83 protein-coding genes, 2 tRNA genes, 3 rRNA genes, 1 other RNA gene and 2 pseudogenes (1 of these 91 running past the window's edge) are annotated in these 115,343 nt (G+C 66.1%); 47 read left to right on the top strand and 44 right to left on the bottom strand.

Annotation, left to right across the window (positions count from 1 at the left end):
* Positions 1-147 precede the first annotated feature (147 nt).
* The 7 genes from AC1PLA_RS20980 to AC1PLA_RS20950 all read right to left on the bottom strand — a co-directional run bounded on the left by AC1PLA_RS20980 (position 148) and on the right by AC1PLA_RS20950 (position 4,655).
* Entirely contained in the window at positions 148-372 is a 225-nt protein-coding gene (locus tag AC1PLA_RS20980; protein ID WP_481105290.1) for a hypothetical protein, read from the bottom strand.
* Between the two features lie 174 nt (positions 373-546).
* Positions 547-1,596, bottom strand: a complete 1,050-nt coding sequence (locus AC1PLA_RS20975) for an MlaA family lipoprotein (protein ID WP_228600256.1) — start codon at positions 1,594-1,596, stop codon at positions 547-549.
* Between the two features lie 10 nt (positions 1,597-1,606).
* Entirely contained in the window at positions 1,607-1,906 is a 300-nt protein-coding gene (locus AC1PLA_RS20970) for an STAS domain-containing protein (protein ID WP_228600255.1), read from the bottom strand.
* Positions 1,896-2,558, bottom strand: coding sequence for an MlaC/ttg2D family ABC transporter substrate-binding protein (locus AC1PLA_RS20965; RefSeq protein ID WP_016902124.1), 663 nt, complete (start codon positions 2,556-2,558; stop codon positions 1,896-1,898). Before AC1PLA_RS20965 ends, AC1PLA_RS20970 begins: the two co-directional genes overlap by 11 nt.
* A complete protein-coding gene (gene mlaD / locus AC1PLA_RS20960) occupies positions 2,555-3,100 on the bottom strand; it encodes an outer membrane lipid asymmetry maintenance protein MlaD (RefSeq protein ID WP_016902127.1) in 546 nt (181 codons plus the stop codon). Before mlaD ends, AC1PLA_RS20965 begins: the two co-directional genes overlap by 4 nt.
* A gap of 11 nt (positions 3,101-3,111) precedes the next feature.
* On the bottom strand, positions 3,112-3,861 hold the full coding sequence (locus tag AC1PLA_RS20955; RefSeq protein WP_016902129.1) for an MlaE family lipid ABC transporter permease subunit: 750 nt from the start codon (positions 3,859-3,861) through the stop codon (positions 3,112-3,114).
* Positions 3,861-4,655, bottom strand: coding sequence for an ABC transporter ATP-binding protein (locus AC1PLA_RS20950; protein WP_481105289.1), 795 nt, complete (start codon positions 4,653-4,655; stop codon positions 3,861-3,863). Before AC1PLA_RS20950 ends, AC1PLA_RS20955 begins: the two co-directional genes overlap by 1 nt.
* A 235-nt stretch (positions 4,656-4,890) precedes the next feature.
* On the opposite strand from AC1PLA_RS20950, the gene AC1PLA_RS20945 reads away from it, so the two are divergent.
* The gene (locus AC1PLA_RS20945; RefSeq protein WP_024940543.1) at positions 4,891-5,178 is read left to right on the top strand and encodes a DUF6916 family protein; all 288 of its coding nucleotides are present in this window, start codon (positions 4,891-4,893) and stop codon (positions 5,176-5,178) included.
* Here the strand turns inward: AC1PLA_RS20945 and AC1PLA_RS20940 are convergent.
* The 4 genes from AC1PLA_RS20940 to AC1PLA_RS20925 form a co-directional block, all read right to left on the bottom strand.
* Entirely contained in the window at positions 5,171-5,740 is a 570-nt protein-coding gene (locus AC1PLA_RS20940) for a GNAT family N-acetyltransferase (protein WP_481105288.1), read from the bottom strand. The genes AC1PLA_RS20945 and AC1PLA_RS20940 overlap by 8 nt on opposite strands.
* 4 nt (positions 5,741-5,744) lie before the next feature.
* Entirely contained in the window at positions 5,745-6,284 is a 540-nt protein-coding gene (locus AC1PLA_RS20935; RefSeq protein WP_024940541.1) for a phage tail protein, read from the bottom strand.
* 59 nt (positions 6,285-6,343) lie between these two features.
* Positions 6,344-6,871, bottom strand: a complete 528-nt coding sequence (locus tag AC1PLA_RS20930; RefSeq protein ID WP_104595935.1) for a phage tail protein — start codon at positions 6,869-6,871, stop codon at positions 6,344-6,346.
* Positions 6,872-6,936: 65 nt separating this feature from the next.
* Positions 6,937-7,482 (bottom strand): phage tail protein, encoded by a 546-nt coding sequence (locus AC1PLA_RS20925; protein WP_102585303.1) that lies wholly within the window; start codon positions 7,480-7,482, stop codon positions 6,937-6,939.
* 600 nt (positions 7,483-8,082) lie between these two features.
* Between AC1PLA_RS20925 and AC1PLA_RS20920 the strand changes: the two genes are divergently transcribed.
* From AC1PLA_RS20920 to AC1PLA_RS20895, 6 genes are all read left to right on the top strand, one after another.
* On the top strand, positions 8,083-12,963 hold the full coding sequence (locus tag AC1PLA_RS20920) for a putative Ig domain-containing protein (protein WP_481106244.1): 4,881 nt from the start codon (positions 8,083-8,085) through the stop codon (positions 12,961-12,963).
* Positions 12,964-13,331: 368 nt separating this feature from the next.
* A complete protein-coding gene (gene recC / locus AC1PLA_RS20915) occupies positions 13,332-16,736 on the top strand; it encodes an exodeoxyribonuclease V subunit gamma (RefSeq protein ID WP_481105287.1) in 3,405 nt (1,134 codons plus the stop codon).
* Positions 16,733-20,668, top strand: a complete 3,936-nt coding sequence (recB, locus tag AC1PLA_RS20910) for an exodeoxyribonuclease V subunit beta (protein WP_481105286.1) — start codon at positions 16,733-16,735, stop codon at positions 20,666-20,668. The genes recC and recB overlap by 4 nt, the downstream gene beginning before the upstream one ends.
* Positions 20,669-21,015: 347 nt before the next feature.
* Positions 21,016-23,154, top strand: a complete 2,139-nt coding sequence (gene recD, locus AC1PLA_RS20905) for an exodeoxyribonuclease V subunit alpha (protein WP_481105285.1) — start codon at positions 21,016-21,018, stop codon at positions 23,152-23,154.
* Between the two features lie 138 nt (positions 23,155-23,292).
* Positions 23,293-24,348 carry a virulence RhuM family protein gene (locus AC1PLA_RS20900; protein WP_047126549.1) on the top strand — a complete coding sequence of 352 codons (1,056 nt, stop codon included), beginning with the start codon at positions 23,293-23,295 and terminating at the stop codon, positions 24,346-24,348.
* Between the two features lie 351 nt (positions 24,349-24,699).
* Positions 24,700-25,074, top strand: a complete 375-nt coding sequence (locus tag AC1PLA_RS20895) for a hypothetical protein (RefSeq protein ID WP_225874229.1) — start codon at positions 24,700-24,702, stop codon at positions 25,072-25,074.
* A 113-nt stretch (positions 25,075-25,187) separates the two neighbouring features.
* On the opposite strand, the gene AC1PLA_RS20890 is transcribed toward AC1PLA_RS20895, so the two are convergent.
* Both AC1PLA_RS20890 and AC1PLA_RS20885 read right to left on the bottom strand, forming a co-directional pair.
* Positions 25,188-25,442, bottom strand: a complete 255-nt coding sequence (locus tag AC1PLA_RS20890) for an antitoxin (protein ID WP_047126749.1) — start codon at positions 25,440-25,442, stop codon at positions 25,188-25,190.
* 575 nt (positions 25,443-26,017) lie between these two features.
* On the bottom strand, positions 26,018-26,350 hold the full coding sequence (locus AC1PLA_RS20885) for a lipoprotein (RefSeq protein ID WP_039513672.1): 333 nt from the start codon (positions 26,348-26,350) through the stop codon (positions 26,018-26,020).
* Positions 26,351-26,520: 170 nt separating this feature from the next.
* On the opposite strand from AC1PLA_RS20885, the gene AC1PLA_RS20880 reads away from it, so the two are divergent.
* Positions 26,521-27,045: a hypothetical protein gene (locus AC1PLA_RS20880; protein WP_065046719.1), complete on the top strand. Its 525-nt coding sequence runs from the start codon at positions 26,521-26,523 to the stop codon at positions 27,043-27,045.
* 789 nt (positions 27,046-27,834) lie between these two features.
* Here AC1PLA_RS20880 and AC1PLA_RS20875 read toward each other — a convergent pair.
* Positions 27,835-28,434, bottom strand: a complete 600-nt coding sequence (locus tag AC1PLA_RS20875) for a hypothetical protein (RefSeq protein WP_481105284.1) — start codon at positions 28,432-28,434, stop codon at positions 27,835-27,837.
* Positions 28,435-29,021: 587 nt separating this feature from the next.
* A complete protein-coding gene (locus AC1PLA_RS20870; protein ID WP_065046721.1) occupies positions 29,022-29,858 on the bottom strand; it encodes a restriction endonuclease in 837 nt (278 codons plus the stop codon).
* 362 nt (positions 29,859-30,220) lie between these two features.
* Here AC1PLA_RS20870 and AC1PLA_RS20865 point away from each other — a divergent pair, with 362 nt between their 5' ends.
* A complete protein-coding gene (locus AC1PLA_RS20865) occupies positions 30,221-31,111 on the top strand; it encodes an RluA family pseudouridine synthase (protein WP_481105283.1) in 891 nt (296 codons plus the stop codon).
* 30 nt (positions 31,112-31,141) lie between these two features.
* On the opposite strand, the gene AC1PLA_RS20860 is transcribed toward AC1PLA_RS20865, so the two are convergent.
* A complete protein-coding gene (locus tag AC1PLA_RS20860) occupies positions 31,142-31,387 on the bottom strand; it encodes a helix-turn-helix domain-containing protein (RefSeq protein WP_039513682.1) in 246 nt (81 codons plus the stop codon).
* Between the two features lie 111 nt (positions 31,388-31,498).
* Here AC1PLA_RS20860 and AC1PLA_RS20855 point away from each other — a divergent pair, with 111 nt between their 5' ends.
* Positions 31,499-31,810, top strand: a complete 312-nt coding sequence (locus tag AC1PLA_RS20855; protein WP_181105539.1) for a hypothetical protein — start codon at positions 31,499-31,501, stop codon at positions 31,808-31,810.
* A 28-nt stretch (positions 31,811-31,838) separates the two neighbouring features.
* On the opposite strand, the gene AC1PLA_RS20850 is transcribed toward AC1PLA_RS20855, so the two are convergent.
* Positions 31,839-32,294, bottom strand: a complete 456-nt coding sequence (locus tag AC1PLA_RS20850; protein WP_024939627.1) for a hypothetical protein — start codon at positions 32,292-32,294, stop codon at positions 31,839-31,841.
* Between the two features lie 304 nt (positions 32,295-32,598).
* Between AC1PLA_RS20850 and AC1PLA_RS20845 the strand changes: the two genes are divergently transcribed.
* Positions 32,599-33,000, top strand: a complete 402-nt coding sequence (locus AC1PLA_RS20845) for an antitoxin Xre/MbcA/ParS toxin-binding domain-containing protein (RefSeq protein WP_024939628.1) — start codon at positions 32,599-32,601, stop codon at positions 32,998-33,000.
* Between the two features lie 69 nt (positions 33,001-33,069).
* On the opposite strand, the gene AC1PLA_RS20840 is transcribed toward AC1PLA_RS20845, so the two are convergent.
* Positions 33,070-34,695: an alpha/beta hydrolase gene (locus AC1PLA_RS20840; RefSeq protein WP_481105282.1), complete on the bottom strand. Its 1,626-nt coding sequence runs from the start codon at positions 34,693-34,695 to the stop codon at positions 33,070-33,072.
* A gap of 666 nt (positions 34,696-35,361) precedes the next feature.
* On the opposite strand from AC1PLA_RS20840, the gene AC1PLA_RS20835 reads away from it, so the two are divergent.
* The gene (locus AC1PLA_RS20835; protein ID WP_481105281.1) at positions 35,362-35,922 is read left to right on the top strand and encodes a hypothetical protein; all 561 of its coding nucleotides are present in this window, start codon (positions 35,362-35,364) and stop codon (positions 35,920-35,922) included.
* 93 nt (positions 35,923-36,015) lie between these two features.
* On the opposite strand, the pseudogene AC1PLA_RS20830 reads toward AC1PLA_RS20835, so the two are convergent.
* The 3 genes and pseudogenes from AC1PLA_RS20830 to AC1PLA_RS20820 all read right to left on the bottom strand — a co-directional run.
* Positions 36,016-36,063 (bottom strand): annotated as a pseudogene (locus AC1PLA_RS20830) (hypothetical protein); the annotation flags it as partial.
* Between the two features lie 133 nt (positions 36,064-36,196).
* Complete coding sequence (locus tag AC1PLA_RS20825) at positions 36,197-37,309, bottom strand: type II toxin-antitoxin system RelE/ParE family toxin (RefSeq protein ID WP_481105280.1); 1,113 nt, start codon at positions 37,307-37,309, stop codon at positions 36,197-36,199.
* On the bottom strand, positions 37,296-37,502 hold the full coding sequence (locus AC1PLA_RS20820) for a hypothetical protein (RefSeq protein ID WP_053054105.1): 207 nt from the start codon (positions 37,500-37,502) through the stop codon (positions 37,296-37,298). Before AC1PLA_RS20820 ends, AC1PLA_RS20825 begins: the two co-directional genes overlap by 14 nt.
* Before the next feature lie 266 nt (positions 37,503-37,768).
* Here AC1PLA_RS20820 and AC1PLA_RS20815 point away from each other — a divergent pair, with 266 nt between their 5' ends.
* On the top strand, positions 37,769-38,275 hold the full coding sequence (locus tag AC1PLA_RS20815; protein WP_481105279.1) for a CcdC protein domain-containing protein: 507 nt from the start codon (positions 37,769-37,771) through the stop codon (positions 38,273-38,275).
* 66 nt (positions 38,276-38,341) lie between these two features.
* On the opposite strand, the gene AC1PLA_RS20810 is transcribed toward AC1PLA_RS20815, so the two are convergent.
* Positions 38,342-39,607: a phospholipase D-like domain-containing protein gene (locus AC1PLA_RS20810; RefSeq protein ID WP_481105278.1), complete on the bottom strand. Its 1,266-nt coding sequence runs from the start codon at positions 39,605-39,607 to the stop codon at positions 38,342-38,344.
* 178 nt (positions 39,608-39,785) lie between these two features.
* Positions 39,786-40,334, bottom strand: a complete 549-nt coding sequence (locus AC1PLA_RS20805; protein ID WP_481105277.1) for an RNA 2'-phosphotransferase — start codon at positions 40,332-40,334, stop codon at positions 39,786-39,788.
* 393 nt (positions 40,335-40,727) lie between these two features.
* On the opposite strand from AC1PLA_RS20805, the gene AC1PLA_RS20800 reads away from it, so the two are divergent.
* Complete coding sequence (locus AC1PLA_RS20800) at positions 40,728-42,089, top strand: MFS transporter (RefSeq protein ID WP_039513708.1); 1,362 nt, start codon at positions 40,728-40,730, stop codon at positions 42,087-42,089.
* Between the two features lie 228 nt (positions 42,090-42,317).
* Here the strand turns inward: AC1PLA_RS20800 and AC1PLA_RS20795 are convergent, their stop codons facing one another.
* The 5 genes from AC1PLA_RS20795 to AC1PLA_RS20775 form a co-directional block, all read right to left on the bottom strand.
* Positions 42,318-44,519: an FUSC family protein gene (locus AC1PLA_RS20795; protein WP_481105276.1), complete on the bottom strand. Its 2,202-nt coding sequence runs from the start codon at positions 44,517-44,519 to the stop codon at positions 42,318-42,320.
* Positions 44,516-45,976, bottom strand: a complete 1,461-nt coding sequence (locus AC1PLA_RS20790) for an efflux transporter outer membrane subunit (protein ID WP_481105275.1) — start codon at positions 45,974-45,976, stop codon at positions 44,516-44,518. The genes AC1PLA_RS20795 and AC1PLA_RS20790 overlap by 4 nt, the downstream gene beginning before the upstream one ends.
* On the bottom strand, positions 45,973-46,893 hold the full coding sequence (locus AC1PLA_RS20785; protein WP_179464168.1) for an efflux RND transporter periplasmic adaptor subunit: 921 nt from the start codon (positions 46,891-46,893) through the stop codon (positions 45,973-45,975). The genes AC1PLA_RS20790 and AC1PLA_RS20785 overlap by 4 nt, the downstream gene beginning before the upstream one ends.
* Complete coding sequence (locus AC1PLA_RS20780) at positions 46,890-47,108, bottom strand: DUF1656 domain-containing protein (protein WP_024939640.1); 219 nt, start codon at positions 47,106-47,108, stop codon at positions 46,890-46,892. The genes AC1PLA_RS20785 and AC1PLA_RS20780 overlap by 4 nt, the downstream gene beginning before the upstream one ends.
* A gap of 102 nt (positions 47,109-47,210) precedes the next feature.
* Positions 47,211-47,666: a MarR family winged helix-turn-helix transcriptional regulator gene (locus tag AC1PLA_RS20775; protein WP_039518264.1), complete on the bottom strand. Its 456-nt coding sequence runs from the start codon at positions 47,664-47,666 to the stop codon at positions 47,211-47,213.
* Positions 47,667-47,797: 131 nt separating this feature from the next.
* On the opposite strand from AC1PLA_RS20775, the gene folE reads away from it, so the two are divergent.
* The 5 genes and pseudogenes from folE (at position 47,798) to AC1PLA_RS20750 (ending at position 57,228) form a co-directional block, all read left to right on the top strand.
* Complete coding sequence (gene folE / locus AC1PLA_RS20770) at positions 47,798-48,400, top strand: GTP cyclohydrolase I FolE (RefSeq protein ID WP_481105274.1); 603 nt, start codon at positions 47,798-47,800, stop codon at positions 48,398-48,400.
* Positions 48,401-48,419: 19 nt separating this feature from the next.
* Positions 48,420-49,889 carry a DUF3375 domain-containing protein gene (locus AC1PLA_RS20765; protein WP_016902174.1) on the top strand — a complete coding sequence of 490 codons (1,470 nt, stop codon included), beginning with the start codon at positions 48,420-48,422 and terminating at the stop codon, positions 49,887-49,889.
* Positions 49,876-50,577 carry a DUF4194 domain-containing protein gene (locus AC1PLA_RS20760; protein ID WP_211921344.1) on the top strand — a complete coding sequence of 234 codons (702 nt, stop codon included), beginning with the start codon at positions 49,876-49,878 and terminating at the stop codon, positions 50,575-50,577. The genes AC1PLA_RS20765 and AC1PLA_RS20760 overlap by 14 nt, the downstream gene beginning before the upstream one ends.
* 388 nt (positions 50,578-50,965) lie before the next feature.
* A pseudogene (locus AC1PLA_RS20755) lies at positions 50,966-54,358 on the top strand (ATP-binding protein); the annotation flags it as partial.
* A gap of 809 nt (positions 54,359-55,167) precedes the next feature.
* A complete protein-coding gene (locus AC1PLA_RS20750; RefSeq protein WP_481105273.1) occupies positions 55,168-57,228 on the top strand; it encodes a TonB-dependent siderophore receptor in 2,061 nt (686 codons plus the stop codon).
* Here the strand turns inward: AC1PLA_RS20750 and AC1PLA_RS20745 are convergent.
* Entirely contained in the window at positions 57,225-58,004 is a 780-nt protein-coding gene (locus tag AC1PLA_RS20745) for a sulfite exporter TauE/SafE family protein (RefSeq protein ID WP_181098469.1), read from the bottom strand. The genes AC1PLA_RS20750 and AC1PLA_RS20745 overlap by 4 nt on opposite strands.
* 90 nt (positions 58,005-58,094) lie before the next feature.
* Between AC1PLA_RS20745 and AC1PLA_RS20740 the strand changes: the two genes are divergently transcribed.
* Positions 58,095-58,484 (top strand): YchJ family protein, encoded by a 390-nt coding sequence (locus tag AC1PLA_RS20740; RefSeq protein ID WP_154832952.1) that lies wholly within the window; start codon positions 58,095-58,097, stop codon positions 58,482-58,484.
* A gap of 172 nt (positions 58,485-58,656) precedes the next feature.
* On the opposite strand, the gene AC1PLA_RS20735 is transcribed toward AC1PLA_RS20740, so the two are convergent.
* On the bottom strand, positions 58,657-59,322 hold the full coding sequence (locus tag AC1PLA_RS20735; protein ID WP_481105272.1) for an SDR family NAD(P)-dependent oxidoreductase: 666 nt from the start codon (positions 59,320-59,322) through the stop codon (positions 58,657-58,659).
* Between AC1PLA_RS20735 and AC1PLA_RS20730 the strand changes: the two genes are divergently transcribed.
* From AC1PLA_RS20730 to bphP, 6 genes are all read left to right on the top strand, one after another.
* On the top strand, positions 59,317-60,099 hold the full coding sequence (locus AC1PLA_RS20730) for a LysR substrate-binding domain-containing protein (protein WP_481105271.1): 783 nt from the start codon (positions 59,317-59,319) through the stop codon (positions 60,097-60,099). The genes AC1PLA_RS20735 and AC1PLA_RS20730 overlap by 6 nt on opposite strands.
* A 264-nt stretch (positions 60,100-60,363) precedes the next feature.
* Complete coding sequence (locus AC1PLA_RS20725) at positions 60,364-60,570, top strand: hypothetical protein (RefSeq protein ID WP_039518438.1); 207 nt, start codon at positions 60,364-60,366, stop codon at positions 60,568-60,570.
* Positions 60,571-60,885: 315 nt separating this feature from the next.
* A complete protein-coding gene (locus AC1PLA_RS20720) occupies positions 60,886-63,045 on the top strand; it encodes a lytic murein transglycosylase (RefSeq protein ID WP_481105270.1) in 2,160 nt (719 codons plus the stop codon).
* Positions 63,046-63,425: 380 nt separating this feature from the next.
* Positions 63,426-64,691 (top strand): TCR/Tet family MFS transporter, encoded by a 1,266-nt coding sequence (locus tag AC1PLA_RS20715; RefSeq protein ID WP_481105269.1) that lies wholly within the window; start codon positions 63,426-63,428, stop codon positions 64,689-64,691.
* A 99-nt stretch (positions 64,692-64,790) separates the two neighbouring features.
* Positions 64,791-65,384, top strand: coding sequence for a biliverdin-producing heme oxygenase (locus tag AC1PLA_RS20710; protein ID WP_047126570.1), 594 nt, complete (start codon positions 64,791-64,793; stop codon positions 65,382-65,384).
* Complete coding sequence (gene bphP / locus AC1PLA_RS20705) at positions 65,381-67,282, top strand: bacteriophytochrome BphP (RefSeq protein ID WP_481105268.1); 1,902 nt, start codon at positions 65,381-65,383, stop codon at positions 67,280-67,282. Before AC1PLA_RS20710 ends, bphP begins: the two co-directional genes overlap by 4 nt.
* A gap of 39 nt (positions 67,283-67,321) precedes the next feature.
* On the opposite strand, the gene AC1PLA_RS20700 is transcribed toward bphP, so the two are convergent.
* Together AC1PLA_RS20700 and AC1PLA_RS20695 are read right to left on the bottom strand one after the other, a co-directional pair.
* A non-coding RNA gene (locus AC1PLA_RS20700) (sX9 sRNA) lies at positions 67,322-67,392 on the bottom strand.
* A gap of 54 nt (positions 67,393-67,446) precedes the next feature.
* A complete protein-coding gene (locus AC1PLA_RS20695; RefSeq protein WP_102596608.1) occupies positions 67,447-68,622 on the bottom strand; it encodes a benzoate/H(+) symporter BenE family transporter in 1,176 nt (391 codons plus the stop codon).
* Positions 68,623-69,436: 814 nt separating this feature from the next.
* Between AC1PLA_RS20695 and AC1PLA_RS20690 the strand changes: the two genes are divergently transcribed.
* The 8 genes from AC1PLA_RS20690 to AC1PLA_RS20655 all read left to right on the top strand — a co-directional run bounded on the left by AC1PLA_RS20690 (position 69,437) and on the right by AC1PLA_RS20655 (position 78,643).
* A 16S ribosomal RNA gene (locus AC1PLA_RS20690) occupies positions 69,437-70,983 on the top strand.
* Between the two features lie 92 nt (positions 70,984-71,075).
* Positions 71,076-71,151: transfer RNA gene (locus AC1PLA_RS20685), tRNA-Ala, on the top strand.
* A 19-nt stretch (positions 71,152-71,170) separates the two neighbouring features.
* A tRNA-Ile gene (locus AC1PLA_RS20680) sits at positions 71,171-71,247 on the top strand.
* Positions 71,248-71,474: 227 nt separating this feature from the next.
* Positions 71,475-74,355, top strand: a 23S ribosomal RNA gene (locus AC1PLA_RS20675).
* Between the two features lie 112 nt (positions 74,356-74,467).
* Positions 74,468-74,582, top strand: a 5S ribosomal RNA gene (gene rrf, locus AC1PLA_RS20670).
* The 16S, 23S and 5S rRNA genes sit together here with 2 tRNA genes alongside, the layout of an rRNA operon.
* A gap of 287 nt (positions 74,583-74,869) precedes the next feature.
* Positions 74,870-75,685, top strand: a complete 816-nt coding sequence (gene mutM / locus AC1PLA_RS20665) for a bifunctional DNA-formamidopyrimidine glycosylase/DNA-(apurinic or apyrimidinic site) lyase (protein WP_481106243.1) — start codon at positions 74,870-74,872, stop codon at positions 75,683-75,685.
* Positions 75,686-75,869: 184 nt separating this feature from the next.
* Positions 75,870-76,973 carry a DUF4380 domain-containing protein gene (locus AC1PLA_RS20660; RefSeq protein ID WP_481105267.1) on the top strand — a complete coding sequence of 368 codons (1,104 nt, stop codon included), beginning with the start codon at positions 75,870-75,872 and terminating at the stop codon, positions 76,971-76,973.
* 68 nt (positions 76,974-77,041) lie between these two features.
* Positions 77,042-78,643 (top strand): OpgD/OpgG family glucan biosynthesis protein, encoded by a 1,602-nt coding sequence (locus AC1PLA_RS20655; RefSeq protein WP_104569608.1) that lies wholly within the window; start codon positions 77,042-77,044, stop codon positions 78,641-78,643.
* 147 nt (positions 78,644-78,790) lie between these two features.
* On the opposite strand, the gene AC1PLA_RS20650 is transcribed toward AC1PLA_RS20655, so the two are convergent.
* On the bottom strand, positions 78,791-80,035 hold the full coding sequence (locus tag AC1PLA_RS20650; protein ID WP_024937659.1) for a GAF domain-containing sensor histidine kinase: 1,245 nt from the start codon (positions 80,033-80,035) through the stop codon (positions 78,791-78,793).
* 522 nt (positions 80,036-80,557) lie between these two features.
* Entirely contained in the window at positions 80,558-81,193 is a 636-nt protein-coding gene (locus AC1PLA_RS20645; RefSeq protein ID WP_349780237.1) for a thymidine kinase, read from the bottom strand.
* Positions 81,194-81,306: 113 nt separating this feature from the next.
* Between AC1PLA_RS20645 and rep the strand changes: the two genes are divergently transcribed.
* From rep to AC1PLA_RS20630, 3 genes are all read left to right on the top strand, one after another.
* Positions 81,307-83,283 (top strand): DNA helicase Rep, encoded by a 1,977-nt coding sequence (rep, locus tag AC1PLA_RS20640; protein WP_024937657.1) that lies wholly within the window; start codon positions 81,307-81,309, stop codon positions 83,281-83,283.
* A 63-nt stretch (positions 83,284-83,346) separates the two neighbouring features.
* Entirely contained in the window at positions 83,347-83,937 is a 591-nt protein-coding gene (locus tag AC1PLA_RS20635) for a GNAT family N-acetyltransferase (protein WP_349780238.1), read from the top strand.
* 150 nt (positions 83,938-84,087) lie between these two features.
* The gene (locus tag AC1PLA_RS20630) at positions 84,088-85,122 is read left to right on the top strand and encodes a DUF4272 domain-containing protein (RefSeq protein WP_104544535.1); all 1,035 of its coding nucleotides are present in this window, start codon (positions 84,088-84,090) and stop codon (positions 85,120-85,122) included.
* A 132-nt stretch (positions 85,123-85,254) separates the two neighbouring features.
* Here the strand turns inward: AC1PLA_RS20630 and AC1PLA_RS20625 are convergent, their stop codons facing one another.
* Positions 85,255-85,923 (bottom strand): YceH family protein, encoded by a 669-nt coding sequence (locus tag AC1PLA_RS20625; protein WP_047127679.1) that lies wholly within the window; start codon positions 85,921-85,923, stop codon positions 85,255-85,257.
* A gap of 306 nt (positions 85,924-86,229) precedes the next feature.
* Here AC1PLA_RS20625 and AC1PLA_RS20620 point away from each other — a divergent pair, with 306 nt between their 5' ends.
* The gene (locus AC1PLA_RS20620; RefSeq protein WP_104623959.1) at positions 86,230-87,186 is read left to right on the top strand and encodes a 5'-nucleotidase, lipoprotein e(P4) family; all 957 of its coding nucleotides are present in this window, start codon (positions 86,230-86,232) and stop codon (positions 87,184-87,186) included.
* On the top strand, positions 87,183-87,914 hold the full coding sequence (pyrF, locus tag AC1PLA_RS20615; protein WP_349780239.1) for an orotidine-5'-phosphate decarboxylase: 732 nt from the start codon (positions 87,183-87,185) through the stop codon (positions 87,912-87,914). Before AC1PLA_RS20620 ends, pyrF begins: the two co-directional genes overlap by 4 nt.
* A gap of 243 nt (positions 87,915-88,157) precedes the next feature.
* Here the strand turns inward: pyrF and AC1PLA_RS20610 are convergent, their stop codons facing one another.
* From AC1PLA_RS20610 to AC1PLA_RS20595, 4 genes are all read right to left on the bottom strand, one after another.
* Positions 88,158-89,678, bottom strand: a complete 1,521-nt coding sequence (locus AC1PLA_RS20610; protein WP_349780240.1) for a tryptophan halogenase family protein — start codon at positions 89,676-89,678, stop codon at positions 88,158-88,160.
* Positions 89,679-89,925: 247 nt separating this feature from the next.
* A complete protein-coding gene (locus AC1PLA_RS20605) occupies positions 89,926-92,958 on the bottom strand; it encodes a TonB-dependent receptor domain-containing protein (protein ID WP_481105266.1) in 3,033 nt (1,010 codons plus the stop codon).
* A 317-nt stretch (positions 92,959-93,275) separates the two neighbouring features.
* Positions 93,276-96,305: a TonB-dependent receptor gene (locus tag AC1PLA_RS20600; protein ID WP_039520886.1), complete on the bottom strand. Its 3,030-nt coding sequence runs from the start codon at positions 96,303-96,305 to the stop codon at positions 93,276-93,278.
* 134 nt (positions 96,306-96,439) lie between these two features.
* Positions 96,440-97,492: a LacI family DNA-binding transcriptional regulator gene (locus tag AC1PLA_RS20595; protein WP_166769503.1), complete on the bottom strand. Its 1,053-nt coding sequence runs from the start codon at positions 97,490-97,492 to the stop codon at positions 96,440-96,442.
* A gap of 406 nt (positions 97,493-97,898) precedes the next feature.
* Here AC1PLA_RS20595 and AC1PLA_RS20590 point away from each other — a divergent pair, with 406 nt between their 5' ends.
* The 3 genes from AC1PLA_RS20590 to AC1PLA_RS20580 all read left to right on the top strand — a co-directional run bounded on the left by AC1PLA_RS20590 (position 97,899) and on the right by AC1PLA_RS20580 (position 102,845).
* The gene (locus AC1PLA_RS20590; protein ID WP_481105265.1) at positions 97,899-98,873 is read left to right on the top strand and encodes a hypothetical protein; all 975 of its coding nucleotides are present in this window, start codon (positions 97,899-97,901) and stop codon (positions 98,871-98,873) included.
* Complete coding sequence (plsB, locus tag AC1PLA_RS20585; protein ID WP_481105264.1) at positions 98,873-101,539, top strand: glycerol-3-phosphate 1-O-acyltransferase PlsB; 2,667 nt, start codon at positions 98,873-98,875, stop codon at positions 101,537-101,539. Before AC1PLA_RS20590 ends, plsB begins: the two co-directional genes overlap by 1 nt.
* 325 nt (positions 101,540-101,864) lie before the next feature.
* Positions 101,865-102,845 (top strand): zinc-binding dehydrogenase, encoded by a 981-nt coding sequence (locus AC1PLA_RS20580; RefSeq protein WP_053054180.1) that lies wholly within the window; start codon positions 101,865-101,867, stop codon positions 102,843-102,845.
* Between the two features lie 416 nt (positions 102,846-103,261).
* Here the strand turns inward: AC1PLA_RS20580 and AC1PLA_RS20575 are convergent, their stop codons facing one another.
* On the bottom strand, positions 103,262-103,465 hold the full coding sequence (locus AC1PLA_RS20575; protein WP_023905744.1) for a YdcH family protein: 204 nt from the start codon (positions 103,463-103,465) through the stop codon (positions 103,262-103,264).
* A 156-nt stretch (positions 103,466-103,621) separates the two neighbouring features.
* Here AC1PLA_RS20575 and AC1PLA_RS20570 point away from each other — a divergent pair, with 156 nt between their 5' ends.
* Both AC1PLA_RS20570 and AC1PLA_RS20565 read left to right on the top strand, forming a co-directional pair.
* Positions 103,622-104,194 carry a hypothetical protein gene (locus AC1PLA_RS20570; RefSeq protein WP_065033359.1) on the top strand — a complete coding sequence of 191 codons (573 nt, stop codon included), beginning with the start codon at positions 103,622-103,624 and terminating at the stop codon, positions 104,192-104,194.
* 189 nt (positions 104,195-104,383) lie between these two features.
* Positions 104,384-104,737, top strand: a complete 354-nt coding sequence (locus AC1PLA_RS20565; protein ID WP_024937634.1) for a ribonuclease E inhibitor RraB — start codon at positions 104,384-104,386, stop codon at positions 104,735-104,737.
* 75 nt (positions 104,738-104,812) lie between these two features.
* Here the strand turns inward: AC1PLA_RS20565 and AC1PLA_RS20560 are convergent, their stop codons facing one another.
* From AC1PLA_RS20560 to AC1PLA_RS20545, 4 genes are all read right to left on the bottom strand, one after another.
* Entirely contained in the window at positions 104,813-105,346 is a 534-nt protein-coding gene (locus AC1PLA_RS20560; protein WP_024937633.1) for a lipocalin family protein, read from the bottom strand.
* Between the two features lie 343 nt (positions 105,347-105,689).
* Positions 105,690-106,724, bottom strand: a complete 1,035-nt coding sequence (locus tag AC1PLA_RS20555; RefSeq protein WP_481105263.1) for a glycoside hydrolase family 43 protein — start codon at positions 106,722-106,724, stop codon at positions 105,690-105,692.
* Between the two features lie 36 nt (positions 106,725-106,760).
* Positions 106,761-108,248 (bottom strand): MFS transporter, encoded by a 1,488-nt coding sequence (locus AC1PLA_RS20550; protein ID WP_481105262.1) that lies wholly within the window; start codon positions 108,246-108,248, stop codon positions 106,761-106,763.
* A gap of 99 nt (positions 108,249-108,347) precedes the next feature.
* Positions 108,348-111,287: a TonB-dependent receptor gene (locus AC1PLA_RS20545; RefSeq protein WP_481105261.1), complete on the bottom strand. Its 2,940-nt coding sequence runs from the start codon at positions 111,285-111,287 to the stop codon at positions 108,348-108,350.
* A 466-nt stretch (positions 111,288-111,753) separates the two neighbouring features.
* On the opposite strand from AC1PLA_RS20545, the gene AC1PLA_RS20540 reads away from it, so the two are divergent.
* The 3 genes in view from AC1PLA_RS20540 to uxaC are tightly spaced (at most 43 nt apart) and all read left to right on the top strand, a layout consistent with a single transcriptional unit that may run on beyond the window.
* Positions 111,754-113,079, top strand: coding sequence for an MFS transporter (locus AC1PLA_RS20540; protein WP_481105260.1), 1,326 nt, complete (start codon positions 111,754-111,756; stop codon positions 113,077-113,079).
* Between the two features lie 10 nt (positions 113,080-113,089).
* Complete coding sequence (locus AC1PLA_RS20535) at positions 113,090-114,076, top strand: endo-1,4-beta-xylanase (protein WP_481105259.1); 987 nt, start codon at positions 113,090-113,092, stop codon at positions 114,074-114,076.
* Positions 114,077-114,119: 43 nt separating this feature from the next.
* Positions 114,120-115,343, top strand: partial view of a glucuronate isomerase gene (uxaC, locus tag AC1PLA_RS20530; RefSeq protein WP_481105258.1) — the 5' portion only. The gene runs 198 nt beyond the window's last position; the window shows 1,224 of its 1,422 coding nt (coding positions 1-1,224); it begins with the start codon at positions 114,120-114,122; its stop codon lies beyond the right edge, outside the window.

Below are 115,343 nucleotides of genomic sequence, written 5' to 3'. Positions count from 1 at the left end.
CAGTTCGCCGACGTTTGGGCAATCTCTGGCCGACGCCATCAGTGTCTTCATCTTTCGATTGGACCAAGCGCAGTACAGGCGCCAAGACTTTGGGCTCGTTGCCCACACGGACTGGGTTGAGGGCAAGATCGCGCTTGTACAAAGCCTTTATGGCGATCCGAGATGGCTCGTCAACATCCAATTTTCAGGCGCATGGTGCGGTGCGGTCAGGTTGGTCGTCGGTGTCACTACCTGATCGCAACCCGTGCGACGGGTGACATCATCGAGCTGGTGGCTGAAGACGCCTCGCCTTTCGAGATCGAGGACTTCTATAACCCGGAAAAAAACCGCGTCGCTGCGATCGCTGTTTATATTGCCGGTGATCCGCGCCATCTACGGGGTGGAGGCCTTGCCAGCGGAGTTCCCTCCGCGCGAGATTGCGGCCCGGACGGTGCTCCAGCTACCCCTGCCGCCACCGTCAGCCAGAAGGCCGTAAAAGACCAGCGCACAAAAAAGCCCGGGATCACTCCCGGGCTTTTTATTCATCCAAACCGCAAGCTCAACCAATCAACGGATCCACTGCGGGATCGGCATCGCATCCACCGGCACGGTGCTGTCCTTGTCTTCGCGCAGGTAGTCGGGCAGCTCGTTGTCCTTCTCGCGATGGCTGCGCAGATCGCGCACGATCTGGTAGTTGCGGCGCTGCATCCACGCATCGCGGGTCAGCGCGTATTCGTCCGGTGCCTGGTCGCGCAGTGAATCCAGCGACATCAGCTGCGAGCGCGTATCCACCAGCTGCAGACCCTGCAGGGCGAAGCGTGCACCGCTGTCGTCGACCTGGCGCAACGGCGACAGCGGAATGTCGCCGCCCAGGCCGAAGGTATCGCGCACGGTGCGCGGGCCAAACAACGGCAGCTCGAAGTAGCGCGAATTGCGCCAGCCCCATACACCCAGGGTCTGACCGAAGTCTTCGCTGCGGCGCGGGATGCCGGCCGCGGAGGCCGGGTCGAACAGACCGGCCACGCCCAGCGTGGAATTCATCACGAAGCGGCCCAGCGACTGCACCGCATACACCGGGTGGCCCTGCAGCAGCTGATTGACCATGGTCAGCGGCGTGCCGAGATTGTCGAAGAAGTTGGTCACGCCCAGGCGGGCCGGACGCGGCACCACCTTGGTATAGCCCGTGGCCAGCGGACGCGCCACGCCGCGGTCCACCGCCAGGTTGAAGCGGTGCATGCCGCGGTTGTAGCGCTCCCACGGATCGTAGGACGGCGCGTCACCGGGCTGTGCCGGTGCACCGTTGGCGCCGGCCTGCGGAGTGGTGGGGCCGTAGAGCGCCGCGAAGTCGTCCTCGGCCGAGGTAGGGGCACCGGCCGTGCCGGCATCGGCGCTGGTCTGGTCGGCAGGCGCCGCCGCGGTGGCCGGCAGGGCGTCAGGGGCGGCAAAGCCGGCGGCGGCCGGCTGCGCGGTCACACCGGCATCGTCGCGTGCCGGCGCGGGCGTCGCATCCGGGGCGCGCGCGGCAGCGGCCGCAGGCGGTGCGGGCTTCGGAGCATGGCTGGCACAGGCGCCAAGCAGCAGGCAGGCCAACAGGGAAAGGGGGCGAAGCTGGGTCATGGGGTGGCGCTCAGGCCTGGAAATCGAAAGTAGGGGACAAACGGTAGGCGGCACGCAATTCGTCCAGACCGGACGCTTCACCCACCACCGTGACAGGACCGGCACCGCTGCTGCGCACACGCGCAGCCAGTTCGGCCAGCATCGCCACGCCGGCACTGTCCAGGCGTTGTACACCCGACAGGTCCAGCGTGCGAATGCCGTCCAGCTGCGCGATCGCCTGCGGCCAGGCCGCAGTGACCGCGTCGCGGTCGAGCACGCCGGTGAGTATCAGCGTGTCGCCATTGCGTTGCACGGAGCTGTTACTTGCCATTGGCCGGTGCCGGACCGACCTGCAGATTGCCGCTACGCAGCTCTGCGGCCACCTTGGCAATACCCTTCTCGCGCAGCGGGCCGTCGAACTGGGTCTTGAAGGTCTGCACGTAGGAGATGCCTTCGATCATCACGTCGAAGATCTTCCACTGGCCACCGACGTTACGCATCATGTAATCGACCGGGGTCGGGTCGTTGCCGGCGCGCATCAGGTCGGTGGAGACCTTGACGCCGCGGTTGCCCGGCAGCGCGCTTTCGGACTTGGCACGGAAGGTCGGCTTGCCTTCGAAGTTCAGCAACGCGGTGCCGTAACGCTGCATCAGGTTGTCGGCCAGTGCATCGGCGAACAGCTTGACGTCCGCATCGGAGGCGCCACGGCCGTTGACGCCCAATACCAGACGGGCCGAGTAGTCGCGGTCGAAGGCCTTGTTCAATTCGCCATTGATGTACTGGCGCAGCGCGGCCGGGTTGCTGCGGAACTCGGCGCGGCGCTGATCCAGCGTGCTCAGGATGCGGGTGCTGCTGTCGATGACGGTCTTGGTCGCCGCGCCCTGCGCAGGCGCGCTGGCGGCAGCCGGCTGCGCCAGCACGGTGGCCGGTGCGCACACCAGCAGGGTCGAGGCCAGGATGGCGGAAAGCAGGGTGGTCTTCATTGATGTGGTTCCGTAGAGGGAGAAGCGGTCTGGGCAGGCGCCGGGGCCTGGCCATCGGTGGCGGCCGGGGCATTGCTGCCACCACCACCACCACTGAACATGTACTTGCCGACCAGCTGCAGCAGATCCACCGCCGGCTGGGTGAAGCCGATTTCTTCGCCCGGCTTGAGCGTCTCCGGGTCGCCGCCCGGCTGCAGCCCGATATAGCTCTCTCCCAGCAAACCGCTGGTGAAGATGCCGGCCGAGGTGTCGGCGGGCAGATCCTTGTATTTGTTGTCCAGCGACAGGGTGACCACCGAGTCGAACTTGGTCGGGTCCAGGCTGATGTCGGATACCTTGCCGATGGTCACGCCGCCGATCTTCACCGGCGCCTGCGCGCGCAGCTGGCCGATCTGGCTGAAGCGCGCGGTCAGCGTGTACTGGCTGGAGCCGAAGCCCCAGCGCTGGTTGGTCGAGGCCACCGCCAGCACCAGCAGCGAGGCCAGGGTCAGCAGCAGAAAGGCGCCGACGGCGAATTCGAGTCGTGGTCCACGCATGGCCATAGTTATTCCACTCACCTAAACAACATTGCAGAAAGGACGAAGTTGAACATCAGCACCAGCAGCGAGGCGTTCACCACCGCACGGGTGGTGGCGATCGAGGTGCCTTCGATGGTCGGCTCGGCGTGGAAGCCCACATAGGCGGCGACCAATGCGGCCGTGCCGCCGAAGATCGCCGACTTGAGCATCGCCACGCCGAAGTCGTCCCAGAAGTCCACGCTGTTGCTCAACCCCGACCAGAATGTGCCGTTGTCGATGCCCAACACGTGTACGGCCTCGAAGTAGCCGCCGGTGATGGCCAGCGAGCAGAACACGCCGGTGAGCAACGGCACCGTCAGCACCGCCGCCCAGAAGCGCGGTGCCACCGCCTTGGCGACCGGATCGATGGCCATCAGCTCCAGCGCCTTGATCTGGTCGGTGGCGCGCATCAGGCCAAGTTCGGCCGCGATCGAACTGCCGGCCCGGCCAATGAACAACAGCGCAGTCAGCACCGGTGCCAGCTCGCGGTACAGCGACAGCCCCAGCAAGGTGGACAGCGCATCCGACGCACCATAGGTGGTCAGCGTGCGGTAGCCCTGCAGGGTCAGCACCAGGCCGACGAAGGCGCCGCCGACGGCGATGATCGGCAGCGAGCGCGCGCCGACCTTGTAGATCTCGCGCACCAGTTCGGCGATGAAGTCGCGCGTGGGCACCGAGCCGCGCAGCACGGTCAGCGAGAACAGCCCGGCACGGCCGAAGGCGCGGATCGAGTCGACCATGGCCATCAGGCAGCACTCCGGTCGCGCCGCGGCGCCGCATCGAAGGCGATCGGGCCATCCGGCTGGCCATGCAGGAACTGCTGCACCAGCGGGTCGGTGCTGTCCTGCAATTGCTCGGGCGTGCCGGCGAACACGATGCCGCCATTGGCGATGACCACCGCCTGGTCGCTGATCGGCAGCGTTTCGTGCACGTGGTGACTGACGATGATGCTGGTCAGGCCAAGGCTGTCGTTGAGGCGCTGGATCAGGCTCATGATCACGCCCGAGGCGATCGGGTCCAGCCCGGTCAGCGGTTCGTCGTAGATCATCAGCGGCGGGTCCAGTGCCAGCGCCCGCGCCAGCGCCACACGCCGCGCCATGCCGCCGGACAACTCGCGCGGCCAGGCATCGGCGGCGGCCAGCAGGCCCACCGCATGCAGCTTCATCTGCACCAGGCGCTGCAGCACCGGCGCCGGCAGGCGGGTATGCGTGCGCAGCGGCAGCGCGACGTTGTCGGCCACGCTCAGGTCGGTCAGCAGGCCATTGCCCTGCAGCAGCACGCCGACATTGCGACGCATCTCCAGCAGTGCACGGTTGCCATGCGGGATCGCGTTGCCGAACAGGGTGACCGTGCCGGCGACCGGACGCAGTTCGCCGGTCAGCGCGGCCAGCAAGGTGGACTTGCCGCTACCGGAAGGACCGAGCACGGCCGTGATGCTGCCGCGCGGCACATCGAGCGAGACGTCGCGCAGGATCGTGCGACCGCCGCGATCGATGCGGACACCGGACAACTGCACGACAGGGGATGCGGACACCGTCATCGAAGCCTTTAACAGAATTCCAACGCGATAGAGTAGCCGTCATCCGGCTGAACATAACCGAACCGGCGCGTGCAGTATTGTCGCATGACGCCTGTACCGCAGCAGACGCGTTACGGCTGACGCGTGTGCAACAAGCCGTCTCATGCATGACGCAATGCAATCTTCGAACGCGCAGGTGTTGTGGCAGGTATGCCCTACGTGGATGATCGGATTCCCAGCCGACCATGAGCACAAAATGGACTTACTGACCCTGGAGCACTTTGCAGGCAGCGTCAACGACACGTTCTCTGCCGCATTGAACGAAGGCGAGGTTCCATTCGTGCTGGTCGAGGCGCGCGCGCTGCCCACCACGCACGCAGTCCATCGCGCGCCATTCTCGCTGCTGTTCCGCAACAGCTCGGCATTCCTGTTTCCGCAGCAGACCTATCGGTTACGTCACACGCGGCTGGGCGAGATCGGCATCTTCCTGGTGCCGGTGGCACGCGAGCGCGACGGGTTTCTGTATCAGGCGATCTTTAACTGAGCTGCGTGACCGCGTCTGCTTCGGCGCCGCGCCAATGCATTGCCAGATGCGTATCGCCGGAATCGCCGGCGACAAACCCCAGACGCGCATAGAGACGTTGGGCGGCTGGATTGGCATGCAGAACGTGCAGCGATACCTCGCATCCCGCTGCACATGCGCCTGTTTGCGCCTGCACAATCAACGCAGTGCCGATGCCTTTACCGCGCCATGCCGGCATCAGGCTGATATCGATCACTGCGTGTTGCGACGGTGCGCGCTGCAGATACAGCCGGCCGATGCGTTTGTGCTGCCACTGCACGACCATGAAGTCCGCATCGGGAAAATGGCGCAGATAATGCGCGCGCTGCAGGGCGAACTGCTGATCCAGAAACGCGCGCTTGGTTGCGTCCGGCCACGGCACCTGCGCCAGCTCTTCGCTGCGCGTGCTCGCGTAGAGATCCTGCAGCCAGGGTAGATCGGCATCCTGCTCGGCCCGCAATGCGATGGCATGCGCATCCGGTACAGCGGCCTGGCCTGCGCCCAATGATGCTGTCATCACCTTGCTGGAAAGCAGGCGTGCCATGACGTCAACCGAAGTCTGGGTAGTCGCCGTACAACGCAATGCAGAAGTTCACTGCCAGATAGGGCTGCTGGTTCTCGTGCGCTACGCCATTGCCGGTGGGCAGCAGCGCGGTCGGCGAGAACTGCGTATCAGGCTGCGTCACCGTCACGAATGGACGTGCGGTGCTGCTGCTCATCGTCGACAGTGCCGCACCATTGGCGGGTGTGCCGGTCTTTTTGGTCGAGTCCGCTTGTGAAAATGCGTTGATGCCGTGTTGGTGCGGCGGAATCTGATTGCTCAGCAGGCTCACCCCGGCAGTGCCGAACGTGTCACCACGCTGCCGGTTGCTCAGTCCGCCGCCCTGGCCTTGCTGGCAGCCGGCGCGCGCGCAGAAGTTGGGCAACTGGAACGTACTGGAGCCGTTGCCGCCGTAGGCGACACCCAGCAGCGAGTACAGCGCAGTGTTCTGAACGATCGGCAATGTGGCGCCATTGCACAGCGCCCAGCCGACGGGATTGAAATCGAAGCCAAACAGCTGGATTTCGCCGGTATAAGGTTCGGTCATGAACGCATTCCTCCGATGGAACGGGTGGGCGTCGCGATGAGTGCGGTGCGCCGAATCGATCAGCTCTGCTGTGGAAAAATGCCGGCGGTGGAGATGCAGTACTGCACCGTCAAGGTCGGCATAGTGTTGTCGTGCGCCTGGCCGCCGCCGGTGATCGTCGTCGATTGCGTCGCCATCGGCGCTGCCGTGGCACCGGTCGTATCGGTCGCGTAGAACACGTCGCCGGTCACTGTGCCGGGCAGCAATCCCGCAGGCGCGGTCGCGGTGGCGGCAGTGGGTGTGGCGACCAGCGTGTGCGTGTGCGCCGGCATCTGCAGGCTGTTGAGCGTCACCGTTTCGGTGCCAGAGGTCTGGGCAATGACGTAGTTGCTCAGACCAGGGCCCTGGCCCTGGTGCAGCGGTACGCGCCCGCGCAGGTCCGGTACCGCAAAGGTGTTCTGCCCGTCGCCGCCATAGAGCGTGCCTATCAGCACGAACAGGGTCTCGTACTCGGAGATCGACAGCAGGCTGCCGTCGCAGGCCTGCCAGCCCTGCGGGGTGCGGCCGAAGCCGAACATGCGGATCTCGCCGATGAATGGAGTGGCCATGGTGTCCTTCCTGGTCTGTGATGCCGCGCCGTCATCGGCACGCAGCGTGTAGAAGTGCCGGCGAACTAGCTACGCGAGGGAAAGATGCCGGACAGTGCAATGCAGAAATTGATCGTGGTGTAAGGCTGCATGTTTGGATGCGGTTGGCTGCCGCCGGCAGGGCCTACCGACTTCGGGTCCAAGGACACCAGCGTCCCCGGTGCCGCATAGAGCGCAGTGGCCGGACCCGTGGTGCTGGCATTGTTGCCGAAGTTGCGGCCAGAAGGACTGCGGTTATTGCCCGTAGTGCTGGTGGATTCCAGCAGGTGGGTATGTGCGGGCAAATTGCTTGGCAGCAGCGTCACGTTCTCGCTGCCAGCCATCTGGCCCAGTGGCGGCACCGGCGGTTGCCAGCTCGGATCCGTTGACGGTGCGAAGCCGATGGGCGTGCGCCCGCGCATGTCCGGCAAGCCAAAGGTAGTGCGGCCGTCGCCACCGAAACGCGTACCAAGCAAGCTGAAGAGTGCCTGGTTTTGATTGACTGGCAGCAGTTGGCCATTGCACTGCGCAAAATACTTGGGCGCAAACACAAAGCCGGTCATCATGATCTGACCCAAGAAGAACTCACTCATGCGGACTTCCTTCCCGTAAGTGCAACGCCGACTGCGTGTCGGAATAATTTGCACAGATACATGTCATGTTTGAATAGAGCAAGTCTCAACTATTCAGAATTGGAATGAAGTATTAAGTTTTTGTTCTTTATTCGTTAGTCAGTTCCTGTTCAAATACCCTCGCAATGTCGAAGGGAGCAATCCCACTAGGGCGACGTTGTCTTCAGGCACGAGGATCGTTGCCGGCGCCGGGGATGGCGCGCTCCAGGGGTGTGGACAGTGAATAAGCAACGTAGGTTTCCAGCGGACGCCACCGGCGGCCGCGCACGTTTGGCCGTGATGTTTGTCCTGTTCGCGATGATGCTCTTGGCACCAGGCTGGGCGATGGCGCAAGCCTCGACCTACTGCCCGACGCTGAACGCCACCGTGGTGCAGGGCGGTTCGGTACAGATCGACGTGACGACCTGCGATGGCACGGGAGCAGACGATATCGGCATCGGCTGGAACGGCGTGCAACCCCCGCACGGCACGCTCGTGGTGCCCAATCCGAGTGGTGCGCAGGGCACGCAGATCGTCACCTACACACACAACGGTGACAGCGCCACCAGCGATACGTTCCCGCTGGAAGATGGCCGGGGCGACACCATCACCGTCAACATCACCATCACTCCTAACCAGCCGACGCTGTCGATCAACAACGTGTCGGTGAACGAGGGCAATGCCGGCACCACAAATGCCACCTTCACCGTCTCGCTCAGCCAGCCGGCGGGCACCGGCGGCGTCAGCTTCGATATCGCCACCGCCGACGGCACCGCCACTGCCGGCGTGGACTACGTTGCCTCCAGCCTGACCGGGCAGACCATCCCCGCCGGCAGCAGCAGCGCCACCTTCACCGTGCTGGTCAACGGCGACACGCTCAGCGAGCCGAACGAGACCTTCTTCGTCAACGTCAGCAACGTCACCGGGGCGAGCGTGGGCGATGGCCAGGGCCAGGGCACCATCGTCAACGACGATGCGCTGCCCGCACTGTCGATTGACGACGTCAGCGTCAATGAAGGCAACAGCGGCACCACCACGGCCACCTTCACGGTGAGCCTGAGTGCGGCCAGCGGCCAGACCGTGTCGGTCAATTACATCACCGCCGATGGCACCGCCACCGCCGGCAGCGACTACGCCGCCCGCTCCGGCACGCTGACCTTCGCGCCGGGCGTTACCGCGCAGGGCGTGGCGATCACCGTCAATGGCGACACCGCGGTCGAACCCAACGAGACCTTCAGCGTCGGCCTGTCCGGCGCCAGTAACGCGAGCATCGCCCGCGCCACCGGTACCGGCACCATCGTCAACGACGATGTGGTGGTGGTGGTCGGGCCGGCATCGCTGCCGGCGGCGACCGCGGGCAGCGCCTATAGCCAGACCCTGAGCGCCAGCGGCGGCACCGCGCCGTACACCTTCGCCATCACGGCCGGTGCGTTGCCGGCCGGGTTGAGCCTGAGCGCTGGCGGCGTGCTGTCCGGCACGCCCACCGCCAGCGGCGGCTTCAACTTCACCGCGACCGCCACCGACAGCGGCGGCAGCCCCACCAGCGGCGCCCGTGCTTACACGCTGACCGTGGCCGTGGCCACGACCACCTTCCCGGCGACCAGCCTGCCGGCCGGCACCGCAGGCCAGGCCTATTCGAGTGCGCTCAATCCGGCGACCGGTGGCGTTGCGCCGTACACCTACGCCGTCACCGCCGGTGCCTTGCCGGCGGGCATCACGCTCAACGGCAGCAGCGGCGCCCTGACCGGCACCCCCGGCAGCGTGGGCACCTTCAGCTTCAGCGTGACCGCCACCGACAGCACCACAGGCACGCCGTCGCAGGCCACACGTGGCTACAATTTGACCATCGCCGCGCCGCCGATCGTGGTCGCGCCGTCCACGCTGCCGGCTGCCACCCGCGGCACCGCCTACAGCCAGACCCTGAGCGCCAGCGGCGGTACCGCGCCGTATACCTACGCGCTCGCCAGCGGCACGTTGCCGGCAGGTATCACGCTGGCCAGCAACGGCACGCTGTCGGGTACCGCCACGGTGGAAGGCAGCTTCAACTTCACCGTGACCGCGACCGATGCGGGCAGCTTCACCGGCAACCAGGCCTACACCCTGACCGTGGCTGGCCCGAATCTGGTCTTGCCGGCGAGCACCCTGCCGGCAGGCACGGCCGGGCAGGCGTACTCCGCGGCGATCACGCCGGCCACCGGCGGCACTGCGCCTTACACCTATGCATTGACCGGCGGTGTTCTGCCGGCGGGTGTGGTGGTGGACGCGGCCACCGGTGCGCTCAGCGGCACGCCGACCGTGGCAGGCACGTTCAACTTCACCCTGACCGTATCCGACAGCACGCCCAGCCCGGCGGCGCAGGCCAGCCGCAGCTATACGCTGACCATCGCGGCACCTGTGGTCGTGATCGCGCCCACCACGCTGCCGGCTGCCACCCGCGGCACCGCCTACAGCCAGACCCTGAGCGCCAGCGGCGGTACTGCGCCGTATACCTACGCGCTCGCCAGCGGCACGTTGCCGGCAGGTATCACGCTGGCCAGCAACGGCACGCTGTCGGGTACCGCCACGGTGGAAGGCAGCTTCAACTTCACCGTGACCGCGACCGATGCGGGCAGCTTCACCGGCAACCAGGCCTACACCCTGACCGTGGCTGGCCCGAATCTGGTCTTGCCGGCCAGCACCTTGCCGGCAGGTACGGCCGGGCAGGCGTACTCCGCGGCGATCACGCCGGCCACCGGCGGCACGGCGCCTTACACCTATGCATTGACCGGCGGTGTCCTACCGGCGGGTGTGGTGGTGGACGCGGCCACCGGCGCGCTCAGCGGCACGCCGACCGTGGCGGGCACGTTCAACTTCACCCTGACCGCGTCCGACAGCACGCCCAGCCCGGCGGCGCAGGCCAGCCGCAACTACGCGCTGACCATCGCGGCACCCGTGGTCGTGATCGCGCCCACCACGCTGCCGGCCGCCACCCGCGGTACCGCCTACAGCCAGACGTTGAGCGCCAGCGGCGGCACCGCGCCGTATACCTACGCGCTCGCCAGTGGCACGTTGCCGGCAGGTATCACGCTGGCCAGCAACGGCACGTTGTCGGGCACCGCCACGGTGGAAGGCAGCTTCAACGTCACCGTGACCGCGACCGATGCGAACACCTTCACCGCCACGCAGACCTATGCACTGACCGTGGCCGGCCCGAACCTGGCGTTGCCGGCCAGCACTTTGCCGGCAGGCACGGCCGGGCAGGCGTACTCTGCGGCGATCACGCCGGCCACCGGCGGCACTGCGCCTTACCGCTATGCACTGACTGCGGGCGCATTGCCCAATGGCGTGGTTGTCGATGCAGCGACCGGCGCGCTCAGTGGCACGCCGACCTTGTCCGGCACCTTCAACTTCACCCTGACCGCGACCGACAGCACGCCCAGCCCGGCGGCGCAGGCCAGCCAGAACTACTCGGTCACCATCGCGGCGGCAACGCTGGTGCTGGCGCAACCGACCCTGCCACCGGCGGTGCGCGGCAGCGCGTATAACCAGGTGCTCACGGCCAGCGGCGGCGTTGCGCCCTATCGCTACAGCATTGCCAGCGGCACGTTGCCGGCCGGCCTGACGCTGGCCAGCGACGGCACGCTGTCGGGCACGCCGACGACGCAGGGCACCTCGTCCTTCACCATCGCGGTGGCCGATGCCGGCAATGCCAGCGCCACCCAGGCCTACAGCTTCACGGTGAGCGATGCGGCGCCGGTGGCGGTGGCGGATGTGGCGGCCACCATGTCCGATGCTGCGGTGACGGTGGCGGTGACCGCCAACGACACCGGCAACATCACCGCGATCGCCATTGCCGCTGCGCCGACCAACGGCACCGCCGTGGTCAACGGGCTGGAGCTGGTCTACACGCCGGCCGCCGGTTTCGTCGGCACCGATGTGGTGAGCTACACGGTCACCGGTAGCGGCGGCACCTCGGCGGCGGCCACCGTGACCATTGCGGTCAATGCGCGCCCGGTTGCGGTGTCGGTGACTGCGGCGGCAGTGCCGGGCGAGGCGCAGCAGGTCGACCTGACCCGCAATGCCACCGGCGGGCCGTTCGTGGCGGCGGCCGTGGTCGCGGTGCTGCCGGCCTCGGCCGGTACCGCCACCATCACCCAGGTTGGTGGTCTCGCCACCGCGGCGGCGGCACGTGCTTCGGGCCCGTCGCCGGCGGCGGCTGCAATGGCCGAGACGCCGACCTTCATGCTGACCTTCACCCCGAACCCGGCCTTCGTCGGCCAGGCCACGGTGCAGTTCACCTTGTCCAACGCGTTCGCCACCTCGGTGCCGGCCAACGTGGTGTTTACCATCGCGCCGCGCCGCGACCCCAGCGTGGATGCGGAAGTGCGTGGCCTGATCGATGCGCAGTCCGAGTCCACGCGGCGTTTTGCGCGGGCGCAGATCGACAACTTCCAGCGCCGTCTGGAAGCCACCCATCGCGGCGGCAGCACCTTCAGCAACGCGGTGAGCTTCCAGCCGACCTCGCATTGCCGCCAGGCCGACCGCGGCATCAGTGCGCAGCCGTGCAGCCCGGACACGCAGGAGGCCGACAACGACTTCCGCGATGCGCCGGCAGTGGCCAGCAGCGGCACCAGCACCGCGCAGGGGCAGGGCGATCTGGGGCTGTGGGTGGGCGGTGCGATCCGCTCGGGCAGCCTGGACAAGCAGTCCAACAGCAACGGCGTGGACTTCCAGACCGACGGCCTGAGCGTGGGCGCCGATTACCGGGTGGCGCAGTCGCTGGCGATCGGTGCGGGCCTGGGTTGGGGCCGCGACGACAGCGATGTGGGCAGGAACGGCAGCCACTCCAAGGCCACCGCCTACACCATGGCGTTGTATGCCAGCTTCCATCCGGGCAAGGCGTTCTTCTTCGACACCCTGGTCGGCTACCAGCTGCTGTCCTACGACCTGCGCCGCTATGTCACCGACGACGCCTCGATGGCCGAAGGCAACCGCGACGGCAAGCAGTGGATCGCCTCGCTGTCCACCGGTGCGGACCTGCAACGCGGCGAGCTGCAGATCACCCCGTATGCGCGTGTGGATGTGGCACGCGCCACGCTGGATGGCTATGTCGAAGATGGCGTGGCGCCGTTCGCGCTGCGCTATGAAGACATGGACGTGGCCACCACCACCGGCAACCTGGGCCTGCGCCTGGAATGGCGCCGCGAAGTGGCCTGGGGCCGGCTGACCCCGCAGTTGCGCGTGGAATATCAGCGCGACTTCCAGGGCCGCGGCGATGCCACGCTGAGCTATGCCGATCTGAACGGTGGGCCGTTCTACCGCGCGGGCCAGAGCGCGTTCGATCGCAACCGCCTGATGGTGGGCATCGGCGCGGCGTTGCTGACCGAGCAGGGCCTGTCGACGCGGCTGGAATACCGCGGCATCACCGATGGCGACAGCAACAACGATCAGACCTGGATGATCAACCTGGAAAAGAAATACTGATCGTCTCCAGCGTCATGCTCCAAGCCAACGCGATGGGCCGGGCGAAGACCCCGGCCCATCGCTTTTTGTGATGCCGCCGCAGGGGTATTGCATGGCGGCGCCGGCGCTTGGGGGCGCGTTGGTCGACGGTGGCTTGCGGGGGATACCGCCAAGCGCTGCGGCCGCACGGCATGCATCAAAGGCGATCCGCAATCCGCTCGCGCCTGCTGCGTTCGGGTGCACTAGCTCCGCAGCGTGTCGGCGGTCGATCGCCAAGATCGGCCCCACGTCTGCTCATTCCAGTACGGCCCGAACAGCGGCGCCACTCGCTGCGCGCCGCCCTGGGCCAACAGCGCAGCACGGCCGCATCCGGCACAATGCGCGTACGCATGCACGCCACTTCCGCGCCCGATTTCCGCCTCTATCCCTCAAATGCGCTGGATACGCTGGCTGCCTTGCTCGCACAGGAGCTGCGCCGGCCGGTGCCGGAGCAGCCGTTGCTGCAGCCGGAGGTGGTGCTGATCCCGCAGGTGGCGATGCGGCGCTGGTTGCAGTCCACGCTGGCGGCCGAGCACGGCGTGGCGGCCAATCTCGAATTCCTCACCCCCGGCGAATTCGTCGCGCGCGCGCTGGAATGCAATCTCGGCCCGGCCGACGACGACCTGGACATGGCCACCACGCAGTGGCGTCTCTATGCCGCCTTGCAGGTCGACCTGGGCAGCGACGCGGCGTTGGCGCCCCTGGCCGGTTATCTGTCCGATGGCGATGCGCTCAAGCCCTGGGCGCTGGCCGGCGAGCTGGGCAATGTATTCGAGAAGTACCAGGCCTGGCGACGCGACTGGTTGCTGCGCTGGGAAGGCGGCGCCGACCCCGATGATCCGCAGGCGCGGCTGTGGCGCAGCATCGCCGCCGGCCGGCAATACCGCGCGCGCCGCATCGGCCAGTATCTGGATCGCTACACACGCCCGGATGGCCCGCTGCCGCAGGGCTTGCCCAGGCGCCTGTTCGCCTTCGCCATCTTGAACATCTCGCCCGACGTGCTGCGCGTGCTGGCCACGCAGGCGCGCGTGGGCACGCTGCATTTCTATCTGCCCACGCCCACGCAAGGTTACTGGGGCGATCTGCAGACCCTGTGGCAGCGCCGTCGCGAAGACGGTGCGGTGCAGCTGTTTGCCGAGCAGGTGCAGGAAAACCCGCTGCTGCAGGCCTGGGGCGCGGCCGGGCGCGACTTCATGGCATTGGTCGGCGACTACGAGGTGGTGCACCCGCTGGCCGAGATCGCCGCCTATGCCGACCCGCTGGAGTCTGGCCGCCGCGCACTGGCCGACGGCGGCCTGGGCGACAGCCTGCTGCGGCGCATGCAGAGCGACCTGTTCCATCGCCGCGCGCCCAGCGTGCCTGCGGTGTTGCCGGCGGTGAATCTGCACGACCCCAGCCTGCAGGTGCACGCCTGCCACACACGGCTGCGCGAGCTGCAGGTGCTGCACGACCAGCTGCGCGCCTTGCTCGACGATGCGCGCTTCGACCCGCCGCTGCAGCCGCGCGAGATCGCGGTGCTGTCGCCGGACATCGACCCGTACGTGCCGTATCTGGACGCGGTGTTCGGCAGCCACGGCAACGACGACGCGCTGCCGTATGCACTGGCCGACGCCAGCCCGTTGGCCAGCGAGCCGCTGGCCGAAGTGTTCCTGAGCTTGCTCGGCCTGCCGATCGCACGCTTCGGCCTGCACGAGATCCTCGACCTGCTCGCCAGCGCGCCGATTGCCGAGGCCGCCGGCCTGGACGAAGCCGGGCTGGAACGTCTGCGCGGTTGGCTGCATGCGGCCGGCGCGCGCTGGGGGCTGGATGCGGCGCATCGGCGCCAGCATCAGGCACCGAGCGACGACGCCTACACCTGGCGCTTCGCGCTGGATCGGCTGCTGCTCGGCCATGCCAGCGGCGCCGACGACGATATTGAGGGCGTGGCGCCATGGCCGCAGCTGGAAGGCAGCGCGCTGGCCGCACTGGATATCTTGTTGAAGCTGCTGCGTGTGCTCGAACGCTACCAGTCCGTGTTGGCCGAGGCGATGACGCCGGTCGAGTGGCGCGAGCGGCTGCTCGGCCTGCTGGAGGCGCTGATGCCAAAAGCGCCTTCGGCACCGCGTGCGCAGCGCGCGCTGGACCGCTTGCGTAGCTTGATCGACCAGTTCGCCCGCGACGCAGTGCGCGCCGAGTACGCAGGCAGCGTGCCGGCCGAAGTGGTGCGCGCGCATTTTGCTGCGGTGCTGGGCGAGTCGGACACGCGTGCGCCGCTGCTCACCGGCGGCATCAGTTTCGGCCGCATGGTGCCGATGCGCTTGCTGCCGTTTCGCGCCATCTGCCTGCTCGGCATGAACGATGGCGACTTCCCCCGCCGCGACCCGGCCGCCGGGCTCAATCGCCTCACCGCGGAATTGGGCACCGAGCGTCGCCGGCACGGCGACCGTTCGACCCGCGAGGACGACAGGTTCCTGTTCCTGCAGTTGTTCGCTTCCGCGCAGGAAGTGTTCTACCTGAGCTATCTCGGCGCCGATGCGCGCGACGGCAGCGCGCGCGAACCGTCGGTGCTGGTCAGCGAGCTGCTGGGCAGCGCCGCGCAGTACCACGCCGACCCGGCGGCAATCGACACGCTGGTGGTGCACCACCCGTTGCAGCCGTTTGCCGCCGCCGCCTTCGGTGCGCCGGGCGATCACGGCGCCGACCCGCGCCGTTTCAGCTATCGCCGGCAGTGGCGCCCCGCGGTGGACAGCCTTACCGGCCAGCGCCAGCCGCTGGCGCCGTGGGTGGCCGGTGCGTTGCCGGCCGATGACATCGCAGTGCCGACGAATGTGTCGATCGACGAACTGCGCCGCCTGTTCGCCGACCCGGCCGGGCAGTTCCTGCGCCACCGCCTGGGGATGCGCCTGCCGGATCCGGCCGGCGAAGACAGCGATCTGGAGCCGCTGCTCGCGCCCACGCGCGGGCTGGAGCAATACGGCCTGCAGCAGCACGTGTTCGACGCCGCGCTGGCCGGCGACACCGAGCGGCTCTACGAGCGTCTGCGCGCGCGCGCGCTGCTGCCGTCCGGGCCGCTGGGGCGACGCCAGCTCGATGAGCGGGTGGCGCAACTGCGCCCGTATGCCGAGGCATTCCGGCACTGGCGCGGCGAAGCGCCGGCGCAGTCGCGCCGGCTGCAGGTGCAGATCGGCCAGACCGAGGTGCACGGCCGTGTGCCCGGCTGGTATGCGAGCGGGGTGGGGCGGGTGCAGGTCGGCGCGCTCAGCGGCCGCAGCGCGATCCGCCACGGCCTGGAATGGCTGCTGCTGCGCGCCGCCGGCGAGCACGCGCCGTATGTGCGCTTCTTCGAAGACGAAGACGGTTTGGGCCCGCATCCCATCGATGCCGAACCGCTGTCGCAGACCCAGGCGCAGGGCGCGTTGGCTGCGCTGCTGCAGGTATACCGGCAGGGCTTGCAGACACCGCTGGCGTTCGCGCCCTACAGCAGCTGGAAATACCACCAGGCCGCGCGTAGCGACGACCTGGACAAGGCCATCAAGGACGCCGCCGGGCAGTGGCAGTCCAGCTTCGGCTGGAGCGAATCGCACAGCCCGGAACTGCGCCTGGTCAACCGCGGCCGCGACCCGTTCGCCGACGCGCAGCGCTTTGCCGATTTCGCCATCACCAGCCATCGCGTGTACGACCTGCTCGAGCGCGGCAACGCCGATGCCACGCTGGATCCGGAGCGTCTGATCGAGAGCTGGCGCCACTGGCATGGCGCGCAGGAAGAGGCCGAATGAGCGCCAGCCCGGTCACCGACCCGTATCTGCACCTGCCGCTGCATGGCGTACGCCTGATCGAGGCCAGCGCCGGCACCGGCAAGACCTTCACCCTGGCCACGCTGTTCACCCGGCTGGTGGTCGAGCGTGGGCTGCGTATCGGCCAGATCCTCGCCGTCACCTTCACCGAGGCCGCCACCCAGGAACTGCGCCGCCGCATCCGCGAGCGCCTGGTGCTGGCCGCAACCCTGGTCCCCGACGCCCCCGTAGGAGCGGCCCAGGCCGCGACCGACCTCGCTGACGACCCGTCGCGGCCAGGGCCGCTCCTACAGGACGCGCCCGATGTGCTGCTTACGCGCGCCGTCCTCGCCACGCACCTGGCCACCGGCACCGAAACACCCGCGGCCCTGCGCCGCCGCCTGCAACAGGCGGTGGAAGAAATCGACCTGGCCGCCGTGTTCACCATCCACGGCTTCTGCGCGCGTGTGCTGCGCGAGCATGCGCTGGAAAGCGGCCAGGCCTTCGCCGCACCGGAACTGCTCGCCAACGACCGCGAACTGCTCGGCGAAGTCGCCGCCGATCTATGGCGCCAGCGCGCCGCCGATGCGGCAATGGCCGAAGACCTGATCGCGCTGTGGTCGGGCGGCCCGGAGGCATTGGCCAGCGATCTGCGCGCGCTGGTGCGCCATCCAACGCTGCTGCCGGCGGCGGCCACGACAAACGACGATTCGGCTGCGCTGCTGCAAGCGGTGCAGGACGCCAGTACTGCACTGGCCGCGGCATTCCAGGCGCACGGCACCACGTTTTTCGACACCATCATGGCCGCCATCGATGGCGGCATCCTGAGCAAGGTCAGCTACAAGCCCGAGTGGCTAACAGCGCTGTGGCATTGGTTCGACAGCTTCGCCGCCGCGCCCTCGGTCAACGCCGCCCCGCACTCCAAGCTGATCAAGTTGACCGCTGCGGAACTGGCCGCCGGCACCAACAAGAAGTTCGTCGATCGCACCCCGGCCTCGCCGCTGAGCCACGAGATCGATGGTTATCTCACCGCGCTGGCCGGTGTCGAAGCATGGCGCAGCCGTCGCCGCATCCGCCTGCTGCACGCCCTGCGCGAGGACGCCATCGCACGGCTGGCATTGCTCAAGCGCCAGCGCCGCGTGCAGACCTACGATGACCTGGTCGATGGCGTCGCGCACGCGCTGGAAGGCGCGCAGGCCCAGGCGCTGGTCGCGCGGCTGCGCGCGCAGTACGCCATCGCGCTGGTGGACGAATTCCAGGACACCGACGACCGCCAGTGGGCGATCTTCTCCAACGTGTTCGGCGAAGGCCCGCTCGCACGCGCCGTCGGCCTGGAGCCGGCGCTGTTTCTGATCGGCGACCCCAAGCAGGCCATCTACGGCTTCCGTGGCGGCGACGTGCGCACCTATCTGGCCGCCGCCGTCACTGCTGAACTCGCCCCGCCGCTGAGCCACAACTTCCGCTCGCGCCCCGGCGTGCTGGCGGCCATCGACGCGTTGTACGCGCAGGCCGGCTACACCGACGCCTTCCTCACCGATGGCATCGCCTTCCACCCGGTGCGGGCCGGCACCAAGCGGGTGGATGCCGACCTGCAACGCGATGGCGCCGCCGCCCCGGCGCTGACGCTGTGGCGCGCCCCGGAACCGCCGCCGCCACCTGCCGCGGCAGCGGCAAAAACCAAGCAAGCAGGAAAGCCCAAACCCTGGAGCGCCAACCGCGCCCGCGAGCTGGCCACCGCCGCCTGCGTGGCGGCGATCCGCGGCTGGCTGGCCGGCGGCCGCGACGGCACCGCCACCGTCAATGGCCGCCTGGTGCAGGCCGGCGATATCGCCGTGCTGGTGCGCAGCCACGGCGAGGCCACGCGCATGCAACAGGCGCTGGGCGCGGTGGGCATCCCCGCCGTGGCGGCCGGCAAGCAGAGCCTGTTCGCCACCGACGAGGCGCTGGAGCTGCTGGCCCTGCTGCAGGCCTTGCTCGACCCAGGCGACGACAGCCGCCTGCGCGCCGCGCTGGCCACCGTGCTGATCGGAGCGGACGCCGCCGCCATCGCCGCACTCGCACACGACGGCGAGCGTCACCGCCGCTGGCAGCAGCAGGCGCTGGACTGGCGCGAGCGTTGGCAGCGCGGCGGCCCGCTCGCCCTGATCGGCGATCTGGGCGCCGCGCACGGGCAACGCCTGCTCGCCCTGGTCGATGGCGAGCGCCGCCTCACCAACTACCTGCAGCTGGCCGAACTGCTGCAGGAAGCCGACGCCCGCGCACTCGGCCCGCATGGCCTGGTCGACTGGCTGTCGCGCCGCATCGCCAATGCCGACGACAACGACGAAGCCCAGCAGCTGCGGCTGGAGTCGGACGCGCGCCGCGTGCAGATCGTCACCCTGCACAAGAGCAAGGGCCTGGAATATCCGCTGGTGTTCCTGCCGTACATCGGCATCGGCCGCAGCGACAAGGGCGCCGGCCGCCATTGCGTGGTGCATGCGCCGGAGCTCGGCCGCCAGCTGCACTGGAAGACTGACAAGGACGACCCAACCTGGAGCGCCGCCGAAGCGGCCTGGAAGCAGGAACAACGCGCCGAAGACGCACGCCTGCTCTACGTCGGCCTGACCCGTGCCGAGCACGCGCTGTGGATCGCCAGCGGCCCGTTCCACCAGCACGAGCGCACCGCACTGTCCGGCATGCTGCGCGCGCTGGACGCACTGCAGGGCGCGGCCGGCGAGGGTGCAGTGGTGGTGGACACGTCCACGCCGCCTACCAACCTGCCGCGCCTGCCGCCGCCGGTCGAGGCACAGGTGCCGCCCGCGCGCGCGCCGCAGCGGCATATCGCCCCGGACTGGTGGGTCTACAGCTTCACCCAGCTGGCCAATGCCGATGCCGGCGCCGCCACCGACCCGATGGCCAGCGCCACGGTGGTCGGCAGTGGCGGCAGCGACGAGCCGTCCGGCAGCGAGGCCGTTGCGGTGGCCGCCGAGGTCGACGCCTTCGACCCGCGCTTTGCCGGCAACCGCTTCGGCGTGGTGATGCACGACGTGTTCGAGCGCTGCGACTTCGCCGCCTGGCAGGCCTGGCGCCCCGGCCTGCCCGCACCCGAGGGCCAGGCCGCCGCCATCCTCGAGGCGCTGCAACGCGGCGGCTATGTCGAGAAGGAATGGGACGACGGCCTGGCCATGCTCACCGCGCTGATCGGCCACACCCTCACCGTTGCCCTGCCCGAAGGCACCACCCTGGCCGCCGTGCCCGCGCCGCAGCGCCGTAACGAGATGGAATTCCACTTCGCCATGCGGCCCACCCGCGTCGATGCGCTGCTCGCGTTGCTGCACCGGTTTGGCGTGGTCGGCGACCGCCAGGCCTTCGGCGCGCGCCAGCGGCTGGAAGGCCTGATGACCGGCCTGATCGACCTCACCTACACCGTGGACGGGCGCTGGTACGTGCTCGACTACAAGTCCAACCGCCTGCCCAGCTACGACGCCGACGCCCTGGCCCGCGCCATGGCGCACAGCGAGTACGAATTGCAGGCGCTGATCTACACCGTCGCCTTGCACCGCTGGCTGCGTTTCCGCCTGGGCGATGGCTACGACTACGCCCGCGACTTCGGCGGCGTGCGCTACCTGTTCTGCCGCGGCCTGGACGCCACCCGCAACCCCGCAGCCGACTCCAGTTCCATCCTCGGTTCCGGTTCTGGTTACGACTCCGGCTCCGGCTCCGTCAATGGCGCCAGCGCCGCCTCCGATTCCGACCCCGTCAATGGCGCCAGCTCCATCTCCGATTCGGGTTTCGACGCCGACGCCGGCTTCGACGCCGTCAACCGCGCCACGCCCGCACCCGGCATCCACGCCTGGCGCTTCGACCCGGCGCTGGTCCAAGCCCTGGACGCCCTGTTCGCCGGCAGCGCCCCGGAGCCGACATCCAGCAACCCAGGCACGCCCGATGCCCGCTAGCGCACAGCCCCTTACCGCTGACGCACCAAAGCCCCGCTCCCCCCGGGGCGATAAGGCACTGGTTGCGCGCCACTGGCGCGCGTGCCTTGGAGCCCCGCTGGCGCGGGCTGAGGCGCGGAGTGGGGGTTGGGGTGAGGGTACGTCCACCGCCGAAGCATCCAAGCCATGACCCAACAGACCGCACGCCCGATCAGCGCTGTGCGCACGCCCGGCTCCCCTCGGGGCGGGCAGACACCGCTTGCGCGCACTTGCGCGCGTGCCTGGCAGTGTCTGCGCCACGCCGCGCGGGCCGGGACGCGCAGCGGAGGTTGGGGTGAGGGCGCCTGCGCCCGGGAGGCGTCCACCGCATGAACCACCCAACCCTCTTCAACGCCCTGATCAAGGCAGACGCCCTGCGCCCGCTGGATCTGGCCTTCGCCCAGAGCCTGCAACGCCTGGCCCCGGACACCGACCCCCAGGTGTTGGCCGGCGCCGCACTCGCCTCGCTGGCCGTCACCAGCGGCCACGCAGGGCTGGACCCCAGCCGCGCCGGCATGCTGCTGGACACGCGCGAGGGCCCAGCGCCCGCGCTCCCGGACCCAGGCGACTGGCAACGCACCCTGGCCGCCTCGCGCTGGGTCGACCAACCGAATCCGCAAGACCCCGCCGCCGCCGACTGCCCGCTGGTCCTGGAACACGGCCTGCTCTACCTGCGCCGCTACCGCGAGTACGAGCGCCGCCTGGCGCTGGGCCTGCAACGCATCGCCGCCCAGTCGCCGCCGCCCTTCGACGCCGCCACGCTAGCCCCACTATTCGCCCAGCTATTCCCCCCGGCTTCCCCTCTCCCCCCGGGAGAGGCGGGTGAGGGTACGCGCCTGCTCGAGCCATCCGTCGACCAGGAAGGTGCGGCCCCACCGGCCCCGTCCCACCACCCAGACCGCCAGGCCCAGGCCGCCGCGCTGGCGCTGCGCCGCACCCTGCTGCTGGTCACCGGCGGCCCTGGCACCGGCAAGACCACCACCATCGCCCGCCTGCTGCTGCTGCGCATCGCCCAGGCACACGCGGCCAACACCCCGGCACCGCGCATCGCCCTGGCCGCGCCCACCGGCCGCGCCGCCGAGCGCATGGCCGAAAGCCTGCGCCTTGCGGTCACGCGCGCCATCGCTGGCGGCATCGATCCGGCCCTGGCCGATGCCCTGCCCAGCGGCGCCAGCACCCTGCATCGCCTGCTCGGCGTCATCCCGGATTCCCCGCACTTCCGCCATCACGCCGACAACCCGCTGCCGTTGGACCTGATCGTCGTCGACGAAGCTTCCATGGTCGACCTGCCGCTGATGTGCAAGCTGGTCGAAGCCGTGGCCGATGGCACCCAGCTGATCCTGCTCGGCGACGCCGACCAGCTGCCCTCGGTGGAAGCCGGCGACGTGCTCGCCGCCATCCTGCAGGCTGCCGGCCCCGGCGATGCCCTGCAGCCGCAGGACGCACAGGCGCTGCAAGCGCTGCTCGGCAACGCACCCGGCGACACCACGCCCGCCGCCAGCCACGGCGGCGGCCTGGCCGGCCACCGCGTGCACCTGCTGCGCGGCTACCGGCAGGCGGACGGCTTTGCACTGGCCCCGTTGGCCGACGCCGTGCGCGCCGGCGACGCCGACACCGCCCTGGCCCTGCTGCGCAGCGGCGAGCTGGCCGGCGTGCGTTTCCACGAAGACGGCGAAGACCCGCTCACCCTGGGCCGCGACGCACTGCTCGCGCACTGGCGTGCGCTGGCCGACGCGCAAGACCCGGCCGCCGCCCTGCGCGACGCCGCGCGCCTGCGCCTGCTCACCGCCGTGCGCGCCGGCCCGCAGGGCGCACGCGGCCTCAACGCCCGTATCGAACAACTGCTGGCCGAAACCGGCTCCGGCGCGCGCCGCCTCGGCGCCGCCTCGCCTTGGTTCCAGGGCCGCCTGCTGCTGATCACCGAAAACAGCTACCGCCACGGCCTGTTCAACGGCGACGTCGGCATCTGCCTGCGAAGCGAAGCGGGTCCCTCTTCGGGGCGCAGCGACGAAGGTGCCGCTTCAGGGCCAGGCCAGTCCGGCGGCACCGCCAGCCGCCGCGACCCAGGCACCGACAACCGTGCCCAAGGCCCGTTGGTCGCCTGGTTCGAGGGCGACGGCGACGGCCAGGTGCGCGGCTTCCACCCCGCCGCACTGCCGGCGCACGAAAGCGCCTTCGCCATGACCGTGCACAAGGCCCAGGGCAGCGAATTCGACACCGTCTGGCTGCAATTGCCCACCCGCGACGCCCGCGTGCTCAGCCGCGAACTGCTCTACACCGGCATCACCCGCGCCCGCCGCGCCCTGCACCTGGCCGGCAGCGAAGCGGTCATCCGCAGCGCACTCGCCCGGCACGCCGCACGCATCTCGGGTCTGGCGTGGCGGTTGGGGGCGCAGCAGCAGGCGGTACCCGCCAAGCCAGCAACAGAACCAGCTACTGCGTTGCCCGTGCAGGGTTCGTTGTTCTGATGGACGCGAGCCGGCGCAATGGCAACATCACTTACGGCAGAACGGCACGTTCGCCTATCACCATCACCGGGCATGCCCGGATAGCATCATGGACGAAGAAAAACTGGTTGTGCGGTATCGCCAGCATGGGAGGCATCAATGGCGAAAAAGCATGAAATTTCGCTCGTCCGCTCGTCGGCGGCCGAATACCTGACCTTCGTGGCCGCCGCAGGCGAGGGCGGCGTGCAGGCGGCGTATGCCGACGAAAACGTCTGGCTGACGCAGAAGATGCTGGCCCAGCTCTACGATGTCGAAACCCACACCATCAACTACCACCTGAAAAAGGTGTTCGCTGACAACGAGTTACAGCCAGATGCAGTTATTCGAAATTTTCGAATAACTGCCGCCGACAGCAAGAGCTACGACACCAAGCACTACAACCTCGCGGCCATCATTGCCGTGGGCTACAAGGTCAATTCCGAGCGCGCGGTGCAGTTCCGCAAGTGGGCCACCACCATCATCGAGTCCTTCACGATCAAGGGCTTCGCGATGGACGATGAGCGCCTGAAGAATGACGGCACGGTGCTCGGCAAGCGCTACTTCGAAGAGCAGTTGCAGCGCATCCGCGAGATCCGTCTCTCCGAGCGCAAGTTCTACCAGAAGATCACCGACATCTACGCCACCGCCCTGGACTACGATGCCACCGCGCAGGCAACCCAGCGGTTCTTCGCCACAGTGCAGAACAAGCTGCACTGGGCCATCCACGGGCAAACCGCAGCAGAAGTCGTCTACCACCGAGCCGATGCCGGCAAGCAGCACATGGGCCTGACCACCTGGGCCGATGCACCGCGCGGGAAGATCCAGAAGTTCGACGTGGCGGTTGCCAAGAACTACCTGACCACCGGCGAGATGGCGCAGTTGCAACGCCTCGTATCGGCCTATCTGGACCTGGCCGAGGACATGGCACTGCGGCAGATTCCGATGACCATGCAGGATTGGGAAACACGTCTGAATCGTTTCATCGAAGCAACCGACCGGCAGGTGTTGCAGGACGCAGGGCGCGTCACCGCCGAGATCGCCAAAGCGCATGCGGAAAGCGAGTTCGAAAAGTACCGCATCGTGCAGGACCAGCTGTTCGTGAGCGATTTCGATCGCGTGTTGCAGCAGCTTGATGCAGGAGACCGGGTGGACGGTGCCGACGAGGACTTGCGCTAGACGGTGATGTGGGAAGCGCCAAAGCGTCAGGTCCCCAACCGCGCGCGATAGCGCACGTTGGATTGAAAGATCGCTCCGAGGATGAATCGCGACTAGCGTCTGCCCAGGAGTCGCCCGCCACGGTGGTTCCGCCCGTCCAGGGCTCGTACCCCAAGCCGGAGAGATGGCATGAGAACTGACGACAAAGAAGCGCTTGCGCGTAAGAGGTGAATGATGAAGGCGATATGGGTTCTTGGGATTCTCGCGCTGTCAGCCTGCTCCAGCGTGACTGCGGCTGGGAGGCTGGAGATCAGACTCCAAAACAGACAGGCAGCGCATACAGCGACAGCTGGAGCATCCGTCTCAGTCACGATGGCCAACGCAGGTGACCAGCCCATCGAGCTACCTGCCTCGTATGTTCCAGACGTAGACAAAGGCGGGGTGTTGCAGACCAATCTGTTCAAGGTCCTGCAAGAGGACGGCAGCCCCGTCGACTATCGCGGCATCTATGTGCACAACGTCCGAGGTTCCACGCCATCTCTTGTCCTGAAGCCGGGGCAGTCAATCGTCAGGACGATCAATCTGTCATTGAGTTACCAGATCATGCCTGGGCGCAATTACTCGGTCGGGGTACACCCACTTATACGTTATCGGGAGCAGCAGGAATCAAAGAGTAAAACCACCTCAGCCGATATGACGTCGCTGAAGACTGCTACATCCAACATCATCGAGATCACGCCTCGATAGGTCTGCGATGTACTGGCGAACCTGCGCCTGGCCCCAGCGTGCCGAGGTGTAGCGGATGATCCCGCGCAGATCGGCTTCGGCTTCGGCTGCGTCGGTGAGGACTTAGCCGTGCATCAACCGCGACGGCCCTCGGCCAATTCTTCATACAGGATGGTGCTGATGCTCCTGGTAGACACGTTGCCGGCAAGGCCTTCCTCGACACGTCCCCCAAGGAGGGTTTTCAACTCCTGCCATGCCTGATCGGCGTTTAGGTCGCCAGGGAACAGGCGTTCAAGCGCGTACTGCTTGATGGTCTTGCCCTGCAGAGCCGCCAGCGCCTTCAGGCTCTGGTGCTGCTGATCGTTCAGATCGATGGTCAAACGGCTCATGACGAGCTCCAAATCCGCACAAACCCACATTAGTGCAGCAGCTTTGGCCGGGCCGTTGATCGGTCTACAGCAGCGTTGGGTGCTACCGCAGGTCGTGCCAGCGATGAGTGGGAGAAACCGACAGGCCGAGTTCGCAAGCCAACGCTCAGTGCCTAGTGCTACGTTCAAAAACGCGAGGCCAGGCCTGCGCCTGACCTCGTCTGCCGTCTTGCAGGCCGGGCGGCTTACTTGCCCTTCTTTTCCTGCTTGGCCGCGCGCTTTTCCTTCAGCGTCTTGGTCGGCTCTTTCTTCTGGCTCTTCTTCTGGTCCATCCCCTTGCTCATGACACCCTCGTAGTTGCTGGATTGATCGGTCGGGCAGCGCCATGACCCTGGCGTGCCTGCGCACTGTACGGCTTGCGTGGGGTGGAATGGCAGCGGCAGCGCAAGGCCGGGCGACGGGCGGTGCGTCCGGCCCGGCGTCTGCGCAACGCAGCGTGCGCCGGCAGCCCCCGGCGTTGCCGGCTGGGCCACAAACGCAAACGCCCGCGTGCGGCCGGCAAGGTCCACACGCGGGCGCTGGCGACAGCGGCGGCCTTACTTGGCCGGCACGCGCTGGTACTGCTCGCCACCGGTGTTGAGGTGGCCGTTGGCCGCGTCGATGGCGAAGTTCACCGTCTCGCCATCGTTGGTGACCTGCAGCGCGCCGTCCTTGTAGACCGCCGGGTAGCTCTCGGTCTTGGGCTTGCGGCTGAAGAACTTCGGCGTGGTGCTACGGACCATGAAGGTCTCGCCATTGCGCTCGATGTCCATCGTCTCTTCCTGCGTCTGCACGTTGACCCAGTGGCCGACGAACTTCTCGCCCTCCTCCTTGGCGCAACCGCTCACCAGCAGTGCCGCGGCCAGCGCGGTGCCCATCCACTTCATCATCGTGTGTTCTCCAGTTGAGTCTGGAGCCGAGGATGGCGGGTGGGGGATGTACGGGAGGTCAAGGCTTACTTGCAACGGATACTCAAAGATGTGCAAGGCTGTCGCTCCTTTGAGAAACGCAACCTGAGCTCACTAACTCAACTCAGTTGATTCATGGCTAGAATGAAGTCATGCACCCATTTACTGAATTAGCCACCCGCTGCGTAGTGTTGACCAGCGGCTTGTTGGATGAGACTAGAACACACGTTCTCGCCGAGCTGCAAGAAAGTGGGGCCACCCGTTTGGTGAAAGCGCTCCAGGCATTAGAGCTTCAAGGCGCGATCGTGGCAGTGGGCATGGTGGCCATGTTCGAAGCAGCGCTTCAAGAAGCGCTTGGCAGCGAGAACGGTTTCCGAGAAACAGAAAGGTTGATCGAGAGCGCAGGCCAACCAGAGTTGCGCGCAAGATTTACAGACGTACAGCTTGCTGTGAATGTGCTGAAGCATGGACGTGGGCGAAGCCATAACGATCTACTGGCACGGCGGGACGCTTTGCCGTTCAGAGTGCGAGCCGAGGACGAGTTCTTTGAGGAAGGCAATCTGTCCGAAATCGCAACACTAGTGCAGGCAGATGACGCATTCTTGCATCACTGCTCAGAAACGATCGACCTTGTAGCAGCAGTAGTGCGGGAGGCACGACCGGACGCATGGTTGTAGTGCAAGAGATTCTCCGCGAAGCCGGACGCGAGAATTAAGCGACGCCGCGTATCGAATTAAACGAACTCTTAGGCATAAATCGCGATAGGCAGGACTTTAATGGCGGCGCCTTGGATTTCCCAGCGAATCTCAGGAGCAGCGAATCCGTGCTCTGTTCCGAATGCACCAACGTGGGTGCCTATTTAAACCATCATGAGCTAAGGAAGGTTGGAGGGTGCTTTACTTCTGACAAGGTAAATCGATTTTTATGCCAAAAGAGATTTCGGTTTCTCTTTTTATCTCTCTGGACTTGTCAGTTGCTTGAGACATGGCTGTGATCGTACTAAGTCCACCTTAAAGAATGGCAAGCAAGTCAAAAGCCAGTCTTTGATTTAGATAGACTGGAAATAGAAGTTGCTTGTCCGTATATGCCTAGCGCTTGGATCAAGCCGACCGCCAAAGCCGCTTCGGCTTAATGAATTGTTATGCACTATAGGCCCTTTGGCGTGCCAAGAGCGTTGTAGGTTGCCCAGCCTGTGACCTCAACTACGCTTAGGCCGTCATCCGAATCAACAAATTGCTTGAAATGATCGCGGAGTCCACCGCATGTTGTGTTGACTCGATTGAAGCACCAAGATGACTCGAGAACCCTAACGGCTTTGAACTTGGCCAGCTCATCGTAGAGTGGCTGGTAATTACGTACCTTACGAAGATCGTAGTCGAGAAAAAAGAGAGCCATGATCTTTCCCCTGAGTGCCTGACGCCGGAATTAAGCCGCACCGCGAAGCGGTGCCGGCTTGAATGAATTTTTTAGGCAACAGTCTTCCCAAGCCCGTCACCTTCTGGATGGTACTTCTCAAGCACAGCGTACATATTTCTTCCTTGCATCGAATCTTCAAAAGTTACAGTCGATAGCACTACTGTCGGCTCTGCTCCAACAACAATCTTTCCGAGATCAGATGCGATTTGCGAAGGAGGAAGCTCAGTAGCGAAGTGAGCTATAAGTCCATCAAAGTAGAACCTTATTGTTCTCATCGGGTATGGTTCTGCATCCTCGTTCCCGATATCAGGAATGTACTTGATGTCAGGATAAGGCGCCTGGTTATGCATTAGGCCTTTGGTGGAAATTTGGGTTAGCTGGACAGGATAGAAGTCTGGACTTGGCTCTTCCTGCCCCACCAGGATCTTGCGGAGGAGTTCAACATCTTTTGGAGGTAAGACTACGTCTTTAAACTCATGTAGCTCGCTTGCAGCAGCACGCCATAGCAAGCTTAAAAAGAACAATCGCAATTTTTTTGTGTCGAGGGTGACCTCACGAATACCGAGGTGTTCACTGAACTTTGTATGGAGGTCGCCTAGTTCAACTGCTCCGCTCCAGCCGCTCCAAACGAGCTTGTGTTCTCGAAGCACAGTGATTGCCCAAGTGTCGAGAGCCGACAGGATGTCTTCACCTGCTCGAGTGACGAGCCCAGAGTCATACCAACTGCTCCAGCGCCGACTGGGTTTAGGCCCATCACCGTACTGAAAAAGCGGTGCGCCAGCTTGACTCGGTCTAGTGAGTGCCTCAGGAATTAAATGAGATTTGACGAGCGCTCCGGGTTTACCCGTCAACTTGCAGTAGCCATGACGTGTGCGCTGGGTAAATTTCTTCCGACGAGTCATCAAGTGGCTTCCGCTGTTGCCTAACTAATATCGGGCTGCCAAAAGGCGGTGTTGCAGTGAGTATTTTCGATTACAAGCACGTTGTGAATGGCGTGGCTTCTAGCTGCAATCACGGTTGCACTATGGCAAGCCGACACGACCATGTTGATGTTTCTAGCGCTCTTCAACAAGGACGCTGGCGTATGCAATACGCAGGAAAATGACTGCGGAACAGCACGATCATGGGTAAGGCTCCTAGATTAGGTGCGCGACCGCTCGCACTTGCGGCATTGCATCATGCTTAAGGAGCAGGCGTACATGTGCAAAAGGGGTCCAAAAATCGGTGTCAGATTCACCTACAAAGTTCCTCTGCACTTCGGAAACTGGCTGCAGCCTAGGAAGTTCTCGCCGGTGCGCCGCTTTGTTCTCTGCACAAGCGCGCTGCCGCAGCGCGGGCAGCTTGGGATGGCAACGGTCGCGGAGGCAGTGGAATCAGGTGAAGCAAAGACAGGCTCGATACGCCCGGATGTGACCGTCGGCTGCGCTGCGGCTTGTTGTTGCACCGCTCCTATCATGTCCAGTAACTGTTCGCCCCCAATCAGTTCAATCGGCTTGCCTTGTGCGAAGCGCTCTGCGTCCTTCGTGTAGGTGCCGATACAGACGATCTTCACCGCATGGGCCTGGTGATGGGCCAGCAGTCCGAACATCTCTCGCACGACGCTGACGCCTACTTGCTGGCGCTTCCATTGCTTGCATTGCACCAGCGTGCGGCGGTTGTCCTTGCGCAGGATCAGGTCGATGCCGCCGTCTGCGCCACCCAGGCCTGTTTCTTCGACGCTGTAGCCCTGGCGGCGAAACGCATCGCCCACCAATAGTTCGAACTGGCGCCAGCCGCCGGCGGCCAGGCTCTCCAGGCTTGTGCGTGTTTCCAGAAAGCGCCGCCGGCTGCGTGTGCGCAGATAGGAGAACAGCGCAGCGAGCCAGCAGACGCCGACCAGCGTCCACGCCAATGGTGCGAACATTCCACTCGATTGCTGGGCAATGCCCTGCGAAAGCATCCCGCCGTGCTGAGAAAACCACCAGCTTATGCCGTAGCGCACCACCAGATACGCAGCGATTCCCATCACGAAGCCAACCGGCCACGGCAATGCGGCTAGCGCTTCGAATCCACCCTGTTTCTTTCTGCGTCCCATGCCAGAACCCCCGTTCCCGGTTTGAACATAGCCGTTGACACGGGTTTTGTCAGCAGACCACGCGCGCCGTTGCGATCGATGCCTCGTCAACACTCGTAACGACGCGTGCGCAGGCAAACAGGTGTGTTCTTTACGCTAAAGCTCGAGTTCGCTTGCGCGTTGTTTAGCGCAACCGCATGCCAATCAACGCGATGAAGCGGGCTGCGGTAGTGGTCGCTGTGCACGCTTCCCAGCAATGCATGCGGTGCGCAGCGCTCGAAAGTCTCTCTCTCGGATTGAGAGCTGTTACATCACTGCGTAGAGAATCGACGCGACAAGGTACGATCCCAGCTCATCTGCTTGAGTGCGCTTCTGCTGTCGCCATGTCTGCTCCTCGCCCGACCCTCGATGGCACTCCTGCCAGCCAGTTCCAGCTTCCGTCCGGCCCGTGGCACACGGTGTGGGAGGCGCTGTGTGCGTGCTTTCCTGTCGTTGATGCTGACACGTGGCGTGATCGCTTCGCGCGTGGGCGCGTACTGGATGCGCAGCGGCAGGCATTGGATATCGCTGCGCCCTATCGGCTTGGTGCGGAGATCTATTACTTCCGCGAAGTAGCGGATGAGCCGATCATCAAGGCAACGGAAACGGTGTTGCATGCAGACGCGCATATTGTCGTGGCCTGCAAGCCGCATTTCCTACCCGTGGTGCCAGCTGGTGCGTACGTGCACCAGACGCTTTTAGCCCGTTTGGTGCGCCGCTTCGATAATCCCGCGCTGGTGCCGCTGCACCGTATCGATCGTGACACTGCGGGGTTGGTGTTGTTCTCGGCCAACCCGTCATCGCGCGGGATCTACCAGGCGTTGTTTCGCGAGCGGCATATTCGCAAGCACTACCTGGCAGTGGCGCCACCGCTCCCGGGGCTGACGTTTCCATATGTGCATCGCAGCCGGCTGGAGCCGGGCGAGCCGTTCTTCCGCATGCGCGAGGGTGCGGGTGAGCCGAAAAGCGAGACGGTGATCGATGTGGTCGCACGCGGCGTAGACACGTGGACTTACCGCCTGGAGCCGGTCACCGGGCGCAAGCACCAGTTGCGCGTGCACATGGCCGCGCTGGGTGCGCCGATCCTGCATGACCGCTTCTATCCAGAGCTGGAAGATCAGCGGCCCGATGATCCGGAACGGCCGCTGCAGTTGTTCGCGCATATGTTGGCGTTCGATGACCCGATCACTGGTGAGTCGCGGAGTTTTACAGCGACGGTCGGGCCGAACAATTAGGAACGAAGCAACATGCACTGTCCAGGTGGATTACTTCAGTTCCTTCTCGAACTCGGTAACGAACTTGGTCAGTGAAGTTCCGCATGCATTGCAGAAGTCCCGCAACTGGAGAAGATCCATCCGGCGACTGCCGCGCTCAACATCACTTACATACGACTGCGGGCGCTCCAGCGCAGTGCTCAGGGCCGCCTGCGTTAGCCCTGCGGAGAGGCGAAGTTCGCGCAATTGCTGCAGCAGGACGTCGTAATGGTCTTTGTGGATCGACTTGATTGGCATGGCGGCAACGTTGAAAGGCCGCACTGAAGCTATATCCCCTTTTCAAATATCTGAAAAAGGGATAAATTCGAGCGGCGGATATTTCGTCCGCTCATGTCGAGGATGGATGCCATGACGACTTTGAAAACTCCCAATATGGCCACGGTGCAGACGCACGCAGAGCCCTTCACCTTCGGCGTCACCCTGCAGCAGATCGACCAGTTCCACACGCTGTTGCGCACGATCACCGCGCAGAGCGACATGGTGGCGGTGTGCAGCGGCAAGCCGCTGGATGCCACCAGTCTGTCGGTTCTGGGCGAGAGCATCTTCAATGCCGCCCGCGCGGTACGCGGCGTAGTCGATGAGATTTACGAGCAGCGGCTTGGTGGCGATGGCCCGGACGATGCGGTCGAAGCGAGCGGGCAGCGCGGCGCCAGGGTCTGACCGGGCGCCGCGGGCAATCGAGTCAGCCTCAACGTACCTTGTACAACACTGCCGCACCCGGCTTGGGCTCGAACATCGGCACGGTCTGCTGCTTGAGCGCGGTGCCCTTGGCGTCCCACACCAGCGTCTCGGCGGGGTATTCCTCGTTGCGGGTCATGGTGTCGATCTGCTTGACGATCACCGTCTTGCCGGCGGGCACTTCCGGGTTCCAGGCGAACACGCCCAGGCGGCCGTAGAACACCGCCGGCGCGGCTGCATCCAGGCGGCGGTCCGGGCACATGACCAGGCCGCGTTCCAGCATCACCCGCAGCGCGCCCACGGGCACGGCCTTGACGGTGGGCGCGGTGCGGTCGGTGCTGTGGCCGGGGCAGACATTGGCCGAGCGGGTGAGCATGTCCTCGACCACCTGGCGGTCGGACTGGGCCAGCGCCGGCAGCGCGGCGGTGGACAGGGCAAGCACGGCGAGGGCGGATTTCCAGGGCATCTGACAACTCCTCATGCGATGACACTCCAATACGGCAGCCGTGCGGGTGCGGGCTGCTGCCAGTGACGCGCCCGGATGCTAGCAATCCCCGCGTTAAGCGCTGCCAATGGTTGGCGCCACTTCCAGGCGGGGCCGCAAGCGGGAATCGGCCACCGAAGCCGCCGCCGGCCCGCCAACCGCGCACGGGCCGGCCGGCGCGTAATGCAACCGCCGCTGACGCCCATCGCCGCTGTCAGGAGACTCCTGATTGAGCGGCGGCGACGACGCGGATAGCGTGCGCGCTATCACACCGTTGGACTGCTTTATGGAACGCGCCGACCTCATTGCATCACTGCTCACCGGCATGCGGCGTGCCGAAGACTTCCGCGCGCAGGGGGCGGTCTACAACACCGCGCACAGCCAGCAGATGGCGGTCGACCACGGCAAGGCCGCCGATGCCGAGCTGGTGCTGTCGCTGTTTGCGTTCACGCCGGAGCACCTCAAGCTGCTGGGCAGCACCGGCATCGAGAACCTGGGCGAGATCGTCTGCCATGCCTGGGCCTTGAATGGCGGCAACAACGAGGCGCTGATCGGCTGGTTCCGCAAGCCCATGAACGCGCTGGACGGGCAGACGCCGGCCGCGCTGGTCCGCAGCGGCAGCCTGAAAGTGCTGCTGCTGGTGCTCAGGCAGCAGCTGGAGTGGGAATTGCCCAAGCGCTCGGCCTGAGCAGTGGGCCGGTGACGCCTCGCCCTGGCGTGCCGGTGGCCGGCACGCCGATCGGTAGCGCCGGCGCGCTTACTGCTTGGGCCGCGCCACGGCGTACATCTCCCAGGCAATCTTTTTCATCAAGGCGTTGCTGTCCTCGCCCTCCTTGTACAGGTCGAAGTGGGTGCGGCCTTCCAGGTAGCGGAAGTCGCTCCTGGCGCCCAGGCCGTCCAGCACCGCCTGGAACTTGCGCGCTGCCCCATCCAGGTAGAACGTGTCGGCGGTGCCGACGATCAGGTGGATCTTGCCGTCCAGATCCGGCTTGAGCGTGGGCCACTGCGCGGCCACGCGCGCGGCGATGTCGTAGTGCGTGCGCCAGTAGGCCACCACGGCCGGGTCCACCTTGCCGGTGTCGCGGTCGAACATCGGCACCGGGCGGCCGTCGGGCCCGCGCGGCGAGAACACCCAGTCGAACGAGGTCATCTGGCCACCATACGGGCCTAACACGCGTTCGAGCTTGGCGAAGGTTTCCAGGTCGGCCACCACCTTGCCCTGGTCGCGGATCAGCGGGAACTGGCTGCCGTCCGGGCGCCGGTAGACGTTGGCATTGGGCGCGTACAGATCCGGCCCGGTGAAGTCGTGGAAGTCGCTCGAATCGGGCGAGGTGGACCAGGTGCCGCCGAACAGCTTGGGGTAGCGCGTCTGCAGCCACAGCGTGGCCCAGCCGCCGGACGAATGCCCGTTGAGGAACCGGCCCTTGGCGTTGCCGTCCATCTTGTAGTGCCGTTCGAGCGAAGGGATCAGCTCTTCGGTCAGCGCGGTGCCCCAGGGGCCGTTGTTGACCGAGTCGGCGAACTCGTGGGTGCCGGTGGGCGTGGACTGGTCCAGGAACACCCAGATCATCGGCGGCATCTGCTTGGCCGCCATTGCGCTCCAGGTGGCGGCGATGCTGCCGGCAAAGCGGTTGTAGTTGCCGCCGAAGCCGTGGGTGACATACACGGTGGGATAGCGGGTGGCGGACTTGGCGTCGTAGCCGGGCGGGGTGAGCACGCGGGCGCGCAGCGACACCGGCCGGCCCCAGAACGCGCTCAGCGACGGGCTGACCAGCGAGGCGTCCGCGCTATGCAGCCTGGCCTCCGGGATGGCGTCGCGGATCGCCTGCGGCGCCCGCGGCGACACCTGCCACGGGTCGTCCGACGCGGGCACCTGCTTGCTGAGTGTCAGCGTGGGCAACGGCTTGCCCTTGCCCTGCGTCACCGCGGTGACCTCGCTCAACAGGTCGCCGCCATCACGGCCGGCATAGCTGTAACTGTGGTCCGGATCCAGCACGGCCTGGAACAGGTACTCGCCGGCCGGCAGCGCGGAAAAGCCACTGGGGAAGGCGATGTTGTCCAGGTCGATCTCGACGCTGGCACCGGGGGCGAGCGCGGTCACCTCCTGCGCCGCCACCGCCACCGCGGTCGGGCGGAACGGGTTCACGCTCACCTCCTCCACCTTGCCGGCTTTGCCGTCCTTGCCATCCTTGGCCGCGGCCTGGGCGTCCTTGGCCAGGGTGGCGAAGACCAGCAGGCGGCCGGACACGGGCTGGTCGCTCGCCCCGTCCAGCGTGACGCGCAGCAGGCGATGGGCCGCTGCCGGTGCGGCGGCGTGCGCGCAGCAGGCGCACAACAGGCCAACGGCCAGACCCAGGCGGGGGGCAAAACGATGCAGAGACATGCAGATCCTTGGGAACGCAGGTGGATGGAGCGGGCGCACACGGCCCTGTGCAGACTGTAGCCAGTTCCCGGCCGGCCGTGCGCCACCAACGCGAGGTCTGGTCACCGTATCCGATCTGCCCGCTCCAGCGCTCACATCATCAACCGGACGCGACACAGACTCCGGCCGGCATCGCGAGCCACGGCATGAAGCTGGGCCGGCCCCAAGTAACCAAAACGAAAGTCAGCGTCAGTTTCATCCCGGTAAATGTCTGACAGTCAGCCAATCTGATGTCGGCTTTAGATTTCGCTTTTCCCGGTGAGGCGCACTTGCTGCGGCAGATTATGTTTGGTCCTGTGATCGATGCGTTGCGTGCGGTCTGGACTGATGTCTGATTCGAGAAACAGACACGGTATTTGCTACGAATTCCAAACTGCATCACGCAACGACGTTGTTGAGACGATTTGCCGGGTTTGCGAGGCCTTGGTCTTGAACGATGAACCCACCAGCGGCGTGGCCAGCTGGGTGGCGTAGGTGTGGTGCTGCCACACACACGCATGTCGTCATCGTACGCAATCGATCATCTGCCGCTTGGCGTTATGCACAGGTGCCGTTGCGAATGTCCATTCAAGGCGCAAGCGGCAGCCGCTGCCGACACCTTGCATCACACACCAGGGAACGATCGAAATGAAACGTAAAACCAGCTATCGCGGTGCGCTTGCGGCCTGCGGCCTCTCACTCGTCGTGGCCGCGTTGTGCATGGACGCTGCCGTTGCCGCACCGGTCACCGGGACGGACACGGTCACGCTGAGCTATGTCTTTGCCACGCTGCAGACGGGCCAGCAGGATCAGAAGCCCGAAGACATCGCGGCCTGTCGCAAGCAGGTTTCCGCCCCGGGTTCCAAATACCTGGGCTCGGCGGTCACCACCAAGTACTCCATCGACGTGCAGTCCAAGATGATGTCTGCGTCCTCGTCGCTGCCATCGCCTGCGGGCACGCAGCCGCTGACGGTGACGATACCGCTGGCGCCGTTGGGCTTGTCCGGGGAGTATGCCTTCGGTGCGTTTCGGCCGAGCGCGCTGCCCAACACCTATGTGCTGTTCTCGGTCGGGCTGGACTTCAAGGGGCCGCAGTCGTCCGTGCTGGTTCTCAACGGCGACAAGACCTACAACTGCCTGGTGACCAGCAATCCGGCGCCGTTCAAGGGAGCCCTGGGTACCAAACTGGGCAAAGACCAGGGCCGCTGATGTCTGCAACCGCCGGGTAATCGGTGAACGCGCCGAAGGCAGCTTCGGCTCGTTCGCCTCGGTGCTGCGGCCGTGCAGTGCAGCCCTCGCGCGGATCGCGCGATGCACGTCGGGGATATTGCGGAGGGTGAAAGAAGGCATGTCGCCCTCGCGCAGGAATCAGGTTGCTTGCACTTCAGGAAAGTGCAGGCACTCAAACAACGTCACCCGGTATCGAAGCAGTCATCCCCGCACCAACAATAAGTGAAACCCGGGGCCAACCTGGCCCCACCACTCACCGATACGGCCCGGGCCCGCGCCATACCGGCTCGCCTTGCTTGTAGACCTCCATCATGTTGATGACCTCGCGGGCATCGCCGATGTCTTTGAGTTCCGGCGAGTCCGGCGGCAGCAGGCGGCATTTGCTGGAGCCGCGCTTGAGCGCGACTTCCAGCGGGCAGACCATGCGGTACTGGGTGCCGGGCAGGATGATGGCCACTTCCTTCATGCCCTGGTCGCGCCAATTGCGCAGCTGGGTTTCGCTACGCACTTCGTAATAGACCTGGTAGCCGCCCACATCCATGCTGGGTTGGGCGTTGTTGCGGTCGCGGCGGCGGCCTTCGCTGATGGTGGGCGTGTTGGACATGCCGTCTTCGGCGGCATCGGCTTCTTCTTCGAGCATTCCGGGTGGGCGGCCGGTCCAGGTTTCGGGGCGGCGCTGCGGCGACGACGCGGGTTCTGCCGGCGGTTGCGGCGGGGTGGGGCGCTGCACCGGTTGCGTCTGGCGCTGCTCGACCAGGCCGCCGCGGCGGGTGTTGCCTGCCGGCGGGATCGGGTTCTTGGCGGTCTTGACCAGGGTGGACTGCACCGGCGAGGCGGCCGGCGGCGGCTGCACGGGTGCTGGCGTTTGCGACGGCGGAGTCGGTGTCGGCGAGGGCGTGGGTTGTTCGGGCGTGGCGGTGTCGCCGACAAAATCCACCTTGGTGCGGCCGCCGCTGGCCGAGCCCTGCGGCGGGGTCATGGTGGGCGTGGAGGCCGACAGCAGGATCAGCAGCATCAGCACGTGCAGCAGGGCGCTGATCAGCGCGGCGATCCAGGGTTCGATGCGTTCGATCAGCGGCTCGGTGCGCGGCAGCCAGTCCTGCGTCTCCAGGCGGACGTGCAGCAGCTGCAGCGCGTCGTCGCGCACGCGGTAGACCAGCACATAGGGCGTTTGCTTGACCACCCATTCGCGGGTGCCGGCGACGCGGCCGGCGCGGCCGCGGCCGGGTTGCTCGGCCAGGGTGCGGGTGGCTTCCAGCACCTGCCGCGCCATCGCGGCGGCGGCGGTCGGGTTGAGCGCGTGGTAGTGATCCTGGGCGTGTGCGAGTTGCCTGGCGGCCGGGACGGTCCAGTCACGCCGCAACATCAACGCCCCATCTGGCGAACAGTGCGCTCACCTCTGCCGGCGCGGCAAAGGCGCCCTGATCCGCTGCGGCCATGCCGTCCAGCACGGCCGCCTCGAAGCTGGCGGTGTCCACGACGCGAACCACGTCGTCCCATCCTGCCGTCTCGGGCAGCGTGTCGATCAGCGTGCGGGCTTCTTGCTTGATGGCGGACATGGCACTGCTGTGGGGGAACTCTGCCGGCAAGTCTACCCGTGCGGCTCCGCTTCGCGTGTGGCAATGGCTGGCGCGCGGCTGGGGCGTTCACCGGTGGTGGCAGGCAGGCCGGTCCTGCGCGAACGCTGGCCTCTGTCGCGATTGCCGCGCGGCGATGGCCGCCCGGGCAGCCGCCTGTGCGCGCAGAAAGTGACACTTGGCACCTTGTTCGCTGCGGGGGCCGGTTTCATTCTGCGTCGGTCACCTCACCCCGCAAAGGAATCGCCATGCCCGCTGCTGCCATCGCACCGCTGACGCCGTATCTGTCGATGGCGGCCATCGCCTTGCTCTACTACCGGCGCATCCGGCGCAGCTTCGGCCGCCAGCCGTGGAAGCCGGTGAGCACGGCAGTGCGTGCGGTGGTGCTGGTCATTGCGGCGGCAGCGCTGGCGTTTGCGGTGTATGGCTTGCCGCAGGTTCGGCCAGGGATCGCCGTGGGAACGCTGATCGGTATCGGGCTGGGCGCGCTGTCGCTGCGCTACACGCATGCCGAATGGGTGGAAGGGCGCGGCTGGTATACGCCCAATCCGTGGATCGGCGGCGGCCTGACGCTGGTGCTGCTCGGGCGCCTGGCCTGGCGCTGGGCCGATGGCGCCTTCAGCGCGGGCGCGGCGGCGGCCGGCTCGCAGGCCAGCCCGTTGACGCTGGGCATTGCCACAGCGCTGGTGCTGTACTCGCTGGTGCACGTTGGCGGGCTGTGGTGGCGGCTGCGCCAGCTGCGGCTGCAGGCGTGAGCGCTTGCTCGAGTGTGCAGCGCTGAGCGCGGGTGCGCTCACTGCCAGGTGGGGGAAGGCCGTTGCCTACACCTGCGAGCGGAACGGGACCACCAGCTTCTCGCCCAGCTTCTGCCGCAGCGGCCGCTTGCGCCAGCGTTCCAGCGTGTACAGCTCGGCCCGTTGCAGGTCGCGCTCGAATACCTCGGTCATCTGCGCGGCCAGGTCACGGTCGTAGACATTCAGGCTGGCCTCGTCGTTGAGGCGGAACGAGCGGATGTCGAAGTTGGTCGAGCCCACCGAGACCAGCAGGCCGTCGATGATCAACAGCTTGGTGTGTAGCATGGTGGGCAGGAATTCGTGGATGGCGATGCCGGCTTGCAGCAGCGGTTCCCAGCTGGCCTTGGAGGCCAGCCGCACCGAGACCGCATCGATATGCTTGCCCGGCAGCAGCACGCGGATGCGCACGCCGCGCGCGCGCGCTTCCAGCAGCGAGCGGGTGATCAGCGCATCCGGCACGAAGTAGGCGGCGGCCAGGTCGATGGAGCTGCGCGCCGCGGCAATGGCGATCAGGTACATCAGGTGCATGCTCTCGCTGCCGCCGGCGGGCGAAGCCACGAACAGCTGCGCGTCGCTGTCGCCGGTCGGTGCCAGCTCGGGGTAGTACTCGGCGCCGTTGAGCACGCGGCCGGTTGTCTTGATCCAGTTGTCGTTGAAGGCGGCCTGCACCTGCGCCACCACCGGGCCTTCGATGCGGTAATGCGAGTCGCGCCAGTGCTCCGGGTCCTGCGCATCGCCCATCCACTGGTCGGCCACGCCAACGCCGCCGGTGAAGCCGATGCGGCCATCGATCACCAGCAGCTTGCGATGGGTGCGGTTATTGACGCGGTGCAGGTTGTACCAGGTCAGCGGGCGGTAGCGATGCACCTCCACCCCGGCGTCGGTCATGTCCTGCACCAGCGAGGCATCCATCTTCAGGCTGCCGCCCCAGTCGATGGTGACGCGCACCTTGACCCCGGCACGCGCGCGCTCGGACAGCGCCTGGCTGAACTCGCGGCCGATCTCGCCCGACCAGTAGATATAGGTTTCGAAGGTGATGGTGCGTTGCGCGCTGCGGATGGCGGCCAGCATCGCCGGGAAGATCTCGCTGCCGTTGTGCAGCACCTGGATCTTGTTGCCCGGCAGGATCGCCGGACCCAGCAACACCGACATCTCGCGTTTGAACTGCGGGTCGGCGACGTCGTAGCAATGGCTGGGGATGTGCTCGAGCTTTTTCTCGGGCGTGGCGAAGTTGAGCAGCAGCAGCCCCACCACCAGCGTGGTGACGACCGTGGCCACGATGATCCATGTCATGCATCCAACTCCGGTTCCCCTGCCATCGACAGCCCCAAGCGGCCGGCATTCTGGCAAGGCGGGCGGCATGGGGGCCGTGAAGGGGGATGCGTCCGGCGTCTGCGCGTGTCCGTGCCGGCCCAGGTGCTGGCCGGCACCGCGCACCGAAGGCGGTGGCAGGCCTGCGGCGTGCCTCAGCTCAGCGCGGGCGGGTCAGGAATGCTGCCGGAACCTGCGCGGTGAGCCAGACGCCGTTGTCGGCCTGGAAGAACGGCAGGCCGTCGCGATGCATGCGCCCGGCATCGACCTGCAACACCACCGGCTCGCCGTAGCGCTGCCCCACCGATGCGGCGGTCTGCGTGTTGTCGGACAGATGCACATGGTGACGCTGGCCGGGGCGCAAGCCCTCGGCCATGATCGCTTCGAGAAAGCGCGTGGCGGTGCCGTGATACAGCAGCTCGGGCGGCACCCTGGCTTCGAGCTGCAAGGCCACGGTTGGCGTGGAATGCCCCTGCACTGCGCGGATCCGCTGCCCATCGGCAGACAGCGCAAAGCGTTTCTTGTCGCTGCCGGCGACCACCGCCTGGATCAGCTCCAGATCGAGCGCGGTGCCGTGGGTCCGGGCGCCGGCAATCAACGCGTCCAGCTCGGCCCAGCCCTCCGAGTCGAGCGTGAGTCCGATCGCCTGCGGTTCGTGGCGCAGCACAAAACTGAGGAACTTGCTGATGTCGGTATGGTGCTTGCTCATGCGGCGGCGCCCGAAGCGTCCTTGCGGCCAGTGATGCCGGCAATTTTGACCCATCCAGGTGGCCAACGCGCGTGCGCGAGCAATGGTGTGCGGCGTTGCCGGGACTGGTGCTGTATGACCCGGGGCATCGGCAGATTCCCCCCGGGCTGCGTGCATTCATCGAGACGCTCAGGCAGATGCTGCCGTAGCGAGTGCCGGGCGTTACTGGCAGAAACCAGCAGTTGCGCTGTTGCCCGCGGCCGCAAGCACCACACCGACGACCGTCGGAAGCGGGCTGAAGCGCGCGCCGCTGCCGGCCGTTGCCAGGCCTGTATATGCGCCGAAATGCTTACATGCGTCACACAAGCACGCACCTATACTTCCGGGGTGTCCCACCCACAAGGTTCTGACTGCATGAGCGCACCCCCAACGTCTCCGATCGCCGCCGGTTCTGGCGCAGCCCCCGGTAGCCTTCGCCGTTCGGTGTCCAACACGCTCAAGGGATCGGCCGGCAATCTGGTCGAGTGGTACGACGTCTACGTCTACTCGGTGTTTGCCACCTACTTCGAATCGCAGTTCTTCTCCAAGGAAGACAAGAACGCCACCATGTTCGTGTGGGCGATCTTTGCGATGACCTTTTTGATGCGCCCGATCGGTGCGTGGTACTTCGGCCGCTTCGCCGACCGCTACGGCCGCCGCCTGGCGTTGACCATCTCGGTGTCGATGATGGCGCTGTGCTCGTTCGTCATCGCGGTAACGCCGACGGTGGCCACGATCGGCATCGCTGCGCCGATCATCCTGTTGCTGGCGCGCCTGCTGCAGGGCTTTGCCACCGGCGGCGAGTACGGCACCAGCGCGACCTACATGTCCGAGGCGGCGATTCCCGGCCGGCGCGGGTTCCTGTCCTCGTTCCATTACGTCACGCTGGTTGGCGGGCACGTGCTGGCGCAGACCACGCTGCTGGTGATGCTGCATTTCTTCGATGCGCCGCAGGTGTCCGAGTGGGGCTGGCGCGTGGCGTTCGGCCTGGGCGGCATCGGTGCGTTGGTGGTGTTCTGGCTGCGCCAGACCATGGACGAGTCGCTGAGCTCCGAATCCATCGCCGATTCGCGCACCGGCAAGGCCAAGGCGTCGGGCTCGATGCGCGAGCTGTTCGTCAATCAGTGGCGCCCCCTGCTGCTGTGCTTCCTGATCACCGCCGGCGGCACGATCGCGTTCTACACCTATTCGGTCACCGGGCCGAAGATGATCCAGACCGCGTTCGCCGGTGGCGACGTGATGGCCGGCACCATCATCAACCTGGTCGCGCTGACGCTGCTGATGCTGATGCAGCCGGTTGGCGGCTGGTTGTCGGACATCGTCGGGCGCAAGAGCCTGCTGGTGTTCTTCGGCATCGGCGGGGTGCTCTATACCTGGTTCCTGGTGATGGAGCTGCCCAAGCAGACCGACTGGCTGACCGCGTTCGCGATCCTCACCGTGGGCTTTGTGATCCTGACCGGCTACACCTCGATCAATGCGGTGGTGAAGGCGGAACTGTTCCCCACCCATGTGCGTGCGCTGGGCGTGGGCCTGGGCTATGCGCTGGCGAACTCCGCCTTTGGCGGCACCGCGCCGCTGCTGTACCAGGCCTCGTTGAAGACCGGCCATGTCAGCGAGTTCGTGATCTACGCCACGGCAGTGATCGCGGTGTCGTTGGTGGTCTACATGTTCTTCCTGACCAACAAGGGCAGCAACTGGCTGGACGACGAAGCGGCGATGCATCAGCGCAAGCGCTGATCTGCTTTGCCCTTCTCCCGTCGGGAGAAGGGCACCGAAGGGGCGGATGCGGGGCGCCTCCGGTGACTGGTACGCCGACCGTGGTGAGCGCGTCGCCACGCGCCGGCAAGGTGAAGCATCGATCCTGCGGTCGTGGATTGGTACACGACCCCTCGCCCCAACCCCCCGGCCCGCGCCAGCAGCGCGGGCGCTCCAAGGCAAGCGCGCCAGTGGCGCGCGGGCAGTGCCTTATCGCCCCGCAGGGAGATGGGCTAAGGGCGACTCAGTATCGGCGTTTGCCTGGGTATGCAGCGCCGTCTGCGCAAACACGCTGTAACGCAAGCCGATCAAACCCAGCAGCGCCTCATCGCGATGCGCACCCGCCGGTACCTTGCCGACGCGCGCCAGCGACGCATCCAGCCGCGCACGCAGCGTATCCGGCGCAGGCAGCGGGCGCTTGTGCGCGATCTGTTGCCGGTAGTGCGCGGCAACATCGGCCAGGATCGCGTTCACCGCCTCAACGCTCGGCTGCGGCAAGCCATGCCGCGCGCTGCGCAGTTGCAGAATGTTCAAGCCCACGCGCACTTCGTTGAGCATATCCACCGAGGCCAGCTCGCTGCCTTCCGGCGTCAATGCCAGCCGGGGTGCGAGCAGGCCAAGCAGGTCCAGCATGCGGGCGGCAAAGTGCTGCCGGTCCTGCGCGCCGCGGCCCTCGGCGGCATCGGCCAACGTGCGCCAGCCCTGGCGCACCAGCCGGCGCGCGCTCCATTCGGCGCCCACCGAGCGGAACAAGCGCGTCAGCACCACGGCAAATCCAATCCCCAGCACCATCGCCACCGCCGCGTTGACGAAGCTCTGGATATTGGCGTTGTAGGTGTTCTGCAGGCTCAGCAGCGCGGTGAGGTTCACCACCAGCGGCAGCGCGATCAGCATGGTCTTGGGGCGATGCAGCAACGCGCCGATCGGCAGGAACACCGCCGCCAGCACCAACACCAGCATCGGGAAATCGTGGATGGCCGGGAAGATGCCGAACAGATAGATGCCGGCGACCACGCTGGCCACCACCGCCCAGGTCAGGAACGACAGCATGCTCGGCGCCGGGTCGTCCTGCGCGGCGAAGAATGCGGCAGTCACCGCCGCCATCATCGCGCCGTTGCCGCCGCCTTCCCAGCCGATGCCGATCCACAGCACGCAGTACGCCATCAACGCAAAGCCCGCGCTCAGGGCGGAAAACGCGGCCATGCCGAAATCGATATGGCGGGGGGTGCTGGCAGCTGCCGGCGCGTCGGTTGTGTCGCGCGGTGACCAAGTCAGGCGCTGCAGCAACGAGGGGTGCGTGCGCGAACGCACAGCAGGTTCGCTGTGTGCCGTGTCAGCCCGTTCGGATGATTCCGCCGTTGCAGCTTGTCTTGCTGCAGCCGGCATCGCGCGCAGCACCGGCGTCGCCGTGCCGTGCACCACCGCCTGCTGCAGCGCGCGGCAGTCCTGCCACAGGTCGAGCAGCTCTTCCAGCCGCAGCAGCAGGCTGGCCAGCAGCAGATGCTCGATGTCCTGATCCACCACCGGGCGCAGTGCGACGATGCGTGCGCGCAAGGCGCCGACGTCTGCATCGCTGGGTGCGTCCTCGCCCTGGTCCATCCAGGCTGCGACGTCCTCCAGCAGCGCGGCGGTGGCGAGCGGCAACGCAGACCCATCGCGCTGCAACGCATCCAGCCGATCAGCCATCGACGACAGCACCGGCAGCAGCATCAGCATGCGTGCGCGCAGTTGTTCCAGCGTGGGGACGGCACCGGCATGGCGTGGGTCGTCGTGGCGGACGAAGGCGATCAAGGCCTCGAACTGCACCAGATCGGCGGCCAGCCGATTGCGCGGTGCCTGCGACGGGCCGCGCTGCAGCACCTGCCGGCACCATTGCGCGGCGTCCTGCATCCAGTTGCCGATGCGCGCGGTGAGCATCGGCTTGACCGAGGCGGGGAAGACCAGCGCGGCGAACAGCACCGCCATCACCGTGCCCAGGATGATCTCCTCGCTGCGCGCCACCACGGTGTCGAAGATGCCCTCCGGCGCGGTCACCGCCGGGAAGCCGATGAAGGCGGTGGTGTAGCCGGCCAGCAAAAACGCATAACCGCGCGGGCCGCGATTGAGCAGCGCCAGGAACAGGCAGGCCGACAGCCACAACGCCATCGCCGCGCTGAGCAGCAGCGGCGTTTCCACCAGGTTCGGCAGCATCACCAGGGTGGCCGCGCCGGCCAGCAAGGTGCCGAGCACGCGGTACACGCCCTTGGCGCGGGTGGGGCCGAGCAGCGGCTGGGAGACGATGTAGACCGTGGCCATCGCCCAGTACGGCCGCGACAGGTTGCCGGCCAGCCCCACGTACAACGCCGCGATCGAGGCGGCAAAGGTCTTGGCCGAAAACAGCCAGGCCTGGCGATCGCGCAGCAGCGCACTCATCGCGCGGCAGTCGGGTCGGTGCGGCCGGCGGCTGCTTCCCAGCCACCGCCCAGCGCCAGGAACAGCTGCAGTTGATCCTGCGAGACCTGCGCCTGCGCATTGGCCAGCGTCATGTCGGCGGTGGCCAGCGTGCGCTCGGCATCCAGGCTGGACAGATACGGCGTGCGCCCGCCCTGGTACAAGCGCCGGTTCTGCGCCGACGCCAGGTCGGCCTGTTGCTGCGCCTGTTCCAGCAGGTGCAGGCGGTCCAGATCCTGCGCGTAACGCGACAAGGCGGTCTGCACCTCGCGCAGCGCCTGCAGCACGGTGTTGTCGAACTGCGCCAGCGCCGCGTCCGCGCCGGCCTCGGTGGCGCGCACGCGCGCACGCGCACCGCCGGATGGCAGCGTCCACGAGATCAGCGGGCCGAACGACCAGGCATGCGTGGCCGGCTCACCGAAGTCGGCCAGCAGGCCGGTGGCACCGATCGAGCCGCCCAGACGGATATCCGGATACAGCTCGGCGGTGGCCACGCCGATGCGCGCGGTGGCTGCCGCCAGCCGGCGTTCGGCCTGGCGCACATCCGGGCGACGCGCCAGCAGCGCGCGGCCGTCGCCGATCGGAATCGGGCGCTGCAGGGCCGGCGCGTGCGCACAGCTATCCACGCCGGCCGGCACCTCGCCGGGGGTCTTGCCGAGCAGCGCGGCCAGTTGGTAACCGGCGGCCTGGCGGCGCGCGCGCAGCGGCGGCAGCGCCGCTTCCAGCATCGCCACCTGCGCGGTGGCGCGGGCCAGATCGGGCGGGGTGCCGCGGCCGGCAGCGATCAGGCGCTGGGTGATGTCGCGGCTGCGCTGCTGCAACTGCAGCGAATGCTCGGCCACGTGCAGCTCGTGGTTGGCGTGGCAGATCTCCACGTAACTGCCGGCCACCTGCGCGGCCACGTTGACGCGCGCCAGGTCGATCGCGGCCTGGGCGACCTGCGTACCGGCCTGCGCGGCCTCGGCGCCGCGTTGCAGCTTGCCGAACAGATCGAACTGATACGACACCCCGAACTTGCCGTCGGCCAGGTTGAACACCGGCAGCTTTTCCTGCTGCAGGAACGCCTCGGCCGAGACCTGCGCGCGGCTGACGCGGGCCTCCACCTCGTAATCGAAACCGCCCGCGTCCAGCGCCTGTTCGTAGACCGCGGCGGCGCGGCGCAGGTTGGCACCGGCCACCTTCAGCTCGACGTTGTCGCGCAAGGCCTGTTCGATCAGGCCATCCAGCATCGGGTCCTGGTACAGCGCCCACCAGCGTGCCGGCAGCGGCGCGCCGGCCTGCACCTGGTCGTTGCCGGTGTCGCCAAACGCGGCATTGGCGGCCGGGCGCTGGTAGGCCGACTCCGCCGGCACCGCGTAGTTCGGGCCGACCGTGGTGCAGGCGCTCAATGCGGCCAGCAGCGTGGCCAGTCCCAGGGGACGCAATCCGGTGCGGTTCATGGCGCGGCCTTGGCCTGCACGCGGGCAGGCGCGGTGGCGGCGTCGCGCACGGCGTCCGGCAGGATGGTCACGGTGGCGGTGCGCCCGGCGATCAGTTGCACATGCGCCGGCACCCGATCCAGCACGATGCGCACCGGGATGCGCTGCGCCAGCCGCACCCAGTCGAACGCCGGCGTGACGTTGGGCAAGGCGCCGGCGCTGCCGCTGCGGTAACGGTCCTCGATACCGGCGGCAATGCTCTGTACATGCCCATGCAAGGTGGCCGGCTCGCCCATCAGGTGCACGTCCACGCGCTGGCCGGCATGCACGCCCTGCAGGCGGGTCTCTTCGAAATAGCCATCGACGCGGAACGAGCCGGTGTCCAGCACCGCCACCACGGGGCGCCCGGCGCTGACGTAATCGCCCACGCGCACGGTGCGGTCGCTGACATGGCCGTCGGCCGGGCTGCGCACCTGCGTGCGGTCCAGGTTGAGCTGGGCCAGGTCCACCGCCGATTGCGCGGTGGCCACCGCCGCCTGCGCCTTCTGCACATTGGAGCGGCGTACCTCGGCATCTTCGGCGGCGACCAGGTCCTGCAGGCTGCGGTCGCGCGCGATCTCGCGGCGCAATTGGCTCAAGGTGGCCTGGCGCTCGGCCAGCGCGGCGCGCGCCTGTTCCAGCGCGATCGCATAGCGTGCGCGGTCCACCACGAACAGCAACTGCCCGCGCCGCACCGCCTGGTTGTCGGCCACCGCCACTTCCTCCACCAGCCCGGACACATCCGGCGCCACCTGCACCACATCGGCGCCCACGTGCGCATCGCGCGTCCACGGCGCTTCCATGTAATAACGCCACAGGTGCTGCAGCACCACGGCCGCCACCACCACCATTGCCAGGGTCAACAGCGCCGGCCCCGCGTTCTTGATCAGCTTTTTCACGATTGCATCCAACGGGTAAGGGAAAACAGGCCGCCCAGCAGCGCGATGTACAGCGCCAGGTTGAACAGCGCCGGGTGCCAGATATGCCGGTACGCACCGGCCCGGGTCAGCAGCGCGCCGATGGCGCTGTTGAGCAGGTAGGCCAGCGTCATCAACGCCAGCAAGGTGGGAACGAACACACCGTAAAGACTGAATTCGCCGTACATCGGGCACATCCTGGGCAAGGGGGAACAACCACGTCCGGCGCCGTGCGCAATGCGCACCGGGCCATCCGGAACGTCACAACCGGCGTCGCAGCGTGACGCCCGACAGCGGGCTCAGTCGGACTGACTCAGCCGCGCGTGCGCCTGCGCGATCTGCTCCCACAAGGTCAGCACCACCTGCACCTGCGCCTCGCTGAGCGCGCCAAACACTTCTGCGCGCAGCGCATCCAGGCGGATCTCGATACGCCCGACCAGCGTCTGGCCTGCGTCGGTGAGCCACAGCTGGTTGGCACGGCGGTCGCTGCTGTCGGCCTCGCGGCGCACCAGCGCCTGCGCGCACAGCTTGTCCAGCAGCCGCACCAGGGAAGGGCCTTCCATGCCCAGTTGCTGGGCCAGCGCCACCTGGCGGATGCCGCCGCCGGAGCGGCCGATCATCAACAACGGCCCGGTGCAGGCACTGGACAGCCCGAATTCGGCAAATGCCTGGTCGGCCAGCCGCTGCCACTGGCGGGCGGCGACCAGCAGGCCGGAGCTGAGCTGGGCGCGGGGAGAGAGAACGCTGTTCGTCATAATAGATAGGATGCTATCAATTCAACAATGAATCAATAGTCACTGAACCCGGGCAAGCCGGCGCAACCGCCACTGGGGCCGCTGGCCCGTCCTCGGGTACCATGCTCGCCCCCTTTGGGTGCACCCTGCGCATGAGCCAGTCCGACCAGCCCGATTCCCCCGTCACCCAGGCCCAGGCCGAAGATGCCGTGCGCATCCTGCTGCGCTGGGCCGGCGAAGACCCGGCCCGCGAAGGCCTGCTGGACACCCCGCGCCGGGTCGCCGAAGCCTATGGCGACTGGTTCAGCGGGTACCGCGAGGAACCGCGCGAGTACCTGGAACGCACCTTCGAGGAAGTGGCCGGCTACGACGAGCTGATCGTGCTGCGCGACATCTCCTACGAAAGCCACTGCGAGCACCACATGGCGCCGATCATCGGCAAGGTGCACGTGGGCTATCTGCCGCGCGGCAAGGTGGTCGGCATCAGCAAGCTGGCGCGCGTGGTGGAAAGCTATGCGCGGCGCTTCCAGGTGCAGGAAAAGATGACCGCGCAGATCGCCCAGTGCATCCAGGATGTGCTGCAGCCGCGCGGCGTTGGCGTGGTGGTGGAAGGCTCGCACGAGTGCATGACCACCCGCGGTATCCACAAGCGCGGCGTCAGCATGGTGACCTCCAAGATGCTGGGCAGCTTCCGCGAGGACGCGCGCACCCGCGCCGAGTTCCTGCAGTTCATCGAAGTGGGCGGCAAGCGTTGAGGCAGCCGTTGCCGTCGCCATGAAGCACCAGGCACGTATCGCCGGCTATCGCCAATTGCGCGAGCAGCCGGTGTGGAAACTGCTGGCCGCCGACCACGCGCCGGAGCTGATCGGCCTGCTGCAGACGGTGTTGCTGGACGGCGAACGCCGCCTGCCCTCGGCCGTGCTGCACGAGCGCCTGCAACGCCAGCTCGACGCGCTGCGCGCGGACGAACTCTCGCGCGAGTTGCCGCGCACCGCGCAGGCCTATCTGGCGCATTGGCTGGCGCAGGGCTGGCTGGAACGCCGCCTGCCGGAAGGCGCGGCCGAAGAAGAATACGAGCTGTCGCGCGCGGCCACCCAGGCCATCCGCTTCATCGTCGGTTTGCGCGAGAGCAGCAGCAGCGCCACCGAAAGCCGCCTGTCGCTGGTGATCCAGCAGCTGGTGCAGCTGGCGGGCCAGACCGAAGCCGACCCGGAGCTGCGCCTGGCCGCCCTGCGCGAAGAACGCGCGCGCATCGATGCCGAGATCGAACGCGTGGCCTCCGGCCGCGTGGCTGCGCTGGATGGCAAGCGCGCGCTGGAGCGTGCCCGCGACCTGATCCATCTCTCCGACGAACTGGCCGAAGATTTCCATCGCGTGCGCGACGATTTCGAACAGCTCAACCGCCAGTTCCGCGAGCGCATCATCGACGACGAAGGCGCGCGCGGCGATGTGCTGGAGCAGCTGTTCAACGGCGTGGACGTGATCGCCGACAGCGAGGCCGGGCGCACCTTCGAGGCGTTCTGGAGCCTGCTCAACGACACCCAGCAAAGCAGCCAGCTCGATCAGGCGCTGGATGCGCTGCTGGCACGCGGTTTCGCGCGCAAGCTGGACCGGCGCGAGCGCGCCTTCCTGCGCGGGTTGACCGGCACGCTGCTGGAGCGCGGCGGCGAGGTGCACACGGTGATGCAGCACTTCGCCCGCAGCCTACGCGGTTTCGTGCAGAGCCGCGGCTATCTGGAGCAGCGCCGGCTCAATCAATTGCTCAAGCAGGCGCAGGGCGAAGCCTTACAGCTGCGCGACAGCCTGCACGCCACCACCGCCACCGGCTACACCCAGGCGTTGAGCGCGGCCCGCCTGCGTTCGCTGTCGCAATGGCGCCTGCACGACCCGCGCCTGACCCAGGTCGATGGCCGCGTGCAGGCCGCCGATGCGGCAGACATCTCGCTCGACAGCGTGGGCGATCTGGTCGCGCAATCGGAGATCGACGTGCGCAGCCTGCGCCGCGACCTGCACGAGCTGCTCGGCCAGCGCCCGCGCCTGACCATCGGCGATGCGCTGCAGCAGCGCCCGGCCGCGCAGGGCCTGGGCAGCGTGATCGGTTACCTGTCGCTGGGCACGCGCCACGGCGTGGTGATCGACGGACAGATGGAAACGGTGCAGTGGGAAGGCGGCGACGGCGCCCTGCGGCGCGCACGCATTCCGCTGGTATGGTTCACCCGGGAGAAACGCAATGAACTGGACTGAGGACACCCGCCTGGACGCGGACGAGGACAGCGGCGCGTCGGCCGATGCCAGCCGCACGCCGCTGACTGAGACATCGCCTGCACAGCCGCGCGGCGAACTGTTCCTGGGCGACACCGGCACGCTGCCGTTCGATGCGCGGCGCGCGCTGTGCCAGCTGCTGGCCGGCCCCAGCATCGATGCGCAACGCCACGGTGCGTTGTGGCCTGCGCTGCTGCGCAACGAAGCGGCGATTCGCCAGGTGTTGTGCGAGCTGTTCCTGGAGCTGGTGCTGGACCGCGAGGGCGGGGTGGCCTTCACCCGTCAGGCCGACACCGCCGAGCTGGAATCGCCGACCCTGCTGCGCAGCGCGCCGCTGACCTTTATCGAGTCGGTGCTGCTGCTGTTCCTGCGCCAGCAACTGGCCGAAGCCGATACGCGCGGCGAGCGGGCGGTGGTGGACGAGGCGCAGTTGGTGGAGGCCTTGTCGGTCTACGAGAAGAACGTGTCCACCGACCGCGCCGGATTCGCGCGACGGGTGCTGACGGCGATCGGCAAGATGCGCGAGAACCAGTTGCTGTCGCGGCTGCGCGGTAGCGAGGAGCGCTACGAGGTCTCGCCGGTGCTGAAGTTGCTGTTCTCGGCCGAAGACGTGCAGGCCCTGGTGGTGGCGTATCGCGGCTTGCGCGAGGGAGACGTTGCGCTCGACTAAGCTCCTTCTCCCCTCGGGAGAAGCTGCCCGAAGCGCGGATGAGGGGACGGCCGATTGCAATGCCCGATGTATGACGCCCGGGATGCGTGGAGTTTGTGTAGTCGTGCGTTGTGCGACGGATGTCGGCTCTCACGCCCGATCAAACGCGATCACTTTTTCCACGGGCTGCAGCAAGGCATCCAGCTTCCTTATCGGCCGCCGCCGCCGCCCCACGTCAACGCAGACCACCGCACCCGTAGGAGCGGCCCCGGCCGCGAAGGGGCTGTACCGAATCGCTCCCAGACCACAGCACCGCCACCAGCCCAGCAACACGCAACACCCCGCTACAAACAGTCCTGATGTGATCCGTCTTCAGCGTTACCCGTCATCCCGTTTTGGTGAGTAAGCCATGAATTCCCAGTCCAACCTGTCGCCGGCGCAGCCGGGCGCGTCCCTGTTCACTGATTCGCTTGCCGAGCAGCGCGCGCAGCAGTTCCGCATGCGGCGGTTGCAGGTGCACAACTGGGGCACGTTCAACGGCTTGACCGAGGTGCCGATCGCCGAGAAGGGCTTCCTGTTCGTCGGGCGCTCCGGGTCGGGCAAGTCGACCCTGCTGGATGCGATGTCGGCATTGCTGACCCCGCCCAGCATCGTCGACTTCAACGCCGCCGCACGCGAGGCCGAGCGCAGCGGGCGCGATCGCAGCCTGGTGTCGTATGTGCGCGGTGCCTGGGCCGATCAGCAGGACAGCGCCTCGGGCGAGATCGCCACCCAATACCTGCGCAAGGGCGCCACCTGGTCGGCGCTGGTGCTGGAATACCGCAACGCGCACGGCGAGACGGTCAGCCTGATTCGCCTGTTCTGGATCGCCGGCAGCGGCAATGCCGCGGCCGATGTGCGCCGCCATTACATGGTCGCGCCGCGCAGCTTCGATGTGGCCAGCGAGCTGGATGGCTTCGATCTGGATCTGCGCAGGCTCAAGGCGCGTCTTGGCGAGGAGGTCGCGCATTTCGACGGTTTTGCCGGCTACGCAGAGCGCTTTCGGCATGCGCTGGGCATCGGCAACGAGATGGCGTTGCGGTTGCTGCACAAGACCCAGTCGGCCAAGAACCTGGGCGATCTCAATGTGTTCCTGCGCGGCTTCATGCTGGACGAGCCGCGCACGTTCGAGGCGGCCGACCGGCTGGTGGAGGACTTCGCCGAACTCGATGGCGCACACCATGCGGTGGTCACCGCACGCCGGCAGGTGGAAACGCTCAGCCCGGCACGCGAGCACCATGCGGCGCTGATGGCCCTGCGCCACAGCGTCGGCGAGTTGCGCGAGCTGCAGCTGGGCGTGGACAGCTACCGCGAACAGCAGCGTCTGGCCTTGCTGGAGACGCGCCTGCACGAACTCGACAGCCAGGACCGCGGGCTGGCCGGCGAAGAAGGCCAGCGGCGTGAGTCGCTGGACAATCACGAACAGAAGCTCGCCGGGCTGGAACGCGAACAACGCGCCGCCGGTGGCGAGCAGATCGAGGAACTCGAACGCGAGCGCGCCCGGGTCGAGCGCGAGCGCGACGAGCGCCTGCGGCGGCGCGTGCAGATCGAACAGGCCTGCCGCCAGCTCGGCACCGCCCTGGCCGCAGGCGCCAGCGGCTTTGCCGAGCAGGTCGCGTACGCGCAGACCGTGCTCGAGAACGGCAAGCACGACGCCAGCGCGCTGGATGAGGCGATCGCCGAGCGCATGGGTGTGCGCCGCGACGATGAGCGGCGCTTTGCCGAGATCCGCGCCGAACTGGATGCGTTGAAGCGCGCCCCGTCCAGCATGCCGGCACCGATGCAGGCCTTGCGTGCGCGCCTGTGCGAGGACACCGGTATTGCCGAAGCGGCGCTGCCGTTCGTCGGCGAACTGGTGCAGGTGCGCGAGGATCAATCTGCCTGGCGCGGCGCGATCGAGCGCGTGCTGAGCGGTTTTGCGCAGTCGCTGCTGGTGGACGACCGCCATTACACGCAGGTCAGCGAATGGGTCAACCGCACCCAGCTCGGCACGCGGCTGGTGTATTTCCGGGTACGCCGCAACGATGCGCTGCATGCGCGCACGCCGGATGCGCGTGCATTGCCGGGCAAGCTGCAGCTGCGTGAGCATGCCTTCACCGAGTGGCTGCGCAACGAGTTGATGCGTCGCTTCGATTACGAATGCGTCGACAACGCCGCCGCGCTGCGCAATGCCGACCGCGCCATCACCCGCGAAGGGCAGGTCAAGCATCCCGGCGACCGTTACGAAAAGGACGACCGCCATGCGGTCAATGACCGCAAGCGCTGGTTGCTGGGCCACGACAACCGCGACAAGCTCAAGGTGTTCGAGCGCGAAGCGCAGACGCTTGCCCAGCGCATCGCCAGCTGCGATGCCGACGTGGCCGCGCTGCGCAAGCAACGCGAGCAGGACCAGGAACGGCAGCTGGCCGCGCACACGCTGGTGGAGCGCGACTGGGACGAGATCGATGTCGGCCCCAAGCTGCAGCGCCTGAGCGACATCGACGAACAGCTGCAGCAGCTGCGCGAAGGCAACAGCGGCCTGCGCGCGCTCGGCCAGGCGATCGAGACCGCACGCACCTTGCGCGACCAGGCCAAGCGCACCTACGAGGACGTGCGGCTGGAGCGCGCGCAGCTGGCACGCGAGCGGGTCCGGCTGGAACAGCAGCACGCTGCCTGTGCCAGCCGTGCCGGCACCGCCGCGCTCACACCCACCCAGCTGCAGGGCCTGCGCGAGCGCCTGGCGACGCTGGCACCGCTGTCGCTGGACAATCTGGAGGCGCATTTCCGCGTGGTCGAGCGTGGCCTGGCCGAGCAACTGGCCGAGAGCCAGGGCCGCGACAGCCGGCTCAGCGCGCAGCTGCTCGATTGCTTCCGCAAGTACTGCCAGCAATGGCCGGAAGACAGCGGCGATTTCACCGTGAGCCTGGCCAGTGCCGACGATTTTCTCGCGCGCCTGGATCGCCTGGAGAGCGATGGCCTGCCGCGCCACGAGCACCGCTTCTTCGATCTGCTGCAGACCCAGAGCAAGAACAATCTGCTGGCCCTGCAGCGCCACACCGCCGAGGCCCACAAGGGCATCAAGCAGCGCATGGACGAGGTCAACGCCAGTCTGGAGCAGGTGCCGTTCAATCGCGGCACGCTGCTGACCATCGAGGTCAGCGACCGTCGCCTGGGCGAGGTGCAGGAATTCCAGCAACAGCTGCGCGCGGTGCTGTCGCATCAACAGACCGAAGACCGCGCACTGGCCGAAGCGCAGTTTTCCACCTTGCGCGCGCTGGTGGCACGCCTGGGCGCGCAGGAACCGGACGCACGCCGCTGGCGCGAGCAGGTGCTGGACGTGCGCCAGCATGTGGAATTCATCGGTGTGGAGCTGGATGCGCAGACCCGCGCGCAGGTGGAGATCTACCGCAGCGGCGCCGGCAAATCCGGCGGTCAGCGCCAGAAGCTGGCAACCACCTGCCTGGCCGCCGCACTGCGCTACCAGCTCGGTGGCGAAGACGGCGAACTGCCGCGCTACTGCGCGGTGGTGCTGGACGAAGCCTTCGACAAGGCCGACAACGAATTCACCGCGCTGGCGATGAACATCTTCGAGAACTTCGGTTTCCAGATGGTGGTGGCCACGCCGCTGAAATCGGTGATGACGCTGGAGCCGTTCATCGGCGGTGCCTGCTTTGTGGAAATCAGCGGCCGGCACAACTCCGGCGTGCTGCTGATCGAATACGACGAGCAGGCGCAGCGACTCCAGTTGCCCGAGCGCTCGCGCGGGGACGAGGCCGCTGCAGCGGTGACGGAACAGGCGGTGAGTGCTGCGCAGCGCGAGGATGCACCGCGTTCGACGCAGGGTGAAACGCGGATGGACAGCACCGCTGCCGTCTCTGGCGCTGAGGGTGCGGCACTTCAGGACGTCCCTGCACAGGACGACGTGGCGGCCAAGGCGGGCAGGCGCGCCAGCAAGGTCGCGCCGGCATCGACGCCGGCCGTTCGAGCCGCGCCGAAGCCATCAAAAACAGCCGCTGCCAGCGCACGTGCGGGATCAGGCACGTCGGCAGCGGCGAAGCCCGCAGCGGGCGAGGCTGCGTCCGCCAAACCTGCATCAGCCAGGCGTGCATCGCCCGCAGCGGGCACAGCGCGCAAGCCGGCAACGCCGGCCAAACCGGCCAGGACGCCAGCGAACACCGGGGCGGCACCCAGGCGCGCGACCGCGTCCGCCAAACCGACTGCCAGGCCGAACAAGGCCGCGACAACAGCGGCAGCGCCGAAAAAGCCTGCTGCCAAATCGACGGTAGCGACCAGGCGCGCCACCACATCGCTGGGTGGCGCAACCAAGGCAACCAGGACAACTGCCGCGCGCACTGCGGCCAGGCCCGCGCCAACCAAACCCGTGGCCAAGGCACGTGCTGCGTCCACGCGCGGATCTGCAGGCAAGCCGCGCGGAAAACGCTGAGCGCGCCGCCTGGATGCCTGCGTCACCGCGCTGCGGCCGCAGGCGTCGCAGGTCAGCGGCGCAGCAAGGTGGGCGCGCGTAGATAAGAATCGTTATCATTATCGGCCCAGATGTGCCCGCTAGCGCACATCGTCCCGCTGAAGATCCCGATGACCCCACTGCCTGCGCCTCGCCACCTGTTGTTCGTGTCCCTGTTTGCCGCCATGCCGGCCGCCGCCCAGGAGGCCAGCCTGCTCGACGCCATCGTGGTCAGCGAAAAGCGTGCCCTGTACCGGCCGGAAAAAGCCGCCGGCGCTACCCGCACGCAGACGCCGGTGGAGCGCATTCCGCAGGCGATCCAGGTGGTGCCGCGTTCGGTCATCGACGAACAGCAGCTCACCCGGCTGGTGGATGTGGTGGCCAATGTCTCCAACGTGCAGCCCGGCGGCACCCAGGGCAATCGCTCGGAAACCTTCGTCATCCGTGGCTTCGAGGCGTCCTCGTATGCGGTCGACGGCATCCTGCTCAACCCGGCGCAGAACTTCACCGAGACCGTGCGCGATCTGGCCAACGTCGCCCAGGTGGAAGTGCTCAAGGGCCCGGCCGCGGTGCTGTACGGCCGCGGCGAACCCGGCGGGGTGATCAATCTGGTCACGCTGCGCCCGGATGCGGTGTTCGGCGGCAATGCACAGGTGCAGGTGGCCGAACACGGCCTGCGCCGCGTGCAATCGACCGTCACCGGCCCGCTGAGCCCGACGCTGTCGGCACGGCTCAGCGCCGCCGCGCAGGAAACCGGCAGCTTTCGCGCTGCGCAGGCCGATGGCGATCGCGTGTTCGTGTCGCCCTCGCTGGCCTGGCGGCCGAACGCGCAGCTGCGCGCCGATCTGGATCTGGACTACACCCGCCAGACCAGCCCGGGCGATCGCGGGTTGGTCGCCATCGACGGAGTGGTGCGTGGCCCGGCCGAGCGCAGCTTCGGCGAACCGTGGTCGCGCAATCACGGCACTTCGCGCACCGCACGCGGCCGCATCGAATATGACGCCAACGACTGGCTGACGCTGCGCCAGATCCTCAATCACCAGGACGGCGACAGCGGCCGCGACGTGGCCGACTTCACCGGCTTCAGCGCCGACCGCGCCTTCCTGCAGCGCCGCGCCGTGCGCCAGGACCAGCAGGTGCGCGCAACGACCTCGCAGACCGAAGCGCTGGCGCATTTCGCCACCGGCCCGCTGCGCCATCAGCTGCTGGCCGGCGCCGAATACGTCGATGCGCATCGCCACACCGACGAAGCACGCGCGCCGCTGGCCCGCATCAGCGTGCGCAACCCGGTGCAGGGCGCCTTGCCGGGCAGCTATGTGCCGGCCCGCGAAATCGATGTCGATGCGCGTTATGCCGCGCTGTATGTGCAGGACCAGATCAGCATCGGCGAGCGTTGGGACGTGCTGGCCGGCGTGCGCTGGGACGACGTGCAGCAGACCACCATCGACAATGGCGCGCGCACCCGCGAAGACGGCCGGCGTGCATCGCCGCGCATCGGCGTGGTGTGGAAGGCGGCGCCGCAGCTGTCGCTGTACGCCAATACCTCCACGTCGTTCCGGCCGCGCAGCGCCACGCTGTTTTCCGGCGGCAGCGCACCACCGGAGACCGGCCGCCAGTACGAGCTCGGCCTGAAGAGCGCGCTGTTCGACAACCGCGTGCTCGCCACCGCCGCCGCGTTCCAGATCACCAAGGACAACGTCGCCACCAGCGATCCGGACAACAGCGGCTTCGTGCTGGTCACCGGCCAGCAACGCGTGCGCGGGCTGGAGCTAGACATCACCGGCGAGCTCACCCGGAACTGGCGGCTGATTCTGGGCGCCGGCTATCTGGATGCGCAGGTCACCCGCGATACCGTCATCCCGGCCGGCAACCGCCTGCGCGGCGTACCGCGGGTCAGCGCCAGTCTGTGGAGCACCTATCACGTCGCCAGCGGGCCGCTGTACGGCCTGACCCTGGGCGCCGGCGCGGTGCATGTGGGCGAGCGCGAAGGAGATCTCGCCAACAGCTATCGCATTGCCGGCTACACGCGCTTCGATGCCTCGGCGGCGTACCGCTTCGGTGGCCGTTACCAACTGGCGCTGATGCTGCGCAATGTCGCCAACCGTTTCTACATCGAGCAACCGGTGACGCAGACCACCAATTATCCCGGCGCACCGCGCACCTTGTCGGCGACGCTGAGTATGGATTTCTAAACGCCGTGCAGCAGATCCCAGCCCATCTTGCCGATCAGCACGATAACCAGCACCAGGAACAAGGTGCGGATCAGCGGCGTGCCGCCGCGTAGCGCCATCCGCGTGCCGGCGACCGCACCGGCCACGTTGGCCACCGCCATCGGGATGCCGATCGCCAGCATCACCTGGCCGCTGGGCAGGAAGAACGACAGCGCCGCCAGGTTGGTGGCCAGGTTCACTACCTTGGCTGCGGCCGAGGCGCGCAGAAAGTCCAGCCCGAAAAAGCGGATGAACAGGAAGATCAGGAAGCTGCCGGTACCGGGCCCGAAGAACCCGTCGTAGAACCCGATCGCCGCGCCCATCGCCAAGGCAGTGATCAGTTCGCGCCGGCCGATCTGGCGTGGCCGATGCAGCGCACCGAAGTCCTTCTTGATCAGCGTGTAGACCAGCATCGCGATCAGCAGCACCAGGATCAGCGGCCGCACCGCCTGCTTGGGCATCAGGCTGACCGCGGTCGCGCCCAGAAACGAAAACGTAAACGCCGCCACCGTCGCGTACAGCACCGGCCGCCACGGAAAGCGCACGGTGCGCGCATAGCGCCACGCCGAGGCACCGGTGCCGAACATCGCGCTGAACTTGTTGGTGCCCAGAATCAGCGACGGCGCCTGCTGCGGCAGGGTGGCAAACAATCCCGGCAACTGGATCAGGCCACCGCCGCCGACCGCCGCATCCACCAGCCCGGCGACAAAAGCGATGCACAGCAGCCACGGCAATTCGGTGGGAATCAGTTCCAGCAAGGCGGCACTCCGCACGACGGGGCGACAGCATAAACGCGCAGAAACCCCGCCTCCCACTTCGCCGCTTCCCAATTCCCGCACAATTACCAGATGCCGACTTCCATACCCACCGATCCCTGTCCCTGCGGCCGCGCCGCCATCTACGCGCAGTGCTGCGGGCACTACCACGCCGGCGCCGCCGCGCCCGATGCCGAAACCCTGATGCGTGCGCGCTATAGCGCCTATGTCCGCCGCGATGTGGCGTACCTGCTCGCCAGCTGGCATCCGTCCACGCGCCCACCCGAGCTGTCGCTGGACGAGGGCGGCCGCACCACCTGGCTCGGCCTGACCGTGCAACGCGCCATCGAGACCGGTACCGACACCGCCGAGGTGGCGTTCCTGGCCCGCTACCGCATCGGCGGCGGCAGCGCGGTGCGCATGACCGAACACAGCCGCTTCGTGCGCGAAGACGGCCGCTGGTATTACCTCGACGCGCGCTGAGCACGGCCCGGCACTGTCGCTGTCGGGACACCACCAAGACGCGGCAGGGTCTAGCGCTCGTCGGCACCTGCGTGCCGGCACCGCGCCGCTGCGCCAGCGGTCCTGGACGCTGCGGCCGATATCGGCCTGCCTGGCCTCCACCGGTCCTCGGTAACGTCGGTAGCCGGCCGTGCTAGTGGGCGAAGGCGTGCAGGCCGCCGTCCACGGCAATCACCTCACCGGTCAGATAGCGTGCAAGTGGCGAGGCCAGATAGGCGACCAGATGAGCGATGTCGTCAGGTTCGCCGAAGTAGCCGATCGGCACATGGCGCGCGATGAAGGCCTGGCGCGCTTCCGGCGTGGGATGGAGCTTGTCCAGCACTTGTTCGGAGTTGATGCGTCCCGGTGCGATGGTATTGACCGTGATGCCCTGGGCCGCCAGCTGCGAGGCAATGCCCTTGGCCCAGAACTGCAGCGCTGCCTTCGCCGCGCCGGCGCCGTTGACCTCGCGGGGCTCCATGCTGCCGCTGAAGTTGATGATCCTGCCCCAGCGCCGGTGGCGCATGCCGGGCAGCAGGGCCTGGGTCATGCGCCGGGCACTGCCGAAATTGAGCGCGAAGGCTTCGTCCCAGTCCGCATCGCTGGCCTCCAGCGCAAAAGGGCGTGCGCCACCGGCGGTATTGACCAGGATCTCGATCCGGCCCAGCGCCTGGCTGGCATCCCGGGCGATGCGCGTGATCTCGGTCGCGCTGGTGGTGTCGCCGGGGATCACCAGCGGGCGCGGGTGACCCTGTGCCGCGATGTCGCTGGCCAGCTGTTCCAGCCTGTCGGCGCGGCGCGCGGTGATCGCCAGTTGCACCCCCTCGGCCGCCTGCGCGCCCTGGAGCAACGTCTCGGTCTGCAGTTGCTGGTGCGGACCACGCGACGGCAGCGATTGACCGCGTTTGGCGAGGCCTACTACGGGCGTTGCCGGGAGATTCTCGAGCTGGTCGCCGATACACAGGTGCAGGCCGACGGTCAGCGCCTGGAACCGGCCGGGCCGCTGCGGGTCGCCGCACCGGTGTCGTTCGGAACCTATGGGCTCACGCCGGTGCTTGGCGAGTATCTGCAGCGCCATCCCCAGGTGAGCCTGGATCTGCAGCTCAGCGATCGGGTGCAGGATCTGGTCGACGAGGGCATCGATGTAGCCGTCCGCATCGGGGCGCTGGGCGAGTCCTCGCTGGTGGCGCGCGCGCTGCAGCCTTATCGCCTGTGGTGCTGCGCGACGCCGGCCTATCTGCACCGCAACGGCACCCCGCAACGGCTTGCCGAGCTGGCCGGGCACCAATGCCTGGGGATGGATGCCAAGGCGCTCGGCCAGTGGCAGGACTACACCGGCGAGCGAATCGGCCCGCTGTCGCGTGCGCAGTTGCATCTCACCAGCGGCCCGGCCTTGCACCTGGCGGCCTTGCAGGGCCTGGGCATCGTGCTGCAGCCGGCGTTCCTGTTGCGTGCCGACGTGGAAGCGGGCCGGCTGGTGCGGCTGTTTCAGGACCGGGAGCTGCACCGTCCACTAAGCGTGCTCTATCCCCAAACCCGCTGGCGCTCGGTCACGGTACGCAGCTTCGTCGATTTCCTGCTGGAGCGGTTTGCCTAAAGCCGCCGGGCGTCAGACGGACCCCGTGGCAACGCGCGTTGCCGGAGCCTGGCTGGAGCGGCGAGCGTGCGGGGCGATCAATGCGCCGCGTTGCTGCTGCAATCACGCGGGTTGTCTCCATTGCCCGCGTGATCTAACGCGATAGCCGGCACCCCGTTCGTTCCGACGAACGGCAGGCACGGCCGTGCTTTCTCGACGCCACGTTCGCAGCCGATCCCGGAAGCTTGCCGCCTCGGCGGAGCTCGCCGCGGGGCGGACACGATGATGGCAACCTTCAATCTCTGGCAGTGGGTGCTTGTGGCCATCGTGGTGTTCGCGATCGTGCTGCCGGCGTGCCTGGCCACGGCACTGATCTGGTTCGGCCCCCGCCACGACGCCCCGCGCAGGGCGCGCGCCCGACGTATGTCCGACACCAGCCCCTCCAGCCCGGCGTTGTCGCTGCTGACCGGCATCACCGGCGACGGCAGCTAAGCGCGGCGATCGACGCGGCTGGGTTGCTGCGGCGTCTTCGCCCGGCGGGCCGGATCGATGCCAATTCATCGGCACGCAACATCATTCTCTGACTCGCGCCACATTGCCTCTGCGCCGCACTCACCCCTCTGAAAAGCGCGCGCACCGCACAGTCACCGCTGCGTATCGCCACTGACCAGCGCAGCGCACCACACCGTCGCAACATCACGACCTGCACGCCTGCAACCAGCCAGGTTGGCTATCCTCGGCGGCTCGACCTGCCGCAGGAGCGCTCCACCGCATGACCTCCGTCCACACGCCGGCGATCGCGCCGTGATGCCGACCCGGCGCGTCCTGCCTGCGCTGTTGGCACTGGCGCCGCTGATCGCCTGCGCCGATCCGGCCTTCGAACGCTGCCTGGCCGGCCTGCAGACCCAGGCCGCCGCCAAGGGCGTGGCGGCCGCCGACTTCCAGCGCTTCACCGCCGGCCTGTCGCCCGATCCCAGCGTGTTGCCGCTGCTCGATGCCCAGCCCGAATTCACCACCCCGATCTGGGACTACCTCGCCAGCCTGGTCGACAGCCAGCGCGTCGCCGACGGCCAGTTCATGCTGGTCACCCACCGCGATTTGCTTACCCGCCTGTCCGAACAGACCGGGGTCGATCCGGCCACCATCGTGGCGGTCTGGGGCGTGGAGAGCGACTACGGCCGTGTCACCGGCAAGCGTCCACTGCTGGTCTCGCTGGCCACGCTGTCGTGCGCGGGCCGCCGCCAGCCGTTCTTCCGTGGCGAATTTCTTGCCTTGCTCGGCCTGCTGCAGCAAGGCGATCTGTCGCCGAATGGCTTGACCGGCTCCTGGGCCGGCGCCTTCGGGCAGACCCAGTTCATGCCCTCGACCTATGCCCGCATCGCGGTGGACGGCGACGGCGACGGCCGCCGCGACCTGGTCGCCAGCATTCCCGACGCGCTGGCCTCCACCGCCAACTATCTGGTCAAGGCCGGCTGGGAGCGTGCCCGTCCCTGGGGTATGGAAGTCCGCCTGCCCGCCGGCTTCGACGCCAGCAAGGCCGGCCGCACCCGGCGCCAACCACTGCAGGCCTGGCAAAACGCCGGCCTGCTCGGCACCGACGGCAAGGCGCTGGCACCGGCCGGTCTGCCCGCCGAAACCCCGGCCGCCCTGCTGTTGCCGGCCGGCGCAACCGGCCCGGCATTCCTGGTGTTCCGCAACTACGACGCAATCTACGCCTACAACGCCGCCGAAAGCTACGCGCTGTCGATCGCCCTGCTCGCCGACCGCCTGCGTGGTGGCGCCGGCCTGGTCGCCGCCTGGCCCACCGACGACCCCGGCCTGGGCCGGCCCGAACGGCGCGAACTGCAGCAGTTGCTGCTGGCCCGCGGCCACCTGATCGGCGAGGCCGACGGCATGATCGGCACCGCCAGCCGGCGCGCCATCCAGGTCGAGCAGACCCGCCTGGGCCTGCAGCCGGCCGACGGCCGCCCCGGCCAACGCATCCTTACCGCCCTGCGCGCCGCCCCGCCGGTCGCCGGCGCGGCGGCCATCCGCGCCACGGCGTTCAAGCTGCCGGCCGCCTATCCCGCATTCGTCCAATCCCCCATCGTCCAGAAGGCACCCCCCATGTCCGACCTCACCGGCCTGCGCACAGGCGACTTCCACGGCTTTCCCTCGCTGTTGATCGACACCCCGTTCTCCACTGCGGCCATCAGCCTGTTCGGCGGCCAGCTGCTGTCGTTCGTGCCCAAGGGCGGGCAGGACGTGATGTGGCTGTCGCCCACCGCCAAGCAGCCGCCCACCCCGATCCGCGGCGGCGCGCCGGTGTGCTGGCCGTACTTCGGCCGCCAGGACCAGACCGGCGAGGTCCCTGCACACGGCTTCGTGCGCACCGTGCCCTGGCAGCTCACCGAGAGCCGGCGCGAGGACGACGGCACCCTGGTGCTCACGCTGACCCCGCCCAGCTTCGACGACCTGGCGCTGCGCCTGCGCATGACTCTGCGCATTGGCCGCACCCTCCAACAAAGCCTGATCACCGAAAACACCAGCCCGGCCCCGGTGCGCTTCACCCAGGCGCTGCACAACTACTTCCGCGTCGGCGACGCGCTCACCGTCAGCGTGCAGGGCCTGGACGGGCTGGACTACCTCGACAAGTACGAGAACTACGCCACCGCCCACCGCCAGCAGGGCGACTGGAGCCTGCGCGACCCACGCGACCCCGGCCGCAGCGACCGCATCTACACCAACGCCGGCGGCCGCTACATCCTGACCGACCCGGTGCTTGGCCGCCGCATCGTCATCGCCACCCAGGGCAGCCGCTCGCTGGTGGCCTGGAACCCGGGCCAAGAGGCGGCCGCCAAGATGGCCGACGTGGGCGAGGGCTGGCGCGATTACGTCTGCCTGGAAGCGGCCAACGCCGGCCCGGACGTCATCGAACTCGCCCCCGGCGCCAGCCACACGCTGACCCAGACCATCAGCGTCGAGTAAGCGCAAGTTGGCAGCAGGATCGCCCAGATCCTGCGCTGCCTTCCAACAGGAAAGAAGCAGCACGGCTCCCTTCTCCCGCCGGGAGAAGGTGCCCCGAAGGGGCGGATGAGGGTGCGGGCGAAGCCTCGTGTCACCTCACAATTCCTGTGGCTTCGTCGGTACCCTCACCCCCAACCCCGCGCTCGGCGCCCCGGCCCGCGCATGAGGCGCAGGCGCTCCAACGCACGCGCGCCAATGGCGCGCAAGCCATGCCTTCTCGCCCCGCAGGAGAGGGGCTTTCAGTGATGGGGGCGTTGGGCGTATCAGGCGACAGCTCATCCCCATAACTGCGCCACCCGGTCCACCGCTACACTCGCCGCTTCGCCCCACTGCGCAGCGCGATGTCCCTCCCAGCAGATTCCGCTCCCGCCACGGGCCGGCGCCGCGCCGCGCTGATCTTCATCTTCATCACCGTGCTGATCGACGTGCTGTCGTTCGGCGTGATCATTCCGGTGCTGCCGGATCTGGTGCGCCAGTTCACCGGGGGCGACTACGCCGTCGCCGCCGGCTGGATCGGCTGGTTCGGCTTTTTGTTTGCCGCCATCCAGTTCGTCTGCTCGCCGCTGCAGGGCACCCTGTCCGACCGCTATGGCCGCCGCCCGGTGATCCTGCTCTCCTGCCTGGGCCTGGGCCTGGACTTCATCCTGATGGCGGTCGCCCATTCCCTGCCGATGCTGCTGCTGGCGCGGGTGATCTCCGGGGTGTGCTCGGCCAGTTTTTCCACCGCCAATGCCTACATCGCCGACGTCACCCCGGCCGACAAACGCGCCGGCGCGTTCGGCATGCTTGGCGCCGCGTTCGGTATTGGCTTTGTCGCCGGCCCGTTGATCGGCGGCTGGCTGGGCAGCATCGGCCTGCGCTGGCCGTTCTGGTTTGCCGCCGGGCTGGCGCTGCTGAACGTGCTGTATGGCTGGTTTGTGCTGCCCGAATCCTTGCCTGCCGAACGCCGCACGCCACGCCTGGACTGGTCGCATGCCAACCCGCTCGGCGCACTCAAGCTGCTGCGCCGTTATCCGCAGGTGTTCGGCCTGGCCTCGGTGGTGTTTCTGGCCAACCTGGCGCACTACGTCTATCCCAGCATCTTCGTGCTGTTCGCCGGTTATCAATACCACTGGGGCCCGCGCGAGGTGAGCTGGGTGCTGGCCGGCGTCGGCGTGTGCAGCATCATCGTCAATGCGCTGCTGGTCGTCCGGCTGGTGCGCTGGCTGGGTGAACGCCGTGCGCTGCTGCTGGGTCTGGGCTGCGGGGTGGTCGGTTTCGTCATCTACGGGCTGGCCGACAGCGGCACCGCGTTCCTGATCGGCGTGCCGATCAGCGCGTTCTGGGCAATCGCCGCACCGGCCGCGCAGGCCTTGATCACCCGCGAGGTCGGCGCCGATGCGCAGGGCCGCGTGCAGGGCGCGCTGACCAGCCTGGTCAGTCTGGCCGGCATCGCCGGTCCGCTGCTGTTTGCCAATGTGTTCGCCTGGTTTATCGGCACGGGCGCACCGCTGCATCTGCCCGGCGCACCCTGGTTGCTGGCGGGTTTTCTGCTGGCCGCAGGCTGGGTCATGGCCTGGCGCCGGGCAGGGCGGGGGGCCGGCATGGCCCATGCGGCACAGGGGTGATGCCAACCTATTCAGCTTGTGCTCGCGCCCGCTTTATCTGATTTGCGCAGTCACTGCTAGGCTGGTGTCCTCCGTGCTGCGGCACCGCCTCGACTTCCTATGTGTCCTGACACCCTGGCTGTTCCGCCCTCGGCCGCGCTCGTGCTGCGCCATGCCACGCAGGACACCCACCGCCTGGTCGAAACGGTTCCGCTGATGCAGGCGCTGGGGCAGGGGCAGGTCGATCGCGCTGCCTACGCGCTGATCCTGCGCCGGCACCATGCGCTGCTGGCCGGCTTCGAAGCGCAACTGAGCGACTGGCTCAGCACCCTGATCGGCACCGGCTGGCAGTACCGCCGCCGCGTCCCGGCCCTGCGCGAGGACCTGCACACGCTCGGGCAGCCGCCGCAGGCGCCCATCGCGGCGCCTGCCGCCGGCAACGATGCCGCGCGCTGGGGCATGCTCTATGTCATCGAAGGCTCGCAACTCGGCGGTCGGATGATCGCGCGCACCTTGCGCAAGCAGCAGCCCGCGCTGGCTGACGCCTTGCGCTATTTCGAACTGGCCAACGACGACCCGGCCGGCTGGCGCCGTTTCCAGGCCGTGCTCGACCAACGCCTGGACACCTCTTCCGCGCGCGCGTCCGCCATCGACGGTGCGCAGCGCATGTTCGCCCACTTCCACACCTGTCTTGCAGCGGAGCCGCGCCCGTGAATCAGCCCACCGAACCCCTGGATATGGATGTCTGTGCGCGTGAGCCGATTCATATCCCCGGCATGATCCAGCCGTACGGCGTGCTGCTGGTGATCGAGCCGGCCGACGGCCGCATCGTGCAGGCCAGCACCACCGCCGCCGAGCTGCTCGGCGTGCCGCTGGCCGAGCTGCTGGGCATGGTCTACACCCACGTGCTGGAACTGCCCGGCGAGCAGCCGTTTGCGGTGGAGGACCAGGCGCAGCACCTGCTGCATGCCGACGTGCGCTTTCCCCTGCGTGCAGCACCCACCGAGCACCCCTGGGTGGCCGCCTGGCATCTGTATCCGGAGCAGTGGCTGGTGGAAATCGAGCCGCGCGATGCACGCCTGATGGACGTCACCCTGCGCGAAGCGCTGCCGCTGCTGCGCAGTATCGAGCGCGATCCCGGCATCGCCGAAGCCGCCGTGCGCGCCGCCAAGGGGCTGCGCAGCATGATCGGCTTCGACCGGGTGATGGTGTACCGCTTCGACGAAGAGTGGAATGGCGACATCATCGCCGAAGCGCGCCAGCCCGAGCTGGATGCCTATCTCGGCCTGCATTACCCGGCCACCGACATCCCGGCCCAGGCGCGCGCGCTGTACCTGCGCAACCGCGTCCGCCAGATCGCCGATGTCGGCTATCGGGCGTCGGCGATCGAACCCACCCTGCATCCGCGCCTGGGCACCCCGGTGGACCTGAGCGATGTCAGCCTGCGCAGCGTCTCCCCGGTGCATCTGGAATACCTGGCCAACATGGGCGTGACCGCCACGCTGGTGTCCTCGATCGTCGTCAACGACGCGCTGTGGGGGCTGATCGCCTGCCACCACTACAGCCCGCACTTCACCAGCCACGCCATGCGCGATGCCACCGATGCGGTGACCCGCGCGCTGGCCGGGCGCATCGGCGGATTGCAGGCGGTGGCGCGTGCGCAAATGGAATCGGTGCTGCTCACCGTGCGCGAGAAGCTGATCACCGACTTCAACGACGCCGACCAGATGACCGTAGAAATGCTCGCCGACATGGCGCCCGACCTGATGGACGTGGTCGACGCCGACGGCGTGGCGATCTTCCATGGCGGCGAGATCAGCCGGCATGGCAGCACCCCGGACGCGGCCGCGCTGCGCCGCATCCGCGACCACATCGAATCCGAACACCACGATGCCCTGCGCGAAGATGCGGTCGGCGCCCTGCATGTGGATGCGATCGGCGAGGTGTTCCCTGAGCTGGCCGACCTCGCCCCGCTGGCGGCCGGTTTCATTTTCGTGCCGCTGATGCCGCAGTCGCGCAGCGCCTTGCTGTGGACCCGCCGCGAGCAGGTGCAGCAGGTCAAATGGGCCGGCAATCCGCAGCTGGCCAAGCTGCAGGACATTCCCAATTCGCGCTTGTCGCCACGCAAGAGCTTCGACCTCTGGCAGGAAACCGTGCGCGGTCGCGCGCGACGCTGGTCGCCGCTGCACCTGGAATCGGCGCGCAGCCTGCGCGTGCTGATCGAACTGATGGAGCGCAAGCGCTTCCAGCAGGATTTCACCTTGCTCGAAGCCTCGCTCTCGCGGCTGCGCGATGGTGTGGCCATCATCGAACGCGGCACCGCAGACGCGCACCGGCTGATGTTCGTCAATCCGGCCTTCGCAGAACTCAGCCAGACCGAAGTGGCCGACCTGATCGGTTGCGACATCCTGTCCCTGCTGGCCAGCGATGCCGCCCCGTCCAAGGTGGAGCTGCTCGAAGACGCACTGCGGCAAGGACGCGCCGCCTATGTCACCCTGCCGCTGCGCGCGCAGGGCGGCGCGCCGGTCTACCGCCAGTTCCATCTCGAACCGCTGCCCAGCCCCAATGGCGTCACCGCCCACTGGCTGCTGCAGCTGCGCGACCCGGAATAAGCGCGGCCCGCAACCGAATCGCCTGCCGCGGCCAGCAGTGGCTGACAAAACGTAGCGAGCAGTCGCCAGCGGGGTGCGGACGGCGCGGAAGTACCGCAGTGTTGAGGACTCCGCGCACCGGCCGCGCCCGCCTGGCGGTGCGCGCCGTCGTTTTGATCGCTGCCCTAGGCCCGCGGTCGCAACACCAGCAAGGTGATCGTCCCGGCCACCAGGCCCCAGAACGAGGCGCCGATCCCGCCCAGCGTCAGCCCCGATGCGGTCACCAGGAAGGTGATCAAGGCCGCTTCGCGCTCACTGTCCTGCTGCAAGGCGGCCGCCAGGCTGTTGCCGATCGTGCCCAGCAAGGCGATCCCGGCGATGGCCATCACCAGCTCGCGCGGGAAGGCCGCGAACACCGCCGCCACGGTCGCACCGAACACGCCGATCAGCACATAGAACACCCCGGCGCTCACCGCAGCGGTGTAACGCCGCGCCGGATCCTCGTGCGCCTCGCGACCCATGCAGATCGCCGCGGTGATGGCCGCCAGGTTCAAGGCATAGCCGCCGAACGGTGCCAGCAGCGTATTGACCACCCCGATCCAGCCGATCGTCGGCGAGATCGGCACCGCATAGCCGGAAGCGCGGATCACCGCCACGCCCGGCACGTTCTGCGAGGCCATGGTGACCACGAACAGCGGAATCGCCAGCCCGAACAACGCCGCCCACGACAGCGACGGCACCACCAGCACCGGCCGGGCCAGTTCAAGCTGCACGCTCTTCCACTGCATCAACCCGCTGCCGGCCGCAATCGCCACGCCGACCAGCAAGGTCGCGATCACTGCATAGCGCGCAAACCAGCGCCGCCCGGCCAGATAGGCCGCCAGCATCGCCAGTGCCAGCCACACCTGACTCTGCATCGCCACGAACAGGTCCAGCCCGAAGCGCAACAACACCCCGGCCAACATGCCCGAGGCCAGCGAGATCGGAATGCGCCGGATCGCCTTTTCAAACAAGCCCGAGAAGCCGGCCAGCATGCCAAGCACTGCCGCCAGCAAAAACGCACCGATCGCCTCGCGCAACGGCACCCCGGCCGCACTGCCGATCAGCATGGCCGCGCCGGGCGTGGACCAGGCCGTCACCACCGGCACCCGGTAGCGCAGCGACAGCCCGATGCAGGTCACGCCCATGCCGATGCCGAGCGCCCACATCCACGAGGCGATCTGCGCCTGATCCGCCCCCAGGTGACGCGCCGCCTCGAACACGATCACTGCAGAACTGGCAAAGCCCACCAGCACCGTGACAAAGCCCGCGGCAATCGCAGGCAGGGATAGATCGCGAAGCAGGCTGCGGGAAGGAGACATCGAGAGCTCTCTATCTAGTGCATGCATTCTTACCGAGCGCGCCGATGATCGATAGCGCAGCACCTTGCGCGGTCGGCTCTCTATCGACGCTCTTGTTGTCCTGCCTGGAAAGCACGGCGTCGCTGCGATGCGGATGCACGGTTCCATGACCCTGATAGAGAGAGCAGGCCGGATACACTGCAAAGTGCGTGGAATCAGGCCTGGCGCATGGGCGCAATGACGTCCGTGTCATGCCAGTGTCAAAAAGTGCTTGCACTTCTGCACAGTCTCGATAAACTGCGCGGCCTCGCTCAGGACGGCGGCGCTTCTCGAAGCATCGCAACAACGAACGGGGCGAATCGGAAACATCACAAGGTGTTGACGAAACGAAAAAGCCGGCTATGATGGGCGGCTCGCTACACGGAAAGATGCTACGGCGGATTGAAGTGCAGCGGCGGCAACTTCCTCTTCACGAGGGGTTGACGAAGATGAAAAGCCTGCTAATATGGCCGGCTCGCTTCGCAGAAAACCTTCGGGTCGAAACGAAGCAGCGTCAACCACCTCGAAATGAGGTGTTGACGGAAAGAAAAAGTCCGCTATAATGGGCGGCTCGCTTCGACGGAAACGACGAAGCTGACGGGAACGGCGCTGAGGCCACTTCCCAATGTTCTTTGACAGTGTGCGCAGGTAATTTGTGCGGACGCCTGCAGGAAGGATGATTGTCCATCTTGCAGACGTTTAATCAAAATGCAACATATTAATTGCTTTGCAAGCGATAAGTTGCCAGTGGTTGAACTTCTGCAGCTAAAGTAATTTGCCTTCGGGCATGTAATTTTAAGTGAAGAGTTTGATCCTGGCTCAGAGTGAACGCTGGCGGCAGGCCTAACACATGCAAGTCGAACGGCAGCACAGTAAGAGCTTGCTCTTATGGGTGGCGAGTGGCGGACGGGTGAGGAATACATCGGAATCTACTCTTTCGTGGGGGATAACGTAGGGAAACTTACGCTAATACCGCATACGACCTACGGGTGAAAGCGGAGGACCTTCGGGCTTCGCGCGATTGAATGAGCCGATGTCGGATTAGCTAGTTGGCGGGGTAAAGGCCCACCAAGGCGACGATCCGTAGCTGGTCTGAGAGGATGATCAGCCACACTGGAACTGAGACACGGTCCAGACTCCTACGGGAGGCAGCAGTGGGGAATATTGGACAATGGGCGCAAGCCTGATCCAGCCATGCCGCGTGGGTGAAGAAGGCCTTCGGGTTGTAAAGCCCTTTTGTTGGGAAAGAAAAGCAGTCGGTTAATACCCGATTGTTCTGACGGTACCCAAAGAATAAGCACCGGCTAACTTCGTGCCAGCAGCCGCGGTAATACGAAGGGTGCAAGCGTTACTCGGAATTACTGGGCGTAAAGCGTGCGTAGGTGGTGGTTTAAGTCTGTTGTGAAAGCCCTGGGCTCAACCTGGGAATTGCAGTGGATACTGGGTCACTAGAGTGTGGTAGAGGGTAGCGGAATTCCCGGTGTAGCAGTGAAATGCGTAGAGATCGGGAGGAACATCCGTGGCGAAGGCGGCTACCTGGACCAACACTGACACTGAGGCACGAAAGCGTGGGGAGCAAACAGGATTAGATACCCTGGTAGTCCACGCCCTAAACGATGCGAACTGGATGTTGGGTGCAATTTGGCACGCAGTATCGAAGCTAACGCGTTAAGTTCGCCGCCTGGGGAGTACGGTCGCAAGACTGAAACTCAAAGGAATTGACGGGGGCCCGCACAAGCGGTGGAGTATGTGGTTTAATTCGATGCAACGCGAAGAACCTTACCTGGTCTTGACATCCACGGAACTTTCCAGAGATGGATTGGTGCCTTCGGGAACCGTGAGACAGGTGCTGCATGGCTGTCGTCAGCTCGTGTCGTGAGATGTTGGGTTAAGTCCCGCAACGAGCGCAACCCTTGTCCTTAGTTGCCAGCACGTAATGGTGGGAACTCTAAGGAGACCGCCGGTGACAAACCGGAGGAAGGTGGGGATGACGTCAAGTCATCATGGCCCTTACGACCAGGGCTACACACGTACTACAATGGTAGGGACAGAGGGCTGCAAACCCGCGAGGGTAAGCCAATCCCAGAAACCCTATCTCAGTCCGGATTGGAGTCTGCAACTCGACTCCATGAAGTCGGAATCGCTAGTAATCGCAGATCAGCATTGCTGCGGTGAATACGTTCCCGGGCCTTGTACACACCGCCCGTCACACCATGGGAGTTTGTTGCACCAGAAGCAGGTAGCTTAACCTTCGGGAGGGCGCTTGCCACGGTGTGGCCGATGACTGGGGTGAAGTCGTAACAAGGTAGCCGTATCGGAAGGTGCGGCTGGATCACCTCCTTTTGAGCATGACGTCATCGTCTTGCGGGCGTCCTCACAAATTACCTGCATTCAGAGATTCATACCGGCACAGGTCGGTATGCGAAGTCCCTTTTGGGGCCTTAGCTCAGCTGGGAGAGCACCTGCTTTGCAAGCAGGGGGTCGTCGGTTCGATCCCGACAGGCTCCACCATATTGAGTGAAAAGACTTCGGGTCTGTAGCTCAGGTGGTTAGAGCGCACCCCTGATAAGGGTGAGGTCGGTAGTTCGAGTCTACCCAGACCCACCACTCTGAATGTAGTGCACACTTAAGAATTTATATGGATCAGCGTTGAGGCTGATACATGTTCTTTTATAACTTGTGACGTAGCGAGCGTTTGAGATATCTATCTAAACGTGTCGTTGAGGCTAAGGCGGGGACTTCGAGTCCCTAAATAATTGAGTCGTATGTTCGCGTTGGTGGCTTTGTACCCCACACAACACGGCATGTAACTCCGAGGCAACTTGGGGTTATATGGTCAAGCGAATAAGCGCACACGGTGGATGCCTAGGCGGTCAGAGGCGATGAAGGACGTGGTAGCCTGCGAAAAGTGTCGGGGAGCTGGCAACAAGCTTTGATCCGGCAATGTCCGAATGGGGAAACCCACTGCTTCGGCAGTATCCTGCAGTGAATTCATAGCTGCTGGAAGCGAACCCGGTGAACTGAAATATCTAAGTAACCGGAGGAAAAGAAATCAACCGAGATTCCCTAAGTAGTGACGAGCGAACGGGGAGCAGCCCTTAAGCTGGAATGGCTTTAGAAAAACAATCTGGAAAGATTGGCCATAGAAGGTGATAGCCCTGTATTTAAAAGGGCCACTCCAGTGAAGACGAGTAGGGCGGGGCACGTGAAACCCTGTCTGAATATGGGGGGACCATCCTCCAAGGCTAAATACTCCTGACCGACCGATAGTGAACCAGTACCGTGAGGGAAAGGCGAAAAGAACCCCGGAGAGGGGAGTGAAATAGATCCTGAAACCGTGTGCGTACAAGCAGTAGGAGCTCGCAAGAGTGACTGCGTACCTTTTGTATAATGGGTCAGCGACTTACTGTTCGTGGCAAGCTTAACCGTATAGGGGAGGCGAAGGGAAACCGAGTCTGATAAGGGCGCATAGTCGCGGGCAGTAGACCCGAAACCGGGTGATCTAGTCATGGCCAGGGTGAAGGTGCCGTAACAGGTACTGGAGGCCCGAACCCACGTCTGTTGCAAAAGACGGGGATGAGCTGTGATTAGGAGTGAAAAGCTAATCGAACCCGGAGATAGCTGGTTCTCCTCGAAAGCTATTTAGGTAGCGCCTCGGACGAATACTACTGGGGGTAGAGCACTGTTATGGCTAGGGGGTCATCGCGACTTACCAAACCATTGCAAACTCCGAATACCAGTACGTACTATCCGGGAGACACACGGCGGGTGCTAACGTCCGTCGTGAAAAGGGAAACAACCCAGACCCACAGCTAAGGTCCCAAATTCACTGCTAAGTGGAAAACGATGTGGAAAGGCATAGACAGCCAGGAGGTTGGCTTAGAAGCAGCCACCCTTTAAAGAAAGCGTAATAGCTCACTGGTCGAGTCGGTCTGCGCGGAAGATTTAACGGGGCTAAGCAGTGAACCGAAGCTTGGGGTGCATAAAACTTGTTTTATGCGCGGTAGAGGAGCGTTCCGTAAGCCTGCGAAGGTGGATTGAGAAGTCTGCTGGAGGTATCGGAAGTGCGAATGCTGACATGAGTAACGATAATGCGGGTGAAAAGCCCGCACGCCGAAAGCCCAAGGTTTCCTTGCGCAACGTTAATCGACGCAGGGTTAGTCGGTCCCTAAGGCGAGGGCGAAAGCCGTAGTCGATGGGAAGCAGGTTAATATTCCTGCACCTCGCGTGAGTGCGATGGAGGGACGGAGAAGGTTAGGTGTACCGGGCGTTGGTTGTCCCGGGGAAAGGCGGTAGGTTTGGATCTTTGGCAAATCCGGGATCCTTTAAGACCGAGCACCGAGACGAGCCTTTATGGCGAAGTCACTGATACCACGCTTCCAGGAAAAGCTCCTAAGCTTCAGCTCACGAAGACCGTACCGTAAACCGACACAGGTGGGTAGGATGAGAATTCTCAGGCGCTTGAGAGAACTCGGGTGAAGGAACTAGGCAACATGGCACCGTAACTTCGGGAGAAGGTGCACCCTTTTTGGTGGCTCATGCGAGCTATAGCTGAAGAGGGTCGCAGAAACCAGGCCGCTGCGACTGTTTATCAAAAACACAGCACTCTGCAAACACGAAAGTGGACGTATAGGGTGTGACGCCTGCCCGGTGCTGGAAGGTTAATTGATGGGGTCAGCCGCAAGGCGAAGCTCTTGATCGAAGCCCCAGTAAACGGCGGCCGTAACTATAACGGTCCTAAGGTAGCGAAATTCCTTGTCGGGTAAGTTCCGACCTGCACGAATGGCGTAACGACAGCGGCGCTGTCTCCACCCGAGACTCAGTGAAATTGAAATCGCTGTGAAGATGCAGCGTTCCCGTGGCAAGACGGAAAGACCCCGTGAACCTTTACTATAGCTTTACACTGAACGTTGAGTTCGTCTGTGTAGGATAGGTGGGAGGCTATGAAACTGTGGCGCTAGCTGCAGTGGAGCCATCCTTGAAATACCACCCTGTCGTGCTTGACGTTCTAACCTAGATCCGTTATCCGGATCAGGGACCGTGTATGGTGGGTAGTTTGACTGGGGCGGTCTCCTCCTAAAGAGTAACGGAGGAGCACGAAGGTACGCTCAGCGCGGTCGGACATCGCGCACTGTGTGCAAAGGCATAAGCGTGCTTGACTGCAAGATCGACGGATCAAGCAGGTACGAAAGTAGGTCTTAGTGATCCGGTGGTTCTGTATGGAAGGGCCATCGCTCAACGGATAAAAGGTACTCCGGGGATAACAGGCTGATACCGCCCAAGAGTTCATATCGACGGCGGTGTTTGGCACCTCGATGTCGGCTCATCACATCCTGGGGCTGTAGTCGGTCCCAAGGGTATGGCTGTTCGCCATTTAAAGTGGTACGCGAGCTGGGTTCAGAACGTCGTGAGACAGTTCGGTCCCTATCTGCCATGGGCGTTGGAAGTTTGAGAGGGGCTGCTCCTAGTACGAGAGGACCGGAGTGGACGAACCTCTGGTGTTCCGGTTGTCACGCCAGTGGCATTGCCGGGTAGCTATGTTCGGAAGCGATAACCGCTGAAAGCATCTAAGCGGGAAGCGCGCCTCAAGATGAGACTTCCCGGGGCACAAGCCCCCTAAAGGAACCATATAGACTATGTGGTTGATAGGTCAGGTGTGTAAGTACAGCAATGTATTGAGCTAACTGATACTAATGATCCGTGCGGCTTGACCATATAACCTCAAGTTGCCTTGGTCCCAACGAACGTTGGTAGATCACCAAACGCAAGCTACGTCACAAGTTACCTATGCGAGACGAGCGCTGTGAAGCGCTGCTCCAACCGTCTCCCTGGTGAAATTAGCGCTGTGGAACCACCCGATCCCATCCCGAACTCGGAAGTGAAACGCAGCTGCGCCGATGGTAGTGTGGCTCAAGCCATGCGAGAGTAGGTCATCGCCAGGGGCTTTACCCGAAACCCTCAGTCCAATAGGACTGAGGGTTTCTTTTTGTGCGAAATTCGGCCGCGAAAAGCCAAAGCCAAAGCCAAAGCCAAAGCCAGAGCTAAAGCCAAGCCAGAGGCAGAGGCAGAGCTGAAGCCGAGTAGCGCCACGGCAATCAGACACTCGGACGCTCCACTGGCGCAATCGAGCACCGTAACGAGACTGGGGCGACGAGCTGGATTTACTGCCGTTGGCCACCATATTGAATCGGTGTCGGTGCACCGCCGGCCTGGCCAATTGGAGACCTGCATGCCCGAGCTGCCCGAAGTCGAAACCACCTTGCGTGGACTGGCTCCGCATCTGGTCGGCCAACGCATCCATGGCGTCATCTTGCGACGCCCCGACCTGCGCTGGCCGATTCCTGAGCAGATCGAACGCTTGTTGCCCGGCGCGACCATTACCGATGTGCGTCGCCGGGCCAAATACCTGTTGATCGATACCGATGCCGGCGGCAGCGCGCTGCTGCATCTTGGAATGTCGGGAAGTCTGCGCGTGTTACCTGGCGATACCCCGCCGCGGGCGCACGATCATGTGGATATCAGCCTGGAAAATGGCCGTGTCCTGCGCTTCAACGATCCGCGTCGGTTTGGTTGCCTGTTGTGGCAGAGCGATGCACACGTGCACGATCTGCTGGCGGCACTCGGCCCGGAACCATTATCGGATGCATTTACTGGCGATTATCTGCATGCACTGGCGAGTGGCCGGCGCGCGGCAGTGAAAACCTTTCTGATGGATCAGGCGGTCGTCGTGGGCGTGGGAAATATCTATGCGGCAGAAAGCCTGCATCGCGCCGGAATCAGCCCATTACGCGAAGCGGGCAAAGTGTCATTGGACCGTTACCGGCGCCTGGCCACGGCGGTGAAAGACATCCTCGGCTACGCCATCCAGCGCGGCGGTACCACGCTGCGCGATTTCATCAGCCCGGACGGGGCGCTCGGTTACTTCGAGCAGGAACTCACGGTGTATGGGCGCGAGGGTGAAGCCTGCAAGCAGTGTGGACGTGTCTTGAAACACGCCACGATCGGGCAACGTGCGACGGTGTGGTGTAGTAATTGCCAGCGTTGAACGCCGGACAGATGACCCACGCTGATCGAAACACCAGCCTCCAGTTCTGCGTCAGCTACGACAGCTGGCCAGTAGCCCTCGGGTAACAGCAAACGGCGCGCTTGGAGTCACAGTGGCCGATTGCTTGATGGTGCGTTGCCGTGCATCGCGCCACAATCGTGACGTCCTGCGATTGGAGTCGTCCATGCCTGCCTCACTGCGCTACTTAATGCCGATCATGCTTGTGGGTGCATCAGCGTTGCCGCTGGCAACAGACACATACGCGGATGAGCTTGCGTCCAGCACCAAACCTGCAGTTGAGCGCATCCAGTTGCACAACGGAGTTGTTGAACTCAGTGCTACGCCCGCGTTCGGTGGGCGCGTGCTGTCCTTCAATTTGCGTGGACACCCCAACGTGTTGAAGACGGGTGAGGCAGTTGATCAGCAGCCCGCGCCAAAAGTATTCGCGACTGCCGGCGATATCCCGTATCTCGGCCACGATGTCTGGGTAGGGCCGCAGAGTCAGTGGTGGGTGCATCAACAGGTCAACCTCACACGTAAGGCGGCCACCGCGGTTTGGCCACCGGATCCGTATCTGTCATTGGCAACCACGCGTGCAGTCACACGTAGTGACGATCAACTGATCCTGGAAGGCGTGCCCAGTCCGGTCACCGGCGTGCAGCTACGCAAGCGCGTGGCTCTTGCATCCACGCGTGCCGATACCGTGGAGGTGGAAGCAATCGCTCGGAATATTCGCAAGGAGCCGATCGGCTGGGATCTGTGGTTCAACACGCGGGTCGCGGCGGGCACGCGCGTGTTCGTACCGGTGGCCGACGCGGCAGACATTCGCCTGCAGCCGCCGACAGAGGCCGGCACGGTTGCGCCGGCCTACCGGCATCAAGGCGGTGTGTTTGCATTACGTGCCGATGCACGACAGGACGGGCTGATTCAGCGCGGCAAGGTATTGTTGCAGCCTTCGGCAGGCTGGATGGCGGGCTTTGCGGGCGACCAGGTGTTGGTGATCCGCTTTGCGCACCAGCCGCTGTCGGCGATCCATCCGGAGCAAGGGCAGGTGGAACTGTATCTGGACGCGCCGCCGCAGCATCCCGAGCGCGGGCTGCTGGAAATGGAAGTGCACGCACCGTACCGGCAGCTGGCGCCGGGCGAGCGCATGCAGGCGAACGAGCAATGGACCTTGCTGCGCTACACCGGACCCGACGTGCAGCAGGCCCAACACCAGTTCCTGTGCAGCAAGGCTAAGGAGCTGCAGCTGACCAATGCGTGCGCGCCTTCGTCTGCCGCGCCCTGACCTCCGCATTCACCTCCGTGCCGAGCTGTGGCTATGATGGCGGCCATTCCCTGAGCAGACCGATGCGCATGCAACGACGCCACTTCCTGAAGAATGCCGCCGCCGCATTGGCCGCGCTCGGTTTGCCGGCGCTGCCGCAGTGGGCGTTGGCGGCCAAGGCCGTTGGTCTGCGTCGCTTGGGACAGCCGCAACCATTCGACTATGGCTGGCTCAAGGGGCAGGCGCGTGCGTTGGCCACGGCGCCTTACAAGAGCCATAAGCAGCTGCTTCCGGGGTCGCTGGAAGCATTGAACTGGGATCAGTACCAGTCGATCCGCTACCGCCAGGACCATGCACTATGGGCCGACGGCAACGGCAAGTTCCAGGCGAAGTTCTTCCATCTGGGGCTGTACTTCCATACCCCCGTGCACATCTACGACATCGTCGACGGCCAGGCGCAGCAACTGGCCTACGATCCGGCGGCGTTCGATTACGGCAGCAGCGGGCTGGGCGGCAAGCAGTTGCCCAAGGACCTGGGCTTTGCCGGGTTCCGTCTCAACACGCGCAAGGACACCGATCGCGATTTCTCGGCCTTCCTGGGCGCGAGCTATTTCCGTGCGGTCGGCAAGGAAGGCCAGTACGGGCAGTCGGCGCGCGGGCTGGCGATCGACACCGGTACCGGTGGGCCGGAGGAGTTCCCGGACTTCATCGCCTATTACCTGGAGCAGCCGGCCGACGATTCGAACACCGTGGTGGTGTACGGGCTGCTGGATTCGCCCAGCGTTGCCGGTGCGTATCGCTTTGCCATCACCAATGGCGAGGTGCTGGTGATGGAGATCGACAGCGCGCTCTACCCGCGCAAGACCATCGAGCGATTGGGGATCGGTCCGTGCACCAGCATGTACCAGGTCGGGGAAAACGATCGCCGCATGGACTGGGACTGGCGGCCGGAAATCCACGACACCGATGGCCTGGCGATGTGGACCGGCGGCGGCGAGTGGATCTGGCGGCCGTTGTGCAATCCGCCGCAGCTGCGCTTCAACATGTTCGTCGATGAGAATCCGCGCGGATTCGGCCTGCTGCAGCGCGATCGCAACTTCGACCATTATCAGGACGACGGCGTGTTCTACGAGAAGCGCCCCTGCCTGTGGGTGGAACCCAAGAACGGCTGGGGCAAGGGCTCGGTGCAGCTGGTCGAGATTCCGACCGTGGACGAGACCTTCGACAACATCGTGGCGTTCTGGAATCCGCAGGACAAGCCGCAGCCGGGGCAAGAGTTGCTGATGGGGTACCGGTTGTATTGGGGCGCGCATCCGCCGGCCAGCTCGCCGCTGGCGCACTGCGTGGCCACGCGCACCGGCCTGGGCGGCATCGTCGGGCAGAAGCGCAGCCATTTCTCGTGGCGGTTTGCGGTGGATTTTGCCGGGGGCGAACTGGCTGCGTTGGCCAAGGACCCGAAAGCCAAGGTCGAGGCCATTCTCCAGGTGTCGCGTGGCAGCACCGAGATCGTGTCGGCGCGTCCGCTGCATGAGCTCAAGGGCTATCGGGCGATGTTCGACCTGGTGCCGCCGGATGACAGTACCCGGCAGATCGATATCCGCCTGTTTCTGCGCGCCAACGGCAAGCCGCTGACCGAAACCTGGCTGTACCAGTGGACGCCGCCACCGGCGAGCGAGCGCAAGATCTACTAGCGCACAGGGACGTCGCGCGACCGATAAGGAAAGCGATTGTCAGGCAGGTGCGGATGGCGCAGTGACGACAGGCCGCCGATCTAGGATGTCGACCGCGGCTGCGTTGCAGCCGCACAGTCGCGGATGCGGCGCCCAGGCGCCTCGGACTCAGGCCGACGTCGAGCTGTTGACCAACTGCATGCGCGCACGCGGGCGCACGCAGGCCAGGTCCACCCGGAAGCAGGTGCCGTCCTTGCCGCTGAGGATGCGCAGTTCGCCCTGATGGGCCCGGGCGATCTGGGCGGCCATGTGCAGGCCCAGATCCACTTCGGGCAAGGCGCGTCCGCCGGTGTGCACATGGGTGGAGGCCTGCAACACGTCGAGCCGGCGTGGATCGATCCCGTCCAGATTGCAGACCTCAATGCGCAGGCGGCCCTGCTCGGTGACCGCGACCGCCTTGATCAGCGAACTCTGTTGCCCCTGCACCACGGCGTTGATCATCAGGCTGCCGAACATCTGTGCCAGGCGCACCGCATCGCCATGCACCGGCTCGTCGATGGCCACATGCGTGGACAGCACCTGGTTCGGATACGCGGCGCGGGTTTCATCGACAACCTGCGACAAGGCATCGAGCAGGTCGCTGCCGTTGCCGTAGTCCAGTTGCAGCCAGTCGCGTTCGATACCGCGCGCGAAATCGTTGGCGAAGTCGATCAGTTCTTCCATGCGCCGCAGGCTGCGCTGCATCGACCGGATCGCGCCGCCCTGGCGCTGGTTGAGCGGGTCGATCGCCAGCATGTCCACCACCGCATGCATGGACTGCAGCGGGTTGCGCAGATCGTGGCCAAGGATGCCGATGAACTCTTCGCGCAGGCGCGCGGAGGCGCCGATACGCCCCAGCTCGCTGCGTGCGCGCCGCGATTCCTGCGCGCTCTCTTCGGCACGCTGCTCGGCCTGGATCTGCGCTGCCAGCAGTTGCGCCAGCAGCTCGACCTTTTCCACCATCGGCGCGTCCATGACGCGCGGCAACGGGTCCAGCGCGCACAAGGTGCCGAACACGCTGCCGTCGTCAAACTTGATCGGCACCGACACATAGCTCTCGAAGCCGTACAGCCGCGGCGTGGGGTGGTCGCGGAAGACCGGGTGCTCGGAGGCATGGCCGAACCACAACGCGTTGCCCTGGGTACGCACGCTGTCGCAGAAAGTGGTGACCAGGGGCAGCTCGTCGCCGGGCGCCAGGCCGAACGACAGCTCGTCGCGGACCTGGCAGGTGATCCAGCGCGTATCGGTCACGCGCGCAACAGCCGCGAACCCCATGCCGGTCAGACGGGTGAGAATGGTCAGGACATCCGGGACCGACGATAGCCGGCCAACACGCGCGATATCTGCGCGTAACTCGGGAGGAAGCGGACCCATGAATTGCCTCCCGACAAGTGGATGGTCGCCAGTTTACAGGACTGTGGTTGCGCCTGGTTGCGCGCGGATCGCTGCAACGGCACCGCAACGATACGCCTGTTGATGTGTAGCGGAAATACAGCGGCGATCGAATGCCTGCAGGGGTTTATCGACGCATCACACGTGCATACCGGAGCAGCGCGTCAACGGCATTTCGGCTGAATTCTTCAGCCAGTTACCACGGCGGTTTACCTGCCCGATGGCGGGCAAATACCCGGCGCGGCAAGGCCGAATCATCCAGGAAGTGGCGTGTCGCGATCCGCGCATCAAGACCATCTGGCGGGATCGGGTCATGGCCGCCGCACAAGGACGGTATCTGTGCGTGGGCAAGGCTTCGTCGGGTGCGCAACCGCTTCGGCATGACGATGCCATTCTCACTGGGCGACATGCCGATGCCCGGTTTCGTAGAAGATCGGCATTGCCCGCGGCAGGCGACATTCTCGGCGTCGCGCTGCACCTCAGTCAGCGCGATGCCGTGGAGCGTTACGCGCCCGCCGGCGGCAGCGGCAGCGCGATCTGCAGCGGGTCGATGCGGCCTTCGCCACGCATGATCTTCTTGAACTCGGCGCGGCTGACCGACACGTAGCGCTCGTTGCCGCCGATCTCCACCTGCGGGCCGTCCTGCACCGCGTGGCCTTGCGCATCCACGCGCACGGTCATGGTGGCCTTGCTGCCGCTGTGGCAGATGGTCTTGATCTCCTCCAGCTCGTCCGCCCAGGCCAGCAGGAACTGGCTGCCCTCGAACAGCTCGCCGCGGAAGTCGGTCCGCAGGCCGTAGCACAGCACCGGAATGCGCAGGCGGTCGACCACCTCGCTCAACTGCCAGACCTGGCCACGGCTGAGGAACTGCGCCTCGTCCACCAGCACGCAATGCAGCGCGCCTTCGGCCTGGATGTCGCGTTCGATCAGTTGCTGCAACTCGGTGCCGCGATCGAAGGTGCGCCCGTCCGCGCGCAGGCCGATCCGCGAGGCCACCACGCCGCTGCCGGCGCGGTGATCGAGCTTGGGCGTGAGGATCAAGGTGCGCATGCCGCGTTCGCGGTAGTTGTGCGCCGACTGCAGCAAGGTGGTGGTCTTGCCGGCATTCATTGCCGAGTAGTAGAAATAGAGCTTGGCCATTGGTGGATTTTACCGGGCCGGGCGGCCGGCGGTGACAGCCATCTGCATGAACCGGCTGCGCAGGCCTGCCCGGCGCGGCGCCGGTACAATGGCCTGCTATGTTGGAAGCCTCTATGCACGGTCTCAATCCCCCGCAAAGCGCCGCAGTGCTGCACTGCGAAGGTCCCTTGTTGGTGCTGGCCGGTGCCGGCAGCGGCAAGACGCGCGTGATCGTGGAGAAGATCGCGCACCTGATCGCCACCGGCCGCTATCCGGCCAAGCGCATCGCCGCGATCACCTTCACCAACAAGTCGGCCAAGGAAATGCGCGAGCGTGTGGCCAAGCGCATCCGTGGCGATGGCGCCGATGGCCTGACCATCTGTACCTTCCACGCGCTGGGGCTGAAGTTCCTGCAGATCGAGCACGCCGCTGCCGGCTTGAAGCGCGGCTTTTCGATCTTCGATTCCGACGATGCCGCCGCCCAGATCAAGGACCTGATGCACGGCGCCAAGCCCGACGCGATCGAAGATGCCAAGAACCTGATCTCGCGCGCCAAGAACGCCGGCCTGTCGCCCGAACAGGCGATGGCGGCGGCACGCAGCAACCGCGAAAAGGAAGCCGCCAGCCTGTACGAGCGCTACCAGGCGCGGCTGACCACCTTCAACGCGGTGGACTTCGACGACCTGATCCGCCTGCCGGTGCAGATCCTGGAGGCCAACGAAGAGATCGTGATGGGCTGGCGCGAGCGCATCGGCTACCTGCTGGTGGACGAGTGCCAGGACACCAACGATGCGCAGTACCGGCTGCTGAAAATGCTGGCCGGGCCGCGCGGCAACTTCACCTGCGTGGGCGACGACGATCAGAGCATCTACGCCTGGCGCGGTGCCAATCCGGAAAACCTGCAGCAGATGGGCCGCGATTATCCGGCGCTGGAAATCATCAAGCTGGAACAGAATTACCGCTGCTCCAACCGCGTGCTGCGTGCGGCCAATGCCTTGATCGCGCACAACCCGCACGAGCACTTGAAGACCCTGTGGAGCGATCAGGCCGACGGCGAGCGCATCCGCGTGTGGGAATGCCGCGACAGCGAGCACGAAGCGGAAAAGGTCGCCGCTGAGATCTCGTTCCTGGGTACCGCCAAGCAGGTGCCGTGGAGCGATTTCTGCATCCTGTTCCGCGGCAATTTCCAATCGCGGCCGCTGGAAAAGGCGCTGCAGCTGCTGCGCGTGCCGTATCACCTGACCGGTGGCACCGCGTTTCTGGAGCGGCAGGAAGTCAAGGACGTGCTGTCGTGGTTGCGGCTGATCGTCAACCCCGAAGATGACGCAGCGTTTTTGCGTGCCGTGCAGTCGCCAAAGCGCGAGGTCGGAGCGACCTCGCTGGCGCGGCTGGCCGAGCTTGCCAGTGCGAAGTCGGTGCCTATGTCGCGCGCGGCCGAGTCGATGGGCGCGCTGCAGCACCTGCCGCCGCGTGCGGCCAATGGCCTGAGTGCGTTCACCGATATCCTGCGCGATATGCGCGAGCATTCGGCCAGGCTGCCGGCGGGGGAATTGGTGCGCATGCTGGCCGACAAATCCGGCCTGCTCAACGACCTGCGCAATCAGTCCAAGGACGAAACCGGCTTCCAGCGGCGCAAGCGCAATCTGGACGAGCTGGCCGAGTGGTTTGAAGGCGGCCCGCGTGGTGCAAGTGCCAGCGATCTGGCCGCGCAGCTGGCGTTGTTGTCGCGCAACGACAAGGACGATGGCGGCAACCAGGTACGCATGATGACCATGCACGCGTCCAAGGGCCTGGAATTCCGTTATGTGTTCATCGTCGGCTGCGAGGACGGCGTGCTGCCGCATGAAGTGAGCCTGGAAGAAGGCAACCTGCAGGAAGAACGCCGGCTGCTGTATGTGGGCATCACCCGCGCCAAGGAGCAGCTGTGGATGAGCCACAGCAAATTGACGCGCAAGTTCGGCGAGCATGTGCGGCTCAAGCCCAGCCGCTTCTTCGACGAGATCCCGGCCGAAGAATTGCAGCGCGATGGTGCCGACCCGGTGGCCGATGCCGAGCGCAAGAAAGAGCGCGCCAGCGCGGGCTTGGCGGCGATCCAGGCGTTGTTCGACTAGCGGTTGTTGCGTACCACGCAGGCTTGCCAGCGACCCGCCTGCACGGCAGTCTGGTTTGCCCTGATGCCGGAGTGCGCCGTGACTGTCGTGATCGAAACCCCGCGTTTGCGCCTGCGGACATTGGATCCCGAGCGCGATGCCGACGCCGTGCTGACGCTGGTCAACGACCCCGGCTTCATCGCCGGCATCAACGACCGCGGTGTACGTACCCGCGAGCAGGCACGTGATCATCTGCGTGAGTGGGCGCAGGCGCACCAGGAAAAATACGGCTTTGCGCACTGGGCGGTGGAGACGCGCGCCGAAGGGACGTTTGCCGGCACATTGGGGTTGTTGTGCCGCGATACCTTGCCGATGCCGCATATCGGCTTTGCACTGCTGCCCGAGCACCGCGGCAAGGGCTATGTCAGCGAGGCCGGGCGCGCAGTGCTGGACCATGCGCGCGATGTGCTGGGGTTGCCGCAGCTGTGCGCGATCGTGTCGCCGGACAATGCCGATTCGATTCGCGCGCTGGAAAAACTCGGATTGCAGCGGCAAGGCCTGCGCGTGTTGAGCCAGGAGGACCACCCGGTGCTGTATTACACGATCGCGCTCGCTCCGGCCGACATGGACAGCCGGGCAGGCCTGCGGCACCCTGGCGGCGACTCTCACCGCTGAACGCGGCCGACACAACGCAGCAAACAGTCGTCAGCGCGGCGGGCACGGCGCGCAGGTACTTCGGTGGACGAAGGGCGCAGCGACTCCGCACCGCACCTGCCTGGCGATGAGCGCCGTCGTTGTGTCCGTCGCCCCAACAAGGACACTTGCATGCCATTGCTGGTCAACGCCTATTCCACGCTGCGCGAGCCGTTGTGGCCGGATTTCCTGCCGCGCGCCGCCGTGCAGCACCGCGACCACGCCGATCCGGAATTGGCCACGCATCTGCATGGCTTCGTCGGCTACGTGAATCAGGCCGGCGACGGCCAGATGACCCAGCCGCGCTATCACCTGATGCGGCATGTGCAGCGTGTGCGCCAGCACTTCACCTTCGAGGTCGACGATGCGGCCTTCGGGGAATTGGCGCAGTGGGCCGAGCAGGCCAACGCGGTGTGTTTCCTGGCCGACGGTAGCGTGCGCGATCCGCATGGGCGGGTGCTGATCAGCCAGGGCGAGCCGGCGATCGATGAGCAGGCGCAGGTGCCGTATCCGCCGGATGCCTTGCAGCGGCGTGCGCAGCAACTCGCGCAGCTGACCGCGCAAGGCATCCGCGTGCCACCCAGCCTGCCGCCGGTGCCTGGCGAGGCCGAAGCACGGGTGCGCGATGCGGCGGCGGTGACGCAGCGCATGCTGGCGTTGTTTGCGGTGGCCTTGCGCGCGGAGATGCTGGCCGCCGGCGATACGCCACCGGCGTTGGAAGCGATGGACGCCCGCCTGCCCGGTGTGGCAGCGGCACTGTCGCCGCAGGAGCGCGCCTTTTTTGCCCAGCCTGCGCCGGAGCCCCAGCAGCTCGCCAACTTCGGCTGGCGCTACGAGAGCCTGGCCGTGCTGCAGTGGGCCCTGGGGCTGGCCGAGGCGCTGCCGGAGCCGACCGACCTGTGCGATGTACCCCTGGCCGCCCAGCGCGCGCTGGAGCATGCCGAAGCCGCGACGCGGCCGTCGCTGACGCTACGGCCGGTGCCCGAGCTGCTGGATGCGCTGGACCGGCACTTGCGCCTGCATTGGGCGGTGCGCCAGGCCGGCCAGAGCGAGCAACCGCCACCGGCCGGCATCGTGCCGGGCGTGGTCTACGAGCGTCACTACACCCTCAACTGGCTGCTGCACTTCGAAGACGCCGACTGGGACGAGGTGGATACGCCGACGTAAGCGGGCCGGCCGCAGGCTGCGCCGTCACTGCGCGGCCTGCGCGTCGTCTGGCGGTCTGGCCGGTCGTTGCGTGCTTTGCGCCCCGCGCAGGGGTCGATGTGAAGCGGGCATCTCCAGGTGCGGACCGTCGCGCTAGGCGCCAGCCGCCTCCAGGCGCGCCTGCACGGCGGCCAGCGCATCCTGCAGCTCGGCGACGGTGGCTTCCAGCGTTTGTACGCGCGCTTCCAGCTCGCTGCTGTCGGCGTTGCTGCGGGGGCCTGGCGCAGCGCGTGCCGCCGCGGCCTGCAACGCCTCCACATCCAGCTCGCCGCTGAGCAGATGCATGTAGCGGTCCTCGCGCTGGCCGCTGGCACGCGGCAGTTGCACCGCCAGGCCGCGCTGGATGAGCCGGTCCAGATGGTGGCGCACGTCGTCGGCATCGTTGAAGCGCGCCAACCGCTCGCTGCGCGCGAACAGTTCGCCCAGGGTTTGCGGGCCGCGCAACAGCAGCAGGCCGATCAGGGCGACCTGCTGGCGGGTCAGGTCCAGCACGCTGCCCAGCCGGTGCTCGTAACGCTCGGCGCGCGAGGAAAACTGCTGGCGGACCAGCCCCAGGGTTTCGAGTTGACGCAGGGCGTGATGCACCACGCCGGTCTGCAGGTTCAGCACCGGCTCGCGTGCGGTCTTCTGGTTGGCGGCCACCTGCGCGGCGTTGACCGTGAGCGGATACGCATCCGGCGTGGTCGCCTCTTTTTCGATCAGGCAGCCGAGCACGCGGGCCTGGGCGGTATCGAGGACGGGCGGGGAAGGTGCATCTGTCATGGGGGTGACTCCGGGGCAATCAGCGCACAAGGATATGCCGATCCTGCATCGGCATTCTTCAGGCCGCGATCCCATGCAGGGCAGCCAGAGCGGCAACGGCAGCGAAGACGCAGGCAGGCGCCGGGGCTGTCAGTCGTCGCAGGCGCATGAGGCACTCGCGCATCGCCAGCAAATGCCGCAGTGGCCACGTCGTCATGCGTGCGCACGTGCCGCTGCCCGCAGCACTGCCGTCGGCCGGAGCGGGCGGGGCGGCGCGAACCCGCTAAAATCGCGGTCTTCATTGCCGCTCCTGTCCTGGTAGATGCCATGCGCCCCTCGCTTTACGCCCCGTTGTCCCTGCTCGCCTGCACCGCGCTGGCCCTGAGCGCCTGCAAACCCGGCGACAAGGAGCTGGCGCAGCGCGCGCAGGACGCCGCCGTGTCCGCCAATGCGGCCGCCGGCGCCGCCGCAGCCAAGACTGCCACGCCGCCCGCAGCCGCCACCGCGCCGGCCGGCGACGACAACCTCAACGCGGTGTTGTGGATGCAGCGCTCGGAGGAATACCGCGCCGTGGCCGAGCAGACCTACCGCGCCGCTGCCGACAAGCTGGACGCTGCGCTGAAGCAGCCCAACTGGGACGCGCTGGTGCCCGAGGAACGCGGCAATGCCGCCACCGGGCTGAAGCCGGCGGTGGTGCTGGACGTGGACGAGACGGTGCTGGACAACTCGCCCTACCAGGCGCGCCTGCTGCGCGACGGCAAGGAATACGACGAGCTGAGTTGGGACCAGTGGGTGGCGGAGAAGAAGGCCACCGCGATCCCGGGCGTGGTGGATTTCGCCAAGGCCGCCAACGCCCGCGGCATCACCCTGGTCTACATCTCCAACCGCGCCGTGCATCTGAAGGACGCCACGCTGGCCAACCTGCGCAGCGTCGGGCTGCCGGTGGCCGATGACAGCGTGTTCCTGGGCCTTGGCACGGTGGTCCAGGGCTGCGAGCAGAACGGCAGCGAGAAGAACTGCCGGCGCCAGCTGGCCGGCCAAAAGTACCGCGTGCTGATGCAGTTTGGCGACCAGCTCGGCGACTTCGTGCAGGTCACCGCCAACACCGGCCAGGCGCGTGGCGCGCTGCTGCAGCAGTACCACGACTGGTTCGGCGAGCGCTGGTGGATGCTTCCCAACCCCAGCTACGGCGGTTGGGAGCCGGCGCAGTTCAACAACGATTACGCCCAGCCCTGGCAGCAGCGCCACGATGCCAAGCGCGCCGCGCTGGAGGTGGCCCGATGAGCCGCGCCCCGCTGCCGCTGGCCGCGCATGAGCGGCTGATCTTCGCGCTGGATGTGCCTGGCCACGACGAGGCGATCGCCTGGGTCGACCGCCTGGGCGAGTCGGTGTCCTTCTACAAGATCGGCATGGAGCTGCTGGCCTCTGGCGAGTACTTCCAGGTGCTCGACGCCCTGGCCAGGCGCGACAAGCGCGTGTTCGTGGACCTGAAGTTCTTCGACATCCCCGCCACCGTGGCCGGCACCATCCGCCGGCTGGCGCAGTGGCCGGTGAGCTATTGCACCGTGCACGGCTGGCACGCCGGCATGCTGCAGGCCGCCGCCGAGGCCAACCACGGCGACATGCGCCTGCTGGCGGTGACCGTGCTGACCTCGATGGGCCGGCCGGACCTGGCCGCGATGGGCATCGACCGCGAACCGGTGGAGGTGGTGGTGGAGCGCGCGCTGGCCGCGCAGGCCGCCGGCATCGACGGGGTAATCGCCTCCGGCCAGGAGGCCGGCCCGATCCGTAGCGCCACCGGCGTGGGGTTTTCAATCGTCTGCCCCGGCATCCGCCCCGGCGGCCCGGTCGGCGACGATCAGCAACGTACCGTGGGTGTGGCGCAGGCCTTCCACGACGGCGCCGATGCCATCGTGGTCGGCCGGCCGATCCGCCTGGCTGCCGATCCGGCCGCTGCGGCGAATGCGATCCAGGCAGGAATCCAGGCAGTGCTGCGAGCGGAGCAGCACTGACGGAGCATGGGGATAGCGCACGCCGCACGCGGCGCAAGCAAGCAAAATCAATAAGTTAAAGCGATAGAATTAAAGTGTTGCTTTAACGTTAAAGCCTGCGTACGATGCCCCTCGTCCGATGTCAGTCGGAAGCTGTGCCACTCATTGTCCACCGGGCTTGTCCCGGTTTTCGAAGGGATCGGGCCTTGTGCCCGGTCCTTTTTTTTGCCTGCCGATCGGCGACTGCGCCGGCGGTGCCGTCGCTCAACGCGGCGCCGTTGCCTTGCAGTAGCGATCAATGAACTGCTGGTGGGTCGGCATGACGTCCACGCAGTGGCCGATGGTCTGCGCCACGCTGGCCAGGAAGCGTTCGGCGTCGTGATTGGGCACCTGGTCCACCAATGGGTGGTAGCCCTGCGGCAGGATGCCCTGGCCGACCATCACCTGCACCCAGCTGATCTCGGCGAACATCTCCTCGGCATTGCGATAGAAGCGCCCGCTGTCGCGGAACAGGTCCAGCGTGGTCTGTAGCTCCGGGGTGATCGGCATCGTGCGGCAGTGGCGCCAGAACGTGCTGTCGTCGCGCTCGGTGGCGTGGTAATGCAGCACCAGGAAATCGCGGATGCGGTCGAACTCGAACGCCAGCCGGTCGTTGTAGCGCTGCACCAGCACCGGGCTGATGCCCTCGCGCGGAAACAGCTCCAGCAGCCGGGAAATGCCGGCCTGGATCAGGTGGATGCTGGTCGATTCCAGTGGCTCCAGAAAGCCGCTGGCCAGGCCCAGCGCCACCACATTGCGGTTCCAGAACTGCTTGCGCCGCCCGGTGGTGAAGCGCAGCGGGCGCGGGTCGGCCAGCGGCTTGCCCTCCAGGTTGGCGAGCAGCGTGGCGGCGGCTTCGTCGTCGCTGATGTGCGCGCTGGAATACACATAGCCGTTGCCGGTGCGGTGCTGCAGCGGGATGCGCCACTGCCAGCCGGCCGCGCGCGCGGTGGAGCGCGTATACGGCGTGGGCGGGCCGACGTTTTCGCTCGGCACCGCCAGGGCGCGGTCGCAGGGTAGCCAATGGGTGAAGTCGTGGTAGCCGGTGTGCAGCGCTTCTTCGATCAACAGCCCGCGGAAGCCGGAGCAGTCGATGAACAGGTCGCCGCTGACGACCTGCCCGGAGGCCAGCTGCAGCGATTGCACGTGGCCACTGTCCGCATGCAGCTGCACCTGCTCGACCAGGCCTTCGATACGGGTGACGCCGCGCTGTTCGGCGTAAGTGCGCAAGAAGCGCGCGTACTGCGTGGCGTCGAAGTGATATGCGTAGGCGATATTGGCCAGCGGCGAATTGGCCGGCACATCGCCGGCCGAGGTCATGAACTTGCCGCGCACCGCGGCCACGGTGTTGAGCGTATAGGCACCCAGCGGCTGCGCCTTGCCGCGCGCGTGCTGCTTGATCCAGTACTGGTGGAACGGCAGCAGCCCGAGCGGGTGCCCGATCTGGGTGCCGAAGCCATGGATGTACGACGTGCCGGGCCGCTGCCAGTCGACGAACTCGATGCCGAGCTTGAAGCTGCCCTGGGTCTGGCGGACGAACTCGGCTTCGTCGATGCCGAGCAGGTTATTGAAGGCCTTGATGTGCGGCACGGTGGCCTCGCCGACGCCGACGGTGCCGAGCTGTTCGGACTCAATCAGCTGCACCTTGAAGCCGGGGCCAAGCACGCGCGCGAAGGCCGCGGCGGCCATCCAGCCAGCGGTGCCACCGCCGACGATGACGATGTTGCGGAGGGGAGCGGGGATCATGGAAGTCCGGTCCTGAGAAGAAGAGAAGCCGCCAACAAAACGTCTGTGGTCATTGCCAGGCGGTTGCAATCGATACACGGGACAACATGCACCACGTGCACACCGTTACGTCGCAAGTGTGTGATGCCCAACAGACGACTGCCCGCTATGTTTTGTTCGCCACTCTGAAACTGACAGGCGAACGGGGCCACGCGGCCCCGTTCGACTCACGCGCATGCAGGCGCATGCGCGTGCACGTTGCAGTGGATCAGAACTTTGCACCCACTTCGAAAATCACGCTGCGTGGCACGTAGCCGATCTCGCCGTCGTTGACCACGGTGATGTCCGGCTCCAGCCGACCATTACTGCCGAAGCTGTTGTACTGGTACTGGGTGAAGTTCTTGAAATCGAACACATTGAGCACGTTCACCCGTGCGGTCAGCTTGAAGTCGCCAGCCACGGTGAAGTCCTTGGTGGCCTGCAGATCCACGGTGCGGTAGCCCCAGATCTTGCCGCCCAGCAGGAACTTGCCGTTGCCCGGCGGAGTGACGCCGATCTGCTGGCAGGTGCCGCCATCGGGATCGGTGAAGCCGTAGCAGGCAATCGTGTTGATCGGCTCGGGCGTTGCCAGCACCAGCTTGGCGCCGAAGGTGACGCCCCACGGACCATCCAGCGAGCCGGAGGCCACGAAGCGGTGCGCCGAGACCGCATCGGACTTCACGAACGGATAGTCGCGGATGGTGGCCTTGTCGAATGCAAACGGCTCGTCGATGTTGCGGTTCTGGCGCGCGCTGGTATGCGTGTACGCCAGGTTCAAGCCCCAACCCGATTCCTTGGTGTAGGGCTTTTCGGCCGACAGCAACACCTGGCTGCTGCGCTGCTCCAGACCGTTGTTGCCGATGATGGTGTTGCGATAGCCCGGCACCGGCTCGCCCCACGGCACGCCGCCGTTGGCATCGAAGTACGCGCCGTTCGGATAGCGGTTGACCAGGCTCATCACCAGCCCGTCGTAGGACAGGATCCGCTGGAAGGTGACATCGGTCAGCCAATCGCCGACCTGGTTGCTGATGCCGATGCTGTACTGGTCGCTGTACGGGGTCTTGAGCTTGTTCTTGAACATGAAAAGCTCGGAGCTGTCGCTGGTGCCGGGGATCGTGTTGAGCTGATCGATGCCGGTGAGAAACGCCGGATTCCAAGGCGCACAGGCGCGGTCGTCGCGGAAGCAGCCCTGGCCGCTGGCGGCATCGCTGAAGTACACCACTACCGGCGACAGCGCGGCCTTGACCGATTCCAGCGCGAGCTGTTCGAACAGGTTGCGGTCGTAGGAACGGCCCGCACCACCGTGGATCACTGCCGCCTCATCGCCGAACAGGTCGTAGGAGAAGCCCAGACGCGGTGCCCAGGCGTCCTTGAAGTTCTTGCGGTTGTTGCCGGTGCTGATGTAATCGGCCACGTTGACGCCGCTGGGCAGCAGGCGGTTGGCCCATGGCTGGCCGGGGTTTTCCGGATCGTCGGAATACAGCGCATTCACGAACGGCTGCGAGGTCACGAAGTCGGTGTAGGCCGGGGTGTCTTCGTAGTCGTAGCGCACGCCGATGTTGATCATCAGCTTGTCGGTGGCGGCCCAGTCGTCCTGCAGATAGATGCCGTACTGCTTGGACGGCGACTCGACCACCGGCAGCTGGCCGGGGTTGTCGAACGCACGGATGTAGCGCACCTGGAACGGCACCGGAGCCACCCCGTTCTGGCCGACTTCATAGCTGAACTGAGGATTGAGCGAGCTCGATTCGCGCGAGGTCAGCTTGATGTCGCGGTAGGTCACACCGGTCTTGATGGTGTGCTCGCCATGCCACTGCAGTGCGTTGAAGGTCAGATCGTTCTGGAACGACCAACCCTTCTGGCTACGCAACTTGAAGTCTTCGCCACTGGCGGCGCCGGTGTTGAGGAACACCCACTGGCGCGGATCGGCCTGGGTGCGGTCGATGTAGGTGTAGATGGAACCGTTGCCCACACCGCGCGGCGTCGGCACATTGCGCGAATCTTCGGTGGTGAGGATGGCTTCGTTGAACCAGCTGTCGGCACTGTGCTGCCAACGCAGGCTGGTGCGCTTGTCCTTGTTGATCTTGTCCACCGCGCGGTCGGGTGCGTTCTGGCCGCCCACATTGCTGACCTGGGTTTCGTCGCGATACTGCGTGGCCAGCTCGATGCGATCATTGTCGGTCGGTTCGAAGTCGATCTTGCCGAAATACAGATCTTCGGTGAACGGCATGTTGGACGCGCCGTACTGGTCGCGCAGGTTCGACGGCAGCAGGCCGATGAATGGCGCCGCTTCGGCACTGGGCTGCACGCTCTTGGGCGCGACATTGTCCTTGCCTTCGTAGGCGAAGAAGAAATGCATGCGGTCCTGGATCAGCGGGCCGCCGATCGCAAAACCATATTCCTTGGTCTGCGAATCGACCTTGCCATCGGCTTCGTCCGGGCGTTGCTTACGCAGGTCCTGATTGGTGAAGCGGTAGAACGCTTCGCCATGGAACTCGTTGGTGCCGGACTTGGTCGCCGCAGTGATCGCCGCGCCGCTGATCTGGCCGTATTCGGCCTTGTAGTTGGAGGTGATGACCTTGTATTCGCCGATCGCCAGCTGCGGGAACGGGTTGCCCTGGGTCTCGTCCTGGCCGGCGATGCCGCCGCCGGAAACGTAGCTCTTCTGGCTCACGCCGTCGATGTACAGATTGCTGGAGCTGGCGTTGGACGCACCGCCGCGCAGCTTGGTGTTGCCGTCCTGGTCGATGGTGAACACCATGCCCGGCACGGTGTCGGCGAATTCCAGGAAGTTGCGCGTGGCCTGTGGCAGCTGCTGGATCTGGCGCAGCGACACCGTGTTGCCCACCTCGGAGGTCTTGACGTCGCGAATCATCGGCGCGCTGACCGTCACCGTGTCCAGTGTGGTCGCGTCGCCGGCGGGCGCCGCGGCCGCCTCGATGCCGAGATCGACGGTGGCGCTGGAGGCCACCGACAGGGTCACCGTGCGGCTGGCGCCATTGGATTCGACCTTGTAGGTGCCCGGCTGCAGACCGACGATGGTGTAGTTGCCGTTGGCATTGACCGGTGCGCGTCGCACCGAGCCAGTGGCAAGGTTGGTGACGACGACCTCGCTGCCGCTCTGTGCGGAAGCGACCTGTCCGCGCAACGTGGCGTTGCTGGACTGGGCCATGGCCGGGGTGGTGGCGAACAACGAGGCAGCCAGGGCGCAGCACAACAGGCTACGTGCCGGCAGGGTGGAGACGGTGCGGTGAGTCTTCATGACTTTCCCCCTCCCAGGGGTAAAGCGCGAACCAGTGAAGTGACTGGCGCGTCGAGGTTGGTGCTTGGTGTGGATGGAACGGGTACAGCGGGCAACAAACAAACAGCAGGGACGGCAAACACAGCAAAAACGGTCGCCAACCGGAGCGTGCCATCTGCGGCATCGCGCGCATCGCGCGTCGCGCCGCAGCAACACACCTCAATCGGGACGATGCAACAAGCCTGCGGCCGGCCCCTCCCCATTGCCGTGGGGCCGATGCAGCTTAGGCAGCGGGTGCGGTACCGGCGCCGAGACGCCGGATGCCGCCAACGCAGCCGTTACCAGATGATGCGTGCGCTCATGAATAAGGTCCGTGGCGGAGTGGACATCGCGCCGTACTGGTTGATGCTCACGCGCGGGTCATACACGCCGGCACTGCCCCAGTCGATGCTGTACTGATCGTAGTTGCGGAAGTTCAGCGCATTGATCAGATCGCCGCGCACCTGCACCGTCACCGCATCGGTGATGTGCATGTCCTTGGACAACGACAAGTCCAGCTGGCGGGTGCCGAAGATGTCGCCGCCGGCGATGAACTTGCCGCCGGGTGCATCCACCGAGACCACGCGGATATTGTCCGAACTCGGGCCGCCGTACTGGTCGTAGGAGATCGCCTCGTTGCGCGGCGGCACCGTGGCCAGGGTCAGCTTGGCCGAGCCGCTGATGCCCCAGAACAGGTCGTAGATGCCGGTAAGCACCAGGCGGTGGCGCGGCACCGCATTGAGATCCAGGAACGGGTAGTCGGCAATGGTGGCCGCATCGAATCCGTAGCGATCGTCGTTGCCGCGATTGCCGCGCGCACGCGAGAAGGTGTAGGCCGCGGTCAGGCCCCAGCCGCTCTCCTGCGTATAGGCCTTGTCCGCCGACAGCAGCAACTGGCCGGTTTTGGTCTCCACGCCGTTGTTGCCGATGATCAGGTTGCCGAAGCCCTGCGGCCGCTGCTCGAACGCCTGAGCGCCGTTCTGGAAGAAATCGCCGTTGGCATAGCGGTTGCCCAGGGTGAAGATGAAACCGTCCTTGCTATGGATATACGACAGCGTGGCCGAGGTGTTCCACTCGCCCAGCTGGGTGCGCAGGCCCAACGAATACTGGTCGGCATACGGCGTCTTCAGATCGTTGTTGAGCAGGTCGATTTCGCCATTGCGCACGCGCGCATCGACCAGGTTGGCCAGGCTGTCGGGATTGCTCACATAGGTCGGATCGAAGGCGGTGCAGGTACCCGGCGCCGGGACACAATTGGTGGGCCCGGCAAAGCGGATCGTGTACTGCGCCAGCGCGGATTTGATCTGCTCCAGGCCCATCACGTCGAACAGGTTGCGGTCGTAGCTGCGGCCGGCACCGCCGAACAGCACCAGCGACTCGTCGCCACGGAAGTCGTAGGAAAAGCCCAGGCGCGGCGCGAAGTTGTTGTTGTCCTGTTTGCGGTTGCGGCCGTTGCTGATGTAGTCGTTGATGTCCACCCCGCCCTTGGCCAGTTGCTCGGCGTAGGTGGCGCTCACGGCCGGATCGGTGCCGGGGCCGTTCAAGGCCGCCACCACTTCCGGCGGGGTCACGTTGTCCAGGTACGAGGGAATCTTTTCGCCATCCCAGCGCACGCCGATATTCAACTGCAGCTTGTCGTTGACGTCCCAATCGTCCTGGATGTACAGGCCCAGCTGCTTGCTGGTGGTGGTCACCGACGGTGCGGCACCGGCGAACGGCAGGTTGAAGCGCACCTGGTAGGGAATGGCCGAGGTGCCCGCGCCATCGCCCACCGCGTAGTAGAACGACGGGTTGGCCGCAGAGTTCTCGCTCTGGGTCAGCTCCACTTCCTTGTACTTCACGCCCATCTTGATGACGTGGTTGCCGTGCCACTCCAGGTTGTTGAAGGTCAGGTCGTTCTGGAAGCTGGGGCCTTTCTGGCCCTTGCGCTGGATCGCCAGGCCGCTGGTAGCGCCGTCGTTGAGCAGCACGTCGTCTTCGGCGATGCCGCGCGTGTACACGCTCTGGCTACCCACGGTGTAGGCGGTGGGATTGAACAGCACGTCTTCATAGGACACGCGCGCTTCGTTGACGTAGCGCTCGCCGTAGTGCTGCCAGCGCAGGTCGAAGCGCTTTTCGGTGTTGAGGTTGATCTTGGAGGCGATCGCGGTGGTCTGGCCGCCGACGCTGTCGCGGCTTTCCTCGTCGCGGTACTTGCCGGTGAGCTCCAGGCGGTCGTTCTCGCCGATGTCCCAGTCGACCTTGCCGAAGTACAGGTCTTCGTTGAACGGGCGGGTGACCGAGCCGAGCCGGCTCTGCACGCCGGCCGGCAGGTCGTCGCTGAGCGCGCTGAAGCGATCGGGCACGGCCACCGGATCGGCCGAGACCTCGAAGCCCTTGCCTTCGTAGCTGAAGAAGAAATGCGCCTTGTCCTGCACGATCGGCCCGCTCAGCGCAAAGCCGTATTCGTCCTGGTGGGTCTTGCGCTTGCTGCCATCGGAGTTGGGCGCGCCGGCGCGTTCGTCGGGTTGGCGCGCGCGGAAATCGGTATTGCTGGTGCGCCCGAAGATCTCGCCGTGGAACTCATTGCCGCCGGACTTGGTCGAGGCCACGATCGCCGCCGAACCGACCTGGTCGAACTCGGCCTTGTAGTTGGAGGTGATGACCTTGTACTCACCGATGGCCAGCTGCGGGAACGGGTTGCCCGCGCTCTGCTCCTGCCCGGACACGCCGCCGAACAGGTAGCTCTTCTGACCGACGCCGTCGATGTAGACGTTCACCGCCGAGCTGCCCTGCGCGCCGCCGCGGATCTGGCTGTTGCCGTTGGAGTTGGTCTCGAACTGCATGCCCGGCACGGTGTCGGCGAACTCCAGGAAGTTGCGCGTCAGCTGCGGCACGGTGCTGATCTGCTTCAGCGACACGTTGGTGCCCACTTCGGAGGTCTTGACCTCCTGCAGCGTGGTGGCGGTGACCTGCACCGCATCCAGCGTGGTGGCATCGCCGGCAGGCGCCGCGGCCGCGCCGCCGCCCAGGTTCAAGGTGACCGACGAGGCCACCGACAGGGTCACGGTCTGCTCGCTACCGGGGCCGGCATCCACCTTGTAGGTGCCCGGGGGCAGGCCGACCAGCGCGTAGCTGCCGTCGGCGCCGGTGGGCACGCGCCGGACGGCGCCGCTGGCCACATTGGTCGCGGTCACGGTGGTGCCGGCCTGCGCCGCCGCGACCTGGCCGCGCAAGGTCGCATTGCTGGACTGGGCCATGGCCGGGGTGCTGGCCAGCAACGAGGCGGCAAGGGCGCAGCACAACAGGCTGCGCGCCGGCAGGGTGGAGACGGTGCGGTAATTCTTCATGACTTTCCCCCTCCCAGGGGTAAAGCGCGAACCAGCGGAGTGACTGGCGCGTCGGTACTGCGTCAAGCGGGACAGCTGGCAACAACGGCAAGGACTGCAAGCAACACACGTTCGGCAAAGCGTGGTGGCGCGTTTCAGGTGGGAGGCGCCGCCCGCGGCGCGCTGGACGCGCGCACGATCAGTTCGGGAACCATCTCGGAAAACGCCGGCGGTGCGGCATCGGCGGGCGGGGCGGGCGCATCGACCAGTTGCTGGCCCAGCAACAGCTGCAATGCCCGCGCGCCCAGCCCGGCGATATCCACCCGCATGGTGGTCAGCGCCGGCAGCACGTAGCGCGCCATCGGCACGTCGTCGAAGCCGGCCAACGCGATGTCCTGCGGCACCTTCAGCCCGGCATGGCCGAGCGCGAACAGGCAGCCCAGCGCCATCATGTCGTTGGCCGCGAACACCGCATCCGGGCGTGCGCCCTGTGCCAGCGTCTGGCCGGCGCGGTAGCCGGACTCTTCGTCGAAGTTGCCCGGCAGCACCCACGGCTGCACGTCGGCATCCAGCGCCAGCTCGTCGCGGTAGCCGCGCAAACGCTCGTGCGCATCGAAGTTGTCGGCCGGCCCGGCGATGAAGGCGATGCGGCGGTGGCCGCTGTCGCGCAGGTGCCGGGTCATCGTCCGCGCGCCGCCGTAGTTGTCCACGTTGAGCACCGGGCGCTGGCTGGCCGCGCCGGCGCAGTTGAGCAGCACCGCCGGCAGGCCGCCGGGCAGGGCGTCCTCGTGCACGCCGGAGTCGCCCAGCGAGGGCGACATCACCACCACCCCGTCCACGCGCCCGGGCAGGCGTTCCAGCGCCTTGCGCTGCGCCTGCGGGTCGCCGTGCGAGCTGGACACCAGCAGGTGGTAGCCCTGCTCGCGCGCCACCTGGTCGATGCCGCGGATCAGTTCGGAAAAGAATTCGCCATGCAGGTCCGGCAACACCACCCCGATGGTGTGGGTGCGCCGGCTGCTGAGGCTGCGCGCGGCGTGGTGCGGGATGTAATGCAGCGCACGGGCCACCTGCAGCACGCGCTCGCGCACCGACTCGGCCACATGCTGATGCCCATTCATGGTGCGCGAGACCGTTGCCACCGACACCTGCGCTTCGCGCGCGACGTCCTTGATGGTGACGCTACCGCCTTCGGAGCGTGGCCGACTCATGGCAAAACCTCCAGGACAACGCGGCTGCCGCCGCACGCCGGGAAGGGTCGCACGGTCCGCTGGCGCAGAACGTTCGTGTCACACATGCACATGAATGACATCGGCCCCAACCGATGGCGACCTCAGAGCGAGATGGCGCGCACGCTAGCAGGAACTGCAAGCGCTTACATGATGCGCTGCACCATTGGGCTAAACGCAGGTGGCACAAGGGCTTGGCGGCATCGCCTGGACAAGTTTGTCCGGAAAGGACAACGGCAGTCAATGTCGGACACTAGGCGACAACATGCATGGAACTGCGAAAATCTAACGTTTCCGCACCGTACCCGGGCGCACGGTTGTCGCGCGCCTTGCCGCCAGTGCGTTCAGACAGCAAGATGCGCCGATCGATCAGGGGAACAGCGTGCGCATGTCGCCATCCACCGTCCGCGCCGGCCGGTTCCAGTCCATCGCGTGGGTGCTGCTGGCAGCGCTATGCCTGGGCAGCTGCCAGCGCGCCGACAAGACCGCCGCCTTGCCGGGCGCCAGCGCCGAGCCGGCCGCAGCGATGCAGTCGATGACCCTGCCCTTGCGGCGCAACGACCTGGTCGCCTATGCGCGGATCCGGGTCACCCCCGCGCAATACACCCAGCTGGAGGCGGCCTGGCGCAGCGGTGCCAGCCGTTGGCCGCTGACCGAGCTGCCGCTGCCCAACGAGGTCGGCAGCCTGCTCGGCACTTTGTCGGCGCCCGGCGCCGAGCGCCAGCTGCAGCAGGCCTTCGATGCACAGCTGGCCGGCCAGTCGCAGGGCATCCGCCAGGCCGCGCAGTCGCTGGGCCAGTTCGGCGTGCAATACCTGCGCAGCCGCAGCGACTACCAGCCCGAGCAGCGCGCCCATTACGTGCAGCTGGTCGATGCCCTGAGCGCCTGGGCGGCCACCGCGCCGCTGGCCGACCGCGCGCGTGCCAAGGCCAGCATCGCCGACCTGGTGACCGCCGCCCGCGCCACCGGCATCGGCTCAGACGCCGATCTGCAGCGCTTGGGGATGGAAGAGAGCCTGCGCCGGCTCGGGCCGTTCTGGGCCGCGGCCAAGCAGGTGCTGGAGCGTTACGGCCTGTCGCTGGACAGCAGCCTGGATGCGCTGCGCACCGGCTTGATCATGCAGGACGGCGACCGCGCCCAGGTGCGGCTGCGCTATCCGCTGGCCGCGCACGACATCGACCTGAGCATCGCCCTGATCAAGCGCGACGGCCACTGGTACCAGCAGCAGACCCAGGACGAAGTGCAGGCGCTGCTCGGCGCTGCGCCGGCGGCGCCCGCACCCGACGCCGCTGCAAGGCCTGACACCCCGGCGGCCGCGCCCGCCACGCCCGCCGCCACCGGGCAACGCCCGGCTGGGCGATAATGACCGTGATGCCAGAACAGAATCCCCTGCCGTTCCCGGACGGCCAGCCCGCCCCGCCCACCGCTGCCGCCGATCTCGGTGCCACGGCCGCCGCATTGCCGACCGCCGTTCCGATTCCGCCGGACGCTGCGCCGTCGATCGCGCCCGCCGTCGCCGCTGCCCGCAGCGCCAAACGCCCGTGGTGGGCGCGCCTGCTCGGCCGCCTGGCCGACCCCTGGCTGAGCCTGACCATCGAACCGGATCAGCCGAGCCGCTACGACGACGGCACGCCGGTGGTCTACGTGCTGGAGGACTACGGCCTGTCCAGCGCGCTGATCCTGGACAAGGCCTGCCGCGAGGCCGGGCTGCCCTCGCCACTGGTGCCGCTGCCGGGCGACCCGCTGCAGCGCAAGCGCGCCTACCTGGCGCTGTCGCGGCGCAGCAGCAGCAATTCGCTGATCCCCGAGCAGCGCGGCGGCAAGACCCATTCGGATTCGCTGGCCAAGCTGCTGCAGGCGCACCGCGTGCGCGCCGACCTGGACGTGCATCTGGTGCCGGTGTCGATCTTCGTCGGCCGCGCGCCGGACAAGCAGAGCGGCTGGTTCGCGGTGCTGTTCTCGGAAAACTGGGCGCTGGTCGGCCGCTTCCGGCGCCTGCTGGCGGTGCTGCTCAATGGCCGCACCACCATCGTGCGTTTCGCGCCGCCGATCTCGCTGCGCCAGACCATGGCCGAAGGCCTGCCGCCCGAGCGCACCCTGCGCAAGCTGCAGCGCGTGCTGCGCACCCACTTCCGGCGTATCCGTGAGGCGGTGATCGGGCCGGACCTGTCCACCCGCCGCCTGCTGGTGGACCAGGTGCTGGCCGCCGACTCGGTGCGCGAGGCGATCGCCACCCAGGCCAAGCGCGACAACTCCAAGCCGGTCGATGCCTGGCGCAAGGCGCATGCCTACGCCTGGGAAATCGCCGCCGACTATTCCAGCCCGGTGGTGCGCTCGGCCAGCTTCCTGCTCACTCATGTGTGGAACCGCATCTACGCCGGCGTGCTGGTGCATCACCTGGACAAGCTCAAGCAGGCCGCGCCCGGGCACGAAGTGGTCTACGTGCCCAGCCACCGCAGCCACATGGATTACCTGCTGCTGAGCTACCTGCTGTACGAACGCGGCATCGTGCCGCCGCACATCGTGGCCGGCATCAACCTCAACCTGCCGGTGGTCGGCACGCTGCTGCGCAAGGGCGGCGCGTTCTTCATCCGCCGCTCGATCAAGGGCAATGCGCTGTATTCGGCGGTGCTCAGCGAGTACGTCGCCCAGCTGGTGGCCGGCGGTTACTCGATCGAATACTTCGTTGAAGGCGGGCGCTCGCGCACCGGGCGCCTGCTGCAGCCCAAGGGCGGCATGATCGCGATGACGCTGCGCGCCTACTTGCGCCAGCCGCGCAAGCCGGTGCTGTTCCAGCCGGTCTACATCGGCTACGAGAAGCTGATGGAAGGCAACAGCTACCTGGACGAGCTCACCGGCCGGCCCAAGGAGAAGGAATCCATCTGGGGCCTGCTGTGGTCCATCCCCAAGGTGCTCAAGCAGAACTACGGCCAGGTGGTGGTGAACTTCGGCGAGCCGATCGCGCTCAACGACGTGCTGGCCAAGCACGCGCCCGACTGGGACGGCCAACCGCTGCCCGACGACGAAAAGCCCACCTGGCTGGCACCGGCGGTGGACACGCTGTCCACCCAGATCCAGACCCGCATCAACTGCGCCGCCGACGTCAACCCGATCAACCTGCTGGCGCTGGCGCTGCTGTCCACGCCCAAGCACGCGATGGGCGAGGCCGACCTGATCGCGCAGATCGAGCTGTGCAAGAAGCTGCTGGCGGAGATGCCGTATTCGGACCGCGTCACCGTCACCCCGCACACCCCGGCGCGCATCATCACCCATGCCGAAGAGATCAACGTGCTCACGCGCGTGTCGCATCCGCTGGGCGATGTGCTGAGCGTCAGCGGCGACACCGCGGTGTTGCTGAGCTACTTCCGCAACAACGTGCTGCACCTGTTCACGGCGTCCTCGTGGGTGGCGTGTTGTTTCCAGAACAACCGCCGCATGAGCCGTGCCGGCCTGCTGCGCCTGGGGCGCACCGTGTACCCGTTCCTGCAGGCGGAGTTGTTCCTGCCGTGGAGCGAGGACCGCTTTGCCGAACGCATCGAACAGACCATCGACATGTTCGTGCGCGAAGGCCTGCTGCTCAACGTCACCGACGACGATGGCGGCATCCTCACCCGCAACACCGGGCAGACCGACGAGGTGTTCCGCCTGCGTGCGATCGGCCATTCGCTGCAGCAGGCCTTCGAGCGCTATTACATCGCCATCTCGGTGCTGGTGAAGAACGGCCCCGGCGTGCTCGGTGCCGGCGAGCTGGAAAGCCTGTGCCAGCAGGCCGCGCAGCGCCTGAGCCTGTTGTATGCCCCGGCCGCCCCGGAGTTCTTCGACAAGACCCTGTTCCGCAGCTTCATCCAGAAACTGCGCGAGCTGCGCCTGGTGTGGCCGGACGAGAACAGCAAGCTGCTGTTCGACGAGCGCCTGGATGCCTGGGCCAAGGACGCCAAGTTCATCCTTGGCCGCGAATTGCGCCACACCATCGAGCGGGTCAGCCCCGAGGCGGTCAAGCCGGACGTGGTGCTGCCGCCGGCCGAGTAAGGCGGCAGTACAAACGCCAGCGTCTCCCTGTGGTAGGTGATGCCGGGCAATGGCAGCGCACCAGCAGGGAAGCGCAGATGCGCACGACGCCTCCCTTCTCCCACCGGGAGAAGGTGCCCCGAAGGGCGGATGCGGGTCGGTCAGCACGCGACCCCCGGCGCTGTAGTAGACCAGAGTCACTCCAGGCATCCTCCACCAACGCCGCAACTTCACACAACAGTTCCGTTCGTTTCATCCGCCTCTTGCAGCCGTACCGATAGCATCGCGCCACCTTTCATCACGATCGGGTGCGCTGGATCACTGGCGTGCCCGGCAGGAGATTTCCATGCGCGCAGCCATCCACACCCAATTCGGCGACCCGGCCAAGGTGCTCGAACTCGGGCAACGGCCCACCCCGCAGCCCGGCAAGGGCCAGGTGCGCATCGCCATGCGTCGCTCGCCCATCCACAACCACGACCTGTGGACGGTGCGCGGCAATTACGGCTACAAGCCGGAGCTTCCCGCAATCGGCGGCAGCGAAGCAGCCGGCGTGATCGACGCCCTGGGCGAAGGCGTCCAAGGCCTGCAGACCGGCCAGCGCGTGGTCGCCGCCGGCGTGCACGAGAGCTGGGCGGAGTTTTTCCTGGCCGACGCGTCCGGCGTGGTGCCGCTGCCCGACGCGCTGGACGACGACCGCGGTTGCCAGTTGATCGCCATGCCGCTGAGCGCGCTGATGCTGATCGAGTTCCTGCAGGTCGAAAAAGGCGACTGGATCGTGCAGAACACCGCCAACGGCGCGGTCGGCAAGACCGTCGCCATGCTCGCCGCCGTGCGCGGCATCAACGTGGTCAATCTGGTGCGCCGCGACGCCGGCGTGGACGAGCTGCAGGCACTGGGCATCGGTAACGCGGTCTCCACCGCCCGGGAGGGCTGGCAGGACAGCGTGCGCGCGCTGGTCGGCGAGGCGCCGATCGTGCGCGCAATCGACTCGGTGGCCGGCAGCGCGGCCGGCGACCTGATGGGGCTGCTTGCCGAAGGCGGCGAGCTGATCTCGTTCGGTTCGATGACCGGCGAGCCGCTGCAGATTTCCAGCGGCGATGTGATCTTCAAGCAGGCCAGCGTGCGCGGTTTCTGGGGCAGCAAGGTCATGGCCGCCACCAAGCCCGAGGACAAGCGCCGCATGATCGGCGAACTGCTCAAGGCCGCCGTCGATGGCAGCCTGGCCCTGCCGGTTGAAGCGGTATTCGATCTGGAAGACGCGGCGAAAGCGGCAGCGGCAAGCGCCGAACCGGGCCGCCGCGGCAAGATCCTGCTGCGCGCAGGCTGAGGACGGCGGCTCGGGTCGTCTTACGACAGTCGGCGCCTAACGCGCAAAAGCGGTGAGGCGCTTGCACGTCCGCTGACGCGAATAAGCGCCCGGATCCGTTACCCAGATCGGCCGAAGAGATCGACAATTCTCCAAGGCCGGCATATCAAGCCCCTCTCCCCTCGGGGCGAAGCGGCACCGCTTGCGCGCCACTGGCGCGCGTGCCTTGGAGCGCCCGCATCGCAAGACGTGGGCTGGGGCGCGCAGCGGGGTTGGGGTGAGGGTGTGGCCCAAGCGACCAACGCGACACGCCTCAGCTCAAGCCGGCGCCATGCGGACAAAACCCTGCCTGCGTCACCAACTGACTCAACTGCCTGTCACCGCGACGTTGATATCCACTACCGCAAAGCAAACCCAGGCGGCCGCACGCACCAACCTCACGCCGGCTCGTCAGGCACCAGTTCCATTTCCAGCCGTGTGATGCAGTCCTTGAGATGCAGCTTGCGCTTCTTCAGGCGCTTCATCTGCAGCTCGTCGTCCATGTTGGCGGGCACGCGCTGGATCTCCTCGTCCAACGCGCGGTGGGCGCGTCGCAACTCGGCGATCTGCTCGGCGATCTCGGCGGGTGAGAGAGTTTCCACGGCTCCGAGCATACACAACCACGGGCCGGCCGCGTCACCCGTGCTTGCCAAGCCGCCCGGGGCTGCGACAATGCCTGCGCGCCGTTGGGGAAACGGCGGCGCGCCTCACCTCATCATTGCCGCGCGGCCACGGCCGTCGAGAAAGGAGTCTTTACGATGCGTTTGCGTTCTTCCCTGCTGGCCCTGAGCCTGCTCACCGCCGCCAACCTGGCCAGCGCCGCCGACGTCGCCAAGTACGACGGCTTTTTGTGCTGCAACCTGCGCACCGACGGCAGCTGGATCAGCGACAGTAACTACGCCGAAGACGGCAAGCGCATGCTTCCCGTAGGAACCCCGGTCAGCGTCACCGGCTTCGGCCGCAACCGCGTCAACCTCAAGATCGCCGGCGAAAAGCAGTCCATCGGCAACGATTACAGCCGCGACCTGGACAACACCGCCTTCGCCGCCCGCTATGTCGTCACCGCCGACCCCAAACTCAAGTTGGCCACCTTTCCGCCCAAGATCCGCCAGGCCATCAATGACGGCAAGCTCACCGGCGGCATGAGCCGCGAACAGGTGCTGATGGCGGTCGGCTACCCGATCAGCAGCGAAAACCCGAATCTGGACGCCTCGCTGTGGCGCTACTGGCGCGACAGCTTCTCCGAGTACCAGGTGCAGTTCGGGCCCAGCGGCAAGCTGGTCAAGGTCACCGCGGACCCGCAGCTGATGAATCTGGTTTGGCTGCCCTGAATTGCCCGGGCTGGTCGCACATCGTGCGGCCATCTGCGTAGCGGGTTCATTGCCTGAGCAGGCACCTCGAACATCGGGAGACGGTAGGCTCCAGCAGCCGAGGTCTGGATCCTGGCGATACGCGATCAGAGCGCACAATCAGCGCTAGCGCTCTTCCCTGGCCACCGGCCGCCAAAGACCGAAGCTCATATGCAACGACATCCGGACCTGTATCCCAACGACGATAACGGCAACACCCTCTGGCACATTGCCCAGCAAGGCGTGGACCTATCGAAGCCGCGCGAGATTGCGTTCTCCGTGGTCTTCCCCACGAAGGAGTCGGCCTTGGAGTTCTCGGTGATGCTGCTGCGCTTCGAGCAAAAGGTGCGTTGCTGCCACTATCCGGAAAACACTGCATTTCCGATGGACGTGACGGTGTATCCGACCATGGTGCCGTCGCACAAGGCGATTTCAGCATTCGAGGAAGAGCTGGCCGTGGAGGCCAAGCCCCTGGGTGGCCTGAATGACGGATGGGAGTTTTCCGTGGATGACAAGGACGCCTGACGCAGCCCGTGTGCGAGAGCCGGCGATGCAGTCACTGCATCGCTGAGCTCGTTGCACCCTTACCGCGTCACCGCATCAGCGCTGCGACTGCGGTACGCGGCGCAGCTTTGACACGTCATAGCCCATGGCGGCGATGCGTTGGACAGCCTGCTGATAGTCGGCATCGGACACCTGCGGGGTACGCGCCATGTACCAGACGTAATCGCGCTTGCTGCGCGCCACGATGGTCTGCGCATATGCCGCATCCCGCCAGGCGATCACGTACTCGGCCTTGAACGGCCAGAAGAACTGCATGCTCCATAGCGCACCATTGCCTTCCTTCGCCACCTGGCCGATCGGATGCATGGACTTGAGCGGCGCCTGGAAGCTGCCCTTGCGGTAGGTGAAGGTGGTCTGGATGCGGCCATCCGGCCGCAGCGCATAGCGCTCCACGGCATCGTAGGCCTTGCGCTCGGGCCGGGTGGGAATGTGCGCAATGACGTACCAGTCGCCCATGAAGCGTGGCACGTCGACGCTGTCTGCGCGTGGCAGGGCGGCACGCGACTCGCTCCCACTTGCACTCCCGTAGACCGCTAGCGTCAGCAACAACAGCATCGAACCACCTCGCATGGCAACCTCCACCAGAAAGAAACCGTAGATAGGCCTACGGCGTTACTGTGCGTCCGGATGCAACCCCATGCGATGCAGTTCCGGACTGAGTGCACGCTGGCGTGGTGTGCCAGCGGCACGACCGTAACGCTCGACATGTCATGGCGGTGTTGAAGCGCCAGGCCGACGCCTTGCGCATGCCAGGAAACGCTTGATCGCGGGAGTGGTGAGCGCCGGGTCAACGATCAGCCGCAGCGAATCACGACGCGCTTTGAAAGCGCAGCGGTGACGGGACGTGCCGTTCAGTGCCGGCGGCAGAGCCATGACGCGCTGATAGTCCCGGCAGGCGGTAGCCCGACGGCACTCACCAGGGCGATACCGCGTCTTCCCCATACGGATGAATCGTCGCAATCCTTCCATCCGCGTCGTGCTCCAGCGGTGCCATCTTGATGCTGCGCAGATGCGTCTGCCCGCCCGACAACACGGCATCGTGATAGAACAGATACCACTGGCCGTCGAACAGGCAGATGGAGTGATGCGTGGTCCAGCCGACCACCGGGGCGAGCAGCACGCCCTGGTAGGCGAATGGCCCGTACGGGGTATCGCTGGTGGCGTAGCAGATGCGGTGGGTGTCGCCGGTGGAGTAGGACAGGTAATAGCGGCCGGCGTGTTGGTGGACCCAGGGGCCTTCGAAGAAGCGGCGGGCATGGTCGCCGGCACGTAATGATGTGCCGTGTTCGTCGAGGATGACGATTTCGCGGGTGGGTTCGGCCAGTTGGGTCATGTCTTCGCGCAGGCGGGCGACGCGCGGGCCGAGTGCGGGCGCGTCGTCGCCCGGTTCCTGATGGTCCGGCGCATAGACGTTGTCGCGGTAGTGCTGCAGCTGGCCGCCCCAGATGCCGCCGAAGTACAGGTAATGCGCGCCGTCGTCGTCGGCAAATACCGCCGGGTCGATCGAGTAGGTGCCGGCGATGGGCTCGGGTTCTGCGACGAATGGGCCTTGCGGGTGATCGCCTACCGCCACGCCGATCTGGAAGATGCCGTCGGCGCGCTTGGCGGGAAAATACAGATAGGTCTTGCCGTCGCGTTGCGCGGCATCCGGTGCCCACATCTGGCGCTGTGCCCAGGGCACGTCGCGCACGTGCAGGACCTGCCCCAGGTCTTCCACCGCCGCGCCGGGATGGGCCATGCGGAAGACGTGGTAGTCGGCCATGTCGAAGTGCGAGCCGTCGTCGCTGAAGGCAACGCCGGCATCGATGTCGTGCGAGGGGTAGATGTACAAGGCGCCGTCGAACACGTGCGCGGAAGGGTCGGCCGTATAGAGATGGGTGACCAGCGGTGCGGAAATGGCGGTGCGCGCCAGCGCCTGCAGTGCAGCGGTGTGCAGTTCATCGGACATGCGCGTACCTGTGCATGAGGTGGGAGGGAGAGGGCGTCAACTGGTGGCGAGCGCGGCGCTGCGTCGGCGCAGGCCCAGCTCGTGTTCGATGCGGGTTTCCAGCGGCTTGTCGATTTCGTACAGCGCCAGCAACGCGGTGCCGAGCAGGAACGGGATGGACGCATACACGCTGATGGCCAGACGAATGCCGTTTGTCACGGCATCGCTTTGCAGCGGCAGGGCCGCGTCGTAGCCATAGAACGCCAGGATGCCGGCGACCAGCGCGCCGCCGACGCTCAGGCCGATTTTCAGGCCGCACAGCATCGCCGAGAAGATGATCGCGGTAGCGCGGCGGTGGTTCTTCCATTCCGAGTAATCGGCCACGTCGGCGATCATCGCCCACAGCAGCGGGATGGTGATGCCGTAGAAGAAGCCGTGCAGCACGTAGGAGGCGAACACCCAGGCGATCGCAGTCGGCGGATACACGTAGAACGCCAGCAGGAACAGCGTGGAGATCAGCAGCGCGCCGCCGAACACGTTGCGCTTGCCGTAGCGATCAGCCAGCCGCTTGGAAAAGCCGATGCCCATGATCATCGCCAGGATGCCGCCGGCGCTGAACACGCTGAAGGCCGAGGTTGGTGCGTCCTGCGGCCATTGCAGCGCGCTCAGGCCGGCGCCGGTGAGCACGCTGTTGATCGCAGCGATGAAGCGGTTGAAGCCGGCGTTGTCGAGGAACAGCGTCAATGCGTTCGCGTCGAGGGTGTACTTGAAGTAGTAGATGTACATCCCGCCCTTCATGGCGAGATTGATGAAGACCAGGATGGTCAGCGACAGCATCACCAGCCAGGGTTTGTTGCGGACCAGATCGGTGAGGTCCTGGCGCACGCTGCTGCGTTGTTCGCTGATCGGCAGCACGCGCTCGCGGGTGGTGAAGAAGGTGATCAGAAAGCACAGCGTGCCGACGGCGGCAAACAGCGCCATGGTGTTGCGAAAGCCCTGTGCCTTGTCGCCATTGCCCAGGATCAAGACCAGCGGCAGCAACAACACCTGGATGATGAACTGTGCAAACGTCACCGCCAGGAAGCGGTACGCCGACAAACTATTGCGCTGCTCCATGCTGCCGGTGAGCACGCCGCTCAATGCCGAGTACGGCAGATTGTTGGCCACGTACACCAGCATCAGCAGCGTGTAGGTGGCGAAGGCGTAGGCGATCTTGCCCTGCTCGCCGAGTGCGGGCGTGTTGAACGCGGCCAGCGACAATGCACCGAACGGCAATGCCGTCCACAGGATCCACGGGCGGAACTTGCCCCAGCGCGTGCGGGTGCGATCGGCCAGGATGCCGATGATGGGCGTAAATACGAACGCGCCGAGCATGCCCACCACGAAGATCAGGGTGGCGGCCACACTCGCCGGGATGCGGAACACATCGGTATAGAAGAACGCCAGGAAGGTGACCAGCGTCTGGAAGATCAGGTTGGCCGCCAGGTCGCCGAGGCTGTAGCCGATCTTTTCGCGCAAGGAGAGCTGTTGTGAGCGATCGTTCATGAGGTGGGGCGGGGCTCAGGGAGTGCCGCAGAAAACGCCGCGGCGCGCGCCAGGCTGCCGGTCGCGATGGGAGGTGATCGCGACCGGCAAACACAGCACTCAAAAGGTACCGCGGATGCCGAGCATGACCGTGCGCCCGGGCTCGTACAGATCGTAGGTGGCGTTGGGCCAGGCGTAGGTGGTGCGCAACGGCTCGTCGGTGAGGTTGGTGACGTTGAGGGTGATCTGCGGCTTGGACGGCAGCGATTCCAGGGTGTAGCTGGCAGACAGATCCAGCTGCCCGCGCGCATCGGCGTTGAGGCGCGCGTAGGGAATGCCATTCTGGTTGGCGCCGGAAATCACCATGTCGTCGTTCCAGGTGTAGGACAGGCGCACCGAGGCAGCGTCCTTTTCCCAGTACACGGTGCCGTTCCACAGGTTGGGTGCGACGCCGACCGCCACTGCCGGAATGCCTTCACCTTCGGAGGACTGGGTGACATGGGTGTAGTTCACGCTGAAGCCCAGGCCGTCGACCAGCCGGTCCAGCGGCTGCACCCAGATCGCCTCGGTGCCGCGGATGTTGAGCACGCCGTCGGCGTTGACCTGGGTCTGGACATCCACGGTGGCCGCATTCGGGCCGCCGCGCTGGTCCAGGCCGGCCTGCTGGATCGGCAGCAGGCTGTCGTAGGGCACGCCCAGGTCGTTGAAGGGAATGCGCCGCACGCCGTTGACGGTGAAGCCGCTGATGCGCTTGTTGAACAACGTCAGGCCCACATAGCCTTCGCCGCCGGTGTACCACTCGCCGCCGAAATCCACGTTGGTGGACAGGTACGGCGCCAGGTTCGGATTGCCCTGGGTTGCGGTCTGCGCGGAGGGGTCGCTGAAGTTGGTGTTGGGCAGCATCGCGCTGGGGTCGGGCCGGGTGAGCGTGCGCGAGCTGGACAGGCGCAGCACCACGTTGTCGGCCACGTCCCAGGCGGCGTTGAACGAGGGCAGGGTTTCCTTGTAGTCCGAATCCAGCACCTGGACGCGGCGGATGCCGTTGATGGTGACCGGGCCGGTGATGGTCTGGTCGGTAGTCACGTAGCGCACGCCGGCATTGAAGCGCAGCGTGCGGTTCCACACCTCGGTTTCCGCGTTGGTTTCGATATAGAAACCCCAGTTTTTCTCGCGGATGCCGCCGGCCGAGGCACCGGTGTTGGCGGAGTTGGTCTCCGGTGCGGAATCGCGCAGCGCGTAGTAATTGGTGTCGCCCAGAAAGCGGTTGAAATCGGCGGTGATGAAGCCATCCGGGCCGGGGCGCAGATAGCCGGCCAGCGCCGCATTCGGGATTGCCGAGCCAGGGCCGCCGTTACAGACATTGCCGCCGCCACCGCGGCAGACCACCTGCTCCCAGGCGATGCTGTTGTCGAAGCCGCGGATGGTGCGCTCGGCCTGGTCGTAGGCGGCGCCGATCTTGATGTTGCGCTTGTCTTCGCCGAACTGCAGGTCGGCGCGTGCGCCCCGGGTCTCGGTCACGCGTTTTTCGTTCTGGATATTGACCCGGCCACCGCTCCAGCCCCAGCCCAGATTGGGGTCGTTGAGATCGAGCGGGCTGCTGATCGAGGGGCGGTCGCCGCCTTCGTTGCGGTAATCGACGGTGGTGAACGGCGAGGTGACCAGGATGCTGGGCGACTCGCGCTCCAGCCAGCTGCGCGTGGCATTGGCCTGCACGTTGAGCTTGATGTCCTGATTCTCGCCGAACAACAGCTCGGCACCCGGATTGACGCTCCAGAACTTGACTTCTTCCCGGTACGGGCGCGCTTCCAGGAAGTACTGCGCATTGGCAAACGTGGCGCTGGTGACCACGTTGTTCTGGTCCAGCTGCATGCCCAGCGGGATCATGTTGCCGTTGCGGCCGATCAGATTCATGCTGATTCGCTCGGTGGTGCGCTTGGCTTCCGAATACAGCGTGTCCAGGTAGAAATGCATGCTGTCGGACGGGCGCCATTCCAGCGACATCACCGAGGCATCGCGGTCGCGATCGCCATTCATGTAGACGCTGCGGCCCAGCCGCGGGATCAGCGCGTCGCTGATCTGGTCGATGCTCAGACCCGGGTTGCGCGCCAGCAGCCAGGCCGCATCGATGGTCTCGCCGGTGGTCAGGCCGCTGCCGGCGGTGGCCGGCACGCGGTCGGGAATGCGCCAGTTGCCACCGCCATTGACGTTGCACGCGGCCGGTTGATTGGTGGCCGGGGTGCCGGCAGGCGGGGTGAGGCCGCACTGGGTGTAGGTGAGGCCGGGGTTGGTCCAGCCCACGCTTTCGAAGCCGCGCACGCCCAGCTTGCCGCGGACCGAAGCCACGCCCAGCAATGCGCCGAAGGTACCTTGCTCGTTGGTCCAGCTGCCCATGAAGGCGCCACGCGGGGTGGTCTTTTCGCTGGTGCTGTTCCAGTCGGCCTGGGCCTGATAGGTGAAGTGCACGCCGGGGCGATCGAACGGGCGCGCGCTGCGCATGTCCACCACGCCGGAGACGCCGCCTTCGAGCATGCTGGCGGTGGGCGTCTTGCTGACGGTGAGCTGGGTGAAGAACTCGGTGGGAAACAGGTTCAGATCGACTTCGCGGTTCTGGTTCTGCGCGTTCAGGCCGATCGAGGCGGTGGCGATGCTGGCGCCGTTGAACGTGGTCTTGGTGAAGCTGGTGCCCAGGCCGCGGATGGCGATGTTGAGGCCCTCGCCATTGACGTCGCGGGAGAGCTGCACGCCTGGGATGCGGTTGAGCGACTCGGCGATGTTCATGTCCGGAAACTTGCCGATGTCCTCGGCAAACACGGTGTCGGCAAAGCCCACCGAGTCGCGCTTGGCATCGGTGGAAAACTGGATGCTGCGCCGGTAGCCGGAGACGGTGACGGTGTCGAGCTGGGTCACCGCATCGTTGCTGGCAGCGGCTGCCGCGGGCGGTTGTGTAGGGGCAGCGCTGTCGGCGTCGCTGGACTGTGCCCAGGCGGCGGTGCTGGTCATGCCCAGCAGGATGGACCCCAACGCGCAGGACAACGCGGTTTGTGCGTAGCTGTTCTTCACCGTAATCCCTTCCCTAACAGGTGAGCAGATGTCCCACGCATCGCCCCTGCGCAGGGAGTGCCGCTGCCGGTCAGCGGCGCGGCGATGGTGCGATGGGGGAGACGGGCGATCAGTGGCGGCCGATGTTAGCGCTACCAAATTCAGAACATCACGCTGCAGGGCAGCATAGGCGACGGAAGGCATCGCGGCGGCTGCGACAGTGGCGCTGATCGGAATGGTGCCGGCTGCGTATGGCGCACTGGCGTGCTGCACTGCGCGATGGATTTTGCCCGACAGCGTGGTAATGGTAGCGCTATCACCCGTGGCGCAAGGCCACCTTCGTGCAGGTGCAGTGCTCGATGAATCGAACCGAAGAACACGGCAGCCAGAGGCCGGGCCACACGCGACACGTGGCAGCGCATTGCTGTGGCCGTTGCGCGATTGCTCATCGCAGGCTGCGTCCAGCAGCGCTATGGCGCCCGCGCACATGAGCGAGTTGCCGCAAGCGGCCGCCGCTGACGGCACGCTGGCGCGCCTGGGCCGCATGCGTTGGCGCGTCTGCGCACTGCTGCTTGCCGCCACCACCATCAACTATGTCGACCGCCAGGTGCTGGGCGTGCTGGCGCCGTTTCTGCAGACGCAGATCGGCTGGAACGAGATCCAGTATGGCTATATCGTCACCGCGTTCCAGGCCGCCTACGCGCTGGGCCTGTTGTGCAGCGGTGCGGTGATCGACCGCTTCGGCACGCGCGTCGGCTACGCGCTGGCGATCGGCATCTGGAGCCTGGCGGCAATGGGGCATGCGCTGGCCACCAGCGTGGTCGGCTTTGCGATTGCGCGCTTCTTCCTGGGGCTGGGCGAGTCCGGCAACTTCCCCGCGGCGCTGAAGACGGTGGCCGAGTGGTTCCCGCGTCGCGAGCGCGCACTGGCCACCGGCATCTTCAATTCCGGCTCCAACATCGGTGCGATCGTCGCGCCCTTGCTGGTGCCGCTGATTGCCACCGCCTGGGGCTGGCAGGCGGCCTTCCTGTTCACCGGCGTGCTCAGCGCCACGTGGCTGCTGGTGTGGTGGCTCAGCTATCACCCGCCCGAGCAGCAACCCGGCCTGTCGGCGGCAGAGCTTGCGCATATCCGCAGCGATGCGCACGAGCCGGTGCAGCGGCGGCTGTCGTGGTTGCAGGTGCTGCGGCATCGGCAGGCCTGGGCGTTTGTGCTGGGCAAGTTCATCACCGACCCGATCTGGTGGTTCTTCCTGTTCTGGCTGCCCAAGTTCCTGCATGCCGAATACGGATTGAGTCTGTTGCAACTGGGCGCGCCGTTGATCGTGATCTTCGCGCTGGCCGATATCGGCAGCATTGCCGGCGGCTGGGTCGCCGGGCGCTTCATCGCGCGCGGCTGGAGCGTCAACCGCGCACGCAAGAGCGCAATGCTGATCTGCGCAATCTCGGTGGTGCCGATCGTGTTCGCCGCACGCGCCGATAACCTGTGGCTGGCGGTTGGCCTGATCGGCCTGGCCACCGCTGCGCACCAGGGGTGGTCGGCCAATTTGTTCACGCTGCCGTCGGACATGTTTCCACGCCACGCGGTCGCCACCGTGGTCGGCATCGGCGGCTTTGCCGGCGCGGTCGGTGGCATGCTGATCGCCACCTTCATCGGGTTCCTGCTGCAGGCCACCGGCAGTTATGTGCCGGTGTTCCTGATGGCAGGCTCGGCGTATCTGCTGGCGCTGGCGGTGGTGCACATGCTGGTGCCACGCTTGGCGCCGGCGCAGCTGCCGGCAGATGCCGCACCGACAGCCAACGCATCTTCCTGAGGGGATCATCATGCAATTACGCACACTGGCAATCGGGTTGTTGTTGGCGGCGAACGCCGCGACGCTTGCGCAGGCCGCACCGCTGGCTTCCGGCGCGCCCAAGTTCCTGGGCAGCGCCTACAGTCCGCAACAGGCGCCGGGATTTGCGCAGTACTGGAACAAGCTCACGCCGGAGAACAGCGGCAAGTGGGGCAGCGTGGAAGCGGTGCGCGACCAGATGGACTGGAGCGGGCTGGATACCGCCTACCGGCTGGCCAAGGCCAACGGCATGCCGTTCCAGATGCATGTGATGGTGTGGGGCAATCAGCAGCCGGAGTGGATCAAGTCGTTGCGGCCGGCCGAGCAACGCCGCGAGATCGAGCAGTGGTTTGCCGCGGTGGCGCAGCGCTATCCAGAGATCGACCTGCTGGAAGTGGTCAACGAGCCGCTCAACGACCCGCCCAGCAAAAACGACACCGGTGGCGGCAACTATCTGCAGGCCTTGGGCGGCAACGGCGCCAGCGGCTGGGAATGGGTGCTGCAGTCGTTCCGGCTGGCGCGCCAGCACTTTCCGCGTGCGCGGCTGATGATCAACGACTACAGCATCACCAACAGCCCCCAGGCCACGCAGAAATACCTGCAGATCGTGCAGCTGCTGCAGCGCGAGCAACTGGTCGATGCGATCGGCGTGCAGGAGCATGCCTTCGAAACCACCCCGAATGTGGCGATGTCGGTGCACCGCGACAATCTCGATGCACTGGCCGCCACCGGCTTGCCGATCTACATCACCGAGTTCGACCTAGACGGGCCCACCGATGCGCAGCAGCTGGCCGCCTACCAACGCGTGTTCCCGGTGTTCTGGGAGCACCCCGGCGTGCGCGGCATCACGCTGTGGGGCTTTCGTCCCGGCCTGTGGCGCGACAAGGAAGCGGCCTACCTGATCCGTGCCGATGGCACCGAGCGGCCGGCGCTGACCTGGCTGCGCGATTACGTTGCCAGCCACGGTGCGGCGCGGTGATCCCGGTGCCCTGCCTCTTTCCTGCCCGTTCGGCGACCGACTGATGCCTACCTCCATTCCGCTGACCCTGCACGCCGACCGCCTGTTGCCCGCCGACCCCGGCACCCGTGCGATCGCGCGCCGCCTGTATGCGCAGATCGCCGCACTGCCGATCATCAGCCCGCACGGCCATACCGATCCGGCGTGGTTCGCTACCGACGCGCCGTTCGCCAATGCCACCGAGTTGTTGCTGGTGCCGGATCACTACGTGTTCCGCATGCTCTACAGCCAGGGCATGGCACTGGATGCCTTGGGCATTCCGCGTGCGGATGGGTCGCGCGCGGCGGTGGACCCGCGCGCGGCGTGGCGCGTGTTCGCCGAGCACTACACGTTGCTGCGCGGTACGCCGTCAGCGTTGTGGTTGAATCATGTCTTCCATGAGGTGTTCGATCTGCGCATCCGGCTGGATGCCGGCACTGCCGATCATTACTACGACCACATCACCGCTGCACTGCAGACGCCGGCATTCCGCCCGCGTGCCCTGTTCGAGCGCTTCAACATCGAGGTGATTGCCACCACCGAGTCGCCGCTGGACACGCTGCAGCATCACGCGGTCATTCGCGCCAGCGGCTGGAAGGGACGCGTGCTCACCGCGTACCGCCCGGACCCGGTGGTCGACCCCGAACACGAGCAGTTTGCCGGCGCGCTGCAACAGTTCGGCGCGCTCACCGGCGAGGATGTGCTGAGCTGGCAAGGCTATCTGCGTGCGCACCGGCAGCGCCGCGCGTTCTTTGCCGCGCATGGCGCCACCTCGACCGACCACGGCCACCCCAGCGCAGCCACCGCCGATCTGTCGCCGGCCGAGGCGCAACGCCTGTTCGACACCGTGGTGCGTGGTGCCGCCACGCCCGCGCAGACCGAGCTGTTCCGCGCGCAGGTGCTGACCGAGATGGCGGCGATGAGCCTGGACGATGGCCTGGTGATGCAGCTGCACCCGGGCTGCTTCCGCAATCACAACCGGAAGCTGTTCCAGACCTTCGGGCGCGACAAGGGCGCCGATATTCCGATGCGCACCGACTACGTGCACGCGCTCAAACCCTTGCTGGACCGGTTCGGCAACGACCCGCGCCTGCGCCTGATCGTGTTCACCCTGGACGAAACCAGCTACAGCCGCGAGCTGGCGCCACTGGCCGGGCATTACCCGTCGCTGTTGCTGGGCCCGGCCTGGTGGTTCCATGACGCGCCGGAAGGCATGTGGCGCTTCCGCGAGCAGACCCTGGCCAGCGCC

It is taken from the genome of Xanthomonas sp. NCPPB 1826, from assembly GCF_056725285.1.
Note: the sequence above shows the minus strand (reverse complement) of the source record. Positions and strands in the feature narration are given on the sequence as shown.

Coding starts and splice junctions, on each gene's coding strand:
- AC1PLA_RS20980 (WP_481105290.1), bottom strand. CDS start 372: ATGGCGCGGATCACCGGCAATATAAACAGCGATCGCAGCGACGCGGTT.
- AC1PLA_RS20975 (WP_228600256.1), bottom strand. CDS start 1,596: ATGACCCAGCTTCGCCCCCTTTCCCTGTTGGCCTGCCTGCTGCTTGGC.
- AC1PLA_RS20970 (WP_228600255.1), bottom strand. CDS start 1,906: ATGGCAAGTAACAGCTCCGTGCAACGCAATGGCGACACGCTGATACTC.
- AC1PLA_RS20965 (WP_016902124.1), bottom strand. CDS start 2,558: ATGAAGACCACCCTGCTTTCCGCCATCCTGGCCTCGACCCTGCTGGTG.
- mlaD (WP_016902127.1), bottom strand. CDS start 3,100: ATGGCCATGCGTGGACCACGACTCGAATTCGCCGTCGGCGCCTTTCTG.
- AC1PLA_RS20955 (WP_016902129.1), bottom strand. CDS start 3,861: ATGGCCATGGTCGACTCGATCCGCGCCTTCGGCCGTGCCGGGCTGTTC.
- AC1PLA_RS20950 (WP_481105289.1), bottom strand. CDS start 4,655: ATGACGGTGTCCGCATCCCCTGTCGTGCAGTTGTCCGGTGTCCGCATC.
- AC1PLA_RS20945 (WP_024940543.1), top strand. CDS start 4,891: ATGGACTTACTGACCCTGGAGCACTTTGCAGGCAGCGTCAACGACACG.
- AC1PLA_RS20940 (WP_481105288.1), bottom strand. CDS start 5,740: ATGGCACGCCTGCTTTCCAGCAAGGTGATGACAGCATCATTGGGCGCA.
- AC1PLA_RS20935 (WP_024940541.1), bottom strand. CDS start 6,284: ATGACCGAACCTTATACCGGCGAAATCCAGCTGTTTGGCTTCGATTTC.
- AC1PLA_RS20930 (WP_104595935.1), bottom strand. CDS start 6,871: ATGGCCACTCCATTCATCGGCGAGATCCGCATGTTCGGCTTCGGCCGC.
- AC1PLA_RS20925 (WP_102585303.1), bottom strand. CDS start 7,482: ATGAGTGAGTTCTTCTTGGGTCAGATCATGATGACCGGCTTTGTGTTT.
- recC (WP_481105287.1), top strand. CDS start 13,332: ATGCACGCCACTTCCGCGCCCGATTTCCGCCTCTATCCCTCAAATGCG.
- recB (WP_481105286.1), top strand. CDS start 16,733: ATGAGCGCCAGCCCGGTCACCGACCCGTATCTGCACCTGCCGCTGCAT.
- recD (WP_481105285.1), top strand. CDS start 21,016: ATGAACCACCCAACCCTCTTCAACGCCCTGATCAAGGCAGACGCCCTG.
- AC1PLA_RS20900 (WP_047126549.1), top strand. CDS start 23,293: ATGGCGAAAAAGCATGAAATTTCGCTCGTCCGCTCGTCGGCGGCCGAA.
- AC1PLA_RS20895 (WP_225874229.1), top strand. CDS start 24,700: ATGGCCAACGCAGGTGACCAGCCCATCGAGCTACCTGCCTCGTATGTT.
- AC1PLA_RS20890 (WP_047126749.1), bottom strand. CDS start 25,442: ATGAGCCGTTTGACCATCGATCTGAACGATCAGCAGCACCAGAGCCTG.
- AC1PLA_RS20885 (WP_039513672.1), bottom strand. CDS start 26,350: ATGATGAAGTGGATGGGCACCGCGCTGGCCGCGGCACTGCTGGTGAGC.
- AC1PLA_RS20880 (WP_065046719.1), top strand. CDS start 26,521: ATGCACCCATTTACTGAATTAGCCACCCGCTGCGTAGTGTTGACCAGC.
- AC1PLA_RS20870 (WP_065046721.1), bottom strand. CDS start 29,858: ATGGGACGCAGAAAGAAACAGGGTGGATTCGAAGCGCTAGCCGCATTG.
- AC1PLA_RS20865 (WP_481105283.1), top strand. CDS start 30,221: ATGTCTGCTCCTCGCCCGACCCTCGATGGCACTCCTGCCAGCCAGTTC.
- AC1PLA_RS20860 (WP_039513682.1), bottom strand. CDS start 31,387: ATGCCAATCAAGTCGATCCACAAAGACCATTACGACGTCCTGCTGCAG.
- AC1PLA_RS20855 (WP_181105539.1), top strand. CDS start 31,499: ATGACGACTTTGAAAACTCCCAATATGGCCACGGTGCAGACGCACGCA.
- AC1PLA_RS20850 (WP_024939627.1), bottom strand. CDS start 32,294: ATGCCCTGGAAATCCGCCCTCGCCGTGCTTGCCCTGTCCACCGCCGCG.
- AC1PLA_RS20845 (WP_024939628.1), top strand. CDS start 32,599: ATGGAACGCGCCGACCTCATTGCATCACTGCTCACCGGCATGCGGCGT.
- AC1PLA_RS20840 (WP_481105282.1), bottom strand. CDS start 34,695: ATGTCTCTGCATCGTTTTGCCCCCCGCCTGGGTCTGGCCGTTGGCCTG.
- AC1PLA_RS20835 (WP_481105281.1), top strand. CDS start 35,362: ATGAAACGTAAAACCAGCTATCGCGGTGCGCTTGCGGCCTGCGGCCTC.
- AC1PLA_RS20825 (WP_481105280.1), bottom strand. CDS start 37,309: ATGTTGCGGCGTGACTGGACCGTCCCGGCCGCCAGGCAACTCGCACAC.
- AC1PLA_RS20820 (WP_053054105.1), bottom strand. CDS start 37,502: ATGTCCGCCATCAAGCAAGAAGCCCGCACGCTGATCGACACGCTGCCC.
- AC1PLA_RS20815 (WP_481105279.1), top strand. CDS start 37,769: ATGCCCGCTGCTGCCATCGCACCGCTGACGCCGTATCTGTCGATGGCG.
- AC1PLA_RS20810 (WP_481105278.1), bottom strand. CDS start 39,607: ATGACATGGATCATCGTGGCCACGGTCGTCACCACGCTGGTGGTGGGG.
- AC1PLA_RS20805 (WP_481105277.1), bottom strand. CDS start 40,334: ATGAGCAAGCACCATACCGACATCAGCAAGTTCCTCAGTTTTGTGCTG.
- AC1PLA_RS20800 (WP_039513708.1), top strand. CDS start 40,728: ATGAGCGCACCCCCAACGTCTCCGATCGCCGCCGGTTCTGGCGCAGCC.
- AC1PLA_RS20795 (WP_481105276.1), bottom strand. CDS start 44,519: ATGAGTGCGCTGCTGCGCGATCGCCAGGCCTGGCTGTTTTCGGCCAAG.
- AC1PLA_RS20790 (WP_481105275.1), bottom strand. CDS start 45,976: ATGAACCGCACCGGATTGCGTCCCCTGGGACTGGCCACGCTGCTGGCC.
- AC1PLA_RS20780 (WP_024939640.1), bottom strand. CDS start 47,108: ATGTGCCCGATGTACGGCGAATTCAGTCTTTACGGTGTGTTCGTTCCC.
- AC1PLA_RS20775 (WP_039518264.1), bottom strand. CDS start 47,666: ATGACGAACAGCGTTCTCTCTCCCCGCGCCCAGCTCAGCTCCGGCCTG.
- folE (WP_481105274.1), top strand. CDS start 47,798: ATGAGCCAGTCCGACCAGCCCGATTCCCCCGTCACCCAGGCCCAGGCC.
- AC1PLA_RS20765 (WP_016902174.1), top strand. CDS start 48,420: ATGAAGCACCAGGCACGTATCGCCGGCTATCGCCAATTGCGCGAGCAG.
- AC1PLA_RS20760 (WP_211921344.1), top strand. CDS start 49,876: ATGAACTGGACTGAGGACACCCGCCTGGACGCGGACGAGGACAGCGGC.
- AC1PLA_RS20750 (WP_481105273.1), top strand. CDS start 55,168: ATGACCCCACTGCCTGCGCCTCGCCACCTGTTGTTCGTGTCCCTGTTT.
- AC1PLA_RS20740 (WP_154832952.1), top strand. CDS start 58,095: ATGCCGACTTCCATACCCACCGATCCCTGTCCCTGCGGCCGCGCCGCC.
- AC1PLA_RS20725 (WP_039518438.1), top strand. CDS start 60,364: ATGGCAACCTTCAATCTCTGGCAGTGGGTGCTTGTGGCCATCGTGGTG.
- AC1PLA_RS20720 (WP_481105270.1), top strand. CDS start 60,886: ATGCCGACCCGGCGCGTCCTGCCTGCGCTGTTGGCACTGGCGCCGCTG.
- AC1PLA_RS20715 (WP_481105269.1), top strand. CDS start 63,426: ATGTCCCTCCCAGCAGATTCCGCTCCCGCCACGGGCCGGCGCCGCGCC.
- AC1PLA_RS20710 (WP_047126570.1), top strand. CDS start 64,791: ATGTGTCCTGACACCCTGGCTGTTCCGCCCTCGGCCGCGCTCGTGCTG.
- AC1PLA_RS20695 (WP_102596608.1), bottom strand. CDS start 68,622: ATGTCTCCTTCCCGCAGCCTGCTTCGCGATCTATCCCTGCCTGCGATT.
- mutM (WP_481106243.1), top strand. CDS start 74,870: ATGCCCGAGCTGCCCGAAGTCGAAACCACCTTGCGTGGACTGGCTCCG.
- AC1PLA_RS20660 (WP_481105267.1), top strand. CDS start 75,870: ATGCCTGCCTCACTGCGCTACTTAATGCCGATCATGCTTGTGGGTGCA.
- AC1PLA_RS20655 (WP_104569608.1), top strand. CDS start 77,042: ATGCAACGACGCCACTTCCTGAAGAATGCCGCCGCCGCATTGGCCGCG.
- AC1PLA_RS20650 (WP_024937659.1), bottom strand. CDS start 80,035: ATGGGTCCGCTTCCTCCCGAGTTACGCGCAGATATCGCGCGTGTTGGC.
- AC1PLA_RS20645 (WP_349780237.1), bottom strand. CDS start 81,193: ATGGCCAAGCTCTATTTCTACTACTCGGCAATGAATGCCGGCAAGACC.
- rep (WP_024937657.1), top strand. CDS start 81,307: ATGCACGGTCTCAATCCCCCGCAAAGCGCCGCAGTGCTGCACTGCGAA.
- AC1PLA_RS20635 (WP_349780238.1), top strand. CDS start 83,347: ATGCCGGAGTGCGCCGTGACTGTCGTGATCGAAACCCCGCGTTTGCGC.
- AC1PLA_RS20630 (WP_104544535.1), top strand. CDS start 84,088: ATGCCATTGCTGGTCAACGCCTATTCCACGCTGCGCGAGCCGTTGTGG.
- AC1PLA_RS20625 (WP_047127679.1), bottom strand. CDS start 85,923: ATGACAGATGCACCTTCCCCGCCCGTCCTCGATACCGCCCAGGCCCGC.
- AC1PLA_RS20620 (WP_104623959.1), top strand. CDS start 86,230: ATGCGCCCCTCGCTTTACGCCCCGTTGTCCCTGCTCGCCTGCACCGCG.
- pyrF (WP_349780239.1), top strand. CDS start 87,183: ATGAGCCGCGCCCCGCTGCCGCTGGCCGCGCATGAGCGGCTGATCTTC.
- AC1PLA_RS20610 (WP_349780240.1), bottom strand. CDS start 89,678: ATGATCCCCGCTCCCCTCCGCAACATCGTCATCGTCGGCGGTGGCACC.
- AC1PLA_RS20605 (WP_481105266.1), bottom strand. CDS start 92,958: ATGAAGACTCACCGCACCGTCTCCACCCTGCCGGCACGTAGCCTGTTG.
- AC1PLA_RS20600 (WP_039520886.1), bottom strand. CDS start 96,305: ATGAAGAATTACCGCACCGTCTCCACCCTGCCGGCGCGCAGCCTGTTG.
- AC1PLA_RS20595 (WP_166769503.1), bottom strand. CDS start 97,492: ATGAGTCGGCCACGCTCCGAAGGCGGTAGCGTCACCATCAAGGACGTC.
- AC1PLA_RS20590 (WP_481105265.1), top strand. CDS start 97,899: ATGTCGCCATCCACCGTCCGCGCCGGCCGGTTCCAGTCCATCGCGTGG.
- plsB (WP_481105264.1), top strand. CDS start 98,873: ATGACCGTGATGCCAGAACAGAATCCCCTGCCGTTCCCGGACGGCCAG.
- AC1PLA_RS20580 (WP_053054180.1), top strand. CDS start 101,865: ATGCGCGCAGCCATCCACACCCAATTCGGCGACCCGGCCAAGGTGCTC.
- AC1PLA_RS20570 (WP_065033359.1), top strand. CDS start 103,622: ATGCGTTTGCGTTCTTCCCTGCTGGCCCTGAGCCTGCTCACCGCCGCC.
- AC1PLA_RS20565 (WP_024937634.1), top strand. CDS start 104,384: ATGCAACGACATCCGGACCTGTATCCCAACGACGATAACGGCAACACC.
- AC1PLA_RS20560 (WP_024937633.1), bottom strand. CDS start 105,346: ATGCGAGGTGGTTCGATGCTGTTGTTGCTGACGCTAGCGGTCTACGGG.
- AC1PLA_RS20555 (WP_481105263.1), bottom strand. CDS start 106,724: ATGTCCGATGAACTGCACACCGCTGCACTGCAGGCGCTGGCGCGCACC.
- AC1PLA_RS20550 (WP_481105262.1), bottom strand. CDS start 108,248: ATGAACGATCGCTCACAACAGCTCTCCTTGCGCGAAAAGATCGGCTAC.
- AC1PLA_RS20540 (WP_481105260.1), top strand. CDS start 111,754: ATGAGCGAGTTGCCGCAAGCGGCCGCCGCTGACGGCACGCTGGCGCGC.
- AC1PLA_RS20535 (WP_481105259.1), top strand. CDS start 113,090: ATGCAATTACGCACACTGGCAATCGGGTTGTTGTTGGCGGCGAACGCC.